Source organism: Pseudomonas sp. (genome assembly GCF_051660785.1).
In the GTDB taxonomy this organism is placed as follows: domain Bacteria; phylum Pseudomonadota; class Gammaproteobacteria; order Pseudomonadales; family Pseudomonadaceae; genus Aquipseudomonas.
Window position 1 is genome coordinate 1 of sequence record NZ_JBOFQE010000085.1, and the last position, 104,090, is coordinate 104,090.

89 protein-coding genes are annotated in these 104,090 nt (G+C 59.9%); 46 read left to right on the plus strand and 43 right to left on the minus strand.

The window, feature by feature from the left end; translation table 11 throughout:
• The first annotated feature begins 211 nt into the window (after nt 1-211).
• Genes ribA through ACRC4F_RS22410 form a run of 3 tightly spaced genes read left to right on the plus strand, consistent with a single transcriptional unit; the run spans nt 212 to nt 2,045 of the window.
• Nucleotides 212-829, plus strand: coding sequence for a GTP cyclohydrolase II (gene ribA / locus ACRC4F_RS22400; protein ID WP_438661313.1), 618 nt, complete (start codon nt 212-214; stop codon nt 827-829).
• Nucleotides 826-1,245 carry an MFS transporter gene (locus ACRC4F_RS22405; protein WP_438661314.1) on the plus strand — a complete coding sequence of 140 codons (420 nt, stop codon included), beginning with the start codon at nt 826-828 and terminating at the stop codon, nt 1,243-1,245. Before ribA ends, ACRC4F_RS22405 begins: the two co-directional genes overlap by 4 nt.
• A complete protein-coding gene (locus ACRC4F_RS22410) occupies nt 1,245-2,045 on the plus strand; it encodes a cobalamin-binding protein (RefSeq protein ID WP_438661315.1) in 801 nt (266 codons plus the stop codon). The genes ACRC4F_RS22405 and ACRC4F_RS22410 overlap by 1 nt, the downstream gene beginning before the upstream one ends.
• 150 nt (nt 2,046-2,195) lie before the next feature.
• Here the strand turns inward: ACRC4F_RS22410 and ACRC4F_RS22415 are convergent, their stop codons facing one another.
• The 5 genes from ACRC4F_RS22415 to ACRC4F_RS22435 form a co-directional block, all read right to left on the minus strand.
• Nucleotides 2,196-4,079, minus strand: a complete 1,884-nt coding sequence (locus tag ACRC4F_RS22415; RefSeq protein ID WP_438661316.1) for a TonB-dependent receptor domain-containing protein — start codon at nt 4,077-4,079, stop codon at nt 2,196-2,198.
• Nucleotides 4,080-4,242: 163 nt separating this feature from the next.
• Nucleotides 4,243-6,141, minus strand: a complete 1,899-nt coding sequence (gene dxs, locus ACRC4F_RS22420; protein ID WP_438661317.1) for a 1-deoxy-D-xylulose-5-phosphate synthase — start codon at nt 6,139-6,141, stop codon at nt 4,243-4,245.
• 92 nt (nt 6,142-6,233) lie between these two features.
• Entirely contained in the window at nt 6,234-7,121 is an 888-nt protein-coding gene (gene ispA, locus ACRC4F_RS22425; protein WP_438661318.1) for a (2E,6E)-farnesyl diphosphate synthase, read from the minus strand.
• Entirely contained in the window at nt 7,118-7,360 is a 243-nt protein-coding gene (locus ACRC4F_RS22430) for an exodeoxyribonuclease VII small subunit (protein ID WP_007894317.1), read from the minus strand. Before ACRC4F_RS22430 ends, ispA begins: the two co-directional genes overlap by 4 nt.
• A 259-nt stretch (nt 7,361-7,619) precedes the next feature.
• Complete coding sequence (locus tag ACRC4F_RS22435) at nt 7,620-8,765, minus strand: Fic family protein (protein WP_438661382.1); 1,146 nt, start codon at nt 8,763-8,765, stop codon at nt 7,620-7,622.
• Nucleotides 8,766-9,042: 277 nt separating this feature from the next.
• Between ACRC4F_RS22435 and ACRC4F_RS22440 the strand changes: the two genes are divergently transcribed.
• Genes ACRC4F_RS22440 through ACRC4F_RS22465 form a run of 6 tightly spaced genes read left to right on the plus strand, consistent with a single transcriptional unit; the run spans nt 9,043 to nt 19,233 of the window.
• Nucleotides 9,043-9,834 carry a YfaP family protein gene (locus ACRC4F_RS22440; protein WP_438661319.1) on the plus strand — a complete coding sequence of 264 codons (792 nt, stop codon included), beginning with the start codon at nt 9,043-9,045 and terminating at the stop codon, nt 9,832-9,834.
• A gap of 37 nt (nt 9,835-9,871) precedes the next feature.
• Complete coding sequence (locus ACRC4F_RS22445; RefSeq protein WP_438661320.1) at nt 9,872-11,584, plus strand: DUF2138 domain-containing protein; 1,713 nt, start codon at nt 9,872-9,874, stop codon at nt 11,582-11,584.
• Between the two features lie 32 nt (nt 11,585-11,616).
• A complete protein-coding gene (locus ACRC4F_RS22450) occupies nt 11,617-12,219 on the plus strand; it encodes a DUF1175 domain-containing protein (RefSeq protein ID WP_438661383.1) in 603 nt (200 codons plus the stop codon).
• A complete protein-coding gene (locus ACRC4F_RS22455; RefSeq protein ID WP_438661384.1) occupies nt 12,216-16,781 on the plus strand; it encodes an alpha-2-macroglobulin family protein in 4,566 nt (1,521 codons plus the stop codon). Before ACRC4F_RS22450 ends, ACRC4F_RS22455 begins: the two co-directional genes overlap by 4 nt.
• Nucleotide 16,782: 1 nt before the next feature.
• Nucleotides 16,783-18,414, plus strand: a complete 1,632-nt coding sequence (locus ACRC4F_RS22460) for a DUF2300 domain-containing protein (RefSeq protein ID WP_438661321.1) — start codon at nt 16,783-16,785, stop codon at nt 18,412-18,414.
• A gap of 3 nt (nt 18,415-18,417) precedes the next feature.
• Complete coding sequence (locus ACRC4F_RS22465) at nt 18,418-19,233, plus strand: YfaP family protein (protein WP_438661322.1); 816 nt, start codon at nt 18,418-18,420, stop codon at nt 19,231-19,233.
• Between the two features lie 427 nt (nt 19,234-19,660).
• Here the strand turns inward: ACRC4F_RS22465 and ACRC4F_RS22470 are convergent, their stop codons facing one another.
• From ACRC4F_RS22470 to exaC, 9 genes are all read right to left on the minus strand, one after another.
• Nucleotides 19,661-20,407 (minus strand): S24 family peptidase, encoded by a 747-nt coding sequence (locus ACRC4F_RS22470; RefSeq protein ID WP_438661323.1) that lies wholly within the window; start codon nt 20,405-20,407, stop codon nt 19,661-19,663.
• Nucleotides 20,408-20,638: 231 nt separating this feature from the next.
• Nucleotides 20,639-21,166 carry an inorganic diphosphatase gene (gene ppa, locus ACRC4F_RS22475; protein WP_028620880.1) on the minus strand — a complete coding sequence of 176 codons (528 nt, stop codon included), beginning with the start codon at nt 21,164-21,166 and terminating at the stop codon, nt 20,639-20,641.
• 113 nt (nt 21,167-21,279) lie between these two features.
• A complete protein-coding gene (locus ACRC4F_RS22480) occupies nt 21,280-22,092 on the minus strand; it encodes a zinc-dependent peptidase (RefSeq protein WP_438661324.1) in 813 nt (270 codons plus the stop codon).
• A gap of 6 nt (nt 22,093-22,098) precedes the next feature.
• On the minus strand, nt 22,099-22,755 hold the full coding sequence (locus ACRC4F_RS22485) for a DedA family protein (RefSeq protein WP_438661325.1): 657 nt from the start codon (nt 22,753-22,755) through the stop codon (nt 22,099-22,101).
• Nucleotides 22,756-22,997: 242 nt separating this feature from the next.
• On the minus strand, nt 22,998-23,456 hold the full coding sequence (locus tag ACRC4F_RS22490; RefSeq protein WP_438661326.1) for a GNAT family N-acetyltransferase: 459 nt from the start codon (nt 23,454-23,456) through the stop codon (nt 22,998-23,000).
• A 116-nt stretch (nt 23,457-23,572) separates the two neighbouring features.
• On the minus strand, nt 23,573-24,397 hold the full coding sequence (gene eutC, locus ACRC4F_RS22495; RefSeq protein ID WP_438661327.1) for an ethanolamine ammonia-lyase subunit EutC: 825 nt from the start codon (nt 24,395-24,397) through the stop codon (nt 23,573-23,575).
• A gap of 8 nt (nt 24,398-24,405) precedes the next feature.
• On the minus strand, nt 24,406-25,800 hold the full coding sequence (locus ACRC4F_RS22500) for an ethanolamine ammonia-lyase subunit EutB (protein WP_438661328.1): 1,395 nt from the start codon (nt 25,798-25,800) through the stop codon (nt 24,406-24,408).
• Between the two features lie 51 nt (nt 25,801-25,851).
• The gene (gene eat, locus ACRC4F_RS22505) at nt 25,852-27,300 is read right to left on the minus strand and encodes an ethanolamine permease (protein ID WP_438661329.1); all 1,449 of its coding nucleotides are present in this window, start codon (nt 27,298-27,300) and stop codon (nt 25,852-25,854) included.
• A gap of 117 nt (nt 27,301-27,417) precedes the next feature.
• Nucleotides 27,418-28,938 carry an acetaldehyde dehydrogenase ExaC gene (exaC, locus tag ACRC4F_RS22510; protein ID WP_438661330.1) on the minus strand — a complete coding sequence of 507 codons (1,521 nt, stop codon included), beginning with the start codon at nt 28,936-28,938 and terminating at the stop codon, nt 27,418-27,420.
• A gap of 450 nt (nt 28,939-29,388) precedes the next feature.
• On the opposite strand from exaC, the gene ACRC4F_RS22515 reads away from it, so the two are divergent.
• From ACRC4F_RS22515 to ACRC4F_RS22530, 4 genes are all read left to right on the plus strand, one after another.
• Entirely contained in the window at nt 29,389-31,302 is a 1,914-nt protein-coding gene (locus tag ACRC4F_RS22515; protein ID WP_438661331.1) for a sigma-54-dependent Fis family transcriptional regulator, read from the plus strand.
• 240 nt (nt 31,303-31,542) lie between these two features.
• Complete coding sequence (gene mpl, locus ACRC4F_RS22520) at nt 31,543-32,892, plus strand: UDP-N-acetylmuramate:L-alanyl-gamma-D-glutamyl-meso-diaminopimelate ligase (protein ID WP_438661332.1); 1,350 nt, start codon at nt 31,543-31,545, stop codon at nt 32,890-32,892.
• Entirely contained in the window at nt 32,889-33,521 is a 633-nt protein-coding gene (gene ubiX / locus ACRC4F_RS22525) for a flavin prenyltransferase UbiX (RefSeq protein ID WP_010467349.1), read from the plus strand. The genes mpl and ubiX overlap by 4 nt, the downstream gene beginning before the upstream one ends.
• Nucleotides 33,514-33,798 (plus strand): YceK/YidQ family lipoprotein, encoded by a 285-nt coding sequence (locus ACRC4F_RS22530; protein WP_438661333.1) that lies wholly within the window; start codon nt 33,514-33,516, stop codon nt 33,796-33,798. Before ubiX ends, ACRC4F_RS22530 begins: the two co-directional genes overlap by 8 nt.
• Before the next feature lie 43 nt (nt 33,799-33,841).
• On the opposite strand, the gene ACRC4F_RS22535 is transcribed toward ACRC4F_RS22530, so the two are convergent.
• The 4 genes from ACRC4F_RS22535 to ACRC4F_RS22550 all read right to left on the minus strand — a co-directional run bounded on the left by ACRC4F_RS22535 (nt 33,842) and on the right by ACRC4F_RS22550 (nt 39,642).
• Complete coding sequence (locus tag ACRC4F_RS22535) at nt 33,842-36,418, minus strand: hypothetical protein (RefSeq protein ID WP_438661334.1); 2,577 nt, start codon at nt 36,416-36,418, stop codon at nt 33,842-33,844.
• A 265-nt stretch (nt 36,419-36,683) separates the two neighbouring features.
• Nucleotides 36,684-37,325, minus strand: a complete 642-nt coding sequence (locus tag ACRC4F_RS22540) for an oxidoreductase (RefSeq protein ID WP_438661335.1) — start codon at nt 37,323-37,325, stop codon at nt 36,684-36,686.
• Between the two features lie 27 nt (nt 37,326-37,352).
• Nucleotides 37,353-39,071, minus strand: a complete 1,719-nt coding sequence (locus tag ACRC4F_RS22545; RefSeq protein WP_438661336.1) for a C13 family peptidase — start codon at nt 39,069-39,071, stop codon at nt 37,353-37,355.
• A 115-nt stretch (nt 39,072-39,186) separates the two neighbouring features.
• Nucleotides 39,187-39,642 carry a MaoC family dehydratase gene (locus tag ACRC4F_RS22550; protein ID WP_010467353.1) on the minus strand — a complete coding sequence of 152 codons (456 nt, stop codon included), beginning with the start codon at nt 39,640-39,642 and terminating at the stop codon, nt 39,187-39,189.
• A gap of 197 nt (nt 39,643-39,839) precedes the next feature.
• On the opposite strand from ACRC4F_RS22550, the gene ACRC4F_RS22555 reads away from it, so the two are divergent.
• From ACRC4F_RS22555 to ACRC4F_RS22565, 3 genes are read left to right on the plus strand one after another with little or no spacing between them, the layout of a single operon-like run.
• On the plus strand, nt 39,840-40,202 hold the full coding sequence (locus ACRC4F_RS22555; protein WP_438661337.1) for a CidA/LrgA family protein: 363 nt from the start codon (nt 39,840-39,842) through the stop codon (nt 40,200-40,202).
• Nucleotides 40,199-40,915, plus strand: coding sequence for an LrgB family protein (locus ACRC4F_RS22560; RefSeq protein ID WP_438661338.1), 717 nt, complete (start codon nt 40,199-40,201; stop codon nt 40,913-40,915). The genes ACRC4F_RS22555 and ACRC4F_RS22560 overlap by 4 nt, the downstream gene beginning before the upstream one ends.
• 10 nt (nt 40,916-40,925) lie before the next feature.
• Nucleotides 40,926-41,516, plus strand: a complete 591-nt coding sequence (locus tag ACRC4F_RS22565) for an LON peptidase substrate-binding domain-containing protein (protein ID WP_438661339.1) — start codon at nt 40,926-40,928, stop codon at nt 41,514-41,516.
• A 267-nt stretch (nt 41,517-41,783) separates the two neighbouring features.
• On the opposite strand, the gene ACRC4F_RS22570 is transcribed toward ACRC4F_RS22565, so the two are convergent.
• Nucleotides 41,784-43,868 carry a hypothetical protein gene (locus tag ACRC4F_RS22570; RefSeq protein ID WP_438661340.1) on the minus strand — a complete coding sequence of 695 codons (2,085 nt, stop codon included), beginning with the start codon at nt 43,866-43,868 and terminating at the stop codon, nt 41,784-41,786.
• Nucleotides 43,869-43,923: 55 nt separating this feature from the next.
• Nucleotides 43,924-47,430, minus strand: coding sequence for a calcium-binding protein (locus ACRC4F_RS22575; protein ID WP_438661341.1), 3,507 nt, complete (start codon nt 47,428-47,430; stop codon nt 43,924-43,926).
• Between the two features lie 205 nt (nt 47,431-47,635).
• Between ACRC4F_RS22575 and ACRC4F_RS22580 the strand changes: the two genes are divergently transcribed.
• Together ACRC4F_RS22580 and ACRC4F_RS22585 are read left to right on the plus strand one after the other, a co-directional pair.
• The gene (locus tag ACRC4F_RS22580) at nt 47,636-47,854 is read left to right on the plus strand and encodes a hypothetical protein (protein ID WP_438661342.1); all 219 of its coding nucleotides are present in this window, start codon (nt 47,636-47,638) and stop codon (nt 47,852-47,854) included.
• A 9-nt stretch (nt 47,855-47,863) separates the two neighbouring features.
• Entirely contained in the window at nt 47,864-48,433 is a 570-nt protein-coding gene (locus tag ACRC4F_RS22585; protein WP_438661343.1) for a hypothetical protein, read from the plus strand.
• A gap of 47 nt (nt 48,434-48,480) precedes the next feature.
• Here the strand turns inward: ACRC4F_RS22585 and ACRC4F_RS22590 are convergent, their stop codons facing one another.
• Both ACRC4F_RS22590 and ACRC4F_RS22595 read right to left on the minus strand, forming a co-directional pair.
• On the minus strand, nt 48,481-49,797 hold the full coding sequence (locus ACRC4F_RS22590) for a bifunctional DedA family/phosphatase PAP2 family protein (protein WP_438661344.1): 1,317 nt from the start codon (nt 49,795-49,797) through the stop codon (nt 48,481-48,483).
• Entirely contained in the window at nt 49,773-50,426 is a 654-nt protein-coding gene (locus ACRC4F_RS22595) for a DNA-3-methyladenine glycosylase (protein WP_438661345.1), read from the minus strand. Before ACRC4F_RS22595 ends, ACRC4F_RS22590 begins: the two co-directional genes overlap by 25 nt.
• A 189-nt stretch (nt 50,427-50,615) precedes the next feature.
• Between ACRC4F_RS22595 and ACRC4F_RS22600 the strand changes: the two genes are divergently transcribed.
• The 13 genes from ACRC4F_RS22600 to ACRC4F_RS22660 all read left to right on the plus strand — a co-directional run bounded on the left by ACRC4F_RS22600 (nt 50,616) and on the right by ACRC4F_RS22660 (nt 63,187).
• Complete coding sequence (locus ACRC4F_RS22600; RefSeq protein ID WP_438661346.1) at nt 50,616-51,887, plus strand: glutamate-5-semialdehyde dehydrogenase; 1,272 nt, start codon at nt 50,616-50,618, stop codon at nt 51,885-51,887.
• Between the two features lies 1 nt (nt 51,888).
• Nucleotides 51,889-52,578 carry a nicotinate-nucleotide adenylyltransferase gene (gene nadD, locus ACRC4F_RS22605; protein WP_438661347.1) on the plus strand — a complete coding sequence of 230 codons (690 nt, stop codon included), beginning with the start codon at nt 51,889-51,891 and terminating at the stop codon, nt 52,576-52,578.
• Nucleotides 52,579-52,650: 72 nt separating this feature from the next.
• On the plus strand, nt 52,651-53,145 hold the full coding sequence (gene rsfS, locus ACRC4F_RS22610; RefSeq protein WP_438661348.1) for a ribosome silencing factor: 495 nt from the start codon (nt 52,651-52,653) through the stop codon (nt 53,143-53,145).
• A 9-nt stretch (nt 53,146-53,154) separates the two neighbouring features.
• Complete coding sequence (gene rlmH / locus ACRC4F_RS22615) at nt 53,155-53,622, plus strand: 23S rRNA (pseudouridine(1915)-N(3))-methyltransferase RlmH (RefSeq protein WP_007937439.1); 468 nt, start codon at nt 53,155-53,157, stop codon at nt 53,620-53,622.
• A 10-nt stretch (nt 53,623-53,632) separates the two neighbouring features.
• Nucleotides 53,633-55,528, plus strand: a complete 1,896-nt coding sequence (gene mrdA / locus ACRC4F_RS22620; RefSeq protein ID WP_438661349.1) for a penicillin-binding protein 2 — start codon at nt 53,633-53,635, stop codon at nt 55,526-55,528.
• A gap of 31 nt (nt 55,529-55,559) precedes the next feature.
• Nucleotides 55,560-56,663, plus strand: coding sequence for a rod shape-determining protein RodA (gene rodA / locus ACRC4F_RS22625; RefSeq protein WP_438661385.1), 1,104 nt, complete (start codon nt 55,560-55,562; stop codon nt 56,661-56,663).
• 17 nt (nt 56,664-56,680) lie between these two features.
• On the plus strand, nt 56,681-57,691 hold the full coding sequence (gene mltB, locus ACRC4F_RS22630) for a lytic murein transglycosylase B (protein ID WP_438661350.1): 1,011 nt from the start codon (nt 56,681-56,683) through the stop codon (nt 57,689-57,691).
• Complete coding sequence (locus tag ACRC4F_RS22635) at nt 57,691-58,704, plus strand: septal ring lytic transglycosylase RlpA family protein (protein ID WP_438661351.1); 1,014 nt, start codon at nt 57,691-57,693, stop codon at nt 58,702-58,704. Before mltB ends, ACRC4F_RS22635 begins: the two co-directional genes overlap by 1 nt.
• 182 nt (nt 58,705-58,886) lie before the next feature.
• Complete coding sequence (locus ACRC4F_RS22640; RefSeq protein WP_403102620.1) at nt 58,887-60,044, plus strand: D-alanyl-D-alanine carboxypeptidase family protein; 1,158 nt, start codon at nt 58,887-58,889, stop codon at nt 60,042-60,044.
• 80 nt (nt 60,045-60,124) lie between these two features.
• Entirely contained in the window at nt 60,125-60,400 is a 276-nt protein-coding gene (locus ACRC4F_RS22645) for a DUF493 domain-containing protein (RefSeq protein WP_008152827.1), read from the plus strand.
• Nucleotides 60,400-61,047 carry a lipoyl(octanoyl) transferase LipB gene (gene lipB, locus ACRC4F_RS22650; protein WP_097089339.1) on the plus strand — a complete coding sequence of 216 codons (648 nt, stop codon included), beginning with the start codon at nt 60,400-60,402 and terminating at the stop codon, nt 61,045-61,047. Before ACRC4F_RS22645 ends, lipB begins: the two co-directional genes overlap by 1 nt.
• A 1-nt stretch (nt 61,048) precedes the next feature.
• Entirely contained in the window at nt 61,049-62,074 is a 1,026-nt protein-coding gene (gene lipA, locus ACRC4F_RS22655; RefSeq protein WP_374039725.1) for a lipoyl synthase, read from the plus strand.
• A gap of 162 nt (nt 62,075-62,236) precedes the next feature.
• Entirely contained in the window at nt 62,237-63,187 is a 951-nt protein-coding gene (locus ACRC4F_RS22660; protein ID WP_438661352.1) for a S66 peptidase family protein, read from the plus strand.
• Between the two features lie 106 nt (nt 63,188-63,293).
• Here the strand turns inward: ACRC4F_RS22660 and ACRC4F_RS22665 are convergent, their stop codons facing one another.
• The 5 genes from ACRC4F_RS22665 to leuS all read right to left on the minus strand — a co-directional run bounded on the left by ACRC4F_RS22665 (nt 63,294) and on the right by leuS (nt 69,455).
• The gene (locus ACRC4F_RS22665) at nt 63,294-64,616 is read right to left on the minus strand and encodes a lytic murein transglycosylase (protein ID WP_438661353.1); all 1,323 of its coding nucleotides are present in this window, start codon (nt 64,614-64,616) and stop codon (nt 63,294-63,296) included.
• A 62-nt stretch (nt 64,617-64,678) separates the two neighbouring features.
• Nucleotides 64,679-64,843, minus strand: coding sequence for an alternative ribosome rescue factor ArfA (arfA, locus tag ACRC4F_RS22670; RefSeq protein WP_065908951.1), 165 nt, complete (start codon nt 64,841-64,843; stop codon nt 64,679-64,681).
• A gap of 233 nt (nt 64,844-65,076) precedes the next feature.
• Entirely contained in the window at nt 65,077-66,114 is a 1,038-nt protein-coding gene (gene holA / locus ACRC4F_RS22675) for a DNA polymerase III subunit delta (RefSeq protein ID WP_438661354.1), read from the minus strand.
• Nucleotides 66,115-66,153: 39 nt separating this feature from the next.
• On the minus strand, nt 66,154-66,759 hold the full coding sequence (locus ACRC4F_RS22680; RefSeq protein ID WP_438661355.1) for an LPS-assembly lipoprotein LptE: 606 nt from the start codon (nt 66,757-66,759) through the stop codon (nt 66,154-66,156).
• A gap of 89 nt (nt 66,760-66,848) precedes the next feature.
• A complete protein-coding gene (gene leuS, locus ACRC4F_RS22685; RefSeq protein ID WP_438661356.1) occupies nt 66,849-69,455 on the minus strand; it encodes a leucine--tRNA ligase in 2,607 nt (868 codons plus the stop codon).
• A gap of 279 nt (nt 69,456-69,734) precedes the next feature.
• Here leuS and ACRC4F_RS22690 point away from each other — a divergent pair, with 279 nt between their 5' ends.
• Both ACRC4F_RS22690 and ACRC4F_RS22695 read left to right on the plus strand, forming a co-directional pair.
• A complete protein-coding gene (locus ACRC4F_RS22690; RefSeq protein ID WP_438661357.1) occupies nt 69,735-70,055 on the plus strand; it encodes a hypothetical protein in 321 nt (106 codons plus the stop codon).
• A gap of 105 nt (nt 70,056-70,160) precedes the next feature.
• Entirely contained in the window at nt 70,161-70,922 is a 762-nt protein-coding gene (locus tag ACRC4F_RS22695; protein WP_438661358.1) for a YdcF family protein, read from the plus strand.
• A 123-nt stretch (nt 70,923-71,045) separates the two neighbouring features.
• Here the strand turns inward: ACRC4F_RS22695 and lnt are convergent, their stop codons facing one another.
• The 5 genes from lnt to miaB all read right to left on the minus strand — a co-directional run bounded on the left by lnt (nt 71,046) and on the right by miaB (nt 76,477).
• On the minus strand, nt 71,046-72,569 hold the full coding sequence (lnt, locus tag ACRC4F_RS22700; protein ID WP_438661359.1) for an apolipoprotein N-acyltransferase: 1,524 nt from the start codon (nt 72,567-72,569) through the stop codon (nt 71,046-71,048).
• Nucleotides 72,570-72,584: 15 nt separating this feature from the next.
• Nucleotides 72,585-73,424: an HlyC/CorC family transporter gene (locus ACRC4F_RS22705; RefSeq protein WP_109635113.1), complete on the minus strand. Its 840-nt coding sequence runs from the start codon at nt 73,422-73,424 to the stop codon at nt 72,585-72,587.
• A 5-nt stretch (nt 73,425-73,429) separates the two neighbouring features.
• A complete protein-coding gene (gene ybeY, locus ACRC4F_RS22710) occupies nt 73,430-73,924 on the minus strand; it encodes an rRNA maturation RNase YbeY (protein ID WP_438661360.1) in 495 nt (164 codons plus the stop codon).
• Nucleotides 73,917-74,921 carry a PhoH family protein gene (locus ACRC4F_RS22715; protein WP_438661361.1) on the minus strand — a complete coding sequence of 335 codons (1,005 nt, stop codon included), beginning with the start codon at nt 74,919-74,921 and terminating at the stop codon, nt 73,917-73,919. Before ACRC4F_RS22715 ends, ybeY begins: the two co-directional genes overlap by 8 nt.
• A gap of 227 nt (nt 74,922-75,148) precedes the next feature.
• Nucleotides 75,149-76,477: a tRNA (N6-isopentenyl adenosine(37)-C2)-methylthiotransferase MiaB gene (gene miaB, locus ACRC4F_RS22720; protein WP_438661362.1), complete on the minus strand. Its 1,329-nt coding sequence runs from the start codon at nt 76,475-76,477 to the stop codon at nt 75,149-75,151.
• Between the two features lie 134 nt (nt 76,478-76,611).
• On the opposite strand from miaB, the gene ACRC4F_RS22725 reads away from it, so the two are divergent.
• Entirely contained in the window at nt 76,612-76,941 is a 330-nt protein-coding gene (locus ACRC4F_RS22725; RefSeq protein ID WP_007894425.1) for a DUF1820 family protein, read from the plus strand.
• Nucleotides 76,942-77,053: 112 nt separating this feature from the next.
• Here the strand turns inward: ACRC4F_RS22725 and ACRC4F_RS22730 are convergent, their stop codons facing one another.
• From ACRC4F_RS22730 to ACRC4F_RS22745, 4 genes are all read right to left on the minus strand, one after another.
• Nucleotides 77,054-77,608 (minus strand): tetratricopeptide repeat protein, encoded by a 555-nt coding sequence (locus ACRC4F_RS22730; RefSeq protein WP_219096041.1) that lies wholly within the window; start codon nt 77,606-77,608, stop codon nt 77,054-77,056.
• Nucleotides 77,609-77,833: 225 nt separating this feature from the next.
• Nucleotides 77,834-79,117: a glutamate-1-semialdehyde 2,1-aminomutase gene (gene hemL / locus ACRC4F_RS22735; protein WP_438661363.1), complete on the minus strand. Its 1,284-nt coding sequence runs from the start codon at nt 79,115-79,117 to the stop codon at nt 77,834-77,836.
• 15 nt (nt 79,118-79,132) lie between these two features.
• Nucleotides 79,133-79,756, minus strand: a complete 624-nt coding sequence (gene thiE, locus ACRC4F_RS22740) for a thiamine phosphate synthase (protein ID WP_438661364.1) — start codon at nt 79,754-79,756, stop codon at nt 79,133-79,135.
• Between the two features lie 32 nt (nt 79,757-79,788).
• On the minus strand, nt 79,789-80,586 hold the full coding sequence (locus ACRC4F_RS22745) for a hydroxymethylpyrimidine/phosphomethylpyrimidine kinase (protein ID WP_438661365.1): 798 nt from the start codon (nt 80,584-80,586) through the stop codon (nt 79,789-79,791).
• A 418-nt stretch (nt 80,587-81,004) separates the two neighbouring features.
• On the opposite strand from ACRC4F_RS22745, the gene ACRC4F_RS22750 reads away from it, so the two are divergent.
• The 4 genes from ACRC4F_RS22750 to ACRC4F_RS22765 all read left to right on the plus strand — a co-directional run bounded on the left by ACRC4F_RS22750 (nt 81,005) and on the right by ACRC4F_RS22765 (nt 87,439).
• Nucleotides 81,005-83,389, plus strand: a complete 2,385-nt coding sequence (locus ACRC4F_RS22750; RefSeq protein WP_438661366.1) for a hybrid sensor histidine kinase/response regulator — start codon at nt 81,005-81,007, stop codon at nt 83,387-83,389.
• A 72-nt stretch (nt 83,390-83,461) separates the two neighbouring features.
• The gene (locus ACRC4F_RS22755) at nt 83,462-85,108 is read left to right on the plus strand and encodes an acyl-CoA dehydrogenase family protein (RefSeq protein ID WP_438661367.1); all 1,647 of its coding nucleotides are present in this window, start codon (nt 83,462-83,464) and stop codon (nt 85,106-85,108) included.
• A 121-nt stretch (nt 85,109-85,229) separates the two neighbouring features.
• Nucleotides 85,230-86,729, plus strand: a complete 1,500-nt coding sequence (amn, locus tag ACRC4F_RS22760) for an AMP nucleosidase (RefSeq protein ID WP_438661368.1) — start codon at nt 85,230-85,232, stop codon at nt 86,727-86,729.
• A gap of 68 nt (nt 86,730-86,797) precedes the next feature.
• Nucleotides 86,798-87,439, plus strand: a complete 642-nt coding sequence (locus ACRC4F_RS22765) for a pseudouridine synthase (protein ID WP_438661369.1) — start codon at nt 86,798-86,800, stop codon at nt 87,437-87,439.
• Here ACRC4F_RS22765 and ACRC4F_RS22770 read toward each other — a convergent pair.
• A complete protein-coding gene (locus ACRC4F_RS22770) occupies nt 87,434-87,643 on the minus strand; it encodes a DUF2788 domain-containing protein (protein ID WP_438661370.1) in 210 nt (69 codons plus the stop codon). The two genes, ACRC4F_RS22765 and ACRC4F_RS22770, sit on opposite strands and share 6 nt — an antisense overlap.
• Before the next feature lie 214 nt (nt 87,644-87,857).
• Entirely contained in the window at nt 87,858-88,337 is a 480-nt protein-coding gene (locus tag ACRC4F_RS22775) for an Lrp/AsnC family transcriptional regulator (RefSeq protein ID WP_007894448.1), read from the minus strand.
• Between the two features lie 434 nt (nt 88,338-88,771).
• Here ACRC4F_RS22775 and ACRC4F_RS22780 point away from each other — a divergent pair, with 434 nt between their 5' ends.
• Complete coding sequence (locus ACRC4F_RS22780) at nt 88,772-89,806, plus strand: DUF6515 family protein (protein WP_438661371.1); 1,035 nt, start codon at nt 88,772-88,774, stop codon at nt 89,804-89,806.
• Here the strand turns inward: ACRC4F_RS22780 and ACRC4F_RS22785 are convergent.
• Both ACRC4F_RS22785 and ACRC4F_RS22790 read right to left on the minus strand, forming a co-directional pair.
• Nucleotides 89,791-90,696, minus strand: a complete 906-nt coding sequence (locus ACRC4F_RS22785) for a cation diffusion facilitator family transporter (RefSeq protein WP_438661372.1) — start codon at nt 90,694-90,696, stop codon at nt 89,791-89,793. The genes ACRC4F_RS22780 and ACRC4F_RS22785 overlap by 16 nt on opposite strands.
• Nucleotides 90,697-90,724: 28 nt before the next feature.
• Complete coding sequence (locus tag ACRC4F_RS22790; RefSeq protein ID WP_438661373.1) at nt 90,725-91,144, minus strand: polyribonucleotide nucleotidyltransferase; 420 nt, start codon at nt 91,142-91,144, stop codon at nt 90,725-90,727.
• A gap of 110 nt (nt 91,145-91,254) precedes the next feature.
• On the opposite strand from ACRC4F_RS22790, the gene hrpB reads away from it, so the two are divergent.
• Complete coding sequence (gene hrpB, locus ACRC4F_RS22795) at nt 91,255-93,771, plus strand: ATP-dependent helicase HrpB (protein ID WP_438661374.1); 2,517 nt, start codon at nt 91,255-91,257, stop codon at nt 93,769-93,771.
• Between the two features lie 167 nt (nt 93,772-93,938).
• Here the strand turns inward: hrpB and ACRC4F_RS22800 are convergent, their stop codons facing one another.
• The gene (locus ACRC4F_RS22800) at nt 93,939-94,859 is read right to left on the minus strand and encodes a LysR substrate-binding domain-containing protein (RefSeq protein ID WP_438661386.1); all 921 of its coding nucleotides are present in this window, start codon (nt 94,857-94,859) and stop codon (nt 93,939-93,941) included.
• 226 nt (nt 94,860-95,085) lie between these two features.
• Between ACRC4F_RS22800 and ACRC4F_RS22805 the strand changes: the two genes are divergently transcribed.
• The 5 genes from ACRC4F_RS22805 to ACRC4F_RS22825 all read left to right on the plus strand — a co-directional run bounded on the left by ACRC4F_RS22805 (nt 95,086) and on the right by ACRC4F_RS22825 (nt 101,004).
• Nucleotides 95,086-96,579: an aldehyde dehydrogenase gene (locus ACRC4F_RS22805; RefSeq protein ID WP_438661387.1), complete on the plus strand. Its 1,494-nt coding sequence runs from the start codon at nt 95,086-95,088 to the stop codon at nt 96,577-96,579.
• Nucleotides 96,580-96,597: 18 nt separating this feature from the next.
• Nucleotides 96,598-97,968, plus strand: coding sequence for an aspartate aminotransferase family protein (locus ACRC4F_RS22810; RefSeq protein WP_438661375.1), 1,371 nt, complete (start codon nt 96,598-96,600; stop codon nt 97,966-97,968).
• Nucleotides 97,969-98,380: 412 nt separating this feature from the next.
• Nucleotides 98,381-99,367 carry an ABC transporter substrate-binding protein gene (locus tag ACRC4F_RS22815; protein ID WP_438661376.1) on the plus strand — a complete coding sequence of 329 codons (987 nt, stop codon included), beginning with the start codon at nt 98,381-98,383 and terminating at the stop codon, nt 99,365-99,367.
• A gap of 9 nt (nt 99,368-99,376) precedes the next feature.
• Complete coding sequence (locus tag ACRC4F_RS22820; protein ID WP_438661377.1) at nt 99,377-100,180, plus strand: ABC transporter permease; 804 nt, start codon at nt 99,377-99,379, stop codon at nt 100,178-100,180.
• Complete coding sequence (locus ACRC4F_RS22825; RefSeq protein WP_438661378.1) at nt 100,168-101,004, plus strand: ABC transporter ATP-binding protein; 837 nt, start codon at nt 100,168-100,170, stop codon at nt 101,002-101,004. Before ACRC4F_RS22820 ends, ACRC4F_RS22825 begins: the two co-directional genes overlap by 13 nt.
• 130 nt (nt 101,005-101,134) lie before the next feature.
• On the opposite strand, the gene ACRC4F_RS22830 is transcribed toward ACRC4F_RS22825, so the two are convergent.
• Together ACRC4F_RS22830 and ACRC4F_RS22835 are read right to left on the minus strand one after the other, a co-directional pair.
• Complete coding sequence (locus tag ACRC4F_RS22830; RefSeq protein ID WP_438661379.1) at nt 101,135-102,211, minus strand: endonuclease/exonuclease/phosphatase family protein; 1,077 nt, start codon at nt 102,209-102,211, stop codon at nt 101,135-101,137.
• 162 nt (nt 102,212-102,373) lie between these two features.
• On the minus strand, nt 102,374-103,048 hold the full coding sequence (locus ACRC4F_RS22835; protein ID WP_438661380.1) for a YciC family protein: 675 nt from the start codon (nt 103,046-103,048) through the stop codon (nt 102,374-102,376).
• A 178-nt stretch (nt 103,049-103,226) separates the two neighbouring features.
• Here ACRC4F_RS22835 and ACRC4F_RS22840 point away from each other — a divergent pair, with 178 nt between their 5' ends.
• Nucleotides 103,227-103,979, plus strand: coding sequence for a DUF2076 domain-containing protein (locus tag ACRC4F_RS22840; RefSeq protein ID WP_438661381.1), 753 nt, complete (start codon nt 103,227-103,229; stop codon nt 103,977-103,979).
• Nucleotides 103,980-104,090 lie beyond the last annotated feature (111 nt).

The window sequence follows — 104,090 nt, forward strand, 5'->3', positions numbered from 1 at the left end:
AGCCTGCTCGCGATAGCGGTGTATCAGTCACCTTTTTGCTGGCTGACACACCGCTATCGCGAGCAGGCTCGCTCCCACAGGGGTAAGTGGTGGCCTGAGATCTAACTTTTTGATCGTTATGCCCCATAATTCAGCCTAAGCGTCAGCAGGAACCTGCTGTTACAATGCCGCCTCTGCGAATCTCCAGTACTTATTGATCAGGAGCACACCGGTGCCTGTCGTTTTTGTCGCCGCTTCCAAGCTGCCAACGCCTTTTGCGCAATTCACCATGCACGGCTTTCTCGATGAAGAAAGCGGACGCGAGCACGTGGTGCTGAGCCTGGGTGAGTTCGCCGACGGTGCCCCGGTACTCGGCCGGTTGCACTCCGAATGCCTGACCGGCGATGCCTTGTTCAGCCAGCGTTGCGACTGCGGTTCGCAACTCGAGGCCGCCTTGCAGGCCATCGCCCGCGAAGGCCGTGGCGTGCTGCTTTACCTGCGCCAAGAGGGCCGTGGTATTGGCCTGCTGAATAAGATCCGCGCCTATGAGTTGCAGGATGGCGGCGCCGACACCGTTGAAGCCAACGAGCGTCTGGGCTTTGCCGCCGACCAGCGTGACTACGCCATGTGCCTGCCGATGCTGGAACACCTCGGCGTGAAATCCCTGCGTCTGATGACCAACAATCCGCGCAAGGTCAAAGCCTTGACCGACATGGGCATCGTGGTCGCCGAGCGCGTGCCGCTGCATACCGGGCATAACCCGCACAACAAACTCTACCTGGCCACCAAGGCCAGCAAGCTCGACCACATGATGGGCAACGAGCATCAGGGCGAGGCAGACCGGGCGTGACGCGCGGTCAAGTACGGCGGCGATTGTCCTTCAACTGGTGGCAGTACCTGGCCTTGGCCCTGCTGCCGCTGTTCGTGATCAATGGCGTGTTCGGCCAGGGCGAAGCGATTTTGCCAGTGCTGGCGATGCCATTGTTCATTGCCGGTGTCGCCTCGATGTTTGTCAGCCTGAAGTTTTTCGGCGGCTACAAGCACGCGTTGATCGCCACCCAGAAAGCGCTCGACACTCCTGAAGAACCCGCTGCCTGGATCACCCTGGCCGCCAAACGCCGCACGGCGTTCCTGGCCGCTGCCCTGCCGGCCTGGATCGGCGCGCTGGCGGTGTTCGTGGGCCTTGAAGCGGTGCCGTTGGTGCTGCTGGCGCTGTCGACCACGGTGCTGTTCTACCTCTACCGTATTCCGCGTCAACTCGCCTGATGTTCCGCGTCTGGCTGGCGGTGATGCTGCTGGCCGGTAGCGGCATGGCCTCTGCTGTTGAACGCGTGGTCAGTCTCGCGCCTTCTCTCTCTGAAATCGTTGTCGAACTGGACTCGGCGGACCTTGTTGTCGGCGTGCTGGATGCCGGTGAGCGTCCTGCCGAACTCAAAGGGCTTCCATCGGTCGGCCGCTACGGCCAGTTGGACATGGAGCGGTTGCTCAGCCTCAAACCCGATTTGCTGCTGCTCTGGCCGGGCAGCGTTGGCCCGGCCCAGCGTGAGCAGCTCAAGCGATTGAACATCCCCACCTATGTCGCCGAACCTCACAACCTCGAACAACTGACCGCACAGATCGAAGCGATCGCCACGCAACTCGGCCGACCTGAGCGTGGTGTTTCATTGGCCGCGCAATTACGCCAGCGACTGGATGGGCTGCGCCAGCGCTATCGTCGGGATGAGCCGTTGCGGGTGTTTTATCAGGTCTGGGATCGTCCGCTGTACACCGTTGGCGGCGGGCAGATCATCAGTGATGCGCTCGAAGTGTGTGGAGCGCGCAATGTATTTGCCGACCTGACATTACCGGCGCCGCAGGTCAGTGTCGAGGTGGTGTTGCAACGTAATCCCGAAGTGATTCTGGCCAGTGATCAGGCACAGTTGGAGGCGTGGAAAGCGTGGCCGCAGGTGGCGGCGGTGGCGCAGGGGCGGTTGTTGTTGGTGACGGACAAGGGGCTGGAGAGGCCGAGTGGGCAGATGATCGAGGCGACGGCCAAGTTGTGCCAAGTCATCGCGCCGGACCACTAACCTGTGGCGAGGGGATTTATCCCCGTTGGGCTGCGAAGCAGCCCCGAATCCAGACACCAAGCTTTATCAGATACACCGCATCAACCGAATTACGACTGCTTCGCAGCCGAACGGGGATAAATCCCCTCGCCACAGGTGACCGAGCACCTCTTAGATCTCCGGTGTCCAGGTCACCCCAAACATCCAAGCCCGACCTTCCTCGCGATACCCGTACTGACTGCCGTCATAACTGTACAACGCCCGGCTGTACCCTTTGTCCAGCAAGTTATCAACCTTCAGCTCAAGCTTGATCTCGCGATTCAATTCCCAGCTGCTGCGTAACCCCAGCAGCGCATAACCACCCAACGGCTGCAGATTGTTCTCATCGTCATAGCTGCTGCTCACCGCTTGCCAACTGGCGCCGAGGCCGAGCCGATCGAACTGTCGATCGAGATCCATGCTCAAGGTCCGCCGCGCCCGACGCGCCAGGGTGTGGCCACTGTCGCGATCCCGTGGGTCGATGATCGCCACGCCCAGGTTGCTCTGCCAGCCGAACAGCTCCTGCTTCAGTGCTGCTTCGAACCCGTTGATCCGCGCCGAAGCCACGTTTTGCGGCCGTGAGTTGCTGCCGAAGATAATCGCGTCTTCGAGGTCCGTGCGGTATAGCGAAGCTTCGAGGCGGCTGGTATCGGTCAACTGACTGCGCCATTGCAGCTCGTAGCTTTTCGAGGTTTCAGGTTTCAGGTCGGGGTTGCTGAAATCCGGGTAGTACAAGTCATTGAAGGTCGGTGCGCGAAAGCCTTCGCTGTAAGTCAGCAACACGTCATTGTCCGGGTTCAGCGGCAGCGTAAAGGTGCCGCTCCAGCTGTTCTGGCCACCGAACTGCTGGTTCTGGTCCCGGCGCAAGCCCAGTTCCGTGGAGAAGCTGTCCGTTTGGTAGCGATGCTGGATAAACGCCGCACGGTTCCAGCGGCTGTCCTCGTCGAACGGGGTGCTGCTGTTGATCCGGTCTTCGTACCAGTCGCCGCCGAGAATCAGGCTGTTGCGCTCATTCAGCGTCAGGTCGTTCTGCCAGTTCACCGAGTCACGGTACGTATTGAACACGCTGCGTTCATCGCTGAGCTTGTCCAGGGTCTTCTCGCGGTTTTCGCTGTGACCGAATTCGACGCGGGTTTTCCAGAGGTCGTTGACCCGGGCATCGACGTAACTGCTGATGCTGCTCACGGCGAAGTCGCTGTAAGGCTGCTGCTGGAGCGATTGGAAGGTCGTCGTGTCGAAGCGACCGAACGGATTGTCGAACTCGCTTTTGCCACGGTTATCCAGCACGTTGGCGCCGATTTCGATGTCATCGGTGAGGGCGTGGCTCAGGCTCAGACTCACCGATTTATTGCGGTACTCATCGTGATCGCCATCGCTGGGATACGACTCGTGGGTGCGATTGATACCGGCGGTTTCATCGAGACTGGCACCGAGGTTGAAGCGGGTTTTCTCATCACCGCCGGACAATCCGAGGCTGCGCTCCCAGGTCTGGTTGCTGCCGAAGCCGACGTGCATGCGCGGTTGCAGGCTATGTTCGCCGCCGCGTCGGGTGAAAATCTGGATAACGCCGCCAATCGCATCACTGCCATAAATCACCGAACGGGAGCCGCGCAGCACTTCCACGCGCTCGACCTGTTCGATGTTGATGTGTTGCAGGTTGCTGTCGCCGGAGGTCGAGTTGCCGATGCGTTGACCGTCCACCAGCACCAGGCTCTGCGCAGACTTGGTCCCGCGAATGTAAATCCCCGGCAAACTGCCACGCCCGCCGGTTTGCCCGACCTGAACGCCGGGTACCCGACTCAGCAAGTCCGTGACGCTGCCCGGTTGCAGGCGGTCGATGTCTTCACGGGTGAAGACAGTGTTGGCGGCGCTGCTGTCGTTGCGTGCTTCGACCTGGCGGTTGGCGCTGATCAGCACTTCGGGGAGTTTCAAGGCTTGATCGCGTTCGAAGGTGTCAGCCAGGAGTTGGCCGGCTGGCAGCAGGGTCAGCGTCAGGGCAAGGGGGGAGAGTTTCATCGGCAGTCCGTAGGCGCTTCAAAGCGAACACAAATTTCGAAAGGCACAGAAAACCAATGTGGGAGCGAGCCTGCTCGCGATGAGGGTGTGTCAGTCAAAAAATGGGTGACTGTCAGACCGATATCGCGAGCAGGCTCGCTCCCACAAGGGGGTTTGCATTTATTCAGATGTTGAGCAGTGTCAGGCGCTCACGCACCGACGCTTCGATCCCTGCCTCATCCAGCCCACACTCGGCCAGCATCTGCGCAGGCTTCGCATGCTCGACGTAACTGTCCGGCAAGCCCAGATGCAGCATCGATTTGAGGATGTTTTCCCGCGCCAGGAACTCGCTGACCGCGCCACCGGCACCGCCCATGATCGCGTTCTCTTCGATGGTCACCAGCAATTCGTGGCTGCCAGCGATTTCGCGAACCAGTTCCTCATCCAGCGGTTTGACAAAACGCATGTCCACCACAGTCGCATCCAGCTTCTCGGCGACTTTCAGCGCCTCGGCCAGTTGCACGCCGAACACCAGCAGAGCGACTTTGCTGCCCTGGCGACGGACCACGCCTTTGCCGATTTCGATCGGTTGAAGGTCTTTCTCGATCGTTGCATTCGGGCCGCTGCCACGCGGATAACGCACCGCCGCCGGGCCGTTGAACAAGTGACCGGTGGTGAGCATTTTGCGCAGTTCGTTTTCGTCGCTCGGGGTCATCACCAGCATGCCGGGGATGCAACGCAGGAACGACAGATCGAAGCTGCCCGCGTGCGTCGGGCCGTCTTCGCCCACCAGACCGGCGCGGTCGATGGCGAACAGCACGTCAAGGTTTTGCACCGCGACGTCATGAATCAGTTGGTCGTAACCGCGTTGCAGGAACGTCGAGTAGATCGCCACCACCGGTTTTGCGCCTTCGCAGGCCATGCCGGCCGCCAGGGTCACGGCATGTTGCTCGGCAATCGCCACGTCGAAGTAGCGCAGCGGGAAACGCTCGCTGAACGCCACCAGGTCGGAGCCTTCTTTCATTGCCGGGGTGATGCCCACCAAGCGCGGATCGGACGCGGCCATGTCGCACAGCCATTCGCCGAACACGCCGGAATACTTCGGCCCACCGGATTTCTTCGGCGCAGCGGCCGGGGCATCGACGGGTTCGAGTTTAGTTATGGCGTGGTAACCGATCGGGTCGACTTCCGCCGGGGCGAAGCCTTTGCCTTTTTTGGTGACGACGTGCAGGAACTGCGGGCCTTTCAGATCGCGCATGTTGCGTAGAGTGGCGATCAGGGTCGGCAGGTCGTGGCCATCGATCGGGCCGATGTAGTTCCAGCCCAGCTCTTCGAACAGCGTGCCGGGAACCAGCATGCCTTTTGCGTATTCTTCGGTGCGACGGGCGATTTCCCAGGCGCCGGGCAGGCGCGACAGGACCTTTTTGCTGCCTTCGCGCATGCTCGCATAAGTGCGGCTGGAAAGAATCTTCGCCAGGTAATTCGACAAACCGCCGACGTTGCGCGAGATCGACATGTCGTTGTCGTTGAGGATCACCAGCATGTTGGCGTTCACTTCCGGCGCATGGTTCAGCGCCTCGAAGGCCATGCCCGCGGTCAGTGCGCCGTCGCCGATCACGGCGATGGCCTTGCGATCACTGTTCTGCAGACGGGCGGCAATCGCCATGCCCAGCGCTGCGCTGATCGAGGTGCTGGAGTGGCCGACGCCAAAGGTGTCGTACTCGCTCTCGGAACGACGCGGGAAGGCGGCGACGCCGTCCTTCTGGCGCAGGGTGCCCATGCGCTCGCGACGACCGGTGAGGATTTTGTGCGGATAGGCCTGATGACCCACGTCCCACACCAGCCGGTCGTCCGGGGTGTCGAAGACGTAATGCAACGCGATGGTCAGCTCAATGACGCCCAGGCCGGCACCGAAATGCCCGCCGGTCTGTCCGACCGTATAGAGCAATTCCAGGCGCAACTCATCGGCCAGGGTTTCCAGCTCGGCTTCGCCTAACCGGCGCAGGCCGTCCGGCGTGTTGGCACGGTCGAGCAGGGGCGTGGTCGGGCGCTTGCGGGGAATCTCATGAAACGTCGTGGGCATCAGGCGAATCGTTATAGGTATAAAAGATGCGGCAGTTTACCTGATGCATCGCCCCCTGCCCACGCGTTGCTTTTAACTTGGCGGATACGCCGTCAGCTGCGTCGTTCGACGATATAGCGGGCCAGATCGCGCAACGGCTCGGCAGCCGCGTCAAACGGTCGCAGCGCGTGCAGGGCCTGATCGCGCAGTTCCAGGGCGTAAGCCTTGGCCGCGTCGAGGCCGAGCAGGGCCGGGTAGGTCGGCTTGTCACGAGCTATGTCGGCGCCCTGGCGTTTGCCAAGGGTTTCGGTATCGCTCTCGACGTCGAGAATGTCGTCCTGCACCTGGAATGCGAGGCCGATGGCTTGTGCATAGGTCTGCAAGGACTTCAGCTCGTCCTTTTTGGCGCGGCCGCTGGCCAGGGCACCGAGTTTGACGCTGACTTCGATCAGCGCGCCGGTCTTGTGCCGGTGCATGGTTTCGAGGGCTTTTTGATCGAGCTTCAGACCGACCGAACCGAGGTCGATGGCTTGGCCGCCGACCATACCGGCCGGGCCTGCCGCCAACGCCAGGGCGCTGACCATTTGCAGGCGAATCTCTGCATCCGATGTGCTTAGGCGCGGGTCGAGCAGGGCGCTGAACGCCAGGCTCTGCAAGCCGTCACCGGCCAGAATCGCGCAGGCTTCATCGAATTTCTTGTGCGTAGTCGGCTGGCCGCGACGCAGATCGTCGTCGTCCATGGCCGGCAAATCGTCGTGCACCAGGGAATACGCGTGAATCAGCTCCACCGCGCAGGCCGCGCCGTTGGCTTGCTCAGCCTTGCCACCGAGCGCTTCGCACGCCGCGTAGGCCAGCAGCGGGCGCACCCGTTTGCCGCCATTCATCACGCTGTAGCGCATGGCTTCGTACAACCGCGCAAGCTCGGGGCTCGGCGGGTTGAACAGGGTTTCCAGCGCCGCGTTGACACGGGCCTGGCTGGTCGCCGAATACGCTGCAATCATTCTGGCTGATCCGCGTCGAAGGGTTCCTCGGCCAACTCGCCATCACGCTCGAGCAGCACTTGAACCTTTTGCTCGGCCTGGGCCAGCGCCGCCTGGCAATCGCGGGTCAGACCGATGCCTTGCTCGAAAGCCGTCAGCGAGTCTTCCAGCGACAATTCGCCGTTCTCCAGACGCTCCACCAGCGTTTGCAGGTCAGCGAGAGATTGTTCGAAATCCAGTGCAGCTTTTTTGCGGGCCATGGCGGCTATTTCCGGTTGACGTTAAACCGGCGCGACACTAGCAGACATGGGGGTTATGGGCAAATGAGCGCGGGGGTTTGAGCCTTGATCCCACGTTGAAAACAATCCCTGTGGCGAGGGAGCTTGCTCCCGCTGGGTCGCGCAGCGGCCCCAAAACCATTCACCCAGGTTTCCGGAATAGCGCATTCAGCAATTTTTACGACTGCTGCGCAGCCGAGCGGTAGCAAGCTCCCTCGCCACAGGGCAGGGTAGATCCTGATTAATCGGTGGAGGCATCGGGATAGCTGATCTGGTATCGAGTATTACGCCCAGCACCGGGCAGCCGCTTTAAATAGCCTTTTTCCAGCAGTTCGCTCAGATGACGAGTGGCAGTGGCCTTCGAAACCTTCGCCACGGCCTGATACTGCGCCGCACTGATGCCATTCTCGAATCCGCGTTCCCCGCCATCCAGCAAACGATTCAGTACTTTGGTTTGCTCCGCCGTCAACGTCGACGCCTGATGTGCCTGCCAGAAACGCGCCTTGCCGAGCACTGATTCGATACGCGCCATGGCCTGTTGCAAGCTGCGCGATAGAGTCTTCAGAAACCATTCCAGCCAATCAGTAATATCCGTCGTCGCCTTTTGGCTGGTTTCCAGTACCTGGTAGTAGCCAGAACGATCTTCAAGAATGCTCGCCGACATCGCATAGAAACGGATGGCCTGTGCCTCGCCCTGAGCCAGCGCCAGATCGGTGAGGGTGCGTGTCAGGCGGCCATTGCCATCGTCGAAGGGGTGCAAGGTGACGAACCAGAAGTGCGCAATGCCGGCCCGCAGCAATGGATCGAGCCCGTCTTGGCTTCGGCTAGCTTCAAACCAGGCAAGGAGCGTATCGAGTTGTTGCTCAAGGCCTGGGCGGGGCGGTGCTTCGAAGTGAACGGTCGGCCGGTCGAGGCGCCCTGACACCACCTGCATGGGTTCATCGCCGCGTAATGCGCCGACATGCATCGATCGGGCAGCGAGGTCAGTGTCCTGATCTGGAAACAGCCACTTGTGCCATTCCAGCAATCGCTCCGCGGTCAGTGGCTTCGCAAAGTGCTGAGTGGCGTCGAGCATCAATTGCGCAAGTCCTTCGCTGCGCTGGCTGACGTAATCGCCATCGATCTGTTGCAGCCCCAAACGCCTCGCCAGTGAAGAGCGGACCGAGCCAACATTCAGTTGTTCACCCTCGATAGCCGAAGACGTCACGATGTTCTGTAATAACGCATCCAGTTCGCTCTGCGCGCTGAGTGAGCTATTCACGGAACTGGCCATGCCCATCAGCCGACCTTGCGCCTGCACGCACTCGCGCAGCAGTGGTGTCAGACGCTCGGCTTGCCAGTTGAAATTCGGCCAGTCGGGCTGTTGCCAGATCCAGTGAGGTGCCATGAATTCAGGTGCTCCAAGGTCAATGAGCCGAATAATAGTCGTATTCGGCTCATTTTGTGAGCCGAATAACCTCGCTATTCGGCTCACGGACTCAAATGTGCGTGATTCCTACCGCAAATTAAGATGTATCTGATTGTTAAAAAACCGCCAAATGGCTAACCTTCGCGCCATCTACGACCCAGTAGTCACGGGTCTTTCTGACGAAACGCAGTGTTTGGATCTGTAACGCGCCGAGGATCGGGCGCAAGGTTTCGTTATGCATGGCAGGAGGCGTCACATGCGTTCATTTCTTCTAGTGCTGATGGCGTGGGTCTGCGCGACCGCTGCCTGGGCCGAGCCGACGGCTGAGCTGTCGGAGCCGGTCGGCGGCTGGCGCTACAACGGCCTGCTCGATCGCAGCGAATACCCTCAAGTTGCCTATCCGACACCGCCGATTGACCGGGGCGTGCAGCGCAATCGCACGATGATCCAGGGCCAGCTCAAGGCCATCGGCACGCAACGCGGGCCGCACACGCTGGCGGTCAACGGCAATCCCTTGAATCTGTACACCGACGACCAGGGGCGTTTCGCCCGGCCGTATGCGTTCGGCGCCGGGTCCAACAGCGTCGAAGTGCGCAGTGCCGAAGGCAAATCCCTCAAACGCGTTCAATTCTATGAAGCCAACAACCTGCGCACGCCGGCACGGATTCGTGTGGTGCTGGGGTGGGACGATCCGAAAGCCGAGCTCGATCTGCACATCGTGACCCCCGACGGCCAGCATGCATTCTGGGCTCGCCCGGCGATGAGCAACGGCGGCGGCCTGGACCCGGACGGTGTTGATGGCCCTGGCCCGGAAATGTTCACCATGACCGCACCGATGCATGGCACCTATCTGGTTTACGTGAACTATTGGGGCAACTTCGGCAGCGGCGGCTATAACTTCGATGAGACCAGCAACCAGAACGAGGTGATCACCTCGCAGATCAACCTGGTGCTCAACGAAAACACCGTCGACGAAAAACGCGAGACCTTCATCGTGCCCCTGCGCGCGATCGGTGACCTGCTGCTGGTCAAGACTTTCAACTATTAAGCATCCCGCTCCACGGATGACATCGGGTTTTGTGAACATGAGCGATAACACTGTTTCTCCGGCCGCCGAAACGCCTGCAGCCAAAACTCCTCGCCGCTGGCCGGCGGTGCTGGTCGGGCTGGTCCTGGTGGCCGGTGTCGCGGCCGGCCTGGGCTGGTTCATGCACAAACCCAAGGCGCCACCGGCGGAACTGGCCAGCGACAAATTGGGCATGAGCCGCCCGGACGGTCTGCTCGAAACCCATTCCCTGAGCCAGTTGCCCAAGGACTTGCTGGCCGTGCCGTTCCTCAAGGAAACCCTGACCGAAGATTTCGTCTTCTATTACGAAGCGCATGCCGATCGCCTCGGTTTGATCGGCAGTCTGCGGCGGATCATTTACGAGCATGACCTGAAATTGCAGGACAGCCTGATCGAGCAACTCTTCGATCAACCGGCGGATGTGGCGTTGTGGCGCGGGGCGGACGGTCGTCTGAAAGACTTTCTGTTGGTGATGGATCGCGGCGGCCTGGCCAAGGTGCTGGAGCCGCTGGCCAAAGTGGCGCTGGATGATTCGCAGCTGACACAACTCGGTGACATCAAGGTCGCCGGCGATACGGTGCCGCTGTATCAGCTCACCTACAACAACAGCAAAGCGCTGCTGTTTGCCTCTCATGGCGACAAGCTGGTGGTGCTGTCCAATCCTTCGAAATTGTACGACAACAGCAATGGCCCGATCGATGAGCCTGGGATGGTTTCGACTCAATCGCTGAAAGCGTTGCTCGGCGGTCAGAAACTCTTCCCTGAAGCCTTCGGCCTGCCACCGCGTGCACCCGAAGTTAAACAACGCCTCTCGGTCAACGCCAGCGTTCTGGCCATGGGTTATCAGCGTTTCATCCCGAACTTCGCCGGCCTGCGCTTCGACATGGGCGATAAGGGTTGGCACAGCTTCCTGGCCATGGACGAGCTGGAAAACCAGCCGGACTTCGATTTCAAACCGATCTGGCAAGCCATGCCGATGGGCGCCAGCGCTTGCGTGGCCTTGCCGCTCGCCGCCGAACAACAGAAACCGCTGCTGGTGAAACTCGGTGCGGATGAAACCGTGGCCCAGTCCCTGACCGAACACATGGCGGGTGCCGCCGGCCTGTGCTGGTACGCCGATTCGCGGCTGTACACGCCGCTGCTGGTGGCCAGCCTGAATGACGACGACAGCGCCAAACTCGACGGTGACCTGGGCACTCTGTTCGGCTCGATGGTCGGTGCCTACGAAGGCAACGTTGAAGAACACGCGTTCCCGGTAGTCGAGAAACAGGAAGGCCAGAGTCATCAGTGGCTGCGCCAGGTCAGCTCCAACTTCGGTCCTTATAAAGCCAAGGATGCCGAGAACCCAGACGCGATCACCGGCAAGGCGTTCATGAAGGTCAGCCTGGCGCGTCACGGTTCGACGCTGTTGTTCTCCCTCGACGACAAGCTCGTGGACAAGGCCCTCGGCACTCTCGACAAACGCTTCCCGCCGATGGCCGACGTGGTGCCAAAAGACTTGCTGATGCCGGTCTACTTCGGCCCGGATTCCATGGCGCAACTGATGCAACAGGAAACCCTCGACAGCCTGCCGCAGGACATGGAGCCGGTGTTCTACAACGCCGCGCAAACCTACCTGATCCCGAAACTGCGCAAGCTCGGCGGCTACGGCAAATATGCCCTGACCTTGCCCGAAGGCAGCGAGCCTGACGGCCATTGGCAGTGGCTGCCGCTGGAGTGGAAAGCCCTGTGACCGCACTCATCCGAGGCCTCGGCCTGCTGGCGATGTTGCTGGGCAGCCGCGCATTTGCCGGTGAAGCCGCGCCGCTGGATCCACAGCAATCCCAGGTGTTCCGCGCCTGGTTCGTGCGCATCGCCCAAGAGCAACTGACCCAAGGCCCGAGCCCGCGCTGGTATCAGCAGGACTGCGCCGGGCTGGTGCGTTTCGCCGCCAACGAAGCGCTGAAAGTCCATGACGACAAATGGCTGCGCAGCAATGGCCTGTCCAATCGCTACCTGCCGCCGGAGCTGCAACTGAGCGAAGCGCAACGCGGTCTCGCCCAGCAATGGCAGCAGGGCGGCGGCAAGGTCGGGCCGTACGTCAACGCGATCAAACTGATTCAGTTCAACAGTCATTTGATAGGCCGCGACGTGTCTCAAGCCCGCCCCGGCGACCTGATGTTTTTCGATCAGGGCGACGACCAGCACCTGATGATCTGGATGGGCCGCTACATCGCCTATCACACCGGCACCACCACCCCCACAGACAACGGCATGCGTTCCGCGAGCCTGCAGCAACTCATGACATGGAAGGACACCCGATGGATACCCGACGCAGCCAACCCCAACTTCATCGGCGTCTATCGACTGAACTTTCTCTCCCAATGATCGGTGCCCGCATGTTGCGTTTTCTGCCTTTGCTGTTGCTCCTGGTGCTGCCTGTTTCGGCGGTCAACGCCGAAGACACCGTCGAGCCGAGCGGCTACACGCCGGTGGCCGGTGAAAGCTTTTTCCTGCTGGCGGACAGCAGTTTCGCCAGCGACGAGCAGGCGATGGTGCGCCTCGAAGCGCCGGGCCGCGACTATCGCCGGTTCCGCATGGAGCCTTACGGTGGCGCCGACATTCGGGTGTATCGCATCGACAAGCCGCTGGATTTCCTCAAGCGCCAGAAGAACCTGCACCGCGTGGTCAGCGACGGCCAGTTCAAGGGCGAAGGCCTGTCGAATACCCTCGCGTACCTGTGGGACAACTGGTACCGAAAATCCCGTCGGGTGATGCAGCGGGCGTTTTCCTACGAGTCGCGTAAACAAGTCACCGAGGAAGTGCCGGAACTGAAGATGGGCAGCGCGATTGCCGCGCCAACGCCTTACGACGCACAGCCGCAATTCGCACTGATTCCGGGCCTGCCGGTGGTCAGCCAGTTCCGTTATCCGCTGTGGCAAGCCAAACCGATCCAACCGCCTACCGGTGTGAATCTGGCCGGTTCTTCCAGCGAATTCGTCAGCGTCGCGCCGGGCAACGTGTACATCCCGCTGGGCAATCTGAAACCGGGTCTGTATCTGGTGGAAGCGTTGATCGGCAAGTACCGCGCGACCACCATGGTCTTCGTCTCCAACACCGTGGCCGTGAGCAAGATTGCCGGTGATGAACTGCTGGTCTGGGCTGCGCGCAAACACGAAGGCAGTTCGGTGCCGAAGGTCAATGTGCTGTGGACCGATGGCCTCGGCGTGATGAGCAGCGGCGCCACCGATACCGATGGTTTGCTGCGCCTGAAACACGTCAGCCCGGAGCGTTCGTTCGTGATCGGCGAGGACGAAGAGGGCGGGGTGTTTGTCTCCGAGAACTTCTATTACGACAGCGAAATCTACGACACCAAACTCTATGCCTTCACCGACCGACCGCTGTATCGGCCGGGGGATTGGGTGTCGCTGAAGATCGTCGGTCGCGAGTTCAAGAACGCGCGCGATTCGGTACAGCCGACCGCTGCCGACGTCAACGTCACCGTGCTCGATGCCACCGGCACGGCGCTGCAATCGCTGGCGCTGAAACTCGACTCCAAGTCCGGCACCCAAGGTCGATTCCAGCTGCCGGACAACGCCGTGGCGGGCGGTTATGAACTGCGTTTCAGCTACAAGGATCAGGCCTACAGCAGCGCTTTCCGCGTCGCCGAATACATCAAGCCGCACTTCGAAATCTCGCTGAACCTGGCCAAGCAGGATTACCGCACCGGCGAACCGGTGAAGGGCAGCCTCGTGCTGCTGTACCCGGACGGCAAGCCGGTGGCGAATGCCAAATTGAGCCTGAGCCTGCGTGCCCAGCAACTGTCGATGGTCGACAACGAACTGCAATACCTCGGGCAATTCCCGGTGGAGCTGACCAGCACCGAACTCACCACGGACTCGAAGGGCAACGCGACCCTCGACCTGCCGGCCGCCGAGAAACCTAGCCGCTACATGCTCACCGTGTTTGCCAGCGATGGCGCGGCGTATCGGGTCAAGACCACCAAGGAAATCCTCATCGACCGTGGCGCCGCAAGTTTCCGCTTGAGCGCGCCGCAGCGTTTCAGTGCCGTGGGCGACAAGGCTGCGTTCAGCTATGCCAACGAAGGCGGCAGCGAGGAGAGCAAAGCGGTCACGCCGGGCAGCTACAGCTGGGTACGTCTGGAAGACCAGAGCACGGGTGAGGGCAAACTCGCCGCAACGGATAAAGGCTTCACGTTGGCCTTCGACCGTCCGGGAACCTACAACCTGACGTTGAAGGATGACCATGGTCGCGTTGTCGGCGCGACCGGCCATTCGGTGACCGGCGATGGGGTCAAAGCGGTGCCCGGCACCGTGGAAATCGTCCTCGACAAACCCGAGTACAAGGCAGGCGATGAAGCCCTCGCGCTGATCACTTTTCCTGAGCCAGTGAGCGATGCTCTGCTGTCGCTTGAGCGCGACAAAGTCGAGGCCACGGCGTTGCTGTCCAAGGGCGGCGACTGGCTGAAGATGGAAAAACTCAGCGACACCCAATACCGCGCGCGCATTCCGGTGAAGGACACTTTCGCGCCGAACCTGACCTTCTCCGTTCTGTACACCAAGGGCGGTCAGTACAGCTTCCAGAACGCCGGCATCAAGGTGATCGCGCCGCAAATCGACGTCGCCATTGCCACTGATAAAGAGGCGTATCTGCCGGGGGATACCGTGTCGGTCGACCTGAGCACCCAGTTCGCCGGCAAGCCGATTCCGGCGCACCTGACCGTCAGCGTGGTCGACGAAATGGTCTACGCGCTGCAACCGGAAGTCGCGCCGACCATCGACCAGTTCTTCTACCACCCGCGCCGCAACAACGTGCGCACCAGCGCCAGTCTGTCGTTCATCAGCTACGACGTTGCGTTGCCGGGCAGCCCCGGTGCACCGGGCAAAGCCAACCGCAGCGAGCGCGGTGTAAAAGTGCTGGAGCGTCCGCGTCGTGAAGACGTCGACACCGCCGCGTGGGAACCAGAGTTGATCACCGACGCCAACGGCAAAACCCGCTTCACCTTCAAGATGCCGGACTCGCTGACCCGCTGGCGCATCACGGCGCGAGCCATCGCCGATGACGGTCAGGTTGGGCAGAAGAAGCAATTCGTACGCTCGGAAAAACCGCTGTACCTGAAGTGGAGCGGTCCAACCAAATTCCGCAATGGCGACAAACCGGATCTGGGGGTGTTCGCCTTCAGTCAGGCCGAGAAACCGGTCAAGGCTGAACTGGTCATTCATTACGCTGGAACCGAACAACGTGTGCCGGTGACGCTGAACAACGGCATCAACTACATTGCGCTGCCGGCGTTCGCGCTGGCATCCGGCGAGTGGACCGCCGAACTGGTGCAGGACGGCAAAACAGCTGACGCGCTGGCCGTGCGCCTGACTGCGAGCGGCGAAGGCTGGCAGGTCACACAAAGCCAAAGCCTGGACGTTGCGAGCGGTGACACGTCGCTGGCGCTGCCGGCTGACGCGACGGATATTCGCCTGCGTCTGGATGACAGTCCGCAAGCGCTGTTCCGCTCTGCACTCGATGATTTGCTGAGCTATCCATACGGCGGCGTCGAACAAACCGCTAGCCGTTTGCTGCCATTGAGCATTGCGTATCCGACCTTGTCGTCGAACCCGCAGATCCGCGATCGCTTGCGCCTGATCATGCAAAACAGCCGTCTGCGTCTGGTGCAAATGGCCGGGCCGTCGGCGAGTTTCACTTGGTGGGGCATGGACGGCGAGCCGGATGCGTTCCTCACCGCCTACGCCTATTACGCCGACTGGCATGCCAGCAAAGCGCTGGAACTGAGCCTGCCGCCGGAGCATTGGCAGCGGGTGCTGGAGGTGTATTCGAAGCAGGCCAAGAACACACCGTTGTTGCAGCGGGCGCTGATTCTGTCGTTCGCCAAGCAGATGCAATTGCCGGTCAACACGTTGCTCAGTGGCTTGATGGATGACCTGGCGAAAGCAGGCGAGGGCAATGCTGCGAACCTGATGGAAGATGGCGAAGACAGCATTGTCATGAGCGATCCGGATTCGGCACTGGGGCTGGCGGCGGCGCGTGCGCTGACGGCTTCGCTGGCGCGTCAGTCCAAAGTGGCTTTGCCCGATGCATTCAATCGACAGCTGCCGGATGCGCAACAACGTCTGGCCGTCAGTTCTCAGCCCTTTGCCGAAGCCTTGAACCTGTCGTTGCAAACCTTCGATCAGGCTCGTGCGCAAGCGTTGTTGCAACGGTTGCTGCCGCAGCAATCGACCCTGGAACGCGCATTGGCGCTGACCTGGTTGCAGCGCAGCATCGAGCAAGCTTCGCCGACGATTGCACTGGCACCGGGCGAAGGCTGGAAGAAAGAACACGGTGCTACCGGCGAGATGTATTGGACGTGGCAGGGTGCCTCGCCTGTGCCGGCGGTGTTGTCGCTGACCGGGACGCAGGAACGTCCGTTGCGGGCAGCGTTGAGCTTCCAGACGAAGCAACCGCCGGTTGAGTCGATGGCGGTGACCATCACCCGTCGCCTGTCTCGATTGGTGCCGGGTGACGAAGCGTTCCAATTCAAGCTCGAAGCGGTGGGCAACAAACCGTTGTCCAGCGACGCCCTGTATCTGGACGAAGTGATCATCACCAGCAAAGCCGCCACGCCGTTGCGCTACGGGATGATCGAAGTGCCGCTGCCGCCGGGCGCCGATGTCGAGCGGACGACCTGGGGCATCAAGCTCATGGGCAAGGCCGGCACCGAACCGACCGCGCTGGAGAAAGCGCGTTTCGAACCTGGGCAAATGGCGTATGCGATTCCGGTCGATGCCTTGAGCGGCGAATTGCGCTTGCGCCACTTGGTGCGCTTCTCGCAGAAAGGCCAGTTCAACCTGCCGCCGGTGCGTTTCACTCAGGTCTACGCGCCGCAACATCAGGCCCAGGAACAGAAACCCGCTCTCGGTCAGGTCACGGTCAACTGACATGACCCGAACGCTGGTCTGGTGGCTGCTGTGTTTGATTCCTGCGCTGGCGACAGCGCAGGACGAGCCGCTGCGCCTGGGCTTCAAGGGTGAATTGATTTCGCTGAACCGCACTCAAGTGATTTCCCGCGAGCCGTTGCCCGCTGATGTGCAGACGCCGTTGGGCAGTCTGTGGAAGTTGTTTGTGTACGGTTGGCTGGTGGATACCGGCGCTCGTGAGCCGGCGTATGAGTGTCGCGGGCAATCGAAAGAAGAAGTTTATTGCTGCACCGCGGGCGGCAAGATTGAGCGCGATCAGGCGTTGGTGAAGTCGTGTGGCTTGTACTTTGAGCCTGCACGGTTGGGTATTTCTGATGCTGGCTGGCGGGAATATTGGCAGGCACGGCAGGCGCCGGAGTGGTTGCTGAACTTGCCCTCGTTGCAGCCTTCTACGCGAGTGTCGGTGGCTGAATTGTTGAAAGTGCTGGCCGTGATGCCGGCGCAGGATCAGGCGCGGCGGTTGTTGCTCGATGTGGTGTTGAACGCCGCAGACGGCAATGTTGTGGGTGAACTCGGTGGCCGGTTGCGAGTGAAAACCTGGAGCTGGTTGGGGGATCAGGATCCATCGTCGCGTCAGGGCGGGTTCGCCGGTTGGATGGCGGATGGCACGCCGATCTGGGCGGGTGGGCGCGGGACCAGTCAGATGGTGCTGCGTCATTATGGCGCTGCGTTGGCTTCGGTGTTGCCGGTGGACTGGCCCTCAGATGCGGGTCGATGCGTTGAGGTCGGACTGTTTTCCCGCTATCCGATCGGGCGTGTTCTGGCCGGGGAACGCGTTGCTGCTTCGGGGCCTTTGCAAGGCGACTATCGCGTCGAATTTGCCAACGGCAATCAACTGGATATCCATAGCGACGGCGAACTGTTTTTGGTAGGCGACAGCTCTTCACAAAAGCTTGTCGCCCGTCTGGACCGCGAAGAATACGTCGCTCGCGTTCTCCAGCGAGAAGCCAAACCCGAACCCGCTGAAGCCGCCAAAGCTCTCGCTGTCGCGATCCGCACCTACCTGCTGCAAAACGCCACCCGCCACGGCGACTGCCTGAGCATCGACGACAGCAGCAGCCGCCAACGCGTCGCCCCACGCCCGCCCACCGCCGAATCACGCAATATTGCCGCCTGGACCAGCGACCTGGTTCTCGCTGGCAGCGCCGTGACCTACCACTCCGACCAGCCCGGCCCGGACAAACTCTCCTGGCAACACGCCGTCGAACAAGCCAGCGCCGGCCAGCGCTACGACGCCATCCTGCTGCACGCCTACCCGCGCGCCAGCCTCAGCCGCTGGGACAACCCCGTCGCCTCCTGCGAAGCACTGCCCGCCGCGCAAGACTGGCTACAAAAGCAACGCCTCGGCTGGCGTCCGCGATTGGAAAGCGAAGTCGGCTACAACGACGTCAGCACCTTCGCCGTCTGCCGCCTGGCCTTCGGCCGCCCCTATGTCGACCGCGAACGCCGGCGCATCTACGTGCGCGGCGTGCTGTCGCTGCAGGATCGCCTCGACCTGACCCACGAATACCTGCACCTGGCCTTCGAAGCACACCCCAACGGCCAGGATGAAACCTACATCGAAGGGCTCGCCCGCCACCTCTTGCTGGAATAGGCCATGAAACTCCGTTATCCACAGGTTCTCCTGTTCCTTTGTTCTTTTTGCGTACTGCCGACGGTTTTTGCGGCTGAGAGCGGCGTGAAACTTGATACGCCTGTTGGTGGTTGGCGTACCGGCGCGTCTGAAGGGGAAGGTGAAAACTTTCGTCAAACCGTTAACTACCCGGCTTCATCGGTGAATACACCGGTGGGGCAGGCCAACACTGCGCGTATCACCGGGCAGATCAAAGCCGCGCCCAAGTCGAATGAGCCGGGCCGGTTGATCGTCAACGGTGTCAGCATGCCACTGAAAATTGATCCAGCTGGACGCTTTGATCGGCCGTTCTCGTTTCCCAATGGCAGCAACAGCGTTGAAGTTCGTAGCCCGGATGGGCAGCAGCGGCATCGGACGCAGTTTCTCAATGCCAGTGGCGGAGCTACGCCAGCCAAGTTGCGTGTGTTGCTGGCCTGGGACAGCGATGGGACGGATCTGGATCTGCACCTCATCACGCCCGATGGTGCGCACATCTGGTATGGCGATCGGGTCGCGCCCAATGGTGCGGCGCTCGATGTCGACGTGACGACGGGGTATGGGCCGGAGATTTTTGCCATGCCGGCGCCGATCAAAGGGCAGTATCTGGTGTATGTGAATTACTTCGGGGGCGGGTATCGGAGTGATGAGGAAGGGCAGGAGGACGCGGTTCAGCTGCTGACGACGGCGCAGGTGACGGTGATTACGGAGGAAGGGACGCCTAGCGAGAAGATGGAAACTTTTCTGGTGCCGATGCGGGCGGTGGGGGAGTTGACGTTGGTTAAGGGGTTTAGTTATCCGTGACGCTGGCGACTAGCAATTTGTGCAGCAGCTTGCTGCACAATTCACTTTCCTTGAGGCATTAAAAAGCCGGCTTGTGGCCGGCTTCTCGGGGACTGGCTTGGTTCATTTTTGGTAAACCTCGCCAGCCTTCAAAACGTACACCCGGATCTTGCGTCCGGCTGTGGGACTCGGCGAGAAAATCATCTGCCTTGTCGGTGCGATCAGAGCCGCGGGGCGGGGTGATGCGCAAATGTGGGGCGCAGCATACTGATTTTTTGGGGAAAATCCCAGCTCGGTGTGCGTCTTGGAGCTATCGGGGTTTGGGATTAAGTGACCCTCCCGGATTTTCTGGGTGAATGTTACGCCCTCATCGCGAGCAGGCTCGCTCCCACATGGATTGCGCAGTATCTGTGGGAGCGAGCCTGCTCGCGATGAGTACGGCGCGGTGCTACAAAAACGGCACCGCCGGTCTTCGTTTGTTCAGGGTCGACCACCAGAACACCCACCCCAACACCTTGATGTTTTGCTTCTCGATCTGCTCGGCATTGAAGATCTCATCCGGATGCTCAGCCTGGTTGTAACTGCGCAACCGCAGCGCATTGCCGGGCATCCGGTGCAGGTATTTGATGCGTAGCATCCCGTCGTGCTCGATCGCGTAGATTTCCCCGTCAATCACTTTGGTCAGCCCACGGTCGATGGCCAGTGTGGAGCCGTCCTCGATCCTGGCTCCCATGCCGTTGCCGAGCATGTGGACGCAGAACACATCCGCATGGTTGATTTCCAGCGAGTCGAGGTGGCTTTTGGGTAGGCGGATGAATTGGCCGGGGTCTTCGGCGACGTGGGTTTTGTAGGAGCCCGGGGCAATAGGCATTTCTTTGTAGACGGGCAACTCGACATCGGTGGGTTCGACCACCGTGTAGATGCCGCGGATGGCCTGGGCGTCGAAGGTGTTGCCTGACTCGTCGAGCAGGCGCAGGTGTTTTGAGCTTTGTGGGCCTTCACCGGTCTTGAGCCAGTCGCTGTTTACCGAGAGTAGTCTGGAGACCTCTTCCATGCGGTAGGCGGGCACGCCGCGGGTGTACCAGTTATGGATATTTTGCGGCTCCGTGTCGAAGAAAGCGGCAAATCCTGTCGTCGTTATCTTCGCTTCTTCGAGGAGCGTCTTGAACCGTGGGCCGCTAGTGTTCTTTTTCATAAACACGAGTCTACGGGCGCTGGGCCGGGCTTTGAATAAACGAACCGTTCAAATTTCGAGGGAAATTTACGACCGGATGTAAGACGTATTTGGAACAAATTAAACAAGAAAAAACCGAGGCGGCCAGAAGATAAACGGACTGTTTAAAAGTCGCTTAATGGCCACCCACAAAAAACCCCGGATCAACCGGGGTTTTCTTCAAGTCGTCACAGACGCGAGGCCCGTGGCGTCTTAGCCTTTGTAGGCTGCAACCGACTTCATGATCTCGGTGCGAGCGGCTTCTGCGTCGCCCCAACCTTCGATCTTCACCCATTTGCCTTTTTCGAGGTCTTTGTAGTTCTCGAAGAAGTGCTTGATCTGCTCCAGCAGCAGCGGAGGCAGATCGGTGTATTCCTTCACGTCGACGTACAGCTGGGACAGCTTGTCGTGTGGGACTGCGATGACTTTGGCATCGCCGCCGCCGTCGTCGGTCATGTGCAGGATGCCGACTGGACGAGCGCGGATGACCGAGCCAGGTGCAACCGGGTAAGGGGTCACGACCAGCACGTCGAGGGGGTCACCGTCGTCGGCCAGAGTGTTCGGGATGAAACCGTAGTTGGCCGGGTAGAACATCGGGGTGGCCATGAAACGGTCAACGAACAGGCAATCGCTGTCTTTGTCGATTTCGTATTTGATCGGCGCGTGGTTGGCCGGAATCTCGATCGCGACGTAGATGTCGTTCGGCAGGTCTTTGCCAGCCGGAATCTTGCTGTAGCTCATTGGGCGGTGCCCCCGTTAGTTGACCAAAAACACTTGGCCGGATTGACCAAAAAGTGGCGGCGATTATAGGCATATTCCGCCGTCGATGCTACGTGCCAAGGGTCGTAGAGACCTTAGTCGTGTGCCTGATAGACCGGGTTCTCGGCCAGAAGTTGCCGCAGTCGGGCCAGTGGGTCCTGGCGGTAAAACAGCTTCAGCTGCTCATAGACTTGAGGATACGCCTCGTGTAGCAAATCCGGGGCGCTGAAGAAGTATTCGCTGGTGACGGCGAAGAATTCGGCGGGGTTTTCCGCCGCGTACGGGTCGATGGCGGTCTCGGCGTCCGGATTGTGGCCAAGGTGCTGATTAAGGTCGTCGTAGGCCTGCTGCATGACCCTGGCCCAGTCGCTGACCCGCATATCGGGGTGCAGCGGAGGCAAGCCATTGGCGTCACCGTTGAGCATGTCGAGTTTGTGCGCAAGTTCGTGGATCACCAGGTTGTAGCCTTCCCAGCCGCCGCTGGCCATCACGCCGGGCCAGGCGAGGATGATCGGGCCTTGTTGCCAGGCTTCTCCGCTGTGTTCACCGTCCCACTCGTGTTCGACGCCGCTGGCATCGCGATGACGTTGCGGACTGAGGAAGTCGTCGGGGTAGAGGACGATTTCGTGGAAACCCTGATACCAGTTGAGATCGCCCAGGTGCAGCAGCGGCAATTGCGCTTGAGCGGCGAGCAGCAGACGTTGTTCCTGGTGAAGTTCGACGCCGGGCAGGGCGGTCAGGTGTTTATCTTCCAGGAACAGCACGCAGGCTTCGCGCAGCCATTGGTCTTCGGCGGCGCTGATGCCATCAAGAAAGCTCAAGTGATGGCGCACCCGTTGCCACAAGTCGTCGGCAATCGGGTGTCTGGCCAGGATGCGCCGGCGGCGCCAGGCGCTCAGGGACCACATCGCAAGTCAGCGCGATTGGGCTTTGGACGCGGCGTTGCCGAAGCGGCTGCGGACCACGCCGATGATCATCGGCACCAGCGACAGCAAGATGATGCCCACCACCAGCAGCGAAAGATTGGACTTGATGAACGGTACGTTGCCGAAGAAGTAACCCAGGGTCACCAGGCCGCCGACCCACAGAATGGTGCCGAGGACGCTGAAGGCAAAGAAACGCGGGTAAGGCATTTTGGCTACGCCGGCGACGAACGGTGCAAACGTGCGGATGATCGGCAGGAAGCGCGCCAGGGTCACGGTCTTGCCACCATGCTTGTCATAGAAGTCGTGGGTCTGTTGCAGGTAGTCGCGGCGGAAGATTTTCGAGTTCGGGTTGCTGAACAAACGTTCGCCTGCAGTTCGACCGACGACGTAGTTGGTGCTGTCGCCGAGGATTGCCGCCAGCATCAGCAGGCCGCCCAGCAACACCGGGTCCATTCCACCGCCGGCTGCTACGGCACCCGCGATAAACAACAGGGAGTCGCCCGGCAGGAATGGCATCACTACCAGACCGGTTTCGCAGAAGATCACCAGAAACAGGATGGCGTAGATCCATGGCCCGTAGTTGTTCACCAGCAAGTCGAGGTACACATCGAGATGCAGGATAAGGTCGATCGGGTTGAAATCCATGGAGGGGCACCTGTGGTGACGGCCAGACTCTGCGGGCCTGTGCGGTTGACTTCGCGAAAGCCTACAGACGAGTGTAGTTTTTCTTACAAGCCGAAAAGGCCGGCATTATACGGGCTGAGTTGTGAAACGCGCGTCGAGATTGTAGCGGGGGATGTCTATGGCGCGATCGGAAGTCTGGTGACAATAAATAACCCTTTCTGTGATGAGGGTGCTGGGTCCCTCATCACAGAAGCCGCCAGGCATCAGAGCTCGTCGCTGATCGGCAATACGTAGTTCTTGAACTCGGTATCTTCCTTGAACCCGATGGATTCATAGGTCTTCTGCGCGATTTCGTTGTCGCTGCTGGTGGATACGCGCATGCGCACGGCATTGGTTTCCTTGGCCATTTTTTTCGCGGTGCGCATCAGGTTGTCTGCGACTAACTGACGGCGGGCATCTTCGGCGACGTAGATGTCGTTGAGAATCCACACGCGCTTGAGCGAAAGGGACGAAAAGCTCGGGTACAACTGACAGAAACCCATCAATTTGTCGTCGGAATCGGCCAGCGCGAGGTAAATCACCGATTCCTTGCGTCGCAGGCGCTTTTCAAGGAACGCCCGGGAGGAGTCCGGATAGGCCAGGGAGCCATAAAACTCGCGATATTTAACGAACAACGGGGTCAGCAGGTCCAGGTGTTCGAGGGTCGCTTGAATAATCCGCATCGATAGTTCTCGTCTTCAAGTGGCTGTCTAACGTAATGACGGCGATGGGAATACCCCCTGACAGCCGCGCATCGATCCTGCCTGAAACCGGAGCAGAAACGCAATGCGGAAACGGTTCAGGTATTCGGCGTGCTCAGTAGGAAATTACCTTTCATGTGTGCACCTGCGTCTGACTCCAGCGTTTGCACCTGGGCTTCGTCCTTCAGATTGACCCCCGACAACTGGCGCCGGCAAGCCTCGCGCATCAAGTACAACAAGCGGTGTGCTGCCATCCCGTAGCTCAGGCCCTCGATCCGGACATTGGAGATGCAATTGCGGTAGGCATCCGTCAGCCCGACCTTTGGATTGTAGGTGAAATATAACCCAAGGCTGTCCGGCGAACTGAGGCCCGGGCGTTCACCGATCAGGATGACCACCATTTTCGCGCCGAGCAGTTCACCGATCTCGTCGGCCACGGCGACCCGACCCTGCTCCACCAGCATCACCGGCGACACGGACCAGCCTTCAGCCTCAATCTGCTCTTGCATCCGCGCCAGAAACGGCAACGTGTGGCGATGAACGGCCAATGCTGACAGGCCATCGGCGACCACGATCACCAGGTCCACCCCACCAGGTTTGGCCAGCGCGTATTCGCGCAGGGTTTGCGCCGACTCATCACTCAGCTTTCTCCCCAGATCAGGGCGCTGCAAGTAAGTGTCTCGGTTCGGGGCTGCGCTGTGCAGCAGCAAACTCTCGCGCCCCGCTTCGGCCAGTTGCGAGCTGAGCCCTGCATGGTCGAACGGCAAGTGCACCGCATCCCGGGCTTGTGCGTGTGCGTACTGGAAATCCAGTTGCGCACTCGTCGGCATGCTGGTGCCGGTGCGACCCAGGGCAATCCGCGCCGGGGTCAGGCGCCGTAGTTCCAGCAACGGGTTTTCTGAATCAACAGGCGGTCTATCCATCTCGACACTCATCCCAGTTGCCCCATCGCCTGACGGAAGGCCGGAGGCAGGCTGTCACCGAAATGAATCTTGCCATCTGCCTGGGTGAAGATGCCCATTCTGGCCAGCCACTGCTCGAACTCCGGCGCCGGCTTCAGGCCCAGGGTTTGTCGGGCGTAGAGCGCGTCGTGGAACGAGGTGGTCTGGTAGTTGAGCATGATGTCGTCGGATCCGGGGATGCCCATGATGAAGTTGATCCCGGCCACGCCCAGCAGAGTCAGCAGGGTGTCCATGTCGTCCTGATCGGCTTCGGCGTGGTTGGTGTAGCAGATGTCGCAACCCATCGGTACGCCCAGCAGCTTGCCGCAGAAGTGGTCTTCGAGGCCGGCGCGGATGATCTGTTTACCGTTGTAGAGGTATTCCGGGCCGATGAATCCTACGACGGTATTGACCAAAAACGGCTTGAAATGGCGCGCCACGGCGTAGGCGCGGGTTTCGCAGGTCTGTTGATCGATGCCGTGGTGGGCGTTGGCTGACAGGGCGCTGCCCTGGCCGGTCTCGAAATACATCAGGTTCTGGCCCAGGGTGCCGCGGTTCAGGCTCAGGCCGGCGTCATACCCTTCCTGCAGGACATTCAGGTTGATGCCAAAACTGGCATTGGCCGCTTCGGTACCGGCGATCGACTGGAACACCAGGTCCAGCGGAACACCGCGATTGATCGCTTCGATGGACGTGGTGACGTGGGTTAAGACGCAAGCCTGTGTCGGAATCTCGTAGCGCTGGATGATCGCGTCGAGCATTTCCAGCATCGCGCAAATCGACGCGATGCTGTCGGTGGCCGGGTTGATCCCGATCATTGCGTCGCCGTTGCCGTACAGCAGGCCGTCGAGAATGCTCGCCGCAATGCCGGCCGGTTCGTCGGTAGGGTGGTTGGGTTGCAGGCGCGTGGATAACCGCCCGCGCAAACCCATCGTGCCGCGGAATTTGGTGACCACACGGATTTTTTGCGCTACCAGCACCAGATCCTGCACGCGCATGATCTTCGACACGGCAGCAACCATCTCCGGCGTCAGGCCCGGAGCCAGGGCTCGCAGACTCTGTTCGTCGGCCGCATCGCTCAGCAGCCAGTCACGAAATCCGCCGACAGTGAGGTGGCTGACCGTCGAGAAGGCTTGTTTGTCGTGGGTGTCGATGATCAGTCGGGTGACTTCATCGGTTTCGTAGGGAATCAGTACTTCCTGGAGGAAGTGAGGGAGCGGGATGTTCGCCAGGGCCATCTGCGCGGCCACCCGTTCGCCATCGTTGAGGGCGGCGACGCCAGCCAGAAAATCCCCGGAGCGCGCCGGACTGGCCTTGGCCATGACGTCCTTGAGGCTGTCGAAACGGTAAGTCAGGGCGCCGACCGTGTGAGCAAAACTTGCCATACAGATTCTCCGTGACGGCGCAGACAGGGCCTGCGCCGTGATTTCTGGCCGTTAGTGCAGGGCTTTTTCAGCGTTCTGAATGGCCGCGAATTCTTCTTCGGGCGTGCCTGCTACCAAGTGATGCCGACTGTAGAAAGCAAAGTAAGCAATTAACACTCCATAGATGATCGCAGCGCCAATCACCACGCGAGGGTCTACCAGAAAACCCGCCACCACGGCGATGCAAGCCAGCACCAACGCTACACCGGAGGTGAAGATACCGCCCGGCGTGCGGTATGGACGATCCATTTTGGGGCGTCGAATGCGCAGTGTGATGTGCGCCGCCATCATCAGGACGTAGGAAATGGTCGCGCCGAACACCGCTACCAGAATCAGCAAGTCGCCCTGACCGGTCAGCGACAAGCCGAATCCGATGATGCCGGGAATGATCAGTGCCAGTACGGGGGCCTTGCTCTTGTTGGTTTCTGACAGTTTGCGCGGCAGGTAGCCGGCGCGGGACAGCGCGAAGATCTGCCGAGAGTAGGCGTAGATGATCGAGAAGAAACTGGCAATCAACCCGGCCAGGCCTACCAAATTGACGAAGTGGCCCATCCAGGTCGAGCCGCCATAGGCCTTGCTCAATGCTTCGACCAACGGGTTGCCCGAGGTCAGCAGTGCATTGGCGCCCGCACCGCCCGGGCCGATGACCAGAATCAGCAGGGCAAAGCTCACCAGCACCAGCATGGCGCCGATCAATCCGCGGGGCAGGTCGCGTTTCGGGTTTTTGGTTTCTTCTGCTGCCAACGGCACGCCCTCGACAGCGAGGAAGAACCAGATCGCGTAGGGAATTGCCGCCCACACGCCAACGTAGCCGAAGGGCAGGAAGCTGCTGGCGCCCTTGGCGTCAGTCACCGGGATGTCGAGCAGATTGGCGACGTTGAAGTGCGGCACCATCGCCACCAGAAACACGCCCAGTGCCAGGGCGGCGACGGCGGTGATGACGAACATCAGTTTCAGGGCTTCGCCGACCCCGAAAATGTGGATGGCGATAAAGATGATGTAGAACGCCAGGTAAATCATCCAGCCACCGATACCGAACAGTGACTCGCAATAGGCGCCGATAAACACCGCGATCGCCGCCGGGGCGATGGCGTATTCGATCAGGATCGCGGTCCCGGTCAGAAACCCGCCCCACGGTCCGAATGCGCTACGGGCAAAACCGTAGCCGCCACCCGCGGTAGGGATCATTGACGACAGTTCCGCCAGGGAAAAACACATGCACAGGTACATGGTCGCCATCAGCAACGTGGCGATAAACATGCCGCCCCAGCCGCCCTGGGCGAGTCCGAAGTTCCAACCCGCGTAATCGCCGGAGATGACGTAGGCCACGCCCAGACCTACCAGCAGGACCCAGCCTGCTGCACCTTTTTTCAGTTCCCGTTGCTGGAAATAGTCGGAGCCGACTTTTTCAAAGTCGACCGAGGAGGTAGCCGGCTGCACGCTGGCTTGATCGCTAGGCATAGGGGTTCACCTGTTCTTATTGTTTTTGACCGGCGTGATTGCCGGGTTGGCGCGAAGGCCCGATGTGCAAGCAAGCTCACTCCCACAAGAAGAGTGGCTTGCCTGCGACAGACGGTTTTAGAAGAAGCCCAACGGATTGATGTCGTAGCTCACCAGCAGGTTTTTGGTCTGCTGATAGTGATCGAGCATCATTTTGTGGGTTTCACGACCGACGCCGGATTTTTTGTAACCGCCAAACGCGGCGTGCGCCGGATACAGGTGGTAGCAGTTGGTCCACACACGACCGGCCTTGATGGCGCGGCCCATGCGATAGGCGCGGTTGATGTCGCGGGTCCAGAGGCCGGCACCCAGGCCGAACTCGGTGTCGTTGGCGATGGCCAGGGCTTCGGCTTCGTCCTTGAACGTGGTGATGCTCACCACCGGGCCAAAGATTTCTTCCTGGAACACGCGCATTTTGTTGGTGCCCTTGAGCAGGGTCGGCTGGATGTAATACCCGCTCGCCAGGTTGCCCTCGAGTTTTTCGACCTTGCCGCCGGTCAGCAGCTCGGCGCCTTCGCCCTTGGCAATTTCCAGGTACGAAAGGATTTTGTCGAATTGCTGCTCGGACGCCTGGGCGCCGACCATGGTGTCGGTGTCCAGCGGGTCGCCACGTTTGATCGACAGGACTTTTTTCATCACTTCTTTCATGAAGTCGTCGTAAATCGATTCCTGCACCAGTGCGCGGGACGGGCAGGTGCAGACTTCGCCCTGGTTGAAGAATGCCAGGACCAGACCTTCAGCGGCTTTCTCGATAAAGGACGGTTCGGCTTTCATGATGTCTTCGAAGAAGATATTCGGCGACTTGCCACCCAGCTCCACGGTGGACGGAATGATGTTTTCGGCGGCGCATTTCATGATGTGCGAGCCGACCGGGGTCGAGCCGGTGAATGCAATCTTGGCGATGCGTTTGCTGGTGGCCAGGGCTTCACCGGCTTCTTTGCCGTAGCCTTGCACCACGTTCAGCACGCCTGGCGGCAGCAGGTCGCCGATCAGCTCCATGAGCACGGTAATGCCCAGCGGGGTTTGCTCGGCAGGCTTGAGCACCACGCAGTTACCGGCGGCCAGGGCCGGAGCGAGTTTCCAGGCGGCCATCAGGATCGGGAAGTTCCACGGGATGATCTGCCCGACCACGCCCAGCGGTTCATGGATGTGGTACGCCACAGTGTTGCCATCGATCTCGGCGGCGCTGCCTTCCTGAGCGCGGATGCAGCCGGCGAAGTAGCGGAAATGGTCTGCAGCCAGCGGGATGTCGGCGTTGAGGGTTTCGCGAACGGCTTTGCCGTTGTCCCAGGATTCGGTGATTGCCAAAACTTCGAGGTTCTGTTCGATGCGGTCGGCGATTTTCAGCAGCACCAGCGAGCGCGCCTGAGCGGACGTGGCGCCCCAGGCATCGGCAGCGGCGTGGGCAGCGTCCAGGGCTTTGTCGATGTCTTCGGCCGTGGAACGCGGGAATTCGGCAATCGGTTGGCCATTCACTGGCGAGGTATTGGTGAAGTACTGACCTTTGACAGGCGCGACGAACTCGCCGCCGATGTAGTTACCGTATTTGCTCTTGAACGAAACGATAGCGCCTTCAGTACCGGGGTGAGCGTAACGCATGGTGATTTCTCCTTGGCTTTTTGTGCTTATAAGGGAGAGCGCATGTGCGCTTGCTATAAGCGTAGAGCAAAGGTCGGGCCACTGCCCTGCAGGTCAGGCAAATCAAGGTCTTGCGTGGTTTTTGTCGGACAGGCGGACCGCGCCTGTGACGCTTTCGGTACAGCCCCTGTGACAGTTTGTACCGCTTGTGGCACAACCTGTGACTGCTCGGTCTTGCCAGCATTGCAATGCGCGAATGGCTGGAGGATGCTGAGCCACAAATTACTGCACCGGTATTTCTCTGTGGTGAGGGAGCTTGCTCCCGCTGGGCTGCGAAGCAGCCCCAAAATGTCTGCCTATTATGGTTTTTGGCGAGCGCTTCGCACTCGAACGGGAGCAAGCTCCCTCGCCACAAGATGCGTGTCAGCCCTTGATGGGGTTCAGCACAGCTCTCGGAGAGAATAATAAGAAATGCACGACAACCATTTGAGTCGCCATGCCCAGCAAGTCCTGACCGTTACTCAGGGCAAGTCGCACCTGCACGGTCCCGGCAGCGATCCGTCGATTGCCCGTTCCTGGCTGCGCTGTCTTGAGGACTATCACCTCGACCCGGCCCTGACCATGGCGCCGACGGTGCTGGAACACGGCCGCGTACTCGAAAGCCGCGAACGCTTGCAGCAGGTGCTGCACATCGCCGGCAACGAAATGACCAGTCTGCATCAGCAACTCTCCGGCGCCGGCCACGCGGTGCTGCTGACTGACGCCCGCGGGGTGATCCTCAACTGCGTCACCGCGACTGCCGAACGGAAAATCTTCGAACGCGCCGGCCTGTGGCTCGGTGCCGACTGGAGCGAAGCCTGCGAAGGCACCAACGGCATCGGCACCTGCCTGGTGGAGCGGCAGTCGCTGACCATTCATCAGGATGAACATTTTCGCGGCCGCCACACGGGCCTGACGTGCTCGGCGAGCCCGGTGTTCGATCCTCATGGCGAGCTGCTGGCGGTGCTCGATGTGTCCTCGGCGCGGCACGATGTCTCGCGGCAAAGCCAATTCCACACCATGGCCCTGGTCAATCTGTCGGCGAAGATGATCGAGAGCTGCTATTTCCTGCGTTACTTCGACAATCAATGGCTGTTGCGCTTTCACCTGCAGGCGGAATCCGTCGGTCTTTTCAGCGAGGGGTTGCTGGCGTTCGACGGGGAAGGGCGGATCAGTGCGGTCAACCAGAGTGCCTTGAACCTGCTGGGGCATATCCGCGGCGGATTGTTGGGCAAGCCGGTCGAGGCGTTTTTCGATTGCTCGCTGGACGATTTGCTCGGCCGCGCCAGTGTCAACGCCAGCGCCAGTTGGCCATTGCGCACCCGGGACGGTCGGAGCCTGTTTGCCCTGTTGCGCGGGCAGCAGCGCAGCATTCCGGTGCCGGTGGTGCCAAGCCCGGCCATTGCCGAGCGCCCGCGCTTGTCGGGCATTTGCCTGGGCGATGCCGCGTTGCAGGAAGATTTTCGCAAGTCCTTGAGAGTCTTCGAGCGAGACGTGCCGCTGTTGATCAATGGCGAAACCGGTTCCGGCAAGGAGGCCTTCGCCAAAGCCGTGCATCAAGCCAGCCAGCGGGCCGAGAAAGCCTTCGTCGCCCTCAACTGCGCAGCCATCCCCGAAAGCCTGATCGAGAGCGAACTGTTCGGTTATCGCGGCGGCAGCTTCACTGGCGCGCGCAAGGAAGGCATGCGCGGCAAGTTGCAGCAGGCAGATGGCGGCACGCTGTTCCTCGATGAAATCGGCGACATGCCGCTGGCTTTGCAGACCCGGCTATTAAGGGTGCTGGAAGATCGCCAAGTGGTGCCGATTGGTGGTGAGCCGGAGTCGGTCAATGTGCGGATCATCAGCGCCACGCACCGGAATTTACTGGAGCGGGTGCAGGACGGCAGCTTCCGTGAGGATTTGTATTACCGGCTTAATGGGCTGGAGGTTGCGTTGCCGGCGTTGCGTGATCGCAGTGACAAATCGCAGTTGCTCGATTTCCTGCTGGCCGAGGAGGCCGGCGGGGAAACCGTACTGATTGACGAGCCGGCCCGGCAGGCTCTGCTCGGGTTCGCGTGGCCGGGGAACGTTCGGCAGTTACGCAACGTACTGCGCACCTTGGCGGCGCTGTGTGATGGCGGGCGGATCGGGCTGGAAGATTTGCCGGCGATGATTCGGCAGGCTCGGCCGGTGGTTGCAGCGGCAGTTGAGGAAACATCCGAGCATCCGCTGGACGATGCCGAGCGCTTGGCGTTGCTGAATGCGCTGGAGCAGACACGTTGGCATATGACACATACAGCGGAACAGTTGGGTGTCAGTCGTAATACGCTTTACAGGAAGCTGCGTAAGCATGGGATTGAGCGGTAGTCAGTAAGATCAGCCCTCACCCTAACCCTCTCCCGGAGGGAGAGGGGACTGACCGAGTTGTTTGGTCGGGATACGGCGACCTGAAACTCCGAGTCGAACTCGGATTCTGAACAGGCTCCCTTTCCCCCTCTCCCTTCTGGGGAGAGGGCTGGGGTGAGGGGTGGATCTTAAGCCATCACCTAAAGAGTGCGATTTTCCCCTCCCTACGCTAACCTGCGGCCATGTTTTACGAGGTCGACTATGCACATTCATATTCTTGGTATCTGCGGCACTTTCATGGGTTCGATGGCGGTTCTGGCCAAAGAGCTGGGCCATCACGTGACGGGCTCCGATGCCAACGTCTATCCGCCGATGAGCACTCAGCTCGAAGCGCAGGGCATTGAGTTGACCCAAGGCTACGATCCCTCCCAGCTCGATCCGGCGCCGGATCTGGTGGTAGTCGGCAACGCCATGTCCCGCGGCAACCCGGCCGTCGAATATGTGCTGAACAAAGGCCTGCCGTACGTCTCCGGCCCGCAATGGCTGGCCGACCACGTGCTGCAAGGTCGCTGGGTCCTGGCCGTCGCCGGCACCCATGGCAAAACCACCACCAGCAGCATGCTTGCCTGGGTCCTGGAGCACGCGGGCATGAGCCCGGGCTTCCTGATTGGCGGCGTGCCACAGAACTTCTCGGTGTCGGCGCGTCTGGGCGACACGCCGTTCTTCGTCATCGAAGCCGACGAGTACGACAGCGCATTCTTCGACAAGCGCTCCAAGTTCGTTCACTACCGCCCACGCACGGCGATCCTGAACAACCTCGAATACGATCACGCCGACATCTTCCCCGATCTGCCGTCCATCGAGCGGCAGTTCCACCATTTGGTGCGGACCATCCCGAGCGAAGGCCTGGTGATCCATCCGACCACCGAGCCGGCATTGCAGCGCGTCATCGAGATGGGCTGCTGGACGCCGGTGCAAACCACCGGTGCCGGCGGTCAGTGGCAGGTCAGACTGCTCAGCGAAGACGGTTCGAAGTTTGAAGTGATGTTCGAAGGCGTCGCCCAAGGCGTGGTCGACTGGGACATGACTGGCCAGCACAACGTCGCCAACGCCTTGGCCACATTGGCGGCGGCTCGCCATGTTGGCGTGGTGCCTGCCATGGGCATCGCCGCGTTGAGCGCGTTCAAAAGCGTGAAGCGCCGGATGGAGAAAGTCGCTGAAGTGCGCGGCATCACCATCTACGACGACTTCGCTCACCATCCGACCGCCATCGCCACGACCCTCGACGGCTTGCGCAAACGCATCGGCGATGCGCCGTTGATCGCGATCATCGAGCCGCGCTCCAACTCCATGAAACTCGGCGCGCACCGCGACGGCTTGCCGGAAAGCGTGGTCGATGCCGATCAGGTGATCTGGTACGCACCTGCCAACCTCGGCTGGGACTTGGGCGCGACCGCGGCGTTGTGCACCGTGCCATCGATTGTCAGCGATTCCCTGGAAGGCATCATCGAACGCGTGAAGAGTCAGGCCCAGCCCGGCACCCACGTGGTGATCATGAGCAACGGCGGCTTCGGCGGCCTGCACGGCAAACTCGCCGAGGCGCTGCAATGAACAACGGCCCGGAACGCATCACCCTCGCGATGACCGGCGCTTCGGGCGCCCAGTACGGTTTACGCCTGCTCGACTGCCTGATCCGCGAAGATCGTGAAGTGCATTTCCTGATCTCCAAGGCTGCGCAATTGGTGATGGCCACCGAAACCGACGTCACGCTGCCGGCCAAGCCGCAGACGATGCAGGCCTTCCTCACTGAATACACTGGCGCGGCCGCCGGGCAAATCAAGGTGTACGGCAAGGAAGACTGGATGTCGCCGGTGGCTTCGGGATCCGGTGCGCCCGCGGCGATGGTGGTGGTGCCTTGTTCCACCGGGACTTTGTCGGCGATCGCCACCGGTGCCTGCAACAACCTGATCGAGCGGGCTGCGGATGTGACGTTGAAGGAGCGCCGCCAGCTGATTCTGGTGCCGCGTGAAGCGCCGTATTCGAGTATTCATCTGGAGCACATGCTCAAGTTGTCGAACATGGGCGTGACGATTTTGCCGGCATCCCCTGGTTTCTATCACCAGCCACAGACCATCGATGACCTGATCGACTTTGTGGTGGCGCGGATTCTCAACCTGTTGAACATACCGCAAGACATGCTGCCGCGCTGGGGCGAGCACCATTTGAGCAGTGATGAATAAGCTGCTGATTATGCTACTGGCGTTGCAACTGACTGGCTGCGCCACGGCGCGCACCCTGGACGCTGCCAAGCCGGGGGCGCCCATGGTGTACGCTGGGACGCGTCTGGATTTGTATGCGCTGAACGGCGGTTGCTGCGCCATGGACAGATTTGGAGCAGAGGCTCCGAGCTACCCCGGCATCGACCTGCCTGCCAGTGCGTTGCTCGACACGCTGTTGTTACCGTTGTCGTTGCTGACGGTTCTGGGCGTGGGATTTCAGGCGACTGGCGGATTGTAGAAATCAAAGGCTCGTCCGAACGCGGCCGAGCCTGCGGCACTTCCTACAAGGTGATCAACTCCGGGGGGAGGACGATGCCGTCGGAGAAAATGTCTGTCGCTTCCGGCAGCTCAATAACGGGTTTGCCTGCTGACGCCACTTCATCGATCAGAACGTCATATTCGTACCGGTTGAGTTCTCCAGCCCAAGTGCGTGTTTCGATGGCTTCTGCGTGGTTTTGATTGATACCACTGGCGTGTTCGAGCGCCTGCGCATGAATATCCCCAACCTTGGCCGCACGGGTCAGACTTGAATTGACCAGCCAGATCCGGTCCGCGCTGAAGCCGCGCAGGGACATTGAAACATGGCCTTCCAGTGCGCCTTGCGGGAACCACGTCTTGCCGTACGCCGGTCTTTGCACGATCGCGTTCTGGTTGTACACGCGATTATCCGGTCCCGGGACGACCTCGACATTGCGGGTGTCTAGCACGTAGCAAAAAGCAATGCGCTGGGCAAGGCGTCTAGAGGCATAGTCGGTTGTCAGGTGCAATTCCCTGTCTGTCAGGGGGGCGTCGTTCTGATCCACAGGTTTCCCGGGAAATCGGCTCAATTGGGTGGCGTATGCCAGTGCCTCGCCTTTGGCTTCCTTTGCGTAATTCATGGCTGTCTTGAGACTGAATGTCGCGCTTACGGCGGTCAGTGTCGTGGTGCCCTCGGCCAGAATCGCCCGTGGGAGCATGGCCCCATCCCGGGCAAACTCGAAGGGTGTCCGGTCATCACCCCTGAAAAGGGCCGGAATGTCGGTTCGGTATAGACAGTTATGCTTGTTACGTTGATAGCCGCAGCGCAACAGCAAACCCTGGAAAAAAGCAGGCGCCAGGTTGGCCCTCAAGAAGCTAAAGCCTCTGCCTTGATTTCTCAGCCTGAGAATTTCGGCATGGATTTCCGGCAGAAACGGTTCGAATCGTCGGGAATTGGCTTCGTCCCGCGTGCTGCTCCGATGAGCCTCCGCCCACCGTGGAAGATCATTATTGATTCGATGAGCGTACTGTCCCGTTTCCGTGAGCTCATCGCAAAGTTGCGAGAGATGCTCGGTGGAAAAGTTGTAGGGGCGTAATCCTGCGATGAACTCCGCTGGCGGCTTGAGAGTGGCCTGTGGGCTGCTCCAGAACCGCAGATAGTCGACCAACTGTTCTCGACGAGAGGGATACTCGCGGGGCGTGACCCATGTCGGCTGCTTACCGCTGCTCGCCACTTCCTGGCGAAAGCGCACGATGTCTGCGCCCTCGATCCGGTACAGGTTCCAGATGTCGAAATCGCGCCATAACGGCCGTAACGCGGTCGGCTGATGGCTGGAGTAACCGGTCGGGCGGACCCGGATGAGGCGATGGCCTTCCAGAAACGCCAACTGGACCGCCGGGCCATGAACGTCGCTCAGGCCACGCTTGCGATGAAGCTCCACATAGCCCTGAAGGGTTGTTTCGGAAATGTCCCAGTCATAGTGAGCTGTGTCGCCAAAGACTGGAGCGTTAACATTGGCCCGGGAGGTCGAAGGTGTCTCGCCGGTTGGCGCGGGGTTCGAAGTAGAGGGCGAGAGGGATTCTTTCCAGCGCAGGCTGACGTTGTCGAGTTTTCTGGCCAGTTCAGCTGGCGTGAAATGGAACTTCTGCATCAGATCGATGAACACATCGCGATCCATGTCCGGTGCCACCCAGCGCCGCAGTTCGTCATACAGATAGGTGGTCTCCATACGTTGTGCACGAGGCTTGGCCCATTGGGGCCTCTTGCCAGTACGGTCGGCCTCGGCGCGAAAGCGCGAGATGCCATCGCCGTGAATGCCATAGAAATCCCATAGGTCACGGTCGGTCCATGCCGATAAAAGTTGTGCAGGCTGGTCGATCTGTGCGGCCGAGGGATCGACCCCGACAAATGATCCGTTTTCTTCCCGGAATGCATACCGCCGTTGCGGGCCGACGGCGCTGTCCAATCCCCTCTTTCGGTGCATGACCACGTAGCCGTGATGGTTGCTGGCGGCCTCGTTCCAGACATAGTGATCTGTGTTGAATGTGGTGGATGTTGCATCCGGTGGCACTAGGTCGGTCGTATCCAGAAGGGGGCGTTTTGCTGCCGGGGGGCTGCCGGCGGATCTGTCGAGGTTCGTGCTCCACGTCTTGCGATCGTCATTGAGGTAGAGGCTCGGTCCCGACGCCCTTGATTCATCGGAGCGTTTTGCGCGATAAGTCGAGGTGCTTGTGTCCCAGTCCACTTGAACGGTTGCGCCATCTTCCAGATCGACGAAATGGCGTCCGACGTGCACTCGCAGGCCTTGAGCGTTTGGGGCGGGAAGACGGTTTCGGGAGTAAGGCGACACACGATAGGGGCTCAACGGTTCGCCAGTGGGCAGTACTGACGGTGGCAACGCGGTGTCATCGCTTAAATGGATGGCCAGCCCGGCAATCGGCGGAGGCGGCAGTCCGGTTTGTTCGTCATTGGCTAATTGTCTGTCGATCGGCAGCGTAGGTGGATCGATGTACGCCCTGGGTGGCCGGGCGATCACGTTTTGTCCATCCCATGGGCGGGGCGTCTGCAGTTCGTGCGTGTCGGATTTTGGGGGAATGTATTTTGGTGGTTTGGGTGCCATGCAGGATTCCTTTCCTGTATTCGCATGCACGGCTGGCAAAGAGGCAGCCGGCTAAAACGTCGATTGGAGGGGGATGCGGAAAACGGATGGATCGGTGCCCGTAGCTCCCCGTTGAGGGGGCACGTTAACGGGGGAGGTAGTGGCATGTAGTGTAAATATATATAGGCGGGCGGCTAATTTGATTCAGCTCATTTCGGCGTGCGTACGCCAGTGATGCAGGCGCGGATCGCCCAGGCATGGTCTTCGGAGCCGCATCGCACCGTATTCACTTGCCGAGTTTGCGCAACTCATCCGACTCGACAATCCGCACCCCATCCTGTTCTTCCAGCGCCAGCCGCCACATGGCGCGGGCCAGTTGGCAGGCTTCGATGCCCCGGTATTTACCAGGAATCAAACGCGACAACGGACCGACAAATTGCTCGGCCGTACGCGGTACAAGACGCTCGCCCAGCAGGAACGAAGGTCGGCAAATGGTCAGTTGTGGCCAGTCTTGCGCACGTAACGCGTATTCCATCTCGCCTTTGACCCGGTTATAGAAAATCGAGGACCTGCGATCAGCCCCCAAGGCACTGATCACGATCAGGTGCCGTGCGCCCATTTCACGCGCGCGTTTGGCGAACGCCACCACCATGTCCAGATCGACGGCGCGAAATGCCTGTTCCGAGCCGGCCTGTTTGATCGTGGTGCCGAGGCAGCAGTAGGCGATGTCGACCCGGCCGTTCAGTTGCGGCAGAAACACCGCAGGATCACCGACCGGGTTTTCCAGATGCGGATGCTCGGCCAGTGGCCGGCGTGAGGGGGCCAATACCCTTGAAATCGTTGGCTCGTTAAGCAGGCGATCAAGCAAATGTTCACCGGTTAACCCGGTAGCTCCGGCAAGCAATACATGCTGAGGCGTCAAGTACATAGTGTTTCCCCCTTGATACTGTTCAGCTTAGTTGCTCTTTGCATCCTTGTTGCTGATAGAGACACTTTGTAGCGCTTTTCGTGCCTGCTGTTTGCGTAACAGCTGCCAGTGAGAGAGGACGGTTTTCGGCGCCCAGATCTGCGGTTCAGAGGCTTCAAAGCCGTCGGCCAGTTCACGCTCCGCCACTGTGGCCTTGGCCAGCTTGAAGGCTTGCTCCAGGTCGTCGGTCTGGTTCAGCGCCTGGGCGAACAGCGCATCGCCGAAGTAGGTGAAGTTGGCTTCTTCCGAGCAACCGAAGGACACCCGATCGGCGCGCGAGGCGGTCATGATCAGTGTGCGTTCGTCCTTGAGGGCGGGGATGAAGCCGCCGGAGTAGCAGGATGAAATCACGATGATCTTGTCGCGATTCTTCAGGGGGGCGAGTACCGCAGCGAGTTCATCGGCCGGCAGGTCGGCCAGCTCCATACGCGGCTGGTCGAGCACCAGTTCATGTTCGCTGCTGCCGTGGCTGGTCAGATAGATGAAGATCAAGTCTTCCGGGCCACTGCGCTCAGCCAGGGTCATCGCGGCGCGGCGCAGGTTTTCCCGGGTGGCCATCGGCCGGTCGACAAGGTGATCACGATGGTTCACCAGGCGGATCTGGCCGAAGGCGCCGAAACGGCTGCTGAGCATGTTGCTGACATAGTCGGACTCACGCAGGAACACGCTCTGCTTGCCGTCACCGCCCAGGGTCAAGGTGTACAGCTCGACCGCCGGGGTCGAGGCCGGCACGTTGGCCATGGCGTCATCGAGAAGGCGGCCCTGGGCCAGCAAGCCGAGTTCGAGGGTGTCGGGCAGTAACTTGCCATCGGCATCGCGAACACGCTGGCCATTAATCCACGTACCGCTTTGCACCGTGCCGTCGGTGAGCACCAAGGTGCCGCGTCCCGAGTAGCTGTCACCGTCGAACTGGCCGATGTAGAAGCTGCCGTCCGGCAGGTTCAATCGACCCTGGCCGGCAAATCGCCAGTCGCTGAACTGGCCGATGTAATGGCTGCCATCGGCACCAATCAACTCGCCTTTGCCGTTCAGCGAACCTTCCTTGAATTGACCCAGCCAGACATCGCCGTCGGCGTTCTCGTAGCGGCCCTTGCCATGCAGTTGATTGTTCTTGAAGCCACCGACATAGATGTCACCGTCGGCGCTGTTGAAGGTCCCGTTGCCTTCCAGTTGACCGTCCTTGAAGTGCCCGGTGAACTGATTGCCACTGCCATCGCCACGCTGGCCTTCGCCGTTGGGTTTGCCGTTGGCGAACTGGCCCTGATATGAGCTACCGTCATCGAGTTCGAGACGACCGAGCCCTGAATATTGATCGGCCTTGAATTCACCGCGATAGGTCATCGCGTTTTCTTTGAGTGTGCCTTCACCGTCACGGCGGCCGAGTTTGAATCCGCCGGAATAGCTGCTGCCGATGGTGGTCAGCGCACCCTGACCATCGAACAGGCCTTGATTGAATTGGCCGCGATAGACCTCGCCGTTGCTGCCATGCCATTCACCCTGGCCATGCCATTGCCCCTTGTCGAACTCGCCGGCGTACCAGCTGCCGTTCGGGTAGTCGATGCGGCCCTGGCCTTGCAGCAAGCCATTGACCAGATCACCGCGATAGCGCCCGCCGTCCGGCAAGCGGGCATCCGGGGGCAGCAGCGATTCGCCATCGCCGCAAGCGGTGAGCAACAGGGTCAAGGCGAGGAGTGCAAATGAGCGCATAGCGGGATCCGGGCAATTAGGCGACGGAGTATGCCGCAGCTATGTGTCGCATTTATAGAGACACTGCACAGACACGGCGCGAAACAGCGTGAGCTGTTTCGCAATCAGGCATGTGTCAGACGAAACAGAGGGACAGCGGCTCGGCGATATACGCCGGTTTGTCGGATCCTTCGATTTCAAGCGTGGCGGTGGCTTTGAGCAGCCATTGGCCGGGTTTTTTCTCGATGACTTCGTTCATGTCGACCTTGAGCCGAACCCTGGAATTGACCTTTACGGGCTGGATGAAACGCACGCTGTCCAGGCCGTAGTTGACCACCATTTTCGCCCCTTGAGGGAGGATCAGGATGTCTTCCATCAGTTTCGGGATCAGTGACAGCGACAGGAATCCGTGTGCAATGGTGCTGCCAAATGGCGTTTGCGCGGCTTTGACCGGGTCGACGTGGATGAACTGATAATCACCTGTGGCTTCGGCGAACAGGTTGATGCGCTCCTGATCGATGGTGAGCCATTCGGAACGTCCGAGTTCCTTGCCGACATAATCTTTGAGCTCTGCAACGGGAACATAGGGCATTGAGACTCTCCTTGTGTTTCATCGGATTTATATTTTTTCGAGTGGGGGGATTTGACCTCCCTGTGAACCACTTTAGATCAACATGGCAAATTGCTCCGGTCAACTGACCATGCTTTTGGCGAATGCCGATCCATAGCGTTGACGTGCTTATAATGCCTGGCCCCTTTTTGGTGGGGAGCGCGTGTGGGAGATGCTGGATGTTGTTACGTGGCCTGACCTGGCTGGTGCTGTTCCAATTGCTTGGCACAGCCATCAACCATTTGTTTTTACCGGTGCTGCCCGGGCCGATTGTCGGCCTGCTGCTGTTGCTGGTGTACCTGATTTCACGCGGGCAAGTCGGCGAGCCGTTGAACCTGGCGGCCAGCAGCCTGCTGCGATACTTGCCCCTGCTGCTGGTGCCGCCGGCCGTGGGCGTAATGGTTTACGCGAAGGACATTGCCGCGGACTTCTGGGCCATCGTCGGCGCGCTGGTGTTGTCGCTGGTGCTGTCCATGGCGTTTGCCGGGGTGCTGATGCAGCGCATGGTCAAACGTCATGCCCATCGCGGAGACAGCCAATGATCCTCGATTGGCACGGCGCGCTGGACTCGGTGATTCATCATCCGTTGTTTGGCATAGGCATTACGCTGGGCGCTTATCAACTGGTACTGGCGGCCTTCGAGAAGACTCGCTGGATCTTTCTGCAACCGGTGCTGGTCTCCATGCTGTTAGTGATCGGCGTGCTGACGGTGTGTGGCATCACCTTTGTCGAATACCGCAAGAGCACCGAGATCCTCAGTATCCTGCTCGGGCCGGCGACCGTTGCACTGGCGGTACCGCTGTACCTCAATCTGCGACGGATTCGGCAGTTGTTCTGGCCGATATTTACTACGCTGGTGATAGGCGGGGTGGTTGCCACGGGCATGGGCGTGTTGCTGGGCTGGTGGTTTGGCGCCGAGCACATGATTCTGATGACCATGGCGCCGAAGTCGGTAACGTCGCCGATTGCAATGTTGGTGGCCGAGCAGATTGGTGGTGTCGCGGCGCTGGCGGCGGTGTTCGTGTTGATCACCGGCGTGATCGGTGCAATCTTCGGCCCGAGCCTGTTGACCCGGCTGGGTGTGCACAGTCCTGAAGCCCGGGGCATGGCGCTGGGCATGACCGCCCATGCGGTCGGCACCTCGGTGGCCTTGCAGGAAAGTGAAGAATGCGGCGCCTTCGCGGCGCTGGCGATGAGTCTGATGGGCGTGGCCACGGCGGTGTTCCTGCCGTTGGCGGTGTCGATGGTGGTGTAAGGATATGTCTATGAGCTTGCCGCTTTTTCCGCTGAATACGGTGCTGTTTCCAGGGTGCATCCTCGACTTGCAGATCTTCGAGGCGCGCTACCTGGACATGATCGGCCGCTGCATGAAACAGGGTGGCGGCTTCGGCGTGGTGTGCATTCTCGACGGCGAAGAAGTGGGCATCGCGCCGGCGGGTTATGCACTGGTGGGGTGCGAAGCGCTGATCACCGATTTCAAGCAGCAGGACAATGGCCTGCTGGGCATTCGGGTGCAGGGCGGACGGCGTTTTCATGTATTGCGCACCGAGGTGCAGCGCGATCAATTGACCGTTGCTGACGTCGAGTGGCTGGAAGACGAGCCTGAGCAACCGCTGCAGGACGAGGACGCGGATCTGGTCGCACTGCTCAAGGCTCTGGCCGAACACCCGATGGTCGAGGCGTTGAACATGGGTACTGAAGCGACCGGGCAACAATCCCTGGCGAATCAGCTGGCCTATTTGCTGCCGTTTGCCGAGCTGGACAAGATCGATCTGCTGCAACTCGATGATCCACAGCAGCGGCTGGATGCCATTCAGGCGCTGCTGGATGAGTTGCAGGGTGAGTTGTTTGCCTGACAAGGGGTTGGCAGGGTCAGAGAGTGGTTGAGTGGCGATATCAGTCGAAAAGATGACGTCGCCGCAGAAGACGTCCTGATTGGCCGGGACATCAAGAACGGGTTTGCTTTAGTTCGCCACCTGATCTATCAGGGCGTCATACTCATGCCTGTTCGATTGCCAGAAATTGATTTGCGGCAACTCAAGGATCCACAGCCAGGACAAAATTGTTCAGGCGTTTTTGGATGAGTTGCAGGGTGTATTGGTTGCCTTGAGACCGCCGGGTAATCAGAGCGGGCCTTGTTTGACAATTGTTTGGGGCCAGACAATGTCTGTGGCGAACCAGTCCTTGTCGCCAGTCAATTCGAGTACTGGCTTACCCGCGGCCACAGCGCGCTCGATTAATCCATCATACTCATCATGGTTGTTGGCGCCCGAATGCGTGCGTTCCTCTATCCTTTCTGAAGAGGAGTGACCGGCCTGATCCCTGATGTCTTTTACGCGTACCGCTCGAGTGGCGCTGGAATTGAACAGCCAGATTCGATCAGCGCTGATTCCACGACTCGACACTGAAATCAATGCCTCAAGAGGGTCGTCAGGGAACCAGGTCTTGCCTGACAGTGCGCGACTGTTAAAAGCTTTGTTTTCTTCGCCGGGTACGACTTCCAGATTTCGGGTGTCGATCCCATAAGTGAATGAAATACGTTGGTTGTGCCGAATGGTTTCGTAGTTTTGTTTCAAGTCAAACGGTAAAGTGCTGTCGGAATCCGACCACTCGCCATCAGAGCCATCGAGAGCATCGGAAATATCCGCGTCATCAGGATCTCTACCCGGATATTTGTTGGTCTGACGGTTGTAGAGCAGATATTCGTGGTCTGGTTTGCTGCCGTAGTTTCTAGCCTCACTCAGACTGACCGTTGCGCTCATAGGTTTCTGCGTGGTGGCACCGGGAGTATGGCCATAACGGGGAAGCATCCAGCCATCGTTAGCCAACTCAAATGGCGTGCGCTCATCGCCGCGAAACAGAGCAGCAATATCCGTACGATACAAGCAGTTGTTTTTATTTCTCCGGTAACCTGTTTTTATCAAAAAGGCATCGAAAAACTGTTTAGTCAAACTGTCCTCAAGCCTATATAAATCGGATTTTCCGGTTCTGTAACTCAAGTGTCTGATTTGCGCGTTGAACTCACCGTACAGGTGATCGAATCTGTTTGGGTTGTGGGCATCCTGGGATTGAAGTTTATGATCCTCTGCCCACTGGGGAATTTGCAGGTGTTCTCTCATTTCCGCGCGCAGACGTGACTGTTGTCCGAGTGACAAGTTGTAGGAACTGAGGATGATCCTGCGCTCTTCAATAGTTGCGTCCGGGAATAACCACCTGAACGACTCGTTGATCAACTGCTGGCCCTGCTTGTCATTCTCGATGAGCTTGACCCAGCCAGGTCGGGTGCCGCTGTGTTCAGCCTCATTGCGAAAGCGCTGAATGTCGCCGCCATGAATGCCGTAAAGTTTCCATATCTGATAGTCGGTCCAGTCTTTTAGCTGAGAGGGCTGTGCATTGAATCCTCCCGGCGGCGGATCGACCTTCACCCAGTAGTTTCCGGCGTCTTTGAAGCCGAAAGCGTATTCAGGTGCGCTTGAGCCCGGCGGCGCGTGCTGTTTGACTCTGTAGTAGCCCTGAACATCAGCGAGACCGTGAATCTCGCCGCTCAGGAAAACTTTCGCGGGTGCTACTTCGATGCCTGTTTGCTCATTCAGGGATGCGACATCAGTAGTTGCGGGCAGAGCAATCGCAGGTTTATCGTGCCGGGAGAACAGAGGCTCTGTTTCGCTGTTTTTTGTTGTACCGACACTCCGCGGACTCCAGGTTGGTCCGCCTTCGTTTTTGTAAAGCGCAGGGCCTTGAGGAAGTTTTTTGTAGAGGTCTGTCGCGCGATAGGCGTCGATCAACTCATCAAACTCCACATACACCGTCCCCTCATCTTTCACATCCACAAATTTACGGCCAGCAATGTTTCGGAAACCGTCTTCGTCAGGGGCCTGCATTTGCCGGAGCGTCGCGGCTCGTAAAAGATATTTGTTCAGGCCTGCTGATGTGTCGCGCATCGAAAGTTGTTGAGCAGGAATGTCCTTTACTTCCAGTCTGGAAGCAGGTGAGGAAGTACCGATAGCGTGGCCCGCTCCACTGCTTTCCCCATGTCCCGGGATGACATGAATTAACCCCTGCGAGTCAGAGGGGATCGGACTGGGGGTCGTTAAGCGTGTCAGGGGCGGGCCGTCTGTGCCGCTACGCAATTTCGGTGGAGTAATTGTGAAAGACGAAGGGAGGGAAAGGTCGGGAACACTTATAGAAGTGGGCGGTTTGGGGCGCATGGCAAAGTCTCAACGTTTATTGAAAAATGGGATTGAAGTCATTGGGTTGTGATTTTTATGCGGTCTTTGTGGGAGTGGTTTCGACAATGATGGTCAGATCTTCATTGTTTACCGTGCGCGACCAGTCAGTATCGAGCGTCCAGTTTTTTGTTTCAGTGTCGTAATAGATGTTTCCGGCCGTGAGGTCCGCCATACAGATGTTCTTTACAGGCAACAGGTCGGCAGGAAGCTCGTCCAGTTGTTTATGGCGATCTATATCTTGTTGTATGGCGCTGACAGTTGTGTACGCCTGCGCATTAATGACGCGTAGATGCATCGACTCGAATAGTGTGTCGATGCGATATTGATTACCTGATGTGATAACGACGTTTACTACCTCGAGTGGCTTTGCAGGGTCGTCGGTGCCAGGAAGCTGGATATGCACGCTGCCGATTTTCAGAAGATTGTCACTGATGCTTATGTTACGCCGACTGATTTTTTCTTTTAGCTGTTGTGTGTAGATGTTCCACGTCGATGAATCAGCAGTTCCAGTTGTCGCTCCAAGGGTTGATAACAGTAGTGATGTGTTGCTTTTCGGGTATATGTCATAAGATGAAGATTGTCCTTCCAAAGAATATACAAATTGTTGTGAGGCTGCCTCGATGTCAATTCGTTGCGCGACCGGTTTCAAAACACGTCTATCGTATGCTGGTTTGAGGAATACATATTTCCCTGGTTTTTCAATCAGCGAGGCTCTACTGGAAATTACCCTGTACCCAAGATTTTTGCTGTCATCAAAAAAAGAATTCTTGGGGAAGTCAATCAAGTAAGAATTTCCGTCGCGCATGACTAACGTAAAAGGGTGAATCATCTCCCAATGAAAGGCCATAAGCCCCCCGCCGGCGTCGAATACTGTGCGCTTGTTCTCTTCCACTGCACCTTGTATTAACAGCGAACGCCCATTGTTGAAAAGTATCTGGAGTTGAAAATTGGAATAGCTTAAATACGTATTGCTGTTTCGATCGGTGGCGTCGACTACATAGATGGCGTTGACGCTACCTATCTCGTCACTGTCGTAGTCAACAAACAGTACGCTAGGTGTAGTTGTTTTTGGTTTGTCCACGGCGAAAACGGTTCGATAAGTATCGCGCGACACAAAGTAGTGGGAGTATTCTCCGCGAGGTACTCGCTGAATATGACTGTTGACAATGACGGGTGACGCTTTTTGGATGCCGGTCACAACGATGACGACTTTAACGCTTTGGTCGGGCGTATCATTTAATTCGGCGGGTAGATCTGCTTTGAGTTGGTAACCGTCCTCTGTGACAAATAGAAACCTGTCATTACGTAATAAGCGCTTGCCCTGTTGTTTTTCATAAATGTCCGTAATGACCAGTTGCCGCTGGGGGCGAGAAAGGTCTTCAATTCGCAGCGATGAGATAATCAACGCGGTGTCGCGGATGTACCAGCTCTGGATAAGTTCAAGTGTCACGCCAAGGTATATAAAGCTGACGTCCTTGCCATCCTCGGTGATAGTGGTGGAGTTGATCGTAGCGCTCAGGTGATACGTGTCGACACCACTACCTCCATCAACCTGGCAATCGTTACCTCGAATAATAAGTTGGTCGTCGCCCTCTCCCGCAATAATTGTGTCCTGGCCGTTGGCGACAATGGTGTCGGCTTGATCGGACCCGGTGATCTGATTTAAGGCACCGGATAGGGTTTCAACTTTCTCGACGGAGTCGATAGTCGAGAGCAATACCGAACCCACCTCGGAACCTGGGGACCGTAGTCCAAGTGTTCCGTTCTTCAGATTTATGTCGTATCCAACATACAAATTGTCGTCCGGCCCATAGCGTACCGGAACATGGGTCCCTTGAAGCGTCAGCGTGTCGGCACCGCTTCCACCCTGCAATGAGCTGACACGCTCTGGTATTTTCTTCAAGCCTTCGACAGCCGACTGGAAGAGAAACGCATCGTCTTGCTCACCTCCGGTCAAGAATTTGCTTCCGGAAGCGTAATTAAAGTAATTCGGTTTGCTTTTAATGCCGATAATTTCGTCGTTGCCCCCGCCCAGTTGCCAGAGAATACCTTTCGCGGGGCCTTTCTCGCCTTCTACGATATTTGCAGCTCCCGGTGGGAGGCTGTCTCTGGCGTCGTAAACATCATCGGTCTCGTTGATCTCAGGTACGTTGACTGTTACGAAGGGGGGCTCGCCGCCGGCTTCATCCCATTGGAATTTCTGATATCGGGTTGGTTTTAAAATAACTTCGTATCGCCCATTCACCACTGCCTCGACGCTGTCTTTCAGTTCATTCTTCAGCCAGTTGATGCTGTTACTCTCAAGTGCTTTGGCATAGTCGCTGTAGGTTTTTGCGACCGTAAAACGATCCATGACCTCCTGGTCCTGATCCTGGCCAGTAAACGCAAACCAGCCTGCTCGCCAGCGTTCATGCACGGTCAGTTCGATGTAATCGTCGATGTCGTCGACCATTCGCGCAGCGCCATAGATTCTCGCACCGACGATCATGATCGCGGCAGCGGCAAGGCCAATGGGGCCGGCTGCCTGGAAGCCGAGGAGCGCCGCACCTCCCAGGATGATGGACAGCCCGGCGCTGGTCAGGCTGAGTCCGGCAGTGACGTAGTGGTCTTGCGCCTCTTTACCCTGCGTACTGGCTGCATCGTTAAAGGCTTTGATTGCGGTGTAGAGATCGAAAGGCAGTGTGAGAATGCTGGCAATCAGCCCTGCGCCCTTGCTCAGTATCTGCCCCATGGTGGTCCTGCCGAAATGAGCGAATGTTTTGGCGCCATTGCGAATCATGGCCTCTCCGGTCTTTGCCAGGCCCCGCTCGACAATCAGTGAACCGATTTCTGCTGCACCACCTCCGATATTGATTGCAGCTTCGGTCCACTGACCTTTTTTCAGCGCATCAGCGGCGCCGATAATTGCGCTGTAGAGACCGTACGCTTGCAGTCCGACACCCATGGAGCCCATGCCGTAACTTTTCGATTTGTCTACCCAGGAAGGCAGGTGATCGGGTACGGGATTTTTATGTATATCCAGTCGTTGGGTCGACTTCAGCAAGGTGCCGATTTTTTGTACCGGCGTTATAGACGTGCTTTGCCTGGATTCCTTTAGCAGGGGGGCGGCTGTAATCGAGCGTCGTGTGGCAATTTCAAACAGCAGCGTCGCGACTACATGTGTTCGTTTCTTGCGAATCGACTTTATGCGCTGTTCGACTTTGACTGGATCAAGCTCCAGTGAATCAATAAATGTCTGGTCGGGCTCGGCAAAGTAAGTGTTGCTGGAGGTGATACTTTCGCCATTGACGGTTGCACCCATCGCATGAAGTTCTCGACGGCTTACCGTGTACTCACCGAGCCGGAATGGGCCGAAAAGTTTGTCGATATCTTTAAGTGATGGCGGCTTTGAATTTGATGAAGGGGCATGATCAGAGGGTGTCGACTGATCAGTAATGACTGTTTCGGTCGAAGGTTTGCGTGATGACAGGGATATGATGTCGGTTATTTTGATCGGGTCAGCTTCTATAGTGTTGGAGTCGAAGGTGAACGGTATTGCCATGAGGCGGCTCTCTTTTTGAAATGGTTTTATATTGACTTGATTTGTAGGTGGTTGCGAATATTGCACAATGTGATTTGATCTTCAGTTTGATTTGTTTTGCTAATTGTTTTTTATGTTTTGTATTGGTTTGGCCGAGTATGCTTGTTGTGTTTTATTGAGGGTTTGTTTAGATTTCTAGCGATATATTTTATAGGGGTTGTTTTTAATGACGATCTACGAAGATGAATGGGCTTTTTGGGGTGATATTGTAGGTCGTTATATTTTGAAGCATGCGGCCATTGATAATAACGTTGATAAAGTTGTTGATGCGGCAGGCGTCCATGCAGACTTGATGGTACTTGAGCGCCGCAAGCGCAAGCGTGTCAGGCTTCCCGCACAAGATTCGGCTGTTGCGCCGCAAGCCACTACCGCCAGCAGTATTTGAGGGGTTTATATGTCGCTGATGAATAATAACAACGCGTTCACGGCTAATCTTTACGTTAATGGATTGCCTTTGGTTCTTAATCAGCAACGCTTGAAGTTGCGATTGCGCGACCCGCGAATAACAAGGCGCGAACGCCTTGAAGTCGACATTGCGCTGGCAGACAGGGAGAGTCCGAAGATGGTGACGGTGGCCGATCATGAGGATGATAAGCCGTTGCTACTGATATTTGCTCCCGAGGGTGACAAATACATTGTGCAGGCGGTACTACGAGGCGCGTATGATGGTTTTCAACTGAAAATAGAGGCGGGGACACATCATCTATCGGTGACTGATGGCGTTGGTTCTTACTTTTCGATAAGAAAGCACGGAGTGGAAAGGGCCGTGTATAAAGATTTCGATGCCGGCCCTGTGTATATGAATTTGGTAAGCGAGGAAAATGGTCGGGCATTGTATCGGGCCGATGATAAGGGGCGCGTTCACTTCAAGAATGTAGATCCCAATACCACCGGTCACAATGCCTACAATAACGATCCCGTCAGTTTTGTTTTAAAGATTGTCGACAAGCCCGTTCAGGACTAAAAGATAATTGCCTGTGCATGCGGACAGATTCTGCCTGCATGCGTCGGTTAATAGGCGTACCGCAACATTGCATGCGGTAAATGCCTTAGCGCAAAGAACCCGAATAACGCCACCAAGGCCGGCAACACCAGCCACCAGACTTTTGGCGGCATGGCGTTAAGTGGCGTTTGACGCTGGCTCAGCCACAGGCTCGCTGCACAGACACACGCCGCCAACATTGCGCCGGCCAGTACATCCGTCGGCCAGTGCGCGCCCAGGTACACCCGCGACAGGGCAATCGCCAGCGCCGGCAGACAAGCCAGCAGCAACCAGGTCAGGCGCATCCGCGGCGGCTGTCCGCGACCGGCCAGTACGGCAAGCGTCAGGAACAACGCGAAGGAACCCGAGGCGTGGCCGCTGGGCATGCTGTAGCTGGTCAGCGGATCGCTCAATACTTCCGGGCGCACGCGGGCGAAAAATTGTTTGGTGAACGTGTTGCCGAGTGCGGTGAAGAGCAGGGTGCCGCCGGCGAAAATCGCCTGGCGCCACTGCCGGGTGAGCAGCAGCAAACCGGTCAGCAGGGAGCTGAATATCAGCATGTTGCGGAATTCGCCGATCAGCGTGAAGGTGACGGCTACTTCATCGAGCATCGGGCTGCGGTGTTCCTGCACCAGGGCCATCACCCCTTGATCGAGCGCAGTCAGGTGCGGGTAGCCGATAAACAGCCCCGCCAGAATCAACAGGCCGAGGCCGGCTATATAGGCGGTGGCGTGGCGATGGCGGCGCATGCTGCTGGTAATGCTCAAGCCCACCATGACGGCGATGCTGCCAGCGACGATGCCTGCCTCTGGCCAGAACCCGTCGGGCAATGGCAAGCGAATCGCCGCGCCCGTTGCCCAGCCAGGCAGCAAATAGGCGACGCTCCAGCCCGCGGCGGCCAGCAAGCTGACAGCGGCGAAGCGCGGAAACGGCATGTCGAACATCCCGGCGACCATTGGCAGCATCGGGCGTAGCGGGCCGATAAAGCGTCCAACCAGCAGGCTGGCAATGCCGTAGCGCTGGAAATACGCCTCGGCGCTGGCGATCCATTCCGGATGATGGCGCAACCCTGGCAGGCGCCGGATGTTCTGGTGGAAATGTCGACCGATGAAATACGAAACGATGTCGCCCAGCACGCCGGCGACGAAGCCCAGCAACAGCGTTTCGCTCAATGACAGCGCGCCGCTGCCGGCCAGTACCGCCACGCCGAACAGCAACACCGTGCCCGGCACGATCAAGCCGGCAATCGCCAGGCATTCCACGAACGCCACGATGAACACCGCCGCGGCCAGCCATTGCGGATTAGCCGCCAGCCAACCGGTCACGCTATCGAGCCATGGGCCCATAAAAACAACTCCCTCTGATGTTCAATTGGTCCCGAAAGGTGCGCACGCAACCTTCCAGGCACCACAAGTCCCCTGTAGGAGCGAGCCGGCTCCGGGCCGACGTCTTCGACCAGCAACACCTCATGGTCAAAACGCTTGGCGTCCCAGACCGGCACCTTCAAGCCTAGCGACTTGCAGAGCAACGTCTGGCCGGCGCAGAGCTTTTGCGACGGGCGAGGGCGGCCTTGGGCATCGGGATTGTTCAACAACATCTGCGCCAGGCTCGCCGGCCCGCTCAGCACATCGACCCATGGATAGGCGGACTTGATCAGTACCGCGTTGCCCGGGCCCTGGGCACTGAAATTCAGGGAATCACCACCGCGGGCGTAATACATATAGATGTGCCCGCCATCCAGAAACAAAGCCTTACGCTTTTCTGTGTAGCCAAGGGAGGCGTGGCTGCCTTTTTCTTCGCAGTAATAAGCTTCGGTTTCGATAATCCGGGCGCTGAGCCACAGATCTCCGACCCGGTGGCGGATGACCTTGCCGAGTAAATCCCGGGCCAGGGTTTGCGCGTCTCGGTCGAAAAACGCGTCCGGAAGCCCCGTGGGCAGGCTTGCAGCGGACGCTTGAACAGTCAGGTTGGACATGATGAACGGTGTTTATCAAGGCTGATTGAGTCGTGATGATAACAATTTGCAGCTTAATCCCGGCTGAACGTCGGCAAATTGCCCTCCATTTCGACCATCCGCCCGTCACCGCTGTTAGTCCCGGGACGCGACAGCTATAATCTGCCGCTTTACTCTTTACCAAGACCTTAGCAAAGACCACCACAGACAATGACTGAGTCCGTTCTTGACTACATGACCCGCCTGGGTCGCGCCGCCCGTGAGGCTTCTCGCGTCATTGGCCGCGCCAGCACTGCGCAGAAAAACCGCGCGTTGCAGGCTGCTGCCAATGCGCTGGACGCTGCACGCGCCGAGTTGACGGCTGCCAATGAACTGGATTTGGCCGCAGGTCGTGCCAATGGTCTTGAGCCGGCATTGCTTGAGCGTCTGGCACTGACCCCGGAACGCATCGACGGCATGATCGTCGGTTTGCGTCAGGTGGCGGCATTGCCGGACCCGGTCGGCGCGATTCGCGACATGAGTTTCCGGCCTTCGGGCATTCAGGTCGGCAAGATGCGTGTGCCGTTGGGCGTGATCGGGATCATCTACGAATCCCGGCCGAACGTGACCATAGACGCTGCGAGCCTGTGCCTGAAGTCCGGTAACGCGACCATCCTGCGTGGCGGTTCCGAGGCGATTCATTCCAACCGCGCCATAGCTGCCTGCATTCAACGGGGTCTGGCCGAGGCCGAATTGCCCGCCGCCGTAGTGCAAGTGGTCGAAACCACTGACCGTGCCGCCGTTGGCGCCTTGATCACCATGCCTGAATACGTCGACGTCATCGTGCCCCGCGGTGGCCGTGGCTTGATCGAACGCGTCAGCCGCGACGCTCGCGTACCGGTCATCAAGCACCTGGACGGCATTTGCCACGTCTACGTCAGCGCCCATGCCGACCTGCCGAAAGCCCAGCGCATCGCCTTTAACGCCAAGACTTACCGTTACGGCATCTGCGGCGCCATGGAAACGCTGCTGGTGGATCAAGCCGTTGCCAGGGATTTCCTGCCACCGATGGCTGCACAGTTCCGCGAAAAAGGCGTTGAACTGCGTGGTTGCGAACGCACCCGGGCGATCATCGAGGCTGTCGCGGCAACAGAGGAAGACTGGAACACCGAATACCTGGCGCCGATTCTCTCGATCCGCGTGGTCGACGGTCTGGACCAGGCCATCGAACACATCAATCAGTACGGCTCGCATCACACCGACTCGATTGTCAGCGAAAACCTCGCCGACACGCGGCGTTTTGTGGCGGAAGTCGATTCATCGTCGGTGATGATCAACACGCCGACCTGCTTCGCCGATGGCTTTGAATACGGATTGGGTGCCGAGATTGGCATTTCTACTGATAAGCTGCACGCCCGCGGCCCGGTGGGCCTCGAAGGTCTGACCTGCGAGAAGTACATCGTGGTCGGTGATGGCCAGTTGCGCGGCCAGGCGTCGGTCTGACTTGGGCGACCTCAAAACGTCAGCCCCGCCAACCGCCATCGAGCCTGCACCTCGACGCATTGGCGTGCTGGGCGGGACTTTCGACCCGGTGCACATCGGCCATTTGCGCGGTGCGCTGGAAGTCGCCGAATCGCTGGCGCTTGATGAATTACGCCTGACACCCAGTGCCAGGCCGCCACATCGCGGTACGCCGCAGGTGTCGGCGACGGACCGTCTGGCGATGGTCGAGTGCGCGGTGGCCGGTGTGGCGCCGTTGGTGGTGGACGCCCGCGAATTGCAGCGGGACAAACCGTCCTACACCATCGACACCCTGGAACTGATGCGCGCCGAGCTGGCCGCCTTCGACCAGGTTTTTCTACTTTTGGGCTGGGACGCATTTTGCGGCCTGCCCACTTGGCACCGCTGGGAAGAGTTGCTCCAGCATTGCCACATCCTGGTGCTGCAACGCCCGGATGCCGACAGCGAACCGCCGGATGCCTTGCGCAATCTGTTGGCGGCACGCTCGGTGAGCGACCCGCTGGCCCTCAAAGGGCCGAGCGGACAGATTGCATCCGTCTGGCAGACGCCGCTCGCGGTATCCGCCACCCAGATCCGTCAACTGCTGGCCAGCGGTAAGTCGGTACGTTTCCTGGTGCCCGACGCGGTCCTGGCCTACATCGATGCGCACGGACTCTATCGTGCGTCGAACTGAAAAAGGGTGCGCTTCAAGGCGCGTGAATGCGTGTATCGAAGCGCCCGAACATACGAGCAAAACGAGTTTTATATGACGAACAAAGACGTAACTAAAGTAAAGCGCAAAGGCACATTCAAGAGCGCCCCGCTGCCAGTAGAAGCTCCAACCGGCCCTGAGCTGGCGGGTGAAGAACTGGTCAAGGTTGCCGTGGCAGCCCTGGAAGACGTGAAGGCCCAGGACATTCAGGTCATCGACGTTCGTGAAAAGCAGAGCATCACTGACTTCATGATCATCGCCACCGGTACGTCCAACCGCCAGATCGGCGCGATGCTGGACAAGGTCCGTGAGGCCGTCAAAGCCCAAGACGTCAAGCCATTGGGTGAAGAAGGCAAGGGCGACAGCGACTGGGTGCTGCTGGATATGGATGACGTCATCGTTCACATGATGACCGCCTCGGCTCGCCAGTTCTACGACCTGGAGCGCCTGTGGGCCGGTGCCGAGCAGAGCCGTTCGGCCAGCGCTGCGCATCACAGCCCGGAAAACACCCATGAGCACTTCACCAAGCTCAACAAAGACCAGCAATAAGGGACCGCTGTGCGACTGCGACTGATCGCCGTCGGTTCACGCATGCCCAAGTGGGTGGAAGAAGGCTGGCATGAATATGCCAAGCGTCTTCCGTCCGAGCTGGCGCTGGAACTGGTGGAAATACCGCTCAACACCCGTGGCAAGAACGCCGACGTGGCACGCTTCATCCGTCAGGAAGGCGAAGCCATGCTGGCCAAGGTCGGGCCGAATGAGCGTGTTGTGACCCTCGAAGTCCACGGCAAGCCCTGGAGCACCGAGCAGTTGGCGGTCGAGCTCGATCGCTGGCGGCTGGACTCGCGCACGGTGAATTTCATGGTCGGCGGCCCCGAAGGGCTGGCGCCGGAAGTGTGTGCGCGGGCCGATCAGCGCTGGTCGTTGTCGCCGTTGACGTTGCCGCACCCGCTGGTGCGGATTTTGATCGGCGAACAGCTGTACCGTGCCTGGACAGTCTTGTCCGGCCACCCTTACCACAAGTAGTTCTGCCCTCATGCCTCAGCCGATCCGCATCAAGGACCACGAAAAAGACGCCCGTCTGGTGCGTGGCCGCGTCGTGTTCGGTGCCATTGCGGTGGTGTTGCTGATCTGCGTGCTGATCGCGCGGCTGTATTTCCTCCAGGTGATTCAGTATGAGTACCACTCGACCCTGTCGGAAAACAACCGCGTCCATGTGCAGCCGATTCCGCCGACGCGCGGGCTGATCTTTGACCGCAATGGCGTGGTGGTGGCCGATAACCGGCCCAGCTTCAGCCTGAGCATGACTCGCGAACGGTCCGGCGACTGGCAGCAAGTGCTCGATGTGATCGTCGAAGTGCTGGAGCTGACACCGGAAGATCGGGTGATCTTCGAAAAACGCATGCGTCAGGGGCGTCGGCCGTTCGAGCCGGTGCCGATCCTGTTCGAGCTGACTGAAGAGCAGATCGCCCGGATTGCCGTGAATCAATTCCGTCTGCCGGGCGTGGAAGTGGTCGCGCAGTTGGTGCGTCACTACCCGCAGGGCGCGCACTTTGCGCACTCGGTGGGTTACATGGGGCGGATCAACGAGAAAGAGCTGAAGTCGCTCGATCCGGTCAATTACAGCGGCACCCACCACATCGGCAAAACCGGCATCGAGCGTTTCTACGAGCCCGAGCTGCACGGCCAGGTGGGTTACGAAGAAGTCGAAACCAACGCTCGGGGCCGCGTGCTGCGCGTGCTCAAGCGTACCGATCCGATTCCCGGCAAGGACATCGTCCTGAGCCTGGACATCAAACTGCAGGAAGCGGCCGAAGCGGCACTCGGCGGTCGTCGTGGCGCGGTGGTGGCGCTGGACCCGAAAACCGGCGAAGTACTGGCCATGGTCAGCCAGCCGAGTTTCGATCCAAATCTGTTCGTCACCGGCATCAGCTTCAAGGCCTATTCCGAGTTGCGCGACTCGATCGACCGGCCGCTGTTCAACCGCGTGCTGCGTGGTCTGTACCCGCCAGGTTCGACCATCAAGCCGGCGGTGGCGATTGCCGGTCTGGATTCGGGCGTCGTGACCGCATCGACCCGGGTCTTCGACCCCGGTTATTACCAACTGCCCAACTACGATCACAAATACCGTAACTGGAACCGCACCGGCGACGGCTATGTGGACCTGGACACGGCGATCATGCGGTCCAACGACACCTACTTCTATGACCTGGCCCACAAACTGGGGATCGATCGGTTGTCGGCGTACATGGGCAAGTTCGGGATCGGCCAGAAGGTCTCCCTGGATATGTTCGAAGAATCGCCAGGGCTGATGCCGTCCCGCGAGTGGAAACGCGCGACCCGTCGCCAGGCCTGGTTCCCGGGTGAAACGCTGATTCTGGGGATCGGTCAGGGCTACATGCAGTCCACGCCGCTGCAACTGGCCCAGGCCACGGCGCTGGTGGCCAACAAAGGCATCTGGAACCGTCCGCACCTGGCCAAGACCGTCGAAGGCGAGCGGCCGAAGGATGAAAACCCGATGCCGGACATCGTTTTGCGCGACCCGTCCGACTGGACCAAGGTCAATCACGGCATGCAGCAGGTGATGCACGGTGCCCGTGGTACGGCGCGCAAGGCATCGATCGGCGCTCAATACCGGATTGCCGGCAAAAGTGGTACGGCCCAGGTGGTCGCGATCAAGCAGGGCGAGAAGTACGACCGGTCCAAGGTTCAGGAGCGTCATCGTGACCACGCCTTGTTCGTCGGCTTCGCGCCGGCCGACAACCCGCAAATCGTGGTGTCGGTGATGGTCGAGAACGGCGAGTCCGGTTCCGGCGTCGCCGCGCCTGTGGTGCGTCAGGTCATGGATGCCTGGCTGCTGGACCAGGACGGTCGTTTGAAAGCCGAATACGCCAGCCCTATCAGTGCGGAGGCTACGGCCCGTGAAGAGTAATTTCGATCGCATCCTCTCCAGCGAGGATGTGATGCGTCGCCGCGCGACGCTGTTGCAACGCATGCACATCGACGGCCCGTTGCTGATCCTGCTGCTGACCCTCGCGGCGGGCAGCCTGTTCGTGCTGTATTCGGCCAGTGGCAAGAGCTGGGACCTGCTGGCCAAGCAGGCCACCTCGTTCGGCATCGGCCTGGTGTCGATGATCGTCATCGCCCAGTTCGAGCCGCGTTTCATGGCTCGCTGGGTGCCGGTCGGTTACGTGATCGGCGTGCTGCTGCTGGTGGTGGTGGACGTCATGGGCCATAACGCCATGGGCGCCACACGCTGGATCAACATTCCGGGGGTGATCCGCTTCCAGCCCTCGGAATTCATGAAGATCCTGATGCCGGCAACCATCGCCTGGTATTTGTCCAAGCGCACCTTGCCGCCCCAGCTCAAGCATGTGGGCGTCAGTCTGTTCCTGATCGGCTTGCCCTTTATCCTGATCGTGCGTCAGCCCGACCTCGGCACTTCGCTGCTGATCCTCGCTGGTGGCGCTTTCGTATTGTTCATGGGTGGTCTGCGCTGGCGCTGGATCATGAGCGTGCTGGCCGCCGCCGTGCCGGTGGCGGTGGCGATGTGGTTCTTCATCATGCATGACTACCAGAAGCAGCGAATCCTGACGTTCCTTGACCCGGAGAGCGATCCGCTCGGCACCGGCTGGAACATCATTCAGTCGAAAGCGGCCATCGGTTCCGGCGGGGTGTTCGGCAAAGGCTGGCTGCTCGGCACCCAGTCGCACCTGGACTTCCTGCCGGAAAGCCACACCGACTTCATTATTGCGGTGATGGGCGAAGAATTCGGCCTGGTGGGCATTTGCGCACTGCTGCTGATTTACCTGTTGCTGATCGGTCGAGGGCTGGTAATTACCGCCCAGGCCCAGACATTGTTCGGCAAATTGCTCGCGGGCGCCCTGACCATGACGTTTTTTGTTTACGTTTTCGTCAACATCGGTATGGTCAGTGGCCTGTTGCCGGTCGTGGGGGTGCCGTTGCCGTTCATTAGCTACGGAGGAACTTCGCTGGTAACGCTGCTGTCAGCGTTTGGGGTTTTGATGTCGATCCATACCCATCGTAAGTGGATCGCACAGGTTTGAATAAGGTGAAGATGTCAATGCAAGTAATGCGTGGCTGGGCGACTCGATACGCGCCATGGGTCGGCCTGGTAAGCATCCTTGGCACAACGCAGGACGCGTTGGCCGGCGATTACGAAGGCTCACCCCAGGTGGCCGAATTCGTCGGTGAAATGACCCGCGACTACGGTTTTGCCGGTGAACAGCTGATGGGCGTGTTCCGCGAAGCCGAGCGCAAGCAGTCGATTCTGGACGCGATCTCGAAGCCTGCCGAACGGGTCAAGCAGTGGAACGAATATCGCCCGATGTTCATCACCGACGCGCGCATCGCACGTGGTGTGGACTTCTGGCGTCAGCACGAGGCGGTACTGGCCCGTGCCGAGCAGGAATATGGAGTGCCGGCGCAGGTGATCGTCTCGATCATCGGTGTTGAGACCTTTTTCGGCCGCAATACCGGCAATTTCCGGGTGATCGATGCCTTGTCCACCTTGGGTTTCGACTATCCTCCCCGTGCCGAATTCTTCCGCAAGGAATTGCGTGAATTCTTGTTGCTGGCCCGTGAGGAACAGGTCGATCCGCTGACCCTCAAGGGCTCCTACGCCGGCGCAATGGGTTTGCCGCAGTTCATGCCGAGCAGCTTTCGCGCCTACGCCGTGGACTTCGACGGTGACGGCCACATTAATATCTGGACCAACCCGGACGATGCCATTGGCAGCGTCGCGAGTTACTTCAAGCGTCACGGCTGGGTTGCTGGCGAACCGGTGGTCAGTCGCGCCGCTGTGCGTGGCGAGCAAGTGGATGAAGGTTTGACGACGGGCATCGAGCCGACTAAAACGGTCGGGGAGTTGCGAGCCTTGGGCTGGTCGAGTCATGATGCGCTGCGCGATGATATGCCGGTCACGGCTTTCCGCCTGGAAGGTGACAATGGCCCCGAATACTGGATGGGCCTGAAGAATTTTTACGCAATCACGCGTTATAACCGCAGCGTGATGTACGCCATGGCGGTACATCAACTGTCTGAACAGCTGGTCCAAGCACGGGGCGTCAAGTAATGCGGGCATTGCCTATGAATAAACCCCTGAAGCTGATGGCTTTCGCCGCGTTGGCGGTGCTGGTCGCCAGTTGTTCGACCAGTCGCGCGCCAGCTCAGAAGTCCTCATCCACCGCCGTGCGCTCGACGCCCGGGCTGGACATCAACCGCGCTCACAAAGATGGCGCGCCGTGGTGGGACGTCGACGTATCGCGCATCCCGGATGCCACGCCGACCCTGCACTCCGGCCCTTATAAAGCCAACCCGTACACCGTGCTGGGCAAGACCTACTTTCCGTTGCAGGAATCCAGGACCTATGTCGCCTCGGGCACGGCGTCCTGGTACGGCACCAAATTCCACGGTCAGAACACCGCCAATGGCGAGGTGTATGACCTTTACGGCATGAGTGCCGCTCACAAGACATTGCCACTGCCAAGTTACGTTCGGGTGACCAACCTGGACAACAACAAGAGCGTGATCCTGCGGGTCAACGATCGCGGACCGTTCTACTCGGATCGCATCATCGACTTGTCCTACGCTGCCGCGAAAAAACTCGGTTATGCCGAAACCGGCACCGCGCGGGTCAAGGTCGAGGGCATCGATCCCCAACAGTGGTGGGCACAAAAGGGCCGTCCGGCGCCTTTGATGCTCAACGAGCCGCAAGTAGCGCAAAATGCCGCGCCGACGATTACCGCTTCAGCCGGCACCGTCGAGCAATGGACGCCACCGCCGCAGCAACACGCAGCGGCCGTTGTGCCCGTGCAGATTGATGCAAAAAAAAACGCTTCTGTACCAGCCTCTGGCCAGTATCTGCAGGTGGGCGCGTTCGCCAACCCGGACGCTGCAGAACTCCTGAGATCGAAGCTCAGCGGGATGGTGAGCGCTCCGGTGTTCATCAGCTCGATCGTGCGCAATCAACAGACCCTGCACCGGGTTCGCCTGGGGCCGATCGGCTCGCCGGGTGAAATCCAGCAAGTGCAAAACAGCGTGCGCCTGGCCAATCTCGGTTCGCCGAGCGTGGTCACCGCCGAATAATACGTAGTACTTGATTGAGGGTTCGCTTGCGGTCTGGGGGGCGAATCTGGTTGTTGGCTCGTTGAAGAACAAAAGCCCGGCAAGGGTTCTGAGTGAACGACTGAACACGCGATGGCCCGTCAGAAGGTCATCTAGATTAGTTTTGCCCTCGGGCAGTTTCCATTAGCGATTTCGAGAGACGGATGAACATCACCACCTTTGCCAAACGCCTGTGCCTTCTAGTCCCGCTGCTCCTTTCGCCTGCGGCTTTCGCAGTCGAGATGATGCCGTCGCCGCCACAACTGGCCGCCAAAGCCTATGTGCTCATGGATGCCAGCAGCGGCAACGTGCTGGTCGAGAACAACGGTGACCAGCGTCTGCCGCCTGCCAGCCTGACCAAGCTGATGACCGCGTATATCGCGACCCTGGAAATCCGTCGCGGCCAGATCGGCGAAAACGATCCGGTGACCGTCAGCGAAAACGCCTGGCGCACCGGCGGTTCGCGGATGTTCATCAAGGTCGGCTCGCAAGTCACTGTCAGCGACCTGCTGCACGGCATCATCATTCAGTCGGGCAACGACGCCAGTGTTGCGCTTTCCGAGCACATCGCCGGCAGCGAAGACGCGTTCGCCGACATGATGAACAAAACCGTGGCCGACCTGGGCATGACCAACAGCCACTTCATGAACCCGACCGGTCTGCCGAACCCTGAGCACTACTCGTCGGCTCACGACATGGCCGTGCTGGCTCGCGCGATCATCCACGAAGACCCGGCTCACTACGCGATCTACTCGCAGAAAGAGTTCTTCTGGAACGGCATCAAGCAACCTAACCGCAACCTGCTGCTGTGGCGTGACAAGACCGTCGACGGTCTGAAAACCGGTCACACCGACGAAGCCGGCTACTGCATGGTGTCTTCGGCCGTACGTGACGGCATGCGCCTGATCGCCGTGGTGTTCGGCACCAACAGCGAAGTGGCCCGCGCCTCTGAAACCCAGAAGCTGCTGACCTACGGTTTCCGCTTCTTCGAAACCCAGACCTTCTATCAGAAAGGCGCCGAGCTGGCTCAGGCCCCTGTCTGGAAGGGCAGCACCAATCAAGTCAAGGCCGGCCTGGCTCAAGACCTGACCATGACCCTGCCAAAAGGCCAGCTGAAAAAGCTCGCCGCCAGCATGACCATGAACCCGCAACTGGTTGCGCCAATCGCCAAGGGCGACGTGATCGGTAAAGTCGAAGTGAAACTGGACGACAAAGTGGTGCACAGCGCCGACCTGATCGCCCTGGACGCTGTCGAGGAGGGTGGTATCTTCCGCCGCATGTGGGATAGCATCCGTCTATTCTTCTACGGCTTGTTCAACTGAATTAGTGTGGACTTGCATGGCCCCGTTCCAATCCGGAGCGGGGCCATGTCCGTTGCCACGGCTTACGAGGCCGTTACGCCATGACAGATACCGAAGTAAAGGCGCCAAAGATCGAATTCCCCTGCGCGGATTACCCAATCAAGGTGATCGGCGATACTGGCGTGGGTTTCAAGGACAAGATCATTGCAATCCTTGAGAAACACGCGACCGTTGACCACAAGACCCTGGCCGAGCGCCAGAGCACCAACGGCAAGTACACGACCATCCAGTTGCACATCATCGCCACCGGTCAAGAACAGCTGTACGACATCAACAGCGAGTTGCGGGCTACCGGTTTCGTGCACATGGTGCTGTGATGCCGGGCACGCTGGGCTTTCGCGAGCTCGGCCAGATGGCTTACGAGCCCGTCTGGCATGCCATGCAGCGCTTCACCAACGAGCGCGGAAGCGATGCCGCGGACGAAATCTGGCTGGTCGAACACCCTCCGGTGTTCACGCAAGGCCAGGCTGGCAAGGCCGAGCACTTGCTGCTGCCGGGGGATATCCCGGTGGTGCAGGTCGATCGCGGTGGTCAGGTGACTTACCACGGTCCGGGCCAATTGGTGGCCTATCTGTTGCTCGACGTGCGCAAGCTCGGTTTTGGTGTGCGTGACCTGGTCACCCGCATGGAACACTGCCTGATCGAACTGTTGGCCAGCTACGGCGTGACCGCTGCTGCCAAGCCTGATGCGCCAGGTGTCTACGTCGACGGGGCGAAAATCGCGTCTTTGGGTCTGCGGATCCGCCACGGTTGTTCCTTTCATGGCCTGGCCTTGAACGTGGACATGAACCTGGAACCGTTTCGACGGATTAATCCCTGCGGTTACGCCGGGCTGGCGATGACCCAGCTGAGCGATCACGCAGGATCGATTGAATTTGCCGAGGTAAGTGCCCGGCTGCGCGCGCAGCTCGTCAAACACCTCGACTATGCTGAGCAGACGACCCTAACGGGCGGAATCGACTGATATGACTACTGATGCAGTGCAAACCATGATCCCGACGCTCGATGTAACCGAGCGTCCGGCCCCGCGTGCCAAGGTTGAAGCCGGCGTCAAGCTGCGCGGCGCCGAGAAGGTTGCACGCATCCCGGTAAAGATCATTCCGACCACCGAACTGCCGAAGAAGCCTGACTGGATCCGCGTACGCATCCCGGTTTCCCCGGAAGTCGACCGCATCAAGGCCCTGCTGCGCAAACACAAACTGCACAGCGTCTGCGAAGAAGCGTCCTGCCCGAACCTGGGCGAGTGCTTCTCCGGCGGCACCGCGACCTTCATGATCATGGGCGATATCTGCACCCGTCGCTGCCCGTTCTGCGACGTGGGCCACGGTCGTCCGAAACCACTGGACACCAACGAGCCGGAAAGCCTGGCCATTGCCATTGCCGACCTGAAACTCAAGTACGTGGTGATCACCTCGGTTGACCGCGACGACCTGCGTGACGGCGGTGCCCAGCACTTTGCCGACTGCATCCGCGAGATCCGCAAACTGTCGCCGAACGTGCAGCTCGAAACCCTGGTCCCGGATTACCGGGGCCGCATGGACGTCGCGCTGGAAATCACCGCCGCCGAGCCACCGGATGTGTTCAACCACAATCTGGAAACCGTACCGCGCCTGTACAAGGCTGCGCGTCCGGGTTCGGACTACCAGTGGTCGCTGACCCTGCTGCAACGCTTCAAGCAGATGATGCCGCACATCCCGACCAAGTCCGGCCTGATGCTGGGTCTGGGCGAAACCGACGAAGAAGTCATCGAAGTCATGAAGCGCATGCGCGAACACGACATCGACATGCTGACCCTGGGTCAATACCTGCAACCGTCCCGCAGCCACTTGCCGGTTCAGCGTTTTGTGCACCCTGACGTGTTCGCCTGGTTTGCCGAGGAAGGTTACAAGATGGGCTTCAAAAACGTCGCTTCCGGCCCGCTGGTACGTTCCTCGTATCACGCCGACGAGCAGGCGAAGCTGGTCAAAGCTGAATTGATGTCGTCTCTGTAACAAAACGCCCGCAAGGTTTTTCAGCCTTGCGGGCGTTTTTATTGGTCGTGCCTACGGCCACTACAGTCTTTTCCTGCAACCTGCGGGGCGACTGATCCTCTTCTGTTTGTCCCCGTTCCTGACTACTGTGTGCTGAAGCTTTTCGCGCAGGGAGATTCATGGATGACCGTTCGACCCACTCACACGCTGTTTCCTCACTCACCGGTTCCGGCCTTGCCTTCGCAAGGGCTGATCGGCGTCATTGCGCCTGCCGGCCCTGCCGGGCTGGACACCGATAAGGCTGTTGCCTGGATGCGCGCTCGCGGTTATGCGCTGCGGGTGTTTCCCGGGGTCTACGAACAGGATGGCTACCTGGCCGGCAGTGACGACGTGCGGCTCAATGACTTGCACGCGGCGTTTGCCGACACCGAAGTCGACGCGATCATTTGTCTGCGCGGCGGTTATGGCACACCCCGTTTGCTCGATCGCATCGATTTCGAATTGCTGCAGAACAATGCCAAGCCGTTCATCGGCTACAGCGACATCACGGCGCTGCATCTGGCGATCAGCCGTTATGCCGGTTTCGTGACCTTTCATGGTCCACTGCTCAATGCCGATTTGCTGGGCGAGAAGCAAAAGCCGACCGAGTCATCGTTTTTCAACATGCTCAGGGGGCAGGTGAGGGCGGGTAGCGTGCTTTCGCACCCGGTGGCTTTCCCGCTGACCACGATTGAGCCAGGCGTCGCTCACGGGCGTTTGCTCGGGGGCAATCTGTCGATGATTGCCGCAACCATGGGCACACCTTACGAACTGGACGCCGAGGGCGTGATTCTGTTTATCGAGGATATCAACGAGCCGTTGTATCGCGTCGATCGGTTGCTGACTCATCTGCGTCTGGCCGGCACGCTGGGCAAGTTGCGCGGGGTACTGGTGGGGGATGTGGCGGGGGTTGATGCCGTTGCGCTGGAGCGTTTGCTCAAGCAGACATTCGAGCCGCTGCGGATTCCGGTGCTGGCCGGGTGGCGCAGCGGTCATTGCGATCCGAACCTGACGTTGCCGATGGGCGCGCTGGTTCGATTGGATGCGGGGAAGAAGGAGTTGGTGTTGGAGCAGGATGTTGTAATCAAGCGGTAGTTTGTTAGCTCTGATAGTCAATCATCGTCGGAACGCCGCCCGGAGCAAGCCCGCTCCCACAGGGTTTGCGAATAACCTGTGGGAGCGTGGCTTGCCCGCGATGCTTTTAGCGGCTGCGCAGGCCTTCGAGCAGCTTGTGCGTCGGATAACCATCTGCAGGCCAGCCAAACGACTGCTGTGCACTGCGAATCGCCTTGCGCGTATTAGCGCCGATAATGCCGTCAGCAGTGCCCGCATCGTAGTTCTGCGCACTCAGCAGGCTTTGCAGTTCGATCCGCTCGGTACGGCTCAACGGCAAATCATCTTTTGGCCAGGTGCCGTTGATCAGGCCGCCACCATTGAATCGCTCGGACAACAGGCTCACCGCCAATGCGTAAGACGACGAGTTGTTGTATTTGAGGATCGCACGGAAGTTGTCGAGCACCAGGAACGCCGGGCCACGGTAACCGGCCGGCAGCAGCAGGGCGGCGGACAGGTGTTCGGAGCCCGCTGGAACCTGGGCGCCATTGGCCAGCGAGACACCTAACTGTTGCCATTCAGCGACACTCTTGCGAATCGTGCCGTCGGCCAGAACGTAGTTGAAGCTACCCGGCAGCTGCACTTCAAAGCCCCACGGCTGGCCTCTCTGCCAGCCGGAGCTTTGCAGGTAGTGCGCCGTCGAGGCCAAGGCATCGGCGGGGCTGTTCCAGATGTCGCGGCGGCCGTCACCATCGAAGTCCACGGCGTGGGTGTTGTAGGTGGTCGGAATGAATTGGGTCTGGCCCATGGCGCCGGCCCAGGAGCCGAGCATTTTATCCGGCTCGATATCGCCTTGTTGCAGAATTTGCAGGGCGGCAATCAGTTGCGCATGAGCAAAGCCTGGACGCCGGCCTTCGTAAGCAAGGGTCGCCAGGGAGTTGATCACGGACTTGTTGCCCTGGAACTGACCGAAGTTACTTTCCATGCCCCACACCGACACCAATGCCTGGCGATCGACGCCGTAACGCTGTTCGATGCTTTGCAGGATGTCGGCGTATTGGCTGACCAGCGCCTGACCTTTGCGTACCCGCAGCGGCGACAGGGCGCCGTCGAGGTACTCCCACACCGGGCGGGAGAATTCGGGTTGGCTGCGATCGGCACGGATCACGCTGGTGTCCAGGCTGACATTGGCGAACGCGCGGTCGAACAGATCGGCGCGGATACCGGCGGCCAGCGCGTCTTTGCGGAAACCCGCCTGCCATTCGGCAAAGGTCTGAGTGGGCTGGATGTCGAGGTTTTCACCGGTCGGCACCACGGGCGGAATGACCGCAGGGGCTGTCGCGACGGTACGGGTCTGAAGCGGCTGGGCGTCAGCGGCGGTCGGTTTTTCCGCGCAGGCGACAAGCAAAATGAGGCTGGAGGCAGCGATCAGTTGGCGCAGGGGCCAACGACGGGAAAGACAAAGGGGCATGCACAGGTCCAGGGAATACGAATCAGGTGCAGACCTTAACATGTTGAGCGATGGCTTGCCTTTCAGGCCGCCAGAAAGTAAGAAGCCTCCCAGCTATTAGACTGGAAGGCTTCGCGGCGGTAGCTGCCTTTGCCCTTGCCGGCTCGTTCCTGACGGCTGCGGAACAATGGCTGGGCGATGATGGATTTGGCCTTGTTGGGGCCATGCCTGGATGGCTTTTTGCTCATGATCAGATCTCTCGATTGAGTGGGTTTTGCGGGGGGAATAATCTGCCGAAGTTAGGGTTCTGTCTAGACCCCACAATGCGTAGGAAACGATACCTGTGGCGAGGGAGCTTGCTCCCGTTCGGCTGCGCAGCAGTCGTAAAACGGATAGCGGAGGAGTATCTGCAGAAGCACGGTGACCGGTTTCAGGGTCGCTTCGCGCCCCAGCGGGAGCAAGCTCCCTCGCCACAAAAAACTCACTCGGCGGGCAACGACAATCTCTGCCCGGCCATCAACAACGACAATCGACTCAAACTCATCCACGGCGACCCGGCGGCCTGGCCCTTGATCTGCGCATCAATGCGCTGCGCTTCCAGCAACAACTGCGCCCAGCGTTGCGCCGGGTAGCGTTGCAGGGCTTTGCTCATCAGTGGTTTGCGCTTGTCCCAGACCGGCGGTCGGGCCTGGCTGAAGGCTTTGTCCAGTGGCACACCCTGGCTGTACTGCAGCGAAAGGTTGGCCAGCAGGCGCAGCTCCCGGGCCAGCGCCCAGAGAATCACCGGTGGTTCGACACCTTCACCGCGCAGCCCTTCGAGGATACGCAGGGCATGGGCGGCTTCGCCGTTAAGAATCGCGTCGGTCAAGCCAAAGACATCGAAGCGCGCACTGTCGGCCACTGCCGCTTGCACGGTTTCGACAGTGATCTGGCCGCCTTCGGCCATCAGCTTGAGCTTTTCGATTTCCTGGGCGGCGGCCAGCAGGTTGCCTTCGACCCGCGCAGCAATCAGTTCCACGGCGTCCTGGCTGGCGGAAAGCCCGGCTTGGGACAACCGTTGGCGAATCCAGCTCGGCAACTGGTTGGCATCCACCGGCCAGATCTGCACGAACTGCGTCTGCGCTCCTTCGACCAGTGCCTTGCCCCACTTGGTTTTCTGCGCACTGCCATCCAGCTTGGGCAAGCTGATCAACAGTACCGTGTCTTCGGCCGGACGCGAGCAGTATTCAATGAGCGCGGCGGCACCTTTGTCACCCGGTTTGCCGGACGGCAGACGCAGTTCCAACAGGCGCTTTTCGGCGAACAACGACATGCTCGCGCCGGCTTGCAGCAGCGTCCCCCAGTCGAAACTGGCGTCGGCGGCGAAGACCTGGCATTCGTCGAAACCCTGTTGGCGAGCGGCGGCACGGATGGCGTCGGCGGCTTCCTGACACAGCAACGGGTCATCACCACTGATGATGTAGACCGGCGCGAGGGTGCCTTGCAGGTGCTTGGCGAGTTGGGCGGGGGCGAGTTTCATAAGAGAGGGCGAACGGGGCGCCTGAGCGCCCCGTAAGTCTTATTGCTGCGGGATTTCGATGGGCGACTGACGCGGGGTTTCCGCTTCAGCTTTCTGCGCCGCTTCCAGTGCCTGGGCTTCGGCTTTTGCCTTGGCGTCGGCGGTCTGTTGCAGTTGCTCCAACTGAGTCGGAGAGAGCTGTGACAGGCGCAGCATCATGCGTTGAACCAGCTCGCGACGGGTTTCTGCGCGGGCAGTGTTGGCTTCTTGATCGGAGCCCACCAGGTTGTTGCCGTCGTGGATAAAGATCTTCTGCACTTCGAGCTTGTCGCTCAGCAGTGGCAAGTCTCGCGCACCACGGATGTCGTAGCTCAGTACAGTGCTCACCTGATATTCGCCAGTACGGCCGGCACCGGCGTAGCTGAGGATGCGCTGGCTTTCCTGCTCATCCGTCAACACAAGCTTGTACGGAGCGCCGGTGTAAACCTTGACGCCGCTGCTTTGCAGCACCTGACGCAATTGCGTCACGGTTTCGCCGTAGGCGTTGCGGGCGCTCAGGTCGAGCTCCCTGATCGCCAGTTCATTGGTGCCGGTGCCGCGCAGCTGGAAACCGCAGGCGCTCAACAGGACCGCAAGGCCCATCACCAGCAAATTGCGTTTGATCATCTTGTTGCTCCCCTTGAAACCATGTGGGCCGATCGTGCGGCCCGAAAGGTTTTACTCGGCGCCAGGCTTACCTGGCGCCTGATCCAATTTTAGCTGGCGACGATATTGACCAGTTTCCCGGGCACTACGATCACTTTACGAATAGTCAGGCCGTCGACGAAGCGCAGCACGTTCTCGTTGACTCGAGCAGCGGCTTCGACTTCTTCACGAGTCGCGGTGGCCGGCATTTCGATCTGGCCGCGCAGCTTGCCATTGACCTGGATGACCAGCGTCAGGCTGTCCTGCACCAGCGCGGTTTCGTCCACCACCGGCCAGCCGGCGTCAATTACCGGGTCTGCATGACCCAATTGATGCCACAGCTCGTGGCTGATGTGCGGGGTGATCGGAGCCAGCAGCAACGTCACGGCTTCCAGGCCTTCGTGAACCAGAGCGCGATCCTGTTCGGTGCCTTGCGCGGCTTTTTCCAGCACGTTCATCAGCGTCATCACCTGGGCGATGGCGGTGTTGAATTTGTGATTCTGGCCGACGTCGTGGCTGGCTTGCTTGATAGCCAGATGGATCGAGCGTCGAACGGCTTTTTGCTCGTCGTTCAGGCTGGCGACGTCCAGTTTGCCCGGCAAGCCCTGTGTGACGTGCGCTTGAGACAGACGCCAGACGCGTTTGAGGAAGCGGTGCGAACCCTCTACGCCGGAGTCGGACCATTCCGCGCTCATGTCGGGTGGCGAGGCGAACATCATGAACAGGCGGCAGGTGTCAGCGCCGAACTGGTCGATCATCGACTGAGGGTCGACGCCGTTGTTCTTCGACTTGGCCATCTTCTCGGTGCCGCCGATTTCCACCGGCAGGCCGTCCGCAATCAGCTTCGCGCTGATAACCTTGGCCTTGCTGTCGCGTTCGAGTTCGACGTCCGCCGGGTTGAACCAGGTGTAAGCACCGTTGGCTTCGCGACGATAGTAAGTCTCGGCGATTACCATGCCTTGGGTCAGCAGGTTCTTGAACGGCTCGTTGGAGCTCACCAGGCCTTCGTCGCGCATCAGCTTGTGGAAGAAGCGCGCGTAGAGCAGGTGAAGAATCGCGTGTTCGATACCGCCGATGTACTGATCAACCGGCAGCCAGTGGTCGGCCGCGGATTTTTCCACCAGGCCACCTTCATAGTGCGGCGAGGCGTAACGGGCGTAGTACCACGAGGACTCGACGAAGGTGTCCATGGTGTCGGTTTCACGCTTGGCAGGCTGGCCGCATTTCGGGCAGCTGCATTCGTAGAACTCGGGCATGCGCGCCAGCGGCGAACCGGCGCCGTCCGGCACCACGTCTTCAGGCAGAACGACGGGCAGTTGATCTTCCGGCACCGGCACGTCGCCGCAGGTGGTGCAGTGAATGATCGGGATCGGGCAGCCCCAGTAGCGCTGACGGCTGATGCCCCAGTCGCGCAGGCGGAACTGGGTACGGGAGGCGCCAAGGCTCTTCTTGATCAGCGCAACTTCAATGGCGTCGAACGCGCCGGCGAAGTCCAGGCCGTCGAAGTCACCGGAGTTGATCAGCGTACCGTGTTCGCCGTAGGCGTCTTGCCACGGGGCCGGGTTGGTCTCGCCGGAGCTGGTGCGCACCACGGACTTGATCGGCAGGTTGTACTTGTGAGCGAACTCGAAATCACGTTCGTCGTGCGCCGGTACAGCCATGACCGCGCCATCGCCGTAGTGCATCAGCACATAGTTGGCGACCCACACCGGGAGTTTCTCACCGGTCAGCGGGTGCTCGACGAACAGGCCGGTCGGCAGGCCTTTTTTCTCTTGGGTGGCGACGTCCGCTTCGGCAACGCTGCCGCCCTTGCATTCGGCGATGAACGCTTGCAGCTCAGGATTGTTCTGCGCAGCCAGGGAGGCCAGATGGTGCTCGGCGGCCACCGCAACGTAGGTTGCGCCCATCAGGGTGTCCGGACGGGTGGTGAAGACTTTCAGTGCGCCGGTTTCGCCGATGGAATCGACGTTGTACGGGAACTGCACTTCCATGCCGCGGGATTTGCCGATCCAGTTGCGCTGCATGGTCTTGACCTGTTCAGGCCAGCCAGTCAATTCGTCGAGGCTCTCCAGCAGCTCATCCGCGTAGGCGGTGATCTTGAAGTAGTACATCGGGATTTCGCGCTTTTCGATCAGCGCGCCGGAACGCCAACCGCGACCGTCGATCACTTGCTCGTTGGCCAGGACGGTCTGGTCGACCGGGTCCCAGTTCACGGTGCCGCTTTTCTTGTAGATCACGCCTTTTTCGAACAGGCGAGTGAACAGCCATTGTTCCCAGCGATAGTAATCAGGCTTGCAGGTAGTCACCTCGCGGGACCAGTCCACCGCCAGGCCCAGGCTGCGCAGCTGGGTTTTCATGTAGGCGATGTTTTCGTAGGTCCATTTGGCAGGCGCTACGTTGTTCTTCATCGCGGCGTTTTCCGCCGGCATGCCGAAGGCGTCCCAACCCATGGGTTGCAGGACATTCTTGCCTTGCATGCGCTGGTAACGGGAGATCACGTCACCGATGGTGTAGTTGCGCACGTGCCCCATGTGTAGCTTGCCGCTGGGGTAAGGGAACATCGACAGGCAGTAGAAAGTCTCCTTGCCTGGCTGTTCACTGACTTCAAAGGACTTTTGCTCGTCCCAGAACGACTGGGCGGCGGCTTCGATTTCACGGGGCTGATATTGTTCGTGCATGGCTACTTTTGAACTGAATAGGGGTGGCCTAATCCTCTTCAATGCAACGCTGGACGGTGATCACGCCAAATCGGCGTTTCGGTGCCCAGACGAGCTGGAAGTGGAGTTACAGGAAGCGCCGTAGCATACATGACCGCACTCTACCGAGGGAAACCCTGATTGCTGCCGCGCGTCTTGCGAAAACCGCTGCGAGGGCCGTTGGTCGCGGCACTCAGCCGGTTTGTTCATGGAAGCTAAGCTCTAAATGGGGAGCGAGTCTTATCTTCAATGAGGTGAGGGATGGTTGAGTCACAGCAAAAAGTCACGAAACCGGTGCTGTACGAACGACTGATTGATCGTCTGGGGATGGCCCTGGACGCTGCAAAAACCGCTGACCGGCTACGCGATGAGCGTCCCTTGGAGCTGGAACTGCGTGGGTTGAGCCCCGCAGAGTTTGCACTGGTCAAAGCCTATCTGGATCGCAGTGAACGTGAGACGCAGGGATGCTTGTCCGCAGCAGTGAAGCAACTCGACGCACCACGTTCGGCCAAGATCATCTGGCTCAAGGACAAGGCACCTGGCAGGGGCACGGAAAAGGTCCGGTCTCTGCAATTCAAGTAACGGCTGCAAGCCATGACCCATGGTTTTTTAAAGAATAGTCCTTCCGCATTTGTTGTCGCATTGCGTCAACCCACTTAGGCTTCGGGCATCTTATGGAGATGCTCGATGCCTTTTCGTTATTTCGTGAAACAACTTCTGTTACCCCCCGGCATTCTGTTGCTGCTGCTGGTTCTCGCCTGGTGGTTTCGCCGCTCTAGGCCGAGGCTTGCAGGCGTGTGCTTTGCCTTGGGGTTCGGCGGATTCCTGTTGATGAGTTTGCCGGTGGTGGTGCAGTGGGGCGCCAAGGCCCTGGAAAGTGAGCCGCCACTGGCGCGCGAGGAATGGGCCACCCTGGGCCAGCGCGCGGATGCAATTGTGCTGTTGGGTTCCGGGCGTGAGCGGGGCGACATTGCCTGGGGGGCTGATCAGCCGACGGGTGTTGGTCTGGAGCGTGAACGTTATGCGGCACGCCTGGCCAAGGCTTCCGGGTTGCCCATTCTCACCAGCGGCGGCCTGCATTTCGGCACGCCGCCCACTGAAGCGAAGCTGATGGCGGATTCGATGCACGATGACTTCGGCGTGACCGTGCGCTGGCAGGAAGGGCGCAGCCGCACGACGTGGGAGAACGCGCAGTTCAGCGCTGAGGTGTTGTTACCGCAGGGGATCAAACGGGTAGTCGTGGTCACTCAAGCCTGGCACATGCCGCGATCAGTCTGGAGTTTTCAGCAGGCCGGTTTTGAAGTGGTGCCGGCGCCGGTGGGGTTTTTAGGCGTGGACAATGCGCGGCCGCTGGGTGGCTGGATGCCGGAATTCAAATCGATCTGGCAGAGCGGGCAATTGATGAATGAAGCGGTGGGGCAGATCGGGTATTCGCTGTTTTACCGATAGTTTTGTCGAGCGCAAACCTGTGGCGAGGGAGCTTGCTCCCGCTGGACTGCGCAGCAGTCCTGTTTTGGGGACGCTGCGCGACCCAACGGGAGCATGCTCCCTCGCCACAAAAGCGCGTCAGGCTCAGACGGTCTTGGCCATCCGGTTGGCCACCAGTGCCCAGCCAAACAGCAACACGCAGACGATGATCAACGGCCACGAACGCCATTCCAGATAAGGCGTCAGGTTGTGCATTGGCACAACTTCGCCGTACAGGATGCCGCGTTCGAACTGCGGAATCTGTACCGTGATCTGCCCGAACGGGTTGATCAGGCCGGTCACGCCGTTGTTGGTGGCGCGGATCATCCAGCGGCCCGCCTCAAGCGCGCGCATCTGTGCCATCTGCAGATGTTGCAGCGGGCCGATGGAAGTGCCGAACCAGGTGTCGTTGCTGATGGTCAGCAGCAAATCACTGCGCGCCGCCAGACTGGCGGCGAACTCCGGGTAGACCACTTCGTAGCAGATGAACGGCGCAATCTGATAACCCTTGGCTTGCAACATGGCCTGGTCAGCCGGGCCACGGGCAAAGTCGGACATCGGCAGGTCGAAAAACGCGATCAGCCCGCGCAGCACGTCCTGCAACGGAACGTATTCGCCAAACGGCACCAGCTTCTGCTTGAGATAGGTGCCATCGCCTTCGCCGAGGACGGTGATGCCATTGAAGAAGCGTTTCTCGTGGCGGACTTCCTGGCGGATCGGTACGCCGGTAATCAGCGCAGATTTACGCTCTGCGGCGAAATTCCCCATCATGTTCAGGTAGCCCTCGGCGGACTCCTTGAGCACCGGGACGGCCGTTTCCGGCCAGATCAGCAGGTCGACCGGTTTCGAGCTGAAACTCATGTCGCGGTACAGCGCCAGCTGGGCGTTGAGCTGCGCCGGGTCCCACTTCATGCTTTGTTCAATATTGCCCTGAATGGCCGCAACGCTCAGCGCCGGGCCGGCCGGACTGGTCCAGGCGTGCTCCTTCAATGCCATGCCGGCCACCCAGGGGCCAACCAGCAGCAACACGCCCGCGGCGATGAAGCCTTTACGGCCTGTGCGCACCAGACGCAAAGCGTTGTAGATCAGTGCAGCCGTCAGGGCCAGGGTGAAGGAAATCAGCCACATCCCGCCAACCGGCGCGAGCCCGGCCAATGGTCCGTCGAGCTGGCTGTAACCGGAGTAGAGCCACGGGAAGCCGGTGAGGAACCAGCCACGAAAGGCTTCCTGGCCGACCCACAGCGCTGCAAACGCCAAGGCATCCGCCAGCGGCGCTTCATTACGACGCAGCCAGCGTGCCCAGATCCAGGCGGGCAGGGCGAAAAACCAGGCGATCGCCGCCGTGAAGATCAGCATCAGGAACCCGGCCAGCAGCACCGAAGCGCCACCGAAGTGGTGAATGCTGTAATAGATCCAGCTGGTGCCGGCGCCAAACAGGCCAAACCCGAAACACCAGCCACGGCCCAGGGCCTGACGGGGATTCAGTTCGCGCAAACCGGCATAAAAGAAACCAACCGCCAGCAATGCCAACGGCCAGATATCGAACGGCGCCAGGGCCAGGGTGGTGAGTGCACCGGCCGCCACGGCCAGCAGGTTACCGGGCCAGCCGGGGCGGGTCATACGATGCATTTCAATCCTTGGATTTTATCGGGCGATAGGGGTCAGGCGCAGTAAGTGAATCCGACGGCTGTCGGCGTTCAGGATGCGGAAGCGATAAGGGCCGATTTCAGTGATTTCGTTGCGTTTCGGCAAGTGCCCGAACGCACTCATCACCAGGCCGCCAACGGTGTCGAACTCATCGTTGGAGAATTCGCTGTCGAAGAACTCGTTGAAGTTCTCGATCGGCGTCAGGGCCTTGATCAGGAAGTCACCGCTTGGAAGCGGCTTGATGTAGCTGTCTTCCTCGACGTCGTGCTCGTCTTCGATGTCGCCGACGATCTGTTCCAGTACGTCTTCGATAGTTACCAGACCGGCCACGCCGCCGTATTCGTCAATGACGATAGCCATGTGATTGTGGTTGGCGCGGAATTCGCGCAGCAACACGTTCAGGCGCTTGGACTCGGGCACGAAGGTGGCCGGGCGCAGCAGATCCTTGATGTTGAAGCTGTCGCCATTCTCCTTGAGGATCAATGGCAGCAAGTCCTTGGCCAGCAGCACGCCCATCACGTCATCGTGGCTTTCGCCGATGACCGGGTAGCGGGAGTGGGCCGAGTCGACCACGGCAGGCAGGAACTCGCGAGGTGTCTGGGTCGCCTTGATGCTGATCATCTGCGAACGCGGGACCATGATGTCCCGTACTTGCAGGTCAGCGACCTGGATGGCGCCTTCGACGATGGCCAGCGCTTCGCTGTCCAACAGTTTGTTCTGGTGTGCATCGCGCAGCAGCTCAAGCAGCTCCTGGCGGTTCTTCGGCTCGTGGGCAAAAGCCTGGGTGAGCTTACCCAGCCAAGACTTTTGCCCGTTGCTCGATCGATCTTCGCTCATAGCGATTACTCTGAATCCTTTGTTGTGGCAGTAGGGGATGTTTCAATTTCGTCGTCCGCGTACGGGTCGGGGAAGCCCAACTCCGCAAGCAACGTTCGTTCCAGTGCTTCCATTTCTTCGGCTTCGTCGTCATCTATATGGTCGTAACCCAACAGATGCAAGCAGCCGTGAATCACCAGATGCGCCCAATGGGCCTTTAGTTCCTTGCCTTGCTCGGCGGCTTCGCGCTCGACCACTGCCACGCAGATCACCAGATCGCCCAGCAGCGGGATATCCAGAAACTCGTCAGGCACATCGGCAGGAAACGACAGGACGTTGGTGGCGTAATCCTTCTGCCGCCAGGTGTGGTTCAGCTCGCGGGCCTCTTCTTCATCGACCAAACGGATGGTCATTTCAGAATCGGCGGTGCGCTGGCGCAGGGCCAGTTCGCACCATTGGCGGAACTCGGCTTCGCTTGGGGCAGGCGCTTGGGTAGCCAGTTGCAGATCAAGCTCAAGCATCGCGGCGACTGTCCTTTGGTGTTTCGTCTGCCGCGCGATTCTCGAAGCGCTCGTAGGCTTCGACAATGCGTTGCACCAGTGGATGGCGCACAACGTCCTTGGACTCGAAATGGGTGAAGCTGATGCCCGGCACGTCCTTGAGCACTTCAATCACATGGTGCAGCCCGGACTTGGTGCCTTTCGGCAGGTCGACCTGGGTAATGTCACCGGTGATGACGGCTGTGGAGCCGAAGCCGATCCGGGTCAGGAACATCTTCATCTGCTCGACGGTGGTGTTCTGGCTTTCGTCGAGGATGATGAAACTGTTGTTCAGCGTACGACCGCGCATGTAGGCCAGGGGCGCAACTTCGATCACCTGGCGCTCGATCAGCTTGGCAACGTGTTCGAAGCCGAGCATCTCGTAGAGTGCGTCGTAGAGCGGGCGCAGGTACGGGTCGATCTTCTGCGACAGGTCACCGGGCAGGAAGCCGAGCTTTTCGCCGGCTTCAACCGCTGGACGCACCAGCAGAATGCGGCGGATCTGTTCGCGTTCCAGTGCGTCGACCGCGCAGGCAACGGCCAGATAGGTCTTGCCGGTACCGGCCGGGCCGATGCCGAAATTGATGTCGTTGCCGAGAATTTCCTTCACGTAGCGCAGCTGATTCAAGCCGCGAGGGCGAATCATGCCTTTCTTGGTGCGCAAGGCGACGGAAGGTTCGGAGGGGGAAACGTTGTCCAGCTCTTCGACGGCCGATTCCTGCAGGAACAGGTGAACCATGTCCGGCGACAGCTCGGTACCCTTGGTTTCCCGGTACAGGCGGCGCAGGAGGTTTTCCGCGGAGGTGGTGTGTTTGGGGTCGCCGATCAGCTCGAACTGGTTTCCGCGGTTGCGGATCTCGATGGTCAGGCGTTGCTCGATCAGGCGCAGGTGCTCGTCGAACATTCCGCACAGATTGGCGAAGCGACGGGCCTCAAAGGGCTCGAGGATAAAACGATGTGGTTCTATGGGTGCGTTCAAGGTCGTATTTAGCCGCCCTGGGGCAATTAAGATGAAATCAAGGATAACGCCAGAGGGCTGGGTGCGAAAGCTCTTAAATTGGGTGCGGAAATTTTGCTTCTGAACTGTGGCGAGGGGATTTATCCCCGTTGGGCTGCGAAGCGGCCCCCCAAAATGGGACTGCTGCGCAGTCCAACGGGGATAAATCCCCTCGCCACAGAAGCCCGACAAACACAGGTATTGCGGTGTTATTGGATCAACGAGCCCCGCAACGAGTGCGGCTGCGCGGCGTCGATGTGCACGTCGGCGAACTGGCCGATCAGCGTTGGATTGTCGCAGCGGAAGTTGACGATACGATTATTCTCGGTCCGGCCTTGCAGCTCGCCGGGGTCTTTTTTCGAGTAATCGGTGACCAGGATCCGCTGGGTCGAACCGACCATTTGTCGGCTGATCTCGAAGCCTTGCTGGTTCAGGCGATGTTGCAGCGCATTCAGGCGTTCTTTTTTCAGTTCTTCCGGCGTCTCGTCGGCCAGGTCCGCCGCCGGGGTACCCGGGCGCTGGCTATAGACGAACGAGTAGGAGAAGTCGAAACCGACGTCTTCGATCAGCTTCATGGTCTGTTCGAAGTCTTTCTCGGTCTCGCCCGGGAAGCCGACGATGAAGTCCGAGCTGATGCAGATCCCCGGCACGGCGGCGCGCAGTTTGCGCAGTTTGGATTTGTATTCCAGCGCGGTGTGGTTGCGTTTCATCGCCGAGAGAATGCGGTCCGAGCCCGATTGAACCGGCAAATGCAGGTGTTTCACCAGTTCCGGCACATCGGCGTGGGCCTGGATCAGGCTGTCGGAAAATTCCAGCGGGTGCGAGGTGGTGTAGCGGATGCGGTCGATGCCATCGACGGCGGCCACCACGCGGATCAACTCGGCGAGATCGGCCAGGCGTCCATCGTGGGTGGTGCCGCGATAACCGTTGACGTTCTGACCCAGCAGCGTCACTTCCCGTACGCCGTTTTCGGCCAGATGAATGATCTCGGCAATCACGTCATCGAACGGCCGGCTGACTTCTTCACCTCGGGTGTAAGGCACCACGCAGAACGTGCAGTACTTGCTGCAGCCTTCCATGACCGACACATAAGCGCTCGGGCCATCGATGCGCGGCTCGGGCAAATGGTCGAATTTTTCGATTTCCGGGAACGAGACGTCGACCTGCGGCAGCTTGGTGGCGCGCGCGGCGTCGATCATTTCCGGCAGGCGGTGCAGGGTCTGCGGGCCGAACACCACATCGACATAGGGCGCGCGATCGCGGATGGCGGCGCCTTCCTGGCTGGCAACGCAACCGCCGACGGCGATCACCATGTCCGGGTTGGCCAGTTTCAGTTCGCGCCAGCGGCCGAGTTGGGAGTACACCCGGTCCTGGGCGCGTTCACGAATGGAACAGGTGTTGAGCAGGATCACGTCGGCATCTTCAGCGCGAGCGGTGACTTCCAGGGCCTGATGTTCACCCAGCAGATCGACCATGCGCGAGCTGTCGTACTCGTTCATCTGGCAACCGTGGGTTTCGATGTAAAGCTTCTTGGCCATGGATACAGTCATCACGTGATTCAAAGAACCGCGCATTATAGGGAACATGTCCCCAGGTTCCTACCGCTGTGCGTCCGGTGGCTATGCTATAGTTCGCGCCCTCATTTTTATCCCCGATGTGTTGTCCGCCCACCATGACCAAACGTGAAGCCCCAATCTACAAGGTGATTTTCCTCAATCAGGGCCAGGTGTACGAAATGTATGCCAAGCAGATCTATCAGAGTGATCTGTGGGGCTTCCTGGAAGTGGAAGAGTTCGTCTTTGGCGAGCGCACACAAGTGGTCGTCGATCCGAGCGAAGAGAAGCTCAAGGCTCAGTTCGAAGGCGTTGTGCGCAGTTTCGTGCCAATGCATTCGATCGTGCGCATCGACGAAGTGGAACGCCTCGGTACACCGAAAATCAGCGAAGCCCGCGGTGCGGTCGGCAATGTCATGCCATTTCCGATGCCGATGCCTGAGAAGTAGGCCTCAAGACTGAGCTGCCCCAGATCGCCAGCAAGCCGGCTCCTACAAAGTTGACGCAATCCTTGTAGGAGCCGGCTTGCTGGCGATATGGCGGGAAAGGCCAAAACAGAAATCAGGGCAGGGGCGAGAAAGGCGTACGCCCATCGGCGCTTTGCAATTCCATCAGATATTTACGGAAGATTTGCCCCAGCACCTGGGTGGCGACTTCCAGATCTTCACGCGGCATTTTCTCGGCCACTTCGTCCGCCGTATCCAGCGCATCTTCAGCGCCGTTGACCGCGGCCATTTTCAGCACGATGTACGCCTGAACGTTATTGGCCGGCACGCCTTCGCCGTGAAAGAACATGGTGCCGAGTTTGAATTGCGCCTGGGCGTGGCCTTGCAGCGAGGCCTTTTCGAAGTAGTCCAGGGCTTTTTTGAGGTCGCGCGGCGTGTTTTTGCCGTCGTAGTAGAACTCACCCAACTCGTATTGCGCTTGCGCATCCCCTTCATCCGACGCTTTCTGGCAGGCGGCGAGCGCTTGCGTTAGGTCTTGCGGCTGAGTATTGAGGGTGCAGCGACCCATCGCTGGGATTAACAACGAGTTGCCGCCTGCTTGTGCGAGCGCGAGCAGGGGCTGAAGGAGCAACAGGCAGCCCAGTGCAAGGGCGCGGCCGGTGCGGTTCATGGGAATCGACTTACCTCTGAAGGGCGCGCGGACCCATCGAGGGGATCCAATAAGCGCGCATTATGAAATAAGCAGGGCCAACCTTACAAAGTCTTTACTCGTTTTTCTGCTGCGCGGGGAATATATCGCCCCATTTGCGGGGAATTATTAGCAGAAGCACAGAAATAAGGGGGCAAATTCAGGTAAAGCCGACGCTGGCAATCGCCAGCGTCAGCGGCACACGCGTTATTTCAATGCGGCGAATGCACGCTCGGCGGCATCCAGCGTCAGTTTCAGCTCGGCTTCGCCATGGGCGATCGAGGTAAAGCCGGCTTCGAACGCACTCGGCGCCAAGTACACGCCGCCTTCGAGCATCAAGTGGAAGAAGCGACCGAACAGGGCGGCGTCGCTGGCCATTACGTCATCGAAGGTCACGATGTCGTCGGCACCGCTGAAGTACAGACCAAACATACCGCCGGCCTGAGTGGTCACGAACGGAATGCCCGCGGCATCGGCGCGCTGTTGCAGCCCGTCGAGCAAGCGGCTGGTGTAGTCGCTCAGCTCGTCGTGGAATCCGGGACGGCTGATCAGACGCAACGTCGTCAGGCCCGCAGCCATTGCCAGCGGGTTACCCGACAGGGTGCCAGCCTGGTAGACCGGACCCAGTGGCGCGATGTGCGACATGATCTCGCGCTTGCCGCCGAAGCAGCCGACCGGCATGCCGCCACCGATGATCTTGCCGAAGGTGCTCAGGTCCGGCGTCACGCCGAAATGCGCTTGTGCGCCGCCGAGGGCGACCCGGAAACCGGTCATCACTTCGTCGAAAATCAGCACCACGCCGTGCTTGTCGCACAGGGTGCGCAGGCCTTCGAGGAAACCTGGCGCCGGCGGTACGCAGTTCATGTTGCCAGCCACTGGCTCGACGATGATGCAGGCCACGTCCTGGCCGACGTCGGCGAGCATGGCTTCGACCGCGTCGATGTCGTTGAACGGCAAGGTCAAGGTGTGCTTGGCGAAATCCGCTGGCACACCGGCCGAACTCGGCACGCCTTGGGTCAGGGCGCCGGAACCGGCCTTGACCAGCAAGCTGTCGGAGTGACCGTGGTAGCAGCCTTCGAACTTGATGATGTTGTCGCGACCAGTGAAACCACGGGCCAGACGGATGGCGCTCATGGTTGCTTCGGTGCCGGAGCTGACCATGCGCACCATTTCCATCGACGGTACGATCGAGCAGACCAGATCGGCCATCTCGGTTTCCATCGCGGTCGGTGCACCGTAGGACAAGCCGTGTTCCAGTTGTTTACGCACCGCGTCCAGCACGTCCGGGTGGCTGTGGCCGAGAATCATCGGGCCCCAGGAGCCGACGTAGTCAACGTAACGCTTGTCGTCTTCGTCGGTGACGTAGGCGCCTTCGGCGTGTTTGAAGAACAACGGCGTGCCGCCCACGCTTTTGAACGCGCGAACAGGCGAGTTCACGCCACCGGGGATGTGTTTCTGGGCATTGGCAAACAGGGTTTCGGAACGAGACATTATCGGGCTCTCAAATCAGATTTTCAGTAATTCATTAAAGGCGCGGGCGCGGCGTGTCACTTCAGCCGTGCTGTCGGCGCCAAACAGGCCATGCACCACCGCCAGCAAGTCGACCCCGTGGGCCACCAGCGGCGCGGCGTTGTCCAGGGTGATACCGCCAATCGCGCAGATCGGCAGGTGCAGTGTGCTGCGGGCCTGGTCGAGCAGATCAAGGCTGCAGGTCGGTGCACCGGGTTTGGTGTTTGAGTTAAAGAAGCGGCCGAAGGCGACATAGCTCGCGCCTTCCTTGGCCGCTTGTTCGGCGAGTTCGAGTTGCGCGTGGCAGGTTGAACCAATGATCGCCTGACGACCGAGCAGGGCGCGGGTCGGTGACAACGGGCCATCGGTCTGGCCCAGATGCACGCCAACGTTCAAGCGAGCGGCCAGTTCGGCGTCATCGTTGATGATCAGCTGGGTTTTGTAGCGGTCGCACAGATCGCGCAGGGCTTCGGCCTCGCGTAAACGCCGGGCCTCGTCGCTGCTCTTGTCGCGGTATTGCAGCAGGGTGACGCCGCCTTCCAGCGCCGCCTCCACGTACGAGAGAAATTTACCGGCCAGCAACTGGCTGTCGGTAATGGCGTACAGGCCACGTAGTTTCATCGGACAAGCCTCACCGCATTGCAAATAGAAAGTTACGAACAGAAATCCAGCGGCAGGCGACGCGGCACGAACTGGCCTTTGCCCAACTGCTCGGCATCACGCAGGGTACGCCAAGTGTAGTTAAGTGCGGTCTGCACGGCACTGGCGAGATGTTCGCCCTGGGCCAGACGACCGGCGAGGGCACTGGCCAAGGTGCAACCGGAACCGTGATAACTGCCGGGCAGGCGTTGGCAGGTAAAGGTTTCGCGGTGGCCGTCGCGGCTGTACAGGCGGTTGTGTATTTCGTGTTCGTCGCCATGGCCGCCGGTGATCATCAGGTGTTTGACGAACGGCAGGAGTTTTTCAGCGCACTCGTCCGCGGTGCCTTCGGGCAGTTCGGCGAGGATGCGGGCTTCGGGAAGGTTCGGGGTGGCGATGACCGACAGGGGCAGCAGGCGTTCGCGCATGGCGTAGCCGACTTCGTCCTTGCCCAGGCGTCCGCCGCCACCGGCGCGCAGCACTGGGTCGCAGACCACCGGCAAGTGCGGGTGCGCCGAGAGCAGTTCGACGACAGTGTCGACCATCTCCAGGGAACCGAGCATGCCCAGTTTCACGGCAGCGACTTCGGAGTCGTTGAGCACGGCGTTGGCCTGGGCCAGCACCCACTCGCGGTCGAGCACGCGAAAGTCAGTGACGTTGACCGTGTCTTGCACGGTCAGGGCGGTGACGGCCGGGGCCGCATGACAACCCTGGGCGAGCAGGGCTTCGATATCTGCCTGCAAGCCGGCGCCACCACTTGGGTCGTGGCCGGAGAGACAGAGGACAACGGGGCGAGAGCTGTAGATATTCATGGTGCGCGAGCTTACCACCAAACATCGATTTTCGGGTGCAGTGCCCACCGGGTCTGCCGATAACATTGTGGCGAGGGAGCTTGCTCCCGCTGGGCTGCGAAGCGCCCCCCAAACATTCTGTCAGTTACACCGTAGCGTCTGGTTATACGACTGCTGCGCAGCCGGACGGGAGCAATCTCCCTCGCCACAGAAGTTCGCAAATGTCACAACCTGACCGGCTAAGCAGCTCTATCTCAATACGCGTCGCTGGAACGCCCGTACTAGAGCCTTTGCAGGAAAAATTTCAATGGTGCTCAATGGCCATCAACGGCTATGCTAGAGTGGATCCAAACCAATAACAGGTAATACCGGTTTTACGTCTACTCAAAGGGAATGAGGGGCTTCCTGAGATAACCGGACAGGCCACGCTGGGGCTTAAATGCGCTATTTGCTGATGTTGCTGTTGTGCTTGCCCCTCATGGCGAGCGCCGTCGAATTCGACGAATTCACCCAGAGCCTTCCCTTGGGCCGGGCCTTATTGGTCTACGAAGACGCGGGCGGTCAGGCGACCATCGCCGATGTTCGTGCGCAAGCCGCGGCCGGAAACTTCAAGTCTCACGATAAAGCCACCCTCAACGCCGGTTATTCGCATTCGGTGTTCTGGCTGAAAATCGATCTTCGTTACCGCCCGACCAACCCGGCGGCGCAACGGACCTGGCTGCTGGAACTGGCCTATCCGCCCCTCGATCACCTCGATCTCTACTTGCCCGATGCTGGCGGTGATTTTCGATTGGCCCGGCAAACCGGCGATGCACTACCGTTCTCCAGTCGTGAATTGCGCCAGAACAACTACCTGTTCGATCTGAACTTCACGCCTGACCAGGCGCAAACCGTGTACCTGCGCCTGCAAAGCCAAGGGTCGATCCAGGCACCGGTCACCTTGTGGTCGAGCACCGCTTACCTCGAAGAACAGCCGGTCCGCCTTTATGTGCTCGGGCTGATCTACGGCGTGTTGTTGGGGATGCTGGTCTACAACCTGTTCATCTACCTCAGCGTACGCGACACCAGCTACCTCTATTACATCTTCTACATCGCTTCCTTCGGCCTGTATCAGCTGTCAGTGAACGGCGCGGCGGTGGAGTATTTCTGGCCCGACAACCCGTGGTGGGCCAACGCCGCGACGCCGTTTTTCATCGGTTGCGCAGGCCTGTTCGGCAGCCAGTTCGCCCGCAGCTTCTTGCAGACGGCCAGCCACAGTCGCTGGCTCGACCGGTTGCTGTTGGCGCTGGTAGCGTTCAGTGCAGTGGTGATCGGCTTGTCATTGATGGCGAGCTACGCCCTGGCCTTGCGCCTGGCGACAGCTTTGGCACTGGTTTTCACCGTGGTGATTTTCATCGCCGGGCTGTGCGCCTGGTTGCGTGGTCTGCGGGTGGCGCGGTATTTCATCATTGCCTGGTCGGCCTTCCTGCTCGGCGGCATCGTCAACACCATGATGGTGTTGGGTTACCTGCCGAACGTGTTCCTGACCATGTATTCCAGTCAGATCGGTTCTGCCATCGAAGTGGCGTTGCTGTCCCTGGCCCTGGCCGACCGCATCAACGCCATGCGCGAGCAGCAGGCGCAGACGCTGTTCGATGCCGGTCAGAAGCTCGAAGTGTTGAACCAGCAACTGGCCCACAGCAACAAGCTCAAAGACGAATTCCTCGCCACCCTGACCCACGAATTGCGCACACCCATGAACGGTGTGATCGGTTCACTTGAGTTGATGCAAACCGTGGAGATGGACCCGGAACTGGAGCAATACCAGCAAACCGCCGCCAGTTCCGCACGGGACATGATGCGCATGGTCAACGGCATCCTCACCCTGACCGAATTGCAGGCCGGCAAGCTCAAGGTCAGTTCGGCAACGTTCAGTTTGCGCGGTGTGGTCGAAGCCTTGCGCGTCCAGTTCGAGGGCAATGCTTCAAGCAAGTCCCTGAACTTCAAAGTGGAAGTGACGCCGGGCCTGCCGGATCGCTTGAACGGCGACAGCGCCAAGCTGGCGCAATGCCTGGAATGCCTGCTGGACAACGCCATCAAGTTCACCCGGATCGGTGGACTGGCGCTGCGTGTGACGGGCAAGCCGGTGGAAAACGGGCGGGTGTCGTTGTCATTTGCGGTGATCGACACCGGTATTGGTTTCACCGACTTGGGTGAGGCAACGCTGTATCAGCGCTTCTTCCAGCTCGACGGCTCCATGACCCGCGAATACGGTGGTCTGGGGGTTGGCCTGGCGATCTGCCGCCAACTGGTCGAGTTGCTCGGCGGGCGCCTGACCCATCGATCCGAGCCCGGCAGCGGCAGCCGCTTCCAGCTGGATGTCGAGTTCGAACTGCCCGTGGTCGAGCGGCCGGTCGTGCCCTTGATGACACGCGAGTTCCCCCGTCTTCGATTGCCCCAGGACTGCACGGTGCTGCTGGTGGATGACAACAGCATCAATCAATTGGTGATGCGCGGCATGTTGCTCAAGCTCGGCTTCCGGGTGCGCGCCACCGACAGCGGCGCTGCGGCGCTCGATCTGTTGCAGCGTGAAACCTTCGACGCGGTCTTGCTCGACTGTCAGTCACCGACGCTGGAAGGTACCTCCCTGTGCTGCCAGATCCGCGCCTTGCCAGGCTGCGCCGAATTGCCGGTGTTCGTGGTCGCCGTGAGTGCCGACCGGGAGCGCTGCCCGACCGGCGCCTTGATCGATTACTTGAACAAACCGGTGAAATTCGAAGATCTGCAAGCAGCGCTGTATCGAAGGGTGCTCTCCTCGGGGCAAGGCGAAAGCGCCGACATTTAGGCAGGTATGACACTTTGTTCGGTCGGGGGGCGGTGCTTAACTGAAGTCCTGGCTGACCAAAGGAGCCCCGTCATGAACCTGCATCAGTTCGCCGAAACCCACGAAGTCACCAACCAGCCTCCGTCGCTGGACGGCACCAACCTCTACCGCATCGACTTGCCTTTGCAGGAATGGTCGCGGCGTTTTGGTGCCGGGTGGGCCGAGTCGCGGATCGACACGTATGGCGCATTGGCCGGCGGGCCGCTGATGGAGGCAGGGTTCCTGGCCAATCAGAACAAACCGGTGTTCGTCAGCCATGACCGATACGGCCATCGCATCGACCTGGTGGAATTTCATCCGGCCTATCACGAGTTGATGCGCACGGCGGTCGAACACGGTCTGACCTCGTTGCCCTGGGCGCATCCGCAGTCTGGCGCCCACGTGGCTCGCGCATCCATGACCTATCTGCACAGCCAGGCCGAAGCCGGCAGCGGTTGCCCGCTGACCATGACCTTCGCCAGTGTCCCGGCGTTGCGCCTGCAACCGGATCTGGCCAAGCAGTGGCTGCCGAAAATCCTCTCGACCGAATACGATCCGCGCAATGTCGGCATGGCCCACAAGGCCGGTGTCACCATCGGCATGGCGATGACCGAGAAACAGGGTGGCACCGACGTGCGGGCCAACACCACCAAAGCGTATCCGGTTGGTGCCAGCGGTCCCGGCCAGGCCTATGAGTTGGTGGGTCACAAGTGGTTCTGTTCGGCGCCGATGTGCGATGCCTTCCTGACGCTGGCGCAGACTGACAAGGGTTTGACCTGTTTCCTGCTACCACGCCATCGCCCGGACGACACGCGTAATCAGTTCTACATCCAGCGCCTGAAGAACAAACTCGGCAACTGCTCCAATGCCTCCAGCGAGGTGGAATTTCGCGGGGCGCTGGCGTGGATGGTCGGTGAAGAAGGGCGCGGTGTTCCGACCATCATCGAGATGGTCGCCATGACTCGCTTCGATTGCATGGTCGGCTCAAGCGCATTGATGCGTCAGGCGCTGACCCAGGCCAGCCATCACTGCGCTCACCGCATGGTCGGCGGCAAGCTACTCAGCGAACAACCGTTGATGCAAAACGTACTGGCCGATCTGGCGCTGGAAAGCGAAGCGGCACTGGCCTTGAGCCTGCGCATGGGCAAGGCGCTGGATCATCTGGATGACAGCCATGAAGCCAAGTTCGCCCGACTGGTGACGGCGGTGGGCAAGTACTGGATCTGCAAGCGTGCGCCGGCAATGATCAACGAAGCCGCCGAATGCATGGGTGGCGCCGGTTATGTCGAAGAAAGCATCCTGCCGCGTCTGTACCGTGAGGCACCGGTCAATTCGACGTGGGAAGGTTCCGGCAACGTGCAATGCCTGGACGTGCTGCGGGCGTTGTCGAAAGAGCCGGGTGTGCTCGATGTGTTGTTCAGCGAGTTGGGCGATGGTCATGGCGATAGACGTCTGGCCGCGCACATCAGCCAGTTGCAGACGGCGTTCAAGGACACCAGCGACATTCAATACCGCGCGCGGCAGCTCACTGAAGACATCGCGCTGGGGCTTCAGGCCAAGCTGTTGCTGGAGGCCGGCAATTCGGCTGTCAGCGATGCCTTTATCGCCAGTCGCCTCGGCTCCGCCGGTCGGGTCTACGGCGCGTTGCCGCGAGGGCTGGATGTGGAAGCGATCGTCGCCCGCTCGACGCCGCTTCTGTAAAAAACACAAAACCCCTGTGGGAGCGAGCCGGCTCCGGGCGGCTCACTCCCACATTGGATCTATGGTGGACTTGGCATTTGTGTAACCACCGCTGTTCCCGTGAAGCGACGATGCAGGCAAGATGAAGCACTGCAAGTCAGAACACAGGATGCTGATCGTGACCGAAGCTTTTATTGTCGTTCAAACCGCCGAGCAAGCCGTGGACCGGCTTGCGCTCTTGCACAATCGTGCAACCACCGCGCTGAACCAGGCGCTCAAGCGTTATCTCAAGGATCGAGTTGAGCCGGACGCAGAACAGCGTGCCATGTTTCGTTATCCCGAACTGCGTCTGACCTACCATTGCCAGGGCGAAGTCCCACAGACCACGCGCGCCTATGCCAAGGTCCAGCTACCCGGAACCTACAGCGTCACCGTCACCCATCCGGCGGCCTTCCGCAAATACCTGCTGGAACAACTCGTGCCGTTGATGCACGACTTCACCGTGACCGTGGAAGTCGGCATCAGCCAGCAAAACATTCCTTATCCGTACGTGGTCGAGCAGGGCGATGAGCTGGCCGGCTCCGGCGTCACCGCCGCCGTGCTGGCGCGGGTGTTCCCGAGTACCGACCTGTCGGCCGCGACCGATGGTATTGCCGATGGTTTGTATGATTGGGAAAACACCGATCCGCTGCCACTGGCCCTGTTTGATGCCGCGCGGGTGGATTTCTCGCTGCGCCGGCTGGTGCATTACACCGGCAGCGACTGGCGTCATGTGCAGCCGTGGATTCTGCTGACCAACTACCACCGTTACGTCGACCAGTTCATCGTCCATGGCCTGGAACAGTTGCGCAGCGACCCGCGTTTCGTGCGCATGGTGTTGCCCGGCAACGTGATCATCGAAAAGAGCATGGACCACGGCGAAGCCTCGGCCATTGCTGCCGGTGTGGTCTGGCACCGCTATCAGATGCCGGCGTATCACCTGATCGCCAGCGACGGCCATGGCGTAACCCTGGTGAACATCGGCGTCGGCCCGTCCAACGCCAAGAACATCACCGACCACCTGGCGGTGCTGCGTCCGCATTGCTGGCTGATGATCGGCCACTGCGGCGGTTTGCGTCAGTCGCAGACCATTGGCGACTACGTACTGGCGCACGCTTATATGCGTCGCGACGGGATTCTCGATCGCGTGGTGCCGCCGAACATTCCGATTCCGGCGCTGGCCGAAGTGCAAATGGCCTTGCAGCAAGCGGCCGCCAACATCACCGGCGAGAAGGGCGACGAGCTGAAGAAACGCCTGCGTACCGGCACCGTGCTGACTTACGACGACCGTAACTGGGAATTGCGCTGGGCCCAGGAACGTCCGTTGATCAACCTGTCTCGCGCCGTGGCAGTGGACATGGAAAGCGGCACCATTGCGGCCCAGGGTTATCGCTTGCGGGTGCCGTACGGCACGTTGCTCTGCGTCTCGGACAAACCGCTGCACAGCGAAATCAAGCTGCCGGGTTCGGCCAACGCCTTCTATGAGCGCGCGGTCAGCCAGCACTTGAAGATCGGGATCGAGGCGGTGGATCTGTTGCGCACCGAACTCAACTCGCTGCACTCGCGCAAACTGCGCAGCTTCGACGAGCCGCCGTTCCGCTAACAGTCATGGCCATTTAGCGGTCAGGGCACTAGCATTAGCAGCCCTGACCGTTAGATGCTCCTTTTCCCATGTCTCGTCCTCAACGTCCTGTTTCTCGCCGCCCTGGCGCGAAACCTGCGCCATCCTCCTCAGCCCCGCGCCGTGTCGCCAAAGCGCCGCCGGCCGAGCCGAAGCTGATCCTGTTCAACAAACCGTTCGATGTGCTGACGCAGTTCAGCGACGAAGGAGGGCGCGCGACCCTCAAGGATTACATCGAGATTCCGGGGATCTACCCGGCAGGACGGCTGGACCGCGACAGCGAAGGTTTGCTGTTGCTGACCAATGATGGCCAGCTTCAGGCGCGCATCGCCGACCCGAAACACAAACTGGCGAAGACCTATTGGGTGCAAGTGGAGGGCGAGCCGAGCACTGAGCAGTTGCAACGTCTGCGTGATGGCGTCGAGCTCAACGACGGCATGACCTTGCCGGCCGAAGCGCGGCAACTGGATGAACCCGAACTGTGGCCACGCAACCCGCCCGTGCGCTTTCGCAAAAGCGTGCCGACGAGCTGGCTGGAATTGGTGATTCGCGAAGGGCGTAACCGTCAGGTGCGGCGCATGACGGCGGCGGTCGGGTTGCCGACGTTGCGTCTGGTGCGGGTCAGGATTGGCGACTGGACGATCGAAGGGCTCGATCAGGGCCAGTGGAAGGAAGTGCCGGCGCGCTTATAACGCGCCGGATTCGATCAGGCCGATCACCACGCTTTTGATCACGAACGCGGCCACGCCCAGACCCAGTACGGAGAACAGGATGATCGAGCCAAAGCGTCCGGCCTTGGATTTCTTCGCCAGATCCCAGACGATGAAACCCATGAAAATGATCAGGATGCTGACCAGTCCGGTCATCATCCACTCTTCGAATACGGCAGGATCCATTGAGTATCTCCAGCGCGGGTGGGGCTTAAAGGCGCTGGAGTATACGGCATGGGGGAGTGGTGGAGGATTGACCTGCGGCAGTGTGTCGCAGTCATTTGTCTGAAGACACACTGTGGCGAGGGGATTTATCCCCGTTCCAGTGCGTAGCACTGGCCGAAGCTTTTAGGGGTTGCTTCGCAACCCAACGGGGATAAATCCCCTCGCCACAGAGAAACTAGCTGCGCAAATGAGTCAGCGGTAACTCAGTACTGTTCAAAACCTGGTTCAACACAAAACTCGACCGCACACTCGTCACCCCTTCAATCCGGGTCAAATGCCCCAGCAGCAGTTTCTGGTAATGATCCATGTCCGGCACGACGACTTTAAGCTGATAATCCGCATCCATCCCCGTCACCAAACTGCACTCCAGCACCTGCGGCAACGTTCGAATCGCTGCTTCAAAGTTTTCGAAACGCTCCGGTGTATGTCGGTCCATGCCGATCAGCACGTAGGCCGTGAGGCTCAAGCCGAGCATCTTGCGGTCCAGTAGCGCCACCTGGCGGGTGATGTAGCCGTCGTCTTCCAATTGCTTGACCCGGCGTGAGCAAGGCGAAGGCGACAGGCCGATGCGTTCGGCCAGCTCCTGGTTGGAGATGCGCGCGTCACGCTGCAATTCCGCCAAAATACTCAGGTCGTATCGGTCGAGTTTGCTCATCAATCAGGCCTTTGTCATAACTATTGCGGCAGATTATCTATCCAGGGTTAAAAATTGCGCAAGTGATGTTTATTTGAGCAATCTTCGCAATCCTCTGCCAGCGCCTCAGGCCTATTCTTATCACCAGAATCACTGCTCGGACAAACAGTCCACAGCCGCTCGCCGAATCAGGCCGGCGGCGGCCGCCACCCCCACAGGGGATGTGCCGGCCCCCGAGCTACACACTGTCCAGAAGACGGCGTGAGGTGAGCCGACGTCATAAGCGTCGAGCACGGACGAAGTTCTCAAAGGGAGGCCGACGGGTCTCCCTTTTCTTTTGCCTGGAATTTGTCGGCACCCTCAATAAATAAGTTGCGCGACTGATAACCTGTTGCAGAACCGCCCTGTGCTTTCCCAGTCTTACGTACAGGCCCTAACCCGCAGTGAGGAAAAGCATGAAGTCGCGCATCTGGCGTTTGGCCGGTGTTGGTTTGCTGTGTATGAGTGTCACTGCGCAATCGCTGGCCGATGATCAGCAAAACCGTGGCCCCGATGGCGGGCAACGTGGATCGGACGGCCATCAGGGCAACAATCAGGGGCATGGCGGCAATAACCAGCCGCGCCCGCAGAACAACGACATCATTCGTGGCGACAACAGCCGCCAGTTCGAGCACAACGGCCAGAATCAGAACAACGGCCAGAACAACGGCCAATGGCAGAACCGTCAGCAGCCCAACTACAACAATCCTGTTCGTTCACCGCCACCACCTCCGCAGCTACCGGCCAATGACCTGCCGATCCAGGGTCGGCCCGATGCTGTGCGCCAGACCCAGCAGCCGCAACGTGGTTACTATCAGGACGTTCCTCGACGCAACGATTACAACCAGCACTGGCAAAACAACGGTCCGCGTCCCGATGATCGTCGCTGGGCCGGTCGTCCGGACGGGCACGGTAATGGCTGGGGTCCCGGTCCGCAGTATCGGCCGGGTCATGTGATCGACCGCTTCCCGGATCGTGACTACCGCGTGCCTTATGGTGGCCGGGATTATTTCTATTCCGGGGGCTACTGGTATCGCCCGCAAGGCCCGCGCTATGTGGTGGTGCAACCGCCTCGCGGGATTCGCGTCAGCTACTTGCCCGATTACGCGCGTGAGGTGTGGATCGGCGGGGCGCTGCTGTTCCTGGCGGCGGGCTCGTATTACGCCTATCAGGAAAGCTCTCAGGATTACGTTGTGGTCGAGCCGCCAATCCAGGCTCAGCCGCAGACGCAACCGGTCAGCAACAGTTACGACGTAGAAGCCTACCCGGCCAACGGTCAGTCGCCGGAACAGGTCAACCAGGACGGTTACGAGTGTTATCAATATGCGGTGCAGCAAAGTGGCTTCAATCCGCGAACGGCCACCTATCAGCCAGACCCGTCGGTGGTGCAAGCCTACCGCCAGGCCCAAGGCAATTGCCTGAGCAGTCGCGGTTATCAGGTTTCTTTCTGAGCTCTGGCGGCCAGCACCACTTCCTGCGGGTCGGCGTGCACCAGCACCTCGGCTCGCGGGTAAGCGGCGTGAATCGCATCGGCGGCCTGATCGCTGATGCCGTGGGCGACTGAAAGAGTCAGGTCTCCCGGCAATTCCAGGTGCAACTGCACGAACCATTGGTTGCCGGAAACCCGCGTGCGCAGGTCATGCGCGCCCAACACCCCCGGAACGCTGCAGGCCAGTTCAAGCATGTGCTGGCTGACATCCGGCGGCAGCTCCTCATCCATCAGCACCGTAAAACTTTCCCGGGCGATCTGAATTGCGCTCCAGAAAATATACCCGGCGATCCCCAGGCCAAACCACGCGTCGAGCTGATGCCATCCAAACCCGGCCAACACCAGCGCTACCAGAATGCTGCCATTGAGCAGCATGTCCGAGCGGTAGTGCAGGGAGTCGGCGCGTACCGCATTCGAGCCTGTGGCCTTGACCACCCGATGTTGCAACATAAGCAATGCCAGGGTCAGCGCCAGGGAGAACACAATCACCCCGATGCTGATCCATGGCGCGCCCACCGGTTCCGGATGTTTCAGCCGCTCGATCGCCTGCAAGGCAATCAACACCGCACTGCCGCCAATGAACAGCGCTTGAGCCATGCCCGCCAACGATTCGGCCTTGCCATGCCCATAACGGTGATCGTCATCGGCCGGCCGCAAGGCGTAATGCACCGCCAGCAAGTTGAGCAAGGAGGTGACGCCGTCGAGCGCCGAGTCGGTCAGCCCGGCGAGCATGCTCACCGAACCGCTCAACCACCAGGCGATGGCTTTGGCGACGATCAGCGTACACGCCACCGCCACCGAGGCACGGGTCGCCAGCCATAGCAGGCGGGCGTGTTCGGCGCTGGAAATCATAGTGCTGTCGTTCCTTCTTATGCACGGGTTACGCGGCAGGTTGCAGGCCGAACATCGCCAGTTGCTGGGCGCTGCCCTTGTGCTGAATCAGGCGCGGGTCATCCAGCGGGAAGCTGCGGCCCAGCTCGGTTTCGAGAATGGTCTGCAGTTTGTGGTTATCAACCTTACCGTCGGCGCCGATCGCTTCCTTGAGTTTTTCCGGCGCCACCTGAGCGGTGCGTCCAGGCTCGAAGTAAATCGCGCCGGTGGCGAAATCCACGGCAAACGCGATCAGGCCGGGGATGATGTAGAACAGCAGACCCACGGCATCCAGCGCCGCAATGGCCGGATCGATCTTGCCGTCAATCTGCCCACGGCGATCGGGGTAGAAAATCGATCCGCACGCGGTGACTTGGGTGAGCAGGGTGGCGACCAAAACACCGCCAATCAAGCGAAAGGGAACACGCATAGGAAATCTCCTGAGTCATCTGGTAAACGAAGCGTCGTCTATATGAATTAGGACCGTGATTAACGCCTGGCAGTTCGCCGTTATACTCGTCGCTCTGTTTTGGAGCCAGCATGATTTCTCTGCCGATTGATGAAGTTTTACCCGCGCTGCGTGAAGCCTTGGCGACACGCCACGAAGCCGTGCTCGAAGCACCGCCCGGCGCTGGTAAAACCACCCGTGTTCCGCTGGCCTTGCTCAACGAGCCATGGCTGGCCGGGCAGACCATTCTGATGCTTGAACCGCGCCGTCTGGCGGCGCGGGCGGCGGCGGAGCGTCTGGCCAGTGAGCTGGGGGAGAAGGTCGGTGAAACTGTCGGTTACCGCATTCGTCTCGACAGCAAAGTCGGCCCCAGGACCCGTATCGAAGTGGTCACCGAAGGCATTCTCACCCGGCGCTTGCAGGATGACCCGGCGCTGGAAGGTGTGGGTCTGCTGATCTTTGATGAATTCCACGAGCGCAGTCTCGATGCCGACCTGGCATTGGCCTTGAGCCTGAATGGCCGGGAGCTGTTTCGTGAAGATCAACCGCTGAAAATCCTTTTGATGTCGGCAACCCTGGAGGGCGAACGCCTGGCCGGGTTGCTCGATGATGCGCCGATCCTGCGCAGTGAAGGCCGGATGTACCCGGTGGCGATGCGCTGGGGCCGGCCGTTCCAGCCCGGTGAATTCATCGAGCCGCGTCTGGTGCAGACGATTCTCGAAGCCTTGAGTGATGAGACCGGCAGCGTTCTGGTGTTCCTGCCAGGGCAGGCGGAAATCCGTCGTGTGCATCAGCAGTTGGCTGATGCGCTGGGCGAGAACACGCAGGTGTTGCTCTGCCCGTTGCACGGTGAACTGGACCTCGCCGCTCAACGCGCAGCGATCGATCCGGCGCCAGCGGGCAAACGCAAAGTGGTGCTGGCGACCAACATCGCCGAGACCAGCCTGACCATCGACGGCGTGCGCGTGGTGATTGATGCCGGGCTGGCGCGGGTGCCGCGTTTCGATCCCGGCAGCGGCATGACCCGGCTCGACACCCAGCGTATTTCCAAGGCCAGCGCCACTCAACGCGCCGGCCGGGCAGGGAGGCTGGAGCCGGGCGTGTGTTATCGCCTGTGGTCGCAGGATCAGCACGAACAACTGGCGGCCTATGCCAGCGCGGAAATTCTTTCGGCCGACCTCGCAGGCCTGGCCTTGCAGCTCGGGCGATGGGGCGTTACTCCGACGCAACTGGTGTGGCTCGACGTGCCACCCGCCGCGGCATATGCACAGGCGCAGGATCTGCTTGATCGCCTGGGCGCGCTGGATGGCGAAGCGCTGACCCGTCACGGTCAGGCCATGGCCGAACTGCCGGCGCATCCGCGTATCGCCCATCTGTTGTTGCGCGGGCAGGCCCTCGGTTTGGCTGACATGGCTTGCGATGTCGCGGCATTGCTTGGCGAACGGGATATCTTGCGTGGCGCCGGAGCGGATCTGCACAGCCGATTGGTCTTGTTATCCGGCGAAGAACGGGCCGCTCGCGGTGCTCAGGGCGGCGTGCAGCGCGCCCGGCAACTGGCGCGGCAGTATCGCGGTTACCTGCGCGGCAAAGCGTCGGAGCCGGTCAGCGATCCCGATCATCCGCGCTGGCTCGGCGCGCTGCTCGCGTTGGCCTATCCCGACCGCGTCGCCCAGCAACGTCGGGCCGGTGGCGCTGAATATCGCTTGGCCAACGGTCGTGCGGCGTTGTTCGCTGAAGCGGACAGTTTGATGAAGCAGGCGTGGTTGGTGATTGCCGATCTCGGCAGTCGTCAGGGCCAGCGTGAGGAACGGATTTATCTGGCGACGGATTTTGATCCAGCGTTGTTCGATTCGGTGTTGGCCGAGCAAGTGCGCGTGGTCGATCAACTGGACTGGGACGAACGCGAAGGCGTGTTGCGCGCCGAGCGTCAGCGCAAGGTCGGTGAATTGATCCTCAGCCGTGAGCCGCTGACCGGACTGGATGAAACCGCGCGCAGTCAGGCGCTGGTGAATCTGGTACGCCGCAAGGGACTGGAACTGTTGCCGTGGACCCCGGAGTTGCGTCAGTGGCAGGCGCGGGTGGCGTTGTTGCGCCAGTTGGACCTTGGCAGCAAGAGCGAAAGTGAGTGGCCGGATGTCAGCGACGCCGCGCTGCTCAAAAACCTCGAGCACTGGTTGATGCCGTATTTGGGCAAGGTCTCGCGACTCAGTCATTTCGCCAACCTGGACTTGTCGAGCATCGTCCACAATCTGCTGCCATGGCCGCTGCCGCAACGGCTCGATGAGCAGGCACCGCATCATCTGAGCGTGCCGTCGGGTTCTTCGATACGACTGGATTACAGCGAGCAGCCACCGATTCTGGCGGTGCGTTTACAGGAGCTGTTCGGTCTGTCCGATACCCCGCGCATCGCCGGAGGCCGGCAAGTGGTGAAGCTGCATCTGCTGTCCCCGGCGCGGCGGCCGGTGCAGGTGACCCAGGACCTGGCGAACTTCTGGCGCAGCACGTATGCCGAGGTGAAGAAGGATTTGAAGGGGCGGTATCCGAAGCATTACTGGCCGGATGATCCGTTGGTGGCTGAGGCTACGGCGCGGATCAAACCGCGTAAATAATCAGGTCGAACATAGAACCTGTGGCGAGGGAGCTTGCTCCCGTTGGGTGGCGAAGCCGCCCCAAAATTGGCCACCGCGGTGTTTCAGGTACACCGCGTGCAATGGTTTGGCGACTGCTGCGCAGTCGAGCGGGAGCAAGCTCCCTCGCCACAGGAATTTCACCAGACTCAGGTTCTTGTCTGGGCCTTTGCAGTGAGCTGCTCCCGGCAGTAGTCAGCAAATAACTGCGCCGGCTTGGTCAGTTGCCCACGCTTGAGCCACGCCGCCACCAATCCAGATCCGGTGACATCTTCGATGATGTCCACGCACACCACCTTCTTGCCATCGTAGGTGCATTCCGAATGCGGCCGAGTGACCAGGATCGAGAAACCGAACCCTTGCCCGACCATGCCCCGCACCATCTCGATCGACGGTGAGCTGAAGGCAATGTTCGGCGACAGGTTCAATTCCTCGAACAAGCTGACGAAGTAGGTCCGGCTTGGTTGCACGTCCAGCAGAATCATCGGCTCCAGGCACAGATCGCGCAGCGACACTTGCTTGAGCTGGGCGAAGCGATGGTCCGCCGGCAGCAACGCATAAGGTCGCTGCGCCGGCATCAGCGGTTCGGTCTGGATGGTGGCGTCGAGTTCATGCTCATAGAGGATCGCCAGGTCAAACGTGCCCGACGTCAAGCCTTGCACCAGCTCCTGCTGCTCGCCGTCGCGGATGCGGATTTTCACCCCTGGGTACAGCGCCGAAAACCCCGCGATCAACTGCGGCAGGTACAGCGGCGCGACCGTTTCGAAGCAGCCGATATCGATTTGCCCGGCCACCACGTCGTTATCGGCCAGGGCGTTCTGTTCGAACTCCTTGGCCATGCGCAGCAGTTCCTGGGCCTTGCGGTAGAAGCGCGCACCGCTCGGTGTCAGGGACACGCCCTGGGCGTGATGACGGATCAGCAGTTGCACGCCGAAGCTGTCCTCCAGGCCCTTGATCGCCGTGGAAATCGCCGGTTGGGCGATGTACAGCTTGCGCGAGGCCTCGGCGACGCTGCCGCATTCGACGGTGGTGATGAAGTACTTCAATTGACGCAGGTTGTAGGCAGCCACGGCAAACCTCGGGGTGGATGGACTCGACATCCAGGCAATTTTTGCGCCGACTGCATCCGTTCTGACGACGGTGTTGTTGTGTTTGAACAATAACCACATCCCGTGCAACCGGGGAGATTGGCTGCCCAGTTTTTTCATGGTCTGCGAAGACATTTTTACTATTTTTACTGGACTCGGGCCTGGGCCACCATCCAAAACACAAGAAAAGCCCATGGAGCATCTGAACGTGTTCGAGCTTGCATATTGGCAAAAAAAAGCCGCCGCGCTGCGGTTTCCCGATCTGGCCGTGATCGACGGCAAACCCCGTTCGGCGCAGTCAGGGCAGACCTTCACGGCGATCAACCCCGCCACAGGCCAGCGCCTGGCTGACGTGACCGCTTGCGGTACTGAAGAGGTGGAGGCGGCGGTCCGCAATGCGCGGCAAGTATTCGAGGCCGGCACTTGGTCGGCGCGTTCGCCGAGCGAGCGCAAGCAAGTGCTGCTGCGCCTGGCGGATCTGATCATGACCCACCGCGAAGAACTGGCACTGCTGGATTCGCTGAACATGGGCAAACCGGTGATGGACGCCTACAACATCGACGTGCCGGGCGCCGCCGGGGTGTTTCGCTGGTACGCCGAAAGCCTCGACAAACTCTACGACCAGATCGCCCCGAGCGCGCAGAACGTTTTGGCGACCAATACCCGCGAAGCGCTGGGCGTGGTCGCTGCCGTGGTGCCGTGGAATTTCCCGCTGGACATGGCCGCGTGGAAACTCGCGCCCGCGCTGGCGGCGGGCAATTCGGTGATTCTCAAACCCGCCGAGCAGTCACCGTTTTCTGCGTTGCGTCTGGCCGAACTGGCGCTGGAAGCCGGCCTGCCAGCAGGCGTGCTGAACGTGCTGCCGGGTCTCGGCGAGCAGACTGGCAAAGCCCTCGGTTTGCACCCGGACGTCGATTGCCTGGTGTTCACCGGCTCCACCGAAGTCGGCAAATATTTCATGCAGTATTCGGCGCAATCGAACCTGAAACAGGTGTGGCTGGAGTGCGGCGGCAAGAGTGCCAATCTGGTGTTCGCCGATTGCCAGGACCTGGACCTGGCCGCCGAGAAAGCCGCATTCGGGATCTTCTTTAATCAGGGCGAAGTCTGTTCGGCCAACTCGCGGTTGCTGGTGCAGCGTTCGATCCATGATGAGTTCGTCGAGCACCTCAAAGCGCAGGCCGAGCGCTGGTTGCCGGGGGATCCGCTGGACCCGTCAAGCAGCGCCGGGGCGATTGTCGACAACCGCCAGACTGCACGCATCATGAAGTTCATCCAGCAGGCCGAACGCCTCGGCGCGACCAAGGTGTGCGGTGGTCGGCAGTCGATTTTCAACGGCTCCGACAACTTCATTCAGCCGACGATTTTTACTGACGTAAGCCCGGACATGCCGCTGTTTCGCGACGAAGTGTTCGGCCCGGTGCTGGCGGTCACGGCGTTCGACGACGAGGCCCACGCCTTGCAACTGGCCAACGACAGCGTCTACGGATTGGCGGCCTCGCTGTGGACCGACGACCTCAATCGCGCCCACCGTGTGGCGCGGCAATTGCGAGCGGGCACGGTGTCGGTCAACTGCGTCGATGCGCTCGACGTGACTGTGCCTTTCGGCGGTGGCAAACAGTCCGGTTTCGGCCGCGACTTGTCACTGCACTCGTTCGATAAATACACCCAGTTGAAGACCACCTGGTTTCAGCTGCGCTTATAACAAAACGGAGTACTGGCGATGACCACACCACGTGAAACCCGCGACTACCAGGCCGCCGACGCTGCGCACCACATCCACGCATTCGTCGATCAGAAAGCGCTCAACGATGAAGGACCGCGGGTGATGGTCCGTGGCGAGCGCCTGCACCTGTGGGACAACGATGGTCGGCGTTACCTCGACGGCATGTCCGGGCTGTGGTGCACCAACCTCGGTTACGGCCGCAAGGACCTGGCCGCTGCAGCGACCCGGCAGCTTGAGCAGTTGCCGTACTACAACATGTTTTTCCACACCACCCACCCGCAGGTCATCGAGCTCTCGGAGCTGCTGTTCAGCCTGTTGCCGGGGCACTACAGCCACGCGATTTACACCAACTCCGGCTCCGAAGCCAACGAGGTGCTGATCCGTACCGTACGGCGTTACTGGACGATCCTCGGCAAGCCCGAGAAGAAAATCATGATCGGTCGCTGGAACGGTTACCACGGCTCGACCCTGGCGGCGACGGCGCTCGGCGGCATGAAGTTCATGCACGAAATGGGCGGCATGCTCCCCGACATCGAACACATCGACGAGCCATACTTTTTCGCCCACGAGGGCAACTTGACTCCGGCTGAATTCGGCCTGCGGGCGGCGCAGCAACTGGAAGCGAAGATTCTCGAACTGGGCGCGGACAAGGTCGCAGGCTTTATCGCCGAACCGTTCCAGGGCGCGGGCGGGATGATTTTTCCACCCGAAAGTTACTGGCCGGAGATTCAGCGGATCTGCCACAAGTACGATGTGCTGTTGTGCGCGGATGAAGTGATCGGCGGCTTCGGTCGTACCGGCGAATGGTTCGCTCACGAGCACTTCGGATTCGAGCCGGACACCCTGTCGATCGCCAAGGGTCTGACCTCCGGTTACATCCCCATGGGCGGGCTGATCCTGTCGAAGAAAATGGCCGAGGTGCTGGTGGAGCAGGGCGGTGTTTTTGCCCACGGCTTGACCTATTCCGGGCACCCGGTGGCGGCAGCGGTGGCGATTGCCAACCTCACGGCATTGCGCGATGAAGGGGTGGTGACGCGGGTCAAGGATGACATCGGGCCATACCTGCAACAGTGTTTGCGTGAGGTGTTTGGCAATCACCCGTTGGTGGGGGATATCCAGGGTGTCGGCATGGTCGCGGCATTGCAATTGGCCGAGGATAAAACCAGCCGCAAGCGTTTTGCCAATGAGAACGACATCGCCTGGCGTTGCCGCACGATCGGCTTTGAAGAGGGCGTGATTATTCGCTCGACGTTGGGGCGGATGATCATGGCGCCGGCGTTGATTGCCAGTCGGGAAGAGGTGGATGAACTGGTCGGCAAAACCCTGAAAGCGGTTGATCGTACGGCTCAGGAATACGGCCGGCTCTGAGATCGCAGGAAGGTCCTTCGGACCTTAATCGTCGGAACGCCGCCCGGAGCCGGCTCGCTCCTACATTGGAATGGTGTTGACCTCGGTAGAGAGGGCGACATGGAAACCCTGTGGGAGCGAGCCTGCTCGCGATGGCTTTTGCCGATTCACCACACCTCTCACCTTTTGCACCCACCCCGTGCACCCCCGCCAAACCCGCCCTTTTACGGCGCACGCTACCCAGTTTTTTCATCACTCCCAACGACATATTTCCTGATTTTCCTATTCCCGCCCCTGGTCCAACATCGACTTCGCCAGTCAGCCAAATGCTGACCACCGAAAGGTCCATCAGAGACCACCGGTGGCAACTGATCCAAGGCCACTGGCCGTACTGCCCATGACAAAACTAAATCAACAGCTTTGGGAGTGCTCCATGATCAAGTCCTTGCTTAACCGCGTCGCTCATCCATTGGCGATCACCGCCATCGCCGCCACGGTCGCCACCAGCGCCCAGGCCGGCACACTGTCCATCGGCCACACCACGTGGGTCGGATACGGCACCCTTTATCTCGCTCAGGACCTTGGGTACTTCAAGGAAGGTGGATTGACCGTCGAATTGCCCGTCGTCGAAGAAGCCTCGATGTACATGGCCGCGCAGGCGTCGGGCGAGTTGTCGGGCTCGGCGTCGACCATTGATGAAGTGCTGAAATACCGTCCGCAATTCTGCTTCAAAGCCGTAGCCGCACTCGATGACAGCCATGGTGGCGACGGCGTGCTCGTGGGCAAGGACATCAAGAGTCTGCAAGAGCTCAAAGGCAAGGCGGTGGCGGTGAACGAAGGGTCGACCTCGCAGTTCTGGCTGTCGTACCTGCTGAAAAAACACGGCATGAGCATGAGCGACATCACCGTGCAGAACATGACGGCCGATGACGCCGCCACCGCGTTCATCGCCGGTCGCGTGCCCGCCGCCGTGACCTGGGAGCCGCACCTGTCGATGGTGCGCAACAAGCAGCAGGGCAAAGTGCTGATCGACAGCAGCAGCACACCGGGCGTAATCGTCGACGTGGTCGCGCTCAATTGCACGGTCATCGAGAAGCAGCCGGAAGACGTCAAGGCCTTGGTCGCCGGTCTCTACAAAGCGGTGCAGTACACCAAGGATCATCCGGAAGAGGCTTACAAAATCATGGCCAAAGGCGTCGGCGGTTACCTCGCCGATCCGAAGGAGCTGGCCGCCGCCGCGAAAGGCGTGCGTTTCTACGATCAGGCCATGAGCGAAAAACTCCTCGGCTCACCGGGCAAGCCGGGCGACAGCGAGCCACTGATCAAACTGGCCAACGAAACCGCCAGTGAATTGCAGGGCAAACCCTACAACGTCAGTAATGACGACCTGATCGACAACCGCTTCGTCAGCCCGCTGTAGGAGGTCCGCATGTTCAAGCGCAATTCATGGCTGAGCCGCTGCATCACGCCCAAGACCGGCCTGCCCGTGCAGGTGATCTGGAGCGCGAGCGGCCTGGCCTGGGTGTTGTTGATCAGCCTGTGGGCCGGGTTGTCTTACGGTGGCGTGGTGCCGGGCATGTTCCTGCCGACCCCGGGCGCGGTGGTTGAAGCCGCCGTGCGCCTGAGCCGCGACGGTACGCTCGGTTTGCACGTGTGGGCCAGTCTCGAAGTGGTGATGGTCGGTTTCATTGTCTCGTCGCTGGTGGCGGTGCCGCTGGGGCTGCTGATGGGCAGCTTCCGCATCGTTCAGGCGTTCCTAGAGCCGATGGTGAATTTCATCCGCTATCTGCCGGTCACTTCGTTCGTGCCGCTGTTCATTCTGTGGATCGGCATCGGTCTGGAGCAGCGGGTGTCGGTGATCATCTTCGGCGTGTTTTTCCAGCAACTGGTGATGATCGCGGACGTGTCCAAAGGCATTTCCAAGGACCTGATCAACGCCTCCTACACCTTGGGTTCGACCCGCCGCGATGCGGTGCTGCATGTGATCGCGCCGGCATCGTTGCCGGGTGTGCTCGACACACTGCGCGTGACCATGGGCTGGGCGTGGACCTATCTGGTGGTCGCCGAACTGGTCGCCGCTTCCAGTGGCCTGGGTTACTTGAGCCTGAAAGCCATGCGCGGCTTTCAAGTGGATGTGATTTTCCTGGCCATCGCGATCATCGGCCTGTTGGGTCTGGTCACCGATCAACTGTTCCGTTTTCTACGTCTGAGGATCACCGCATGGGCTCAGTAAGCGCCGTCAACCCGCGTTTCGTCACACCCACGGTCGCCCCGGTGCAAGCCGCGCCACGGCTGCAAGTGGACAAAGTCAGCCTGCGTTATCAGAAACCTGGCGGCGGGATGTTTACCGCGCTGGAGCAGGTGTCGTTCGAAGTGCCGGATCAACAATTCGCCGTACTGGTCGGGCCGTCGGGCTGCGGCAAGTCGAGTTTGCTGTACCTCACAGCGGGCCTGAACGAGCCCACGGAAGGCGAGATTTATGTCGGTGGCCAGCAAGTGCAAGGACCCGGCGCGGATCGCGGCATGGTGTTCCAGAGCTATACGCTGTTCCCGTGGCTGACGGTGCGGCAGAACGTCGAATTCGGCCTCAAGCGGCGCGGCATGGCGGCGGCGCAGCGCAAGGAAATCGTCGACTACTACGTCAATGAAGTCGGCCTCACCGGGTTCGCCGACAACTACGCCAAGCAGCTGTCCGGCGGCATGATGCAGCGCGTGGCGATAGCCCGGGCGTTGGCCAATGATCCGCAAATCCTGTTGATGGATGAGCCTTTCGGCGCCCTCGACAGCCAGACGCGCTTGCAAATGCAGCAGCTGTTGTTGAGGGTCTGGGGCAACAGCAAGAAGACCGTGTTGTTCGTGACCCACGATATCGACGAGGCGATTCTGTTGGGCGATCGGGTTTACGTGATGGGCGCCAGGCCTGGGCGGATCAAGCAGATTCTGGACGTGCCGATTGAGCGCCCGCGGACCCTGGACATGGTGATGGAGCGCTCGTTTATCGAGATGAAGCGCAGGATTTTCGGGCTGCTGCATGATGAACTGGAGGACGAACATTGATGCCAGTCATGCACAATCCCTGTGGGAGCGAGCCTGCTCGCGATTGCGGTGTGTCAGGAAATGGTGATGTCGACTGACCCGCCGCTATCGCGAGCAGGCTCGCTCCCACAGGTTCTGCGGTTGCCTGAGATTACGGTGCAGCCGGCAACAAAAACCGCGCAATCACCGGCAAATGATCGGAGATCCGCAAGGTATCGTCCTGCCTCACCATGGCCTCGACCCGTTTGATCCGCGGGCTGTAGAAGAGGTAGTCGACCGTCCGGTCCGGGCCGTTCAAGCCTGGATCATTCGGGTAGTGGGTCAGCCAGCGTGTCCAGTCGATTCCGCCGGCCTCGTTGTTGGTCGGGATCATCGGGTATTTGTCCCACAGCACATGCAATGCGCTGTCGGCGGAGTAGGGCGTGCGTTGTTCGTCGGGCAGGCGTCGGTACTGGCCCAGCGGCAGCAGGTTGAAGTCGCCACCGATCAACCACGGGGTGCCACGGCTTTCAAATTTGTCGAGCACCCTGGCCACGGCTGTCACCTGGGCTTGCAGGGTTTCATCGGGCTGGATGACGCGATCCAGATGGGTATTGAGCGCCGCGATCTGCCCGCCGTCGCTCAATGGCAGATAGGTCACCAGCAAGGCGTTTTTCGGCTTGAACTGACGGCTGATGATGTTGGCTGGCGAGACCGGCAATTGCAGGCGTTCGGCGTGTTCGATCTGGAATCGGCTGAGGGTTGCCAGTTGCCGACCGACGCTGCCGAAGATGTGCGGCAGCGGCACGAAATCAGCTTTCCAGTCGAAGGCGTGAGCGCTGCACGGATAAAGGTCGGCGAGCCGTTCCTGGAGCAACTTGAACTGGTTCTGGTAATCGCTGGCATTGGCGTTGTCATCCAGTTCCTGCAACAGCACGATGTCGGGTTGTTCGTCGCGAATCACCCGCGCCACTTCATCGAGGCTGAAGGCCATGTCTTCGGGGGTGGGGCTTTCGTCGTCGCCTTCGGCCAGGTCATTCCAGAACACATAGCGTTTACCCGCCAGGTACTGGACGTTCCAGGTCATCACTTTCAACGCCTGGCCGGGCACCAGCGTGGGCGCCTGCGTGCTGCAACTGACCGGTAATGCTTCCTTGGCTCCGGGGCGCCAGGTCAGGTTGTAGATCAGGGCAATCAGGCCTGCCGCGATCAGCAGGCCCAGCAAGGTGTAGCGCAGTAGACGGGTCATGGCTCGGCTTATAGCGTTACAAAAGATGAGCCTGAGCATAACCGAGCGTCGGGTCTATTCCCAAGGGTGAAACGGCGTATACATCGATTAGCCGTGACACATCACTTTGTAGCAGCTGACGAAGCCTGCGTTCGGCTGCTGCTACAAGGGTCCGTGTCGCTCTCAAAGAGGTCGATCAATCTTTTCCGGTGTATCGACAATCAGCATGAACAACCGGAACACCACGACGCTGGTGAACAGTTGCAAAAAGCTGTGCGCGCTGTCGATCAGCAGCGAAATCACCGGGTTCTGCGGCTCCGGGTAAATCGCCAGGGTCGCGCCCTTGAGCACCCACAACGGGCCCATCACACACAGAATGCACGCCAGGATGCGCAGGAAATGGCCGCGGGTCAGGCGCAGGCTTTCCTTCATCGCCGCCAGCGGGGCCAGGCCGCGCAGCACCAACAGATACTCACCGAATGCCAGGGTCACCATGAGCCAGATGCCCGGCAGGAAATACAGCGACAGGCCGAGCAGGATCAGCAAGGTATTGAGGGCGGTGAGCAGGGCGAAGCGTGGCCACAAGTAAGCCGACCTCGACAACAGCTCGCGGTTGCTTGGCGATTCGCCACGGCTGCGGGCATCGAGAAACAGGATCAGTGCGGCCGTGTACAGCGGATAGACCAGCAGGCCGACCATGATGCTGATACCGGGAAAGCTGTCCGGTTCGGTGGAGCGATCGACCACTTGTTGCAGCAGCGCTTCGAAAATCACCAGCGGCAGGCACAGCCGCACAATCTGGCCCAGATTGCGCTTGAAGAAATACAGAGAGTCACGCAGTACTTCGAACGGATTCATCAGTTGGTATCGCAGGTTGAAAGCAGTGGCCCACTTTAACCGATGAAGCCCTTTGGGGCGCAAACGTAAACGTTCGGTAAAGGTCATTGAAACAACTTGTTTCAGCCTCCATTAAGGTCGAGCGCCGTATCCTCCCTGGAGAAGGTCAACGATTTCCCCGGCAATCTACGAGGTCGCCATGAACAGCGAAGAACAAACCCTGATCGATGGACTGTTTTCCCGGCTGCAGCAGGCCGAAACGGACTCAGCCCCGCGCGACGCCCAGGCCGAGGCGCGGATCAAGGAACACCTGACTCGCCAGCCTGCGGCAGGCTATTTCATGACCCAGGCGATTCTGGTGCAAGAGGCCGCAATCAAGAGCCTCGACGCACAGAACAAGCAACTCGCCGAGCAAGTTCAGCAACTGCAGGCCGAACTGCAATCGGCCAAGCCTCAGACGGCGGCGCCCGCCAGCGGTGGTTTCCTGTCGAGCATCTTCGGTGGCGGCTCCCGTGATCCGCAGCCTGCACCGACGCAAAGCGCGCCGTCCTCCAGTGGCGGCTGGCGTGAGCCGGGGCGGCCGTCGTTCAACTCGCAGCCGCCACAGCAACAGAACTTCGGTGCTGCGCCGCCTCAGCAGAATTACGCACAACCACAACAACCCGTCGGCAGCGGTTTCCTCGGCGGCGCGCTGAAAACCGCTGCCGGTGTGGCCGGTGGTGTGATGCTGGCACAAGGCATCAGCAGCCTGTTCCAGCACAATCAACAACCGGAAGTGGTGGAAGTCATCAAGGAAGAGCCGGCCCAGGTCAACGATCAGAGCGGTGACAACGGTTGGGGCGATGATCAGCGCGTGGCTGACAACTCCAATGATCAAGGCGGCTTTACCGACGCCGACTACAGCGATGACAGCTCATCGTTCTTTGGCGGCGACGACGATTCCTTCGTCTGATTCAACGTTACAGGTGTAACACTGAACCTGTGGCGAGGGAGCTTGCTCCCGCTGGCTGCGCAGCAGTCCTTTTTTTGGGGCCGCTGCGCGACCCAGCGGGAGCAAGCTCCC

What these genes read in the sequence shown, in the direction of transcription:
- leuS (WP_438661356.1), bottom strand. Translation starts at nt 69,455, where the DNA reads ATGCACGAACAATATCAGCCCCGTGAAATCGAAGCCGCCGCCCAGTCG.
- ACRC4F_RS22565 (WP_438661339.1), top strand. Translation starts at nt 40,926, where the DNA reads ATGAGCTTGCCGCTTTTTCCGCTGAATACGGTGCTGTTTCCAGGGTGC.
- exaC (WP_438661330.1), bottom strand. Translation starts at nt 28,938, where the DNA reads ATGCGTTACGCTCACCCCGGTACTGAAGGCGCTATCGTTTCGTTCAAG.
- lipA (WP_374039725.1), top strand. Translation starts at nt 61,049, where the DNA reads ATGACTACTGATGCAGTGCAAACCATGATCCCGACGCTCGATGTAACC.
- ACRC4F_RS22480 (WP_438661324.1), bottom strand. Translation starts at nt 22,092, where the DNA reads ATGTGGTCCCTGAGCGCCTGGCGCCGCCGGCGCATCCTGGCCAGACAC.
- amn (WP_438661368.1), top strand. Translation starts at nt 85,230, where the DNA reads ATGAAGCACTGCAAGTCAGAACACAGGATGCTGATCGTGACCGAAGCT.
- ispA (WP_438661318.1), bottom strand. Translation starts at nt 7,121, where the DNA reads ATGATTGCAGCGTATTCGGCGACCAGCCAGGCCCGTGTCAACGCGGCG.
- ACRC4F_RS22595 (WP_438661345.1), bottom strand. Translation starts at nt 50,426, where the DNA reads ATGTCCAACCTGACTGTTCAAGCGTCCGCTGCAAGCCTGCCCACGGGG.
- ACRC4F_RS22810 (WP_438661375.1), top strand. Translation starts at nt 96,598, where the DNA reads ATGACCACACCACGTGAAACCCGCGACTACCAGGCCGCCGACGCTGCG.
- ACRC4F_RS22840 (WP_438661381.1), top strand. Translation starts at nt 103,227, where the DNA reads ATGAACAGCGAAGAACAAACCCTGATCGATGGACTGTTTTCCCGGCTG.
- ACRC4F_RS22750 (WP_438661366.1), top strand. Translation starts at nt 81,005, where the DNA reads ATGCGCTATTTGCTGATGTTGCTGTTGTGCTTGCCCCTCATGGCGAGC.
- eat (WP_438661329.1), bottom strand. Translation starts at nt 27,300, where the DNA reads ATGCCTAGCGATCAAGCCAGCGTGCAGCCGGCTACCTCCTCGGTCGAC.
- hemL (WP_438661363.1), bottom strand. Translation starts at nt 79,117, where the DNA reads ATGTCTCGTTCCGAAACCCTGTTTGCCAATGCCCAGAAACACATCCCC.
- holA (WP_438661354.1), bottom strand. Translation starts at nt 66,114, where the DNA reads ATGAAACTCGCCCCCGCCCAACTCGCCAAGCACCTGCAAGGCACCCTC.
- ACRC4F_RS22790 (WP_438661373.1), bottom strand. Translation starts at nt 91,144, where the DNA reads ATGCGTGTTCCCTTTCGCTTGATTGGCGGTGTTTTGGTCGCCACCCTG.
- ACRC4F_RS22690 (WP_438661357.1), top strand. Translation starts at nt 69,735, where the DNA reads ATGGTTGAGTCACAGCAAAAAGTCACGAAACCGGTGCTGTACGAACGA.
- ACRC4F_RS22460 (WP_438661321.1), top strand. Translation starts at nt 16,783, where the DNA reads ATGACCCGAACGCTGGTCTGGTGGCTGCTGTGTTTGATTCCTGCGCTG.
- ACRC4F_RS22415 (WP_438661316.1), bottom strand. Translation starts at nt 4,079, where the DNA reads ATGAAACTCTCCCCCCTTGCCCTGACGCTGACCCTGCTGCCAGCCGGC.
- ACRC4F_RS22830 (WP_438661379.1), bottom strand. Translation starts at nt 102,211, where the DNA reads ATGACCCGTCTACTGCGCTACACCTTGCTGGGCCTGCTGATCGCGGCA.
- ACRC4F_RS22770 (WP_438661370.1), bottom strand. Translation starts at nt 87,643, where the DNA reads ATGGATCCTGCCGTATTCGAAGAGTGGATGATGACCGGACTGGTCAGC.
- ACRC4F_RS22455 (WP_438661384.1), top strand. Translation starts at nt 12,216, where the DNA reads ATGATCGGTGCCCGCATGTTGCGTTTTCTGCCTTTGCTGTTGCTCCTG.
- ACRC4F_RS22825 (WP_438661378.1), top strand. Translation starts at nt 100,168, where the DNA reads ATGGGCTCAGTAAGCGCCGTCAACCCGCGTTTCGTCACACCCACGGTC.
- ACRC4F_RS22590 (WP_438661344.1), bottom strand. Translation starts at nt 49,797, where the DNA reads ATGGGCCCATGGCTCGATAGCGTGACCGGTTGGCTGGCGGCTAATCCG.
- ACRC4F_RS22450 (WP_438661383.1), top strand. Translation starts at nt 11,617, where the DNA reads ATGTTGCTGGGCAGCCGCGCATTTGCCGGTGAAGCCGCGCCGCTGGAT.
- ACRC4F_RS22570 (WP_438661340.1), bottom strand. Translation starts at nt 43,868, where the DNA reads ATGCGCCCCAAACCGCCCACTTCTATAAGTGTTCCCGACCTTTCCCTC.
- ACRC4F_RS22780 (WP_438661371.1), top strand. Translation starts at nt 88,772, where the DNA reads ATGAAGTCGCGCATCTGGCGTTTGGCCGGTGTTGGTTTGCTGTGTATG.
- ACRC4F_RS22645 (WP_008152827.1), top strand. Translation starts at nt 60,125, where the DNA reads ATGACAGATACCGAAGTAAAGGCGCCAAAGATCGAATTCCCCTGCGCG.
- rsfS (WP_438661348.1), top strand. Translation starts at nt 52,651, where the DNA reads ATGACGAACAAAGACGTAACTAAAGTAAAGCGCAAAGGCACATTCAAG.
- ACRC4F_RS22465 (WP_438661322.1), top strand. Translation starts at nt 18,418, where the DNA reads ATGAAACTCCGTTATCCACAGGTTCTCCTGTTCCTTTGTTCTTTTTGC.
- ACRC4F_RS22660 (WP_438661352.1), top strand. Translation starts at nt 62,237, where the DNA reads ATGACCGTTCGACCCACTCACACGCTGTTTCCTCACTCACCGGTTCCG.
- ACRC4F_RS22550 (WP_010467353.1), bottom strand. Translation starts at nt 39,642, where the DNA reads ATGCCCTATGTTCCCGTTGCAGAGCTCAAAGATTATGTCGGCAAGGAA.
- ACRC4F_RS22815 (WP_438661376.1), top strand. Translation starts at nt 98,381, where the DNA reads ATGATCAAGTCCTTGCTTAACCGCGTCGCTCATCCATTGGCGATCACC.
- ACRC4F_RS22445 (WP_438661320.1), top strand. Translation starts at nt 9,872, where the DNA reads ATGAGCGATAACACTGTTTCTCCGGCCGCCGAAACGCCTGCAGCCAAA.
- mpl (WP_438661332.1), top strand. Translation starts at nt 31,543, where the DNA reads ATGCACATTCATATTCTTGGTATCTGCGGCACTTTCATGGGTTCGATG.
- arfA (WP_065908951.1), bottom strand. Translation starts at nt 64,843, where the DNA reads ATGAGCAAAAAGCCATCCAGGCATGGCCCCAACAAGGCCAAATCCATC.
- ACRC4F_RS22725 (WP_007894425.1), top strand. Translation starts at nt 76,612, where the DNA reads ATGACCAAACGTGAAGCCCCAATCTACAAGGTGATTTTCCTCAATCAG.
- ACRC4F_RS22705 (WP_109635113.1), bottom strand. Translation starts at nt 73,424, where the DNA reads ATGAGCGAAGATCGATCGAGCAACGGGCAAAAGTCTTGGCTGGGTAAG.
- ACRC4F_RS22435 (WP_438661382.1), bottom strand. Translation starts at nt 8,765, where the DNA reads ATGGCACCTCACTGGATCTGGCAACAGCCCGACTGGCCGAATTTCAAC.
- ACRC4F_RS22545 (WP_438661336.1), bottom strand. Translation starts at nt 39,071, where the DNA reads ATGCGCTCATTTGCACTCCTCGCCTTGACCCTGTTGCTCACCGCTTGC.
- ACRC4F_RS22540 (WP_438661335.1), bottom strand. Translation starts at nt 37,325, where the DNA reads ATGTACTTGACGCCTCAGCATGTATTGCTTGCCGGAGCTACCGGGTTA.
- ACRC4F_RS22640 (WP_403102620.1), top strand. Translation starts at nt 58,887, where the DNA reads ATGAACATCACCACCTTTGCCAAACGCCTGTGCCTTCTAGTCCCGCTG.
- ACRC4F_RS22745 (WP_438661365.1), bottom strand. Translation starts at nt 80,586, where the DNA reads ATGAATATCTACAGCTCTCGCCCCGTTGTCCTCTGTCTCTCCGGCCAC.
- ubiX (WP_010467349.1), top strand. Translation starts at nt 32,889, where the DNA reads ATGAACAACGGCCCGGAACGCATCACCCTCGCGATGACCGGCGCTTCG.
- ACRC4F_RS22555 (WP_438661337.1), top strand. Translation starts at nt 39,840, where the DNA reads ATGTTGTTACGTGGCCTGACCTGGCTGGTGCTGTTCCAATTGCTTGGC.
- ACRC4F_RS22585 (WP_438661343.1), top strand. Translation starts at nt 47,864, where the DNA reads ATGTCGCTGATGAATAATAACAACGCGTTCACGGCTAATCTTTACGTT.
- hrpB (WP_438661374.1), top strand. Translation starts at nt 91,255, where the DNA reads ATGATTTCTCTGCCGATTGATGAAGTTTTACCCGCGCTGCGTGAAGCC.
- ACRC4F_RS22580 (WP_438661342.1), top strand. Translation starts at nt 47,636, where the DNA reads ATGACGATCTACGAAGATGAATGGGCTTTTTGGGGTGATATTGTAGGT.
- ACRC4F_RS22755 (WP_438661367.1), top strand. Translation starts at nt 83,462, where the DNA reads ATGAACCTGCATCAGTTCGCCGAAACCCACGAAGTCACCAACCAGCCT.
- ACRC4F_RS22695 (WP_438661358.1), top strand. Translation starts at nt 70,161, where the DNA reads ATGCCTTTTCGTTATTTCGTGAAACAACTTCTGTTACCCCCCGGCATT.
- ACRC4F_RS22500 (WP_438661328.1), bottom strand. Translation starts at nt 25,800, where the DNA reads ATGGCAAGTTTTGCTCACACGGTCGGCGCCCTGACTTACCGTTTCGAC.
- ACRC4F_RS22560 (WP_438661338.1), top strand. Translation starts at nt 40,199, where the DNA reads ATGATCCTCGATTGGCACGGCGCGCTGGACTCGGTGATTCATCATCCG.
- dxs (WP_438661317.1), bottom strand. Translation starts at nt 6,141, where the DNA reads ATGCCCACGACGTTTCATGAGATTCCCCGCAAGCGCCCGACCACGCCC.
- ACRC4F_RS22680 (WP_438661355.1), bottom strand. Translation starts at nt 66,759, where the DNA reads ATGATCAAACGCAATTTGCTGGTGATGGGCCTTGCGGTCCTGTTGAGC.
- thiE (WP_438661364.1), bottom strand. Translation starts at nt 79,756, where the DNA reads ATGAAACTACGTGGCCTGTACGCCATTACCGACAGCCAGTTGCTGGCC.
- ACRC4F_RS22410 (WP_438661315.1), top strand. Translation starts at nt 1,245, where the DNA reads ATGTTCCGCGTCTGGCTGGCGGTGATGCTGCTGGCCGGTAGCGGCATG.
- lnt (WP_438661359.1), bottom strand. Translation starts at nt 72,569, where the DNA reads ATGCATCGTATGACCCGCCCCGGCTGGCCCGGTAACCTGCTGGCCGTG.
- ACRC4F_RS22775 (WP_007894448.1), bottom strand. Translation starts at nt 88,337, where the DNA reads ATGAGCAAACTCGACCGATACGACCTGAGTATTTTGGCGGAATTGCAG.
- ACRC4F_RS22430 (WP_007894317.1), bottom strand. Translation starts at nt 7,360, where the DNA reads ATGGCCCGCAAAAAAGCTGCACTGGATTTCGAACAATCTCTCGCTGAC.
- ACRC4F_RS22440 (WP_438661319.1), top strand. Translation starts at nt 9,043, where the DNA reads ATGCGTTCATTTCTTCTAGTGCTGATGGCGTGGGTCTGCGCGACCGCT.
- ACRC4F_RS22490 (WP_438661326.1), bottom strand. Translation starts at nt 23,456, where the DNA reads ATGCGGATTATTCAAGCGACCCTCGAACACCTGGACCTGCTGACCCCG.
- miaB (WP_438661362.1), bottom strand. Translation starts at nt 76,477, where the DNA reads ATGGCCAAGAAGCTTTACATCGAAACCCACGGTTGCCAGATGAACGAG.
- ACRC4F_RS22785 (WP_438661372.1), bottom strand. Translation starts at nt 90,696, where the DNA reads ATGATTTCCAGCGCCGAACACGCCCGCCTGCTATGGCTGGCGACCCGT.
- ACRC4F_RS22665 (WP_438661353.1), bottom strand. Translation starts at nt 64,616, where the DNA reads ATGCCCCTTTGTCTTTCCCGTCGTTGGCCCCTGCGCCAACTGATCGCT.
- ACRC4F_RS22470 (WP_438661323.1), bottom strand. Translation starts at nt 20,407, where the DNA reads ATGAAAAAGAACACTAGCGGCCCACGGTTCAAGACGCTCCTCGAAGAA.
- ACRC4F_RS22600 (WP_438661346.1), top strand. Translation starts at nt 50,616, where the DNA reads ATGACTGAGTCCGTTCTTGACTACATGACCCGCCTGGGTCGCGCCGCC.
- ppa (WP_028620880.1), bottom strand. Translation starts at nt 21,166, where the DNA reads ATGAGCTACAGCAAGATTCCGGCTGGCAAAGACCTGCCGAACGACATC.
- eutC (WP_438661327.1), bottom strand. Translation starts at nt 24,397, where the DNA reads ATGGATAGACCGCCTGTTGATTCAGAAAACCCGTTGCTGGAACTACGG.
- mrdA (WP_438661349.1), top strand. Translation starts at nt 53,633, where the DNA reads ATGCCTCAGCCGATCCGCATCAAGGACCACGAAAAAGACGCCCGTCTG.
- ACRC4F_RS22730 (WP_219096041.1), bottom strand. Translation starts at nt 77,608, where the DNA reads ATGAACCGCACCGGCCGCGCCCTTGCACTGGGCTGCCTGTTGCTCCTT.
- ACRC4F_RS22530 (WP_438661333.1), top strand. Translation starts at nt 33,514, where the DNA reads ATGAATAAGCTGCTGATTATGCTACTGGCGTTGCAACTGACTGGCTGC.
- lipB (WP_097089339.1), top strand. Translation starts at nt 60,400, where the DNA reads ATGCCGGGCACGCTGGGCTTTCGCGAGCTCGGCCAGATGGCTTACGAG.
- mltB (WP_438661350.1), top strand. Translation starts at nt 56,681, where the DNA reads ATGCAAGTAATGCGTGGCTGGGCGACTCGATACGCGCCATGGGTCGGC.
- ACRC4F_RS22835 (WP_438661380.1), bottom strand. Translation starts at nt 103,048, where the DNA reads ATGAATCCGTTCGAAGTACTGCGTGACTCTCTGTATTTCTTCAAGCGC.
- ACRC4F_RS22535 (WP_438661334.1), bottom strand. Translation starts at nt 36,418, where the DNA reads ATGGCACCCAAACCACCAAAATACATTCCCCCAAAATCCGACACGCAC.
- ACRC4F_RS22820 (WP_438661377.1), top strand. Translation starts at nt 99,377, where the DNA reads ATGTTCAAGCGCAATTCATGGCTGAGCCGCTGCATCACGCCCAAGACC.
- ACRC4F_RS22485 (WP_438661325.1), bottom strand. Translation starts at nt 22,755, where the DNA reads ATGGATTTCAACCCGATCGACCTTATCCTGCATCTCGATGTGTACCTC.
- ybeY (WP_438661360.1), bottom strand. Translation starts at nt 73,924, where the DNA reads ATGCTTGAGCTTGATCTGCAACTGGCTACCCAAGCGCCTGCCCCAAGC.
- ACRC4F_RS22635 (WP_438661351.1), top strand. Translation starts at nt 57,691, where the DNA reads ATGCGGGCATTGCCTATGAATAAACCCCTGAAGCTGATGGCTTTCGCC.
- rodA (WP_438661385.1), top strand. Translation starts at nt 55,560, where the DNA reads ATGCGTCGCCGCGCGACGCTGTTGCAACGCATGCACATCGACGGCCCG.
- ACRC4F_RS22515 (WP_438661331.1), top strand. Translation starts at nt 29,389, where the DNA reads ATGCACGACAACCATTTGAGTCGCCATGCCCAGCAAGTCCTGACCGTT.
- ACRC4F_RS22575 (WP_438661341.1), bottom strand. Translation starts at nt 47,430, where the DNA reads ATGGCAATACCGTTCACCTTCGACTCCAACACTATAGAAGCTGACCCG.
- ACRC4F_RS22765 (WP_438661369.1), top strand. Translation starts at nt 86,798, where the DNA reads ATGTCTCGTCCTCAACGTCCTGTTTCTCGCCGCCCTGGCGCGAAACCT.